This window comes from Phycisphaerales bacterium (genome assembly GCA_020852515.1).
Classification (GTDB): domain Bacteria; phylum Planctomycetota; class Phycisphaerae; order Phycisphaerales; family UBA5793; genus UBA5793.
The window spans coordinates 57,672-173,014 of sequence record JADZAS010000021.1 but is presented as its reverse complement, the minus strand read 5'-3'; the positions used below and the strand labels follow the sequence as shown (position 1 = coordinate 173,014).

Sequence of the window (115,343 nt, the reverse complement as noted above, 5' to 3'; positions counted from 1 at the left end):
GCGGGCTGGGCGAGCGGGGAGGAAAACGGAACAGGGGAGGAAAACGGGACAGGTACGTTTATTTTCGCCAGAGCATTGCGCTTCGCGGGCGGCGCGGCTGGTACTTCTCATGCCTCACATCGCTCGACCGACCTTTGGCGGCCACGCCTGCCACGTGCTCCATCGCGGCGTCGATCGCATGGGCACCTTCGCCGGTGGCGGCGGCTACCATTCGTCGTTGGTGAGGCGGACGGAGGCGGCGCTGGGGCCGAAGCATACGTTTCGGCCGCGCGGCCGGCCGCGGAAGGCGGTAACGGCATGAGCAGAGCTGATAAACGTACCTGTCCCGTTCTTTTCCCCCGAGAAAGGGTCGCCCCAATCTTGTTTTGAGCAGAAATGGCTTTAATAAAGCAAACAATTGCGGCCGTATTGTGCGGGGCATTCTTAAACGTCCTGCTGACTTGGACACTGGCGGCGACCGATCCGCTTCCAAAGGACCGGAGTGTTTATCAAAAGGTAATCTCTGGGCATAAAGTGTTTTCACTTTATACCAAGTATCGCGGTACCTATGTATGCTACATATCTGTCGCTGAAGATACAAGCAAGGCACCACTTGCCGAGCGTAATTCAGTTCCGTCAGAAGTGATTTCGGCCCTAGTGGATGATGGCATTCTTCCCCGCGAACTCGAGGGGGCACTATCGTCCTGCGAGACGAGCAGTATTGACGGACAAGGGAAACGTTTCTATTTGCGGCTTACGGCCTACGGATGGCCGTCATTGTCGATGTGGAGTCAGGGCCGCTATGACGCTGGCAGCGCCGCCCCCTTAGGTAGCGCAATCTCGCTTGGCGGCGTTCCCATTCGTACTCAATCGAACACGACGCTTGGCTACCGTGCGTTGCCCTTGAATGTGCTCTTTTATGGCACCTTGCGGAATATCGCGCTGTTTTCAATCGCCATGTACATATTATTGAGACTTAAATGGCTACAAGGCCTGATTAGACGAAGTAGACGTAGGGCAGAGGGACTCTGCGAAACCTGTGGATATCCGCGATGTCGAGAAACGATACGTTGTAGCGAGTGCGGATCCGCGTATCGCGACTCAATAGACTAGACGGCATGAGGCAGAGGAAGAAACCGGAGGGAAGAAAACGGGACAGGGAAGAAAACGGGACAGGTACGTTTATTTTCGCTAGAGCATTGCGCTTCGCGGCGCGGCGCGGCGGCGCTTCACCCGTGGCTACATTCTCTGACCCCGCCGGGGTCGAAGGTTCCGGGGGCAGCATCGAAGACTCGCTTCACGCCCCGGCTACTGACGTTCACGCCTTCGGCGTGCGGCGCGCAGGTCAGGTGCAACCTGACAGTTGGGCGTGTGTTGGAGAAGTGGGGTCGAGCGTGGATCGGCGCGAAGTTGCTTTTTCATAACTTGGCTTCGGGCGGTAGCGGATGCCGTGGTCCAGAGGTGGGCTTGTTGGCCTGAGTCTGGTCGAAGGCTGCGACCGGCGGGTCACGCGTCAGGGCTGTGGAGTTGCAACTTGATTCGTTGGCCGATGGCGCGCTCGCGTGGCCTGCGCTCGCAGAGCCTCGCTTGACCACGGCACCCACGTTCGTGTTCCACGGGATGCGCTTCGCCGCGGCGCGGCGGCGCTTCACGCCCCGGCTACTGACGGTCACGCCTTCGGCGTGCGGCGAGTAGGTCAGGTGGAACTTCGCAGCCGAGTTGTCAGGTTGCACCTGACCTGCGGCTCGTCTCGGCCTTGCGGCTTTGTGATGCGTGCGCGGGGTGGGTGGTTAGCTCTCCAATTTCTTGCGCAGGTAGTCGCTGGTGAGGTGTTTGACGAGGTCGATGGGTTCGCAGGAGTTGTCCGGGCCGTAGTCGATGTCGAGCGGGCCGACGGCTTTGGCGGCGCGGAGGGCGGCCTGGTTGAGCTTCCTGTTTCGCTTGCCGATGCCCAGCAGGGACGTGCCCATGGCCTCGCGCACCCACATGTCCTCATCGCGGATCGTGCGCTCGATGTGGTCGATGCGGGCGAGGCAGAAGGCGTCATCCATGCCCTTGATGTTCTTCTTGGAGAGTTCGTAGAGCAGGCCGTAGCCGCAGCGGCGGCGGTCCACGTCGGGGCTGTCGATCCAGTCGCAGGCGAGTTCGAAAGCGAAGGGAGTTTTGGCGAGCGTGGCGCCGCAGGATGCGAAGACGTGGGCCAGCATGCCGCCGTGCAACTCTTCGACCTGCGCTTCGACCTGCTCGCGCGTGAGTTCTTTGGGATCATCGATGAGCAGGGCGATGACCTTGGCGTCGTAGACGTCGCTTTTCCAGAGTTGCTGGGCGAGCTGGTGGTCGCGGCCGATCTGTTTGGCGAGTTTGCGCAGTTGGGTGAGGCCGATGCCGAAGCTCTTGAGGCCGTGGGTCTTCTCGGCGGGCCTGGATTTCCAGTTGGCGATGCCGCGCTCGTTTTGATGTTCTTTGAGCAGGGCGAGGACTTCGGACTTGGTCATGGGTGGAGTCCTTGGATCGGGACGCTGGTGCGGATGATGTGCGAGACGCGGCGGCGGCGGCGTGGTGTATCGGGCGGCGAATAGCGTGTGCTTACGCGTGCGGCTCGTCACGGCCGGGCAACTTGCCGGCCGCTCGTTCGGCGAGGCATTCGTCGAGGGTCAGGCGCGCGTGGCGGAGGTGCGGGATGACGATGGAGCCGCCTACGACGAGGGCGACGTTCATGGCGTCTTCGATCTCGGCGTCGGACCAGCCGTGGATGACGGCCTGCTCGATGTGGTAGTCGATGCAGTCGTTGCAGCGGAGGACCATGGAGGCGACGAGGCCGAGCAGTTCCTTGGTGCGGCCGGGCAGGGCGCCGTCGCGGTAGGCGGCGGAGTCGAGGTTGAAGAAGCGCTTGATGCCGAGGTGGTCGGTGGCCAGGACGCGCTGCTGGCCGACGGCGCGGTCCTGGCGGAACTGCTGGATGGGGCGATGGGGCATGGGAGGTCCTTTGGCGGAAGTGTAAGGAGGATGGGGTGAAGGGGTGATGCCCGTTCGACTCGCAGAGCCTCGCTCAGGGCGGCGAAGCGCCGGGGTGATGCCCGTTCGACTCGCAGAGCCTCGCTCAGGGCGGCGAAGCGCCGGGGTGATGGGGTGAACCAGACTGACGCGCGAGCGAAGAGTTCGTTTGAAGTTTGAGCATCTCCCGTGATTTGATTCTTCGAGCTCCCCCACCCCGGCCCTCCCCCGCAGAGCCGGAGGAGGGAGCGGTGTTGTCGCTGGCGCTCCCGCGGCGCCGGGTCTGCGCCCTTCGGCGTGGCTCAGGATCTTTGACGGAGCACTGACTCCGGCCTACGTCCTCGCTGGCGTCGGTCTGGTTGAATTGCGTTCGTCCTTGCTGGCGCATCGGTCTGGTTGAATTGCGTTCGTCCTCGCTGGCGCGTCGGGTCTGGCTGAATTGCGTTCGTCCTCGCTGGCGCGTCGGTCTGGTTGTTGAGTTGGCGTACCATTGCGGCATGAATGGGAATCAATCGATTGCGGTGGTCGGGGCGACTGGGGCGGTCGGGCGCGAGATGCTCGACATCCTTGCGGCTGAGGGCGTCGAGGCCGGGCGGGTGCGGGCGTTTGCCTCGCCGCGTTCGGCGGGCCAGCGGCTGGCGTACGGGTCGGGCGAAGTCGCCGTCGAGGCATTCGGCGCCGAGAGCCTGCAAGGGATCGACATCGCGCTGTTTTCGGCGGGCTCGGCGATCAGCAAGCAGTTCGGCCGGGCGGCGGCGGCGCGCGGCACGGTGATCATCGACAACTCGTCTGCGTTTCGGATGGATGCGGATGTGCCGCTCGTGGTGCCGGAGATCAATCCTGAAGCGCTGGAAGGTGCAGACGCATCCCACGATTCGAAGACTCATCGTGGGCGTGTCATTGCCAATCCGAACTGTTCGACGATTATCACGCTCATGGCGGCGACGCCGATTCAGCGGCTGCTGGGCGTGAAGCGGATGGTGGTGAGCACGTACCAGGCGGTGAGCGGCGCGGGGGCGGCGGCGATGGAAGAACTGCGGCGGCAGGCGCGGCAGGTGCTCAACGGCGAGAAGCCCACGTGCGAGGTGTTTGATCAGCCTTGCGCGTTTAACGTCTTCAGCCACAACACCACGATCGGCGAAGACGGATACAACATCGAAGAGACGAAGATGGTCAAGGAGACGCACAAGATCTGGGGCGATGCGTCGGTGCGCGTGACGGCGACGTGCATCCGCGTGCCGGTGTTCCGTGCTCATTGCGCTTCGATCAACCTCACGCTGGCGCAGCCTGTCGATGATCTCAATGCGGTGCGCGAAGCGATCGGCGCGTTCGCGGGTGTGCAGGTGGTCGATGACCGCGCGGCGAATCGTTTTCCGACGCCGCTGGAGGCTTCGGGGAAGGACGGCGTGCTCGTCGGGCGGCTGCGGCTGGACGCTTCACAGGTCGATGAGCAAGGGCGGTGCTGGGGATTGAACCTGTTTGCGTCAGGCGATCAGTTGCGCAAGGGTGCGGCGCTGAACGCGGTGCAGATTGCGAACCTGCTTGGTGAGCACGCGGCGGTTTGAGTTGCAGTGAGTCGTCGTTGCACGTTCGCGTGGCCTGCGCTCGCAGAGCCTCGCTTAGACCACGGCACCCTTTACACCCATAGTCAATGAAAGCACCCCCACCCCTGCCCTCCCCCACAGAGCTGGAGGAGGGAGTGCCAGCTACCACCACTTGACGCACTTCATGCGGCGGGTGAACTCGCCGGGCAGCGGGCCGCGCTTGAGGATGTACAGCGGCAGTTGGGGCGGGCAGAAGAGGCGGACGTCGAAATAGGATTCGCCCAGGCCGCGGCTGATCGTGCCGACTGAGTTGCGGCAGCGGAGAATGCCGCTCGAGTAGCGCAGCGGGATGTTGGAGCTGTTGTGCAGTGGCAGGCCGAGGCGAACCTGGCCGCCGTGCGTGTGGCCGAGCATCGCCCATTGGACGCCGAGTTCGGCACAGGTGATGAGGATGCCCGGTTCGTGGCCGAGGAGGATGCGGTACGATCGGCCCTGCACGCCGGCGCGGTGTTCGAGGTCGCGGGCGTCGATGATGGTCTGCACCAGATCGCAGGGCGTGGAGGTGCCGAGGAAAGTGATGCCGAAATCGGCCAGCACGGCGGCGCGGTGTTCGAGCCAGACCACGCCTTCGATCCGCATGGCCCGGCGTTTGAAGGCTTCAGAGTCGTGGTTGCCGAAACTCGCGTAGCAGCCGATGCGCGGGCGCAGGGCGCTGACGAGGTCGCGCATGACGTGCAGGGCGGCAGGCTCATCGCTGGGCCAGGTCATGTAGTCGCCGGTCATGCAGACGAAGTCGGGCGTGATGCGGCTGCACATGGCGATCACGCGGCGAAACCACGGTCGGTAGCGGCGGATGTGCAGGTCGCTGAGATGCAGGACCGTGCGGCCATCCATCTGAGGCGGCAGGTCGGGCAGGGTGAGTTCGATGCGCTCCGAGACGGGCGGCTCGGGTCGCGGCGGGGAGAGGCTCACGGCGGTCATCGTGGGATGATCGTACGCCCTGGGGCGGCTGGCGGGGTCGGCCGAACAGGGTGGCACCGCGGCGGGAGGGGGCGGAAGTGTTGCCGCAACGCCGCCACGACGCTAGTCTTCTGTTTGCAGGGCGATACAGTCGCCCCGCGGCACACGGCCGCATTTTTGGCCCCGAGGCCGGGGCCGGCATGGCGCGAAACCACGGAGGTTGTCACGATGGCGAAGATGTTCTACACGCTCGACGAAGCCGCCGCCCGACTGGGCAAGTCACCTGACGAAGTGACCAAGATGGCTGCGTCCGGACAGATCCAGGAGTTTCGCGATCGCGACAAACTGATGTTCAAGAAAGAGCAGATTGACCTGCTCGCGGGCGACGACGAAACGGCTGAGCCCATCGGCCTGGCCGACAGCGCCGACAACAAGGCGATTGAAGACAAGGAAGAGTCCGTGCTGGGGCTGATGGACTCGAAGGAGTCCACGGGAATTTCGATTTTCGATTCGGATGATCTTGAAAAGGCCGACCCGAGCGCCGCGACGCAGGTGTCGGATTCGATTTCGCCGGCCGGCTTCAGCCTTGACCCGCACGCATCGGGATCGGGCCTGCTCGATCTCACGCGCGAGGCGGATGACACGTCGCTGGGCGCGGTGCTGGATGACATCAACTATCCGGGCGAGGAAGAGGCGGCGCAGTCGGGCGGGGCATCGGGCCTGTTCGCTTCGCCTGCCGGGGAAGTGGCCGCAGCGCCGGGCGGAGCGATGGTCATGCCCGCGACCGTGGAATACTACGACGGCGCCGGCAGCGGCCTGGCGGTCGGGCTGGCCATCGGCTCGCTCATCTCGCTGGCGATCAGCACGCTGGTTGTGTTCACGGCATTGGTCGGCGACCAGACGGTGGCGGGGATCGCGCAGTCGATCGCCAGCAACCTGTGGATGTACGTGGGCATCTTCGCCGGCGTGACGCTCATCGCGGGAATCATCGGCTGGTTTGTCGGCAAGACGTTCCAGTAATCGGGACGCGATTGCCGCCGGGAAAGACGTCGCGCGGCGTGCGCGAGTCGATGCTGTGCATTGATGGAGTGCAGCGCGATGCCGCTTGCGATGTACGGGTTGCGCGAATGGGGTGTGGCGCTGCTCGTGGCGGCGGCGCTGTCGGTGGGCGCCTGGTGGCTCGGCTGGGGCTGGCTGCTCATTCCCATCTGGCTGATGTGGATGGCCGTGGCCGCGTTCTTCCGGGACCCGATCCGCAACGTGCCCAACGACCTGGAACCGGACGTGTTTCTCGCGCCGGCTGACGGCAAGATCTCCGCCATCGAGCGCGTGGATGAGCACGAGGCGACCGGCGGCGCCCCGGCTGTCATCATCCGCATCTTTCTGAGCGTGCTCGATGTGCACATCAATCGCAGCCCGTGCGCGGCGACTGTTGTGCGTCTGCATCACCGGCCGGGACGCTATCTCGATGCGCGGACCGCCGAATCGGCGCGCGTGAACGAGTCGAATCTCATCATCCTCGATCGCGACGGTGAGACGATCGGCGTGCGGCAGGTCAGCGGCGCCGTCGCGCGGCGCATCGTGTGCCCGCTGCAAGGCGGCCAGCGACTCGAGCGCGGCGAGCGCATCGGCATGATCAAGTTCGGCTCCACCACCGAACTCATCCTCCCCCGGCCAGACCAGGTCGAGGTGCGCGTGCGCATGGGCGAGAAGGTGCGCGGCGGTCTGACGGTGCTGGCGGCCTATACCACCGCATACCGCGACGACGTGCTTTGACGGCGCCATCGACGCGAGCGTCCCGCGCTACTTCAGCGCGTGTTCGAGATCGTGCCAGAGGTCTTCGACGTTCTCGATCCCCACGCTCAGACGGCAGAGGTTGTCATCGATGCCCAGCGCCTTTCGCTTGTCGGGCGGCACGGATGCGTGGGTCATGATCGCAGGATGCTCGATGAGCGACTCGACGCCGCCGAGCGATTCGGCGAGCGAGAAGAGGTGGACGCGCTCGAGGAAGCGGCGGGACTCGTTGAGGCCGCCTTTGAGCCAGATGGTGATCATGCCTCCGCCGGCCGGCTCGCGGTTCAATCGCATCTGCCGGGCGGCGAGATCGTGCTGCGGGTGTGAAGCGAGGCCGGGATACACGATGCGCTCAACGTTTGGATGGGCTTCGAGCCGGCGTGCGATTTCGGCGGCGTTGCGGCAATGGCGCTCCATGCGCACCGCAAGCGTCTTGATGCCGCGCAGTACGAGGTAGCAGTCCATCGGGCCCAGGACTGAGCCGATCGCGTTCTGCATGAAGCGGAGCCGCTCGGCGAGGTCGGGGCGGTTGGTCACGAGGATCCCCCCCACTGCGTCGCTGTGCCCGCCGAGGTACTTGGTCGCCGAGTGCATGGCGATGTCAAAGCCCAGTTCGATCGGACGTTGGAGCATCGGCGAGGCGAATGTGTTGTCGCAGACCGTGATGAGGTTGTGCCTGCGGCCGATCGCGGCGACGGCGGCGAGATCGACGAGTTTGAGCGTGGGATTGGTCGGCGTCTCGACCCAGATGAGTCTGGTGCGATCGGTGATCGCGGCTTCGATGCGGCTCGCATCGGTCATGTCCACGTAGGAGATGCTCAGGCCCTGACTGCGCTCGCGAACGCGCGTCATGAGGCGGTACGACCCGCCGTAGAGATCATCCATGGCGATGACGTGGTCGCCCGAGTCGAGGAGTTCGAGGCAGGTGCCCATCGCGGCCAGGCCGGAGGCGAACGCGAAGCCGCCGTGCGTGACGTCGTTTTCGACCTTGCCGCCCTCGAGCGCTGCCATGCAGCGTTCGAGCGCGTAGCGCGTGGGGTTGTGCGAACGGGAATACTCAAAGCCCTTGTGCACGCCCGGGCTCTGCTGCACATAGGTGCTGGAAAAACTGACGGGCGGCATGACGGCGCCGGTATGCGGATCAGGCGCCTGCCCGCCGTGAATGACTTGCGTTTCCAGTTTCATGATTGTTTCCTGCGGTTTCGTTCGACCAATGGTCACCACAAAGGGCACGAAGAGCACAAAGAGGGCACAAAGGAGCGATCAGTTCAGAGAACCAGCCGGCGAATCCCATCCTTGATCCGAAGTACGTTGAAGTTGATCAGCAGCGCGAGGCGAAGTCCGGTGATGCGCAGGTAGGTCAGCGTCTGTGCTTCGTGGATCGCGTGTAGGGCGTCCACCGACTTGAGTTCGACAATCAGATGCTCGTTCACGACAAGGTCCGGTTTCAGGCAGGCGTCGAGCCGCTCGCCGTCATAGAAGATTGGAACCGCTTCCTGCACGGCGAAGCGAATTCCGCGCTTGCGAAACTCATGGCACATGCACGTTTGATAGACACTTTCGATCAGCCCCGGCCCCAGGTGGCGATGCACGGTCAGCGCCGAGTCGACGACGACGCGCGCCGACTCCTCTACTTCCGGCTCAAGAGGCTCATAAGTCCTCATGCAGCTCTCCCCCGAGTTCGATTGCATCCACTTCGTGCCCTCTTTGTGCCTTTGTGCCCTTTGTGGTAAACCTTGAGCATTCAAATTTCTACGACTGCAGCGCTTGTCTTCGGAGGTAGTTGAGCAGGTCGATCTGGGTGATGAGGCCGTAGTACTGTTCGGCGTCGGCGATGAGGGCCACCTTGCTCGCGCGGAAGATCGGCACCAGCGAGCGGATGTCGGCGCGCGGCGGCAGGGTCTCGAGGCGCGTGACCATGAAGTCCCCCACCGACCTTTTGAAGTTTGCCGGGTCGGTGTTCACCGCCAGCAGCAGGTCCGACTCGTCGATGATGCCCACGATCTGCCGGTCGCGGATCACCGGCACCTGGCTGATGCCGTACAACTTCATCCGGCCATGCGCCACGGCCAGCGTGTCGGTCGGCGAAACGGTGAAGTCTTCCTGATCGAGGTGGCGACGCTGAATGAGATCGCGCAGGTCGCCGAACTCCTCGCGCCGGATGAAGCCGTTCTCGATCATCCACGAATCCGAGAACATCTTATTGAGGTATTTGTTGCCCGTGTCGCACACGAGCACGCACACGCGCTTGGCGCTCTGCTGCGCCCGGCAGTACTTGAGCGCGCCGGCGAGCAGCGTGCCCGACGATGAACCCGCGAAGACGCCCTCGGTCCGCAGCAGATGCCGAGCAGCGTGAAACGCCTCGGCGTCGGTCACTTCGTACGCATCGGTAACAAGGTCAAGATCGAGAATGGACGGGACGAAGTCTTCGCCGATGCCTTCCACGAGCCACGAGCCCGGCTCAATCATCTTGCCGGTCTTCACGAGCGGCGCGAGCACCGAGCCCTTCGGGTCGGCGAGCACGATGTCGATCTTCGGGTTCTTCTCTTTGAGGTACTTTCCTGTTCCGCTGAGTGTGCCGCCTGAGCCGACGCCGAACACGACGGCGTCGATGTCCCCTTCCAACTGTTCCCAGATCTCGGGCCCGGTCGTTTCGTAATGGGCCTGGGCGTTGGCGGGATTGCCGAACTGGTTGACATAGAAGCCGCTTTCTTCGTCGGCGATGCGCTGGGCGAGATCCTGGTAGTAATCGGGATGGCCCTTGGCGACGTCGGACCGGGTGAGCACGACCTGCGCGCCGAGGGCTTTGAGGTGGTCGATCTTCTCCTGGCTCATCTTGTCGGGCATGACGACTTTGACCCGGTAGCCGCGCAGGCAGCCGACGAGGGCCAGTGCGATGCCGGTGTTGCCGGCGGTGGCTTCGATGATGAGTCCGCCGGGCTTGAGTCGGCCATCCTGCTCGGCCTGCTCGATCATGCGCCAGCCCATACGGTCCTTGACGGACCCGCCGGGGTTGGTGTATTCGAGTTTGCCAAAGAGCCGGCATGGCCCGGTGTCGAGGCGGCGAAACTCGAGCATGGGCGTGTTGCCGATCATCTCCAGGACATCGCCAAAGACCGGTGCGCGCTGCGTTTTGCTGCTCATGGGAGCATCGTAGCGGGGTCTCACGCGGTGGAGCCGCAACGATCGGTCCAGTCCGGATCCGCGGCCTGATTCAGGGTGAATTGCCCGACACCGCCGACGGCCCTTGACAGATCGGGCGAATTCTGGTACTTTGCACCGACGCGACCGGGCTGCAACGCGTGTTGCCGGTCCGGGGGCGGGGGCAAATCACAGGAGAGAGATCATGAAACACCTGGCTCTGGCGACCGTGGCTCTGGCTGCCATCACCTCTGCGGCGCAGGCGCAGATCGTGGACCTCGTCGCGGTCGATTCCAAGTGCATCTCATCGACCAATGAGAACTGGAATGACAATCGCCTGCGCGCGTACTGGAACAGTCGCTTCGTTGACGGCTTCCTGAAGTTCGACTTCAGCCAGATTCCCAGCGGCGCGCAGATCATCGCCATGAACCTTCGCACGTACCACGAGGAGGGATTCAACAACCCGTACAGCGATCCGCAGGTTCAGCTCTACCGCGTTTCGGACGACTCGTGGTCGCGCGGGCCGACGAACCCGCACCCGGGCCTCGGGGAGACGATTTCCGCGGTCTACAACAACTTTCCTTCCGGCAGCCTGATCCCGTTCGACTGGGAGATCGACGTCGGCGCCGCCGACTGGTCGGCGGACATCGCCGACGGCTACCTGACCATCGTGATGCGCAACATTCAGACCTCCTACAGCTACGTCTACTGGCACGGGGCCGACGCGAGCCCGCAGCCGCCCGTGCTCACCGTCGAGTATTCGACGGAAGGCGTGTCGCTGCGCGTCACCGGCACATGTCCAGGGCAGATCACGCTCAGTTGGAACGGAGCCACGGCCAATCGGCAGATGGGCGTGGTCTTCTCCCGCATGACCGGGTCCTACGTGATTCCAAACGGCCCGTGTGCCGGCACCCAATTGGGACTCGGAACGAACCAACTCCAACTGGCGCGGACCATCGGCACCGGCGCCAATGGCAGCGGCCAGGTGAACGGTAACATCGGCACGGGCGCGTGCGGCGGCTACCTGCAACTGGTGGTCGTCGATTCGCCGTGCGACACGAGCAACGTCGTGCAGTTGCCGTAGTGTGGCGCTTCCTGTTGAATTGAATTCATCAAGAAAGGGACGGCTCATTCGAGCCGTCCCTTGTCGTTTCGTTGGTGTGCGGGCGCTCAGGGATAGGCGAAATCCACGCGATTGCTCGTGCGGCAGGAACTGTACTCGAGCGCCTGGTATCGGATGGTCCGGCCGTGCGCCGCCGGCGAGGTGAAGCCCACGACGCTGGCGCGGCCGCTGGGGTCGGCAGTCATGGTTGCACCCAATCGCACGCTATTCATGTCAAGCACGAGGCCCGGGCAGCCGGGTACGTTGGTCGAACCCGCGCGCAGACTCCAGTAGAGCCGAATGGTCGCGCCGGGCGTGGCGCCGTAGACGGTGAAGCGGTTGTTGGCGCCGGCGACGCCGGGGTCAGGCCCGTAGAGCGGCAACTGCTTGACGGGCGGCGTGAGCAGGTGGCTGTCGGCGGAGGTGTCTTCGACAACCACTTGGCCGACGCCGTTAACACCTTCCGCCCGGTCCATGCTGGGGCTGCCGCCGGGGAGAAAGTTGTTGATGTCCTGGATGGTGTTGTTGGCGCCGACCCAGCGGACGGCGCGCGGCAGGGTGCGCGGCGAGATGCCGCACATCTGGCCGAAGATGTTGATGTCCAGGGCGATGCTGTAGGAGTTCTGGAGCGTGCCGACGTCCATCATGACGCCATTGGACCATTTGAAGGCGCGGGTGACGGAGTTGCCCGAGAGGTAGGAGTCGCCGCTGATCTCGCTCTTGTCGTTGATGGCCCAGGCGTGGCCGAAGGTGCCGCCGAGCGACCCGAGGTTCTGCACCCCGCCGTTCTCGAACTTGACGGGATGGCGGACGAAGGCGCCGGCGGGACCGTCATCGGAGTAGCCGCAGGCGACACCGTAGTTGTTGATGTCGTAGGCGTAGGAGTGGGTGTCGCCGCCGGGCAGCACGCCGAGGTCGACGATGCCGCCGCTGTTAGGCCAGAGTGCCGCGTGCCGAATGGGGTAGCCGTTGGGATCGGTGCCGCCGGTTTCGGAGTAGCCGACGATGTCGCCGTGTTCGTTGATGCCCAGGGCGCCGCTCTGGTTGCCGCCGAGGTTGGGGAGTTGGATGATGACAGTGCCGACCCACTTGACAGCTCGTCGATGGCCGGAGGAATTGGTGGCGATGCCGCACACCGTGCCGGTGTTGTTGATCGCCCACGCCTCGCTGTCGCCCCCTCCCGATAGTGTGCCGAGGTTGAGGCTGCCGGTGCTGGGCGACCACTTGTACGCGCGCATGTTGGAAAATCCGCTCGTGAACGATCGGCCGACGACCTGACCGAGTTCATTGACATCGGCGACGTAGGTCTCCGCTCCGCCCAGCGAAGGGATCTGGGTGCGGATGTAGTTCTGCGCGAGGCTCGGGGCGGCGGCGAGCGCCAGGCAGGCCGCGGCGGACGCGAGCGCGATGCGCGTGCGGTTGATGAACCGGAAGAATCTCTCTCTCATGATCTTTCTACTCCTCATTGGCAATGGATTTACCTCGCAGCAGTCGCGCTGCGCGGACGTCAGTGGTGACTCGGCTCGGCGACCGGCCGGGTTCATGAGCAGTGTAGTCCTGCACGCGCCGACCAGTGAGTGGCTCTCGCGCGGCCGATCAGGTTCGGTCAGTGTTAATCGCCCTTGCTGTGATCATCATCCGACCACGCGGGCTCGATCGTCGCCGTCATCGATCCCTTGCAGCGGGCCAGGAGAATGTCGGCCCCGTAGTTGAGGATCTGGTCGCGCTTGAACTCGGCCCGCTCCTTGTGGCAGGTGTCGCAGATGACGCGGCCCTGCGTATCGACCTGCTGCGCCATGCGGAAACTCTCCTCGAAGCCCTTGATGAACAGGTGCTGGAGCATGCGCATGACGTAGATGTACGTGTGGTCGTTGTCATCGTGCAGCACGACGTGCCACAGCGGCGGCTGCTTGACCTCGCGCCTGGCTGCTGATGCGGGGCGAGTCTGCGTGCGTTCGACAGTTGCCGTTTCACCCATGTCTGGAATGTACCAGATTGGACTGCGTTGTGCAAGCGTTTTGTGGGCAGCTGGGCCAAGATTCTCGCCCTCACCCGCCTGCTCCGGCGGTTCAGACGCGGCAGGGCTCAGTCGGGCCGTGATCGCTCGGCGGAATCCCGAATCAGTGCGACCAGGCGCGGGTCGGCGGCGGCGTTCCGGTCGGCGATGGGCACGAAGCGCTTGGACTTGCCGCTGCCGCGGAGAAGCCCGTGCGGGTCGTGCAGCTCGGCGCCGAGGATGAAGCCAAGCGTGACCTGCCCGCGCTTGATGTCGATCATGCAGATGTTGCCGCCGATCGAGCCGAAGGGCGCATCGAGGTGGAAGTAGGACAGCGCGCCGAACTTGATCGCCTCGGCGGCCTGCGGGGCCGCGCGCAGCACGACACGGCGCAAATGCTCAACGAGCCGGCGCGTCGCATCCGATTCGAGCAGCAGGTGGTCGCGGAGTTGATCAGCGGCGAGGCGAGGCGGAGGCATGTTGATCTGTTTCGTGCGATGGATGGCTGGTTGGATGGTGCGCCGCGGGACTGGCGGCTCGGGGTTCGGCGCGGGCCGCCGCCTCGCGCGTCTGGCCGCACTCAGGGCAGCGGTCGATTCTCTCGCTCAAGCCGCGCAGTTCGTAGCCGCAGTTGATGCACAGGTCGTAGCCGGCGGCGCGCATGGCGCGGCGGATCGGGCGAACGTAGAGCGAGCGGTACATCCAGGCGCACCACGGCCAGAAGACCAGCACCAGAATCACGTAGGCAAAAGCGGTGGGCCCGGTCCGTCCTGCGTAGCCGAGCCACCCGAGCATCGGCTCGATGAGATTGAAACCCACAAGGAGCGGAAGCAGGATCAGCGCCGTGCGCCCCAAGAAAGCGCCCGCGGGCAGGTACCTGGCGTGGGCGATGCTGGAGAGCCGAAACTGCTCGCGCCGCGGGATGTGGTACTGCGGATCGGTGAAATTGCCCAGCAGCCAGCGGAGGTGCATCGGTGGAGTTTACACGGCAGGAACCAGACCGACGCGCCAGCGAGGACGAATGGTTCTCGACCTACGTTACATGGCTTGTAAGCCAAGGGGGCGGAAACTGCGTGCTTTGGTCGGCCGCGACCTACAGTCTCGCATGCGGCGATCCCAAAGCTCGAGCTTCTGGGTCCGCGACACGCCATGAAGTTGTGCGCCTGCTGGGTTTCCAAACAGCCAGCGGAGATTCATCGATCGAGTCTACGCGGGAGGAACCAGACCGACGCGCGAGCGAGGACGATTCAAACCGGCATCAGTCTCGGCGCTATGAGACGATGCCCTCCTCCCATTGCGGTACCATCAGGTGATGTCGGCACCTCTGGCCTACTTCATCTCCTGGACTACGAAGGGAACGTGGCTGCACGGGGATGAACGTGGGTTCGTCGAGCGAGGCAAGGCGGGAATACAGGAACCCGACAGACTTCGCAACGAGCGGGAGTATCTGGCGCTTCGCGATGAGGCCGTCCTCCTCGGCGACGATCAGCGCCGACTGGTCCATCGGACGATCGCGGCCCATTGCAACATCCGCAAGTGGAAAGCGCTGGCCGTCAATGTGCGAACGAATCATGTGCATGTGGTTGTAAACGCATCCGACGCGGCGCCGGAGACCGTGATGGAGCAATTCAAGGCGTGGTGCTCGCGGCGTCTGAACGAGATGTCCGGACACTCTCGCAAGTGGTGGACCCCGCACGGCTCGACACGATGGATCAATGACGAAGCGAGCCTGGAGGCGGCGATCGAGTATGTGCTCAATCGCCAGTAGGAGGCTCAACGGCGAAGATCGCTCGATGGTGATCCTCCTCGCTGGCGCGTCGGTCTGGTTTCGGGTGTGTCTCAGAAGCTCTGGATCAGACTGACGCGACCGCAAAGAGGATCGTCGTGGGTTTGGTACTGTATTCGTCCTCGCTGGCGCGTCGGTCTGGTTGGGTGCTTCATTCGCCCTGCCAGTTAAGTTGCCATGACACGCCGAAGCAATCGGCGCACCAGGCGAATCTGGCGCTGAAGCCGTAGTTGTTCGGCGGCATCACGACCTTGCCACCTTCGCCTATGGCTGCAAACAATCGATCAAACTCGGCGTCCTCTTTGCACTCCGTGAACAGCGAGATCGAGGGCGTAAAGGTGAAGTCGTGCTTGGCCGGGCTGTCGATGGCCATGAATGACCGGCCGTCGAGTGTGAAGATGGCGCGGGTGACCGATCCCTCCGAACCGGGTGCTGACGATCAGAAACCTCCGCGTCGACTCGTCTCGGAGACCACATAGACAAGCGGCATGGACCAGATGATCGCAGCGAGGCGCCAGGACCACGATCCGCGCACGACAACGACGCCAAAGCACCCGCAAGACAGCGCCGCGAAGCCTATCCCCCACCGCAGTACCGATTGATAGTCGTTGCCCGCAATCGTGACGGTGGAGCAATACAGCGCGGCGAGCATGGACGCGACGCCAAGGACATACGAGTAGAAGATGATGCGTGAACTCGCCGTGGAACGTGCTCCTCGCAGGGGCTGATCTTTAGTGATCATTGCTCGCGTTCGACTTCAGATACTCGCGAAGCATCTCGTTCGGATCCGCATTCTGCCAGAGGACGGGGAATGGGCTGCCGTCGGGGCGAGTCACCGGCGAGGCGTGATCGAGCTGCGCGGTGTCAACGCTCCAGTCTATTGCGACCACTTCGCGAAGCGAGCGGGCGTACTGCATGTCGCCGGCCTGCGCTCCATACAGAGTGATGTCCTCCGCACCTGAGGACTCCAGCACCGTGAGCAAGTCCTCCCACGAGGTCGGCCAGCGATCATCGTGGAGCTTCAGATACTCCACGAGCAGCGTGCCCGTGTCCCACGCGGCGTAGGCCTCGGGGAGGTGGCGCAGGGTGTACACCGTCCTGTAGCCGATCCACGCGGCGACAGCGAGCGCGGCGGCTGAGATGGCGAGGATGATCTTGCGGCGGCGGGTCAGGATCGATCAGCTCCCTTGAGGCTTTGAGCGAACTGCGCATCGCTGGTGGACCAACGGCTCGTCACGCCTCACTCTTCTGTGATCGTGAGTTCAATCTCTTCGGGAAGCTGGTATACCTCCCGAAATACAGCTATCGCCGCTGCAGAAGCGGCAGTTGCGTCGCGATCGAAGTTGACGTAGAAGGAATCCTCGATCAGGTCGGCCTGCGCATCCAACGTTTTGAAAAGCGCCTCGGCGCGGCCGCGCTCCGCGGCAGAGAGCGACTGGGCCGGAAGATTGAGAAGCAGCGGTTCTTCGACTGAGCCGCTGAATTGAACGAACTTATCTGATGACTTCTCTTTGATGATGACAAAGCAGTCATCCGTGGCTGTCGAGCGCCCGAGCAGCCGTCCAAGTGACGCGCTGATCTCTGTCGCGTCGCCGACTGCTGGCGCAGGTCCTTCCTTCGAACCGGTCCGAAAGAACATGACCAAGGCGACGATCGCCGCGATGATGATGACGGTCACAAGCAGGGCAATCAGCGGTTTCATGGCGACGCTCCTGATAGTTTCCGTGAACTGTCGGCTCACACTCGCGATGCCGCGGACACAGCATAACCGTAGTTCGAGCATGGCGATTGAGCGAGGTGCGATCGCGTGGAAGACGTCAAACGAGCCGAGCGCCGCAGCCAGGACAAGCCGCTGGATCATCGTGGGGCAGGGCATCGCGGAGATTAGGGCTATCCGGGTCACTCATGACGATCCCCCCTGTGCTGCCGACGATGCGCGATTGCTCTGGGGCAGCGATGTGCCGCACTCCGTGCAGACGGACGACACGCCAATCGGATATCCGCACGACGGACAGGCATTACCCGGCCTTCGCGTCAGTCGCCGCGGATCGCAAATCCCCAGCCACTGGTCGAGGGCATAAGGCAGGAGTGCGCCTGCGGCGATTATCGGCAGGAACATTCGCGCCAATTGATCGGCTCCATCGGCGGCTCCTCCGGGCGGGCCGAAAAACGCAACCTGAACGAACACTCCTACCCAGCCGAGAAATACGACCCAGAACACAAGATGGCGGACCCACGGTCGTTGCGGCCACAATGAGGCAATGATGTAGCCGCCTACGGCGGACATCGGCAGATGTGATAGAGCGAATGCCAACGACCACCACTCCGGGACGATCATCAGTGCTGCTCCGAGCGACCCAACCACCAGCACCGCGTACATCACGACAATCGAGCCGAGGAATCGTGCCCAGCGAATGTTCGGCATGAGCGCTCACCCCATCGGAACGCGCACGCTTTGCTCCACCGCGCACTGCTTCGCTTCGTCGTATCCTGCATCGACGTGGCGGAGGACGCCCATGAGCGGGTCGTTGGTGAGAACGCGTTTGAGGCGTTTGGCTGCGGCTTCGGTGCCGTCGGCGACGATGACCTGGCCGGCGTGTTGCGAGAAGCCGATGCCCACGCCGCCGCCGTGATGGAAACTCACCCAGCTGGCGCCGCTGGCGGTGTTGACGAGCGCGTTGAGGATCGCCCAGTCGCTCACGGCGTCGGTGCCGTCTTTCATCCCCTCGGTCTCGCGGTTCGGGCTGGCGACCGAGCCGCAGTCGAGGTGATCGCGTCCAATGACGATCGGCGCCCGGACCTTTCCGGTCCGCACGAGTTCGTTGAAGGCGAGGCCGGCCTTGTCGCGCTCGCCAAGGCCGAGCCAGCAGATGCGCGCGGGGAGGCCCTGGAAGCTGATGCGCTCCTGCGCCATGCGGATCCAGCGGTGCAGAGACTCGTCGTGCGGGAAGAGCTGGAGGATCGCTTCGTCCGTGGCGCGGATGTCCGCCGGGTCGCCCGAGAGCGCGACCCACCGGAACGGCCCGCGGCCGCGGCAGAACTGCGGCCGAATGAACGCGGGCACAAAGCCGGGAAACGCAAATGCGTCGCCGAAGCCGTTGTCGTAAGCGCGCTGCCTGATGTTGTTGCCGTAATCGAAAACAACCGAACCGCGATTCTGAAACTCGACCATGGCCCGGACGTGGCGCGTCATGGTGTTGAGGCTGAGGCGCTCGTACTCGCGCGGGTCGTGCCCGCGCAGATACGCCGCCTCGTCGACAGTGAGACCCGAAGGCACATAGGAGAGCACATCGTGGGCCGAGGTCTGGTCGGTGACGGCGTCGGGCGTGATGCCGCGCGCCAGCAGCGACTCGTACAGATCCGCCGCATTCTCTTCGACGCCGACGGAGACGGCCCGGCCCTGCTGCGCGTATCGCAGCGCGCGTTCGATGGCGTCGTCCACCGATGAGGCCACTTCATCGAGATAGCGGTCATTGCAGCGGCGCTCGAGGCGCGCGGGATCGACGTCGGCGATGAGGCAGACGCCTTCGTTCATGGTAATGGCCAGCGGCTGCGCGCCGCCCATGCCGCCGCAGCCGGCGGTGAGGCACACGCGACCCTTGAGCGTGCCGCCGAAGTGCTGGCGCGCCGCCTCGGCGAAGGTTTCGTAGGTGCCCTGGACGATGCCCTGCGTGCCGATGTAGATCCACGACCCGGCGGTCATCTGGCCGAACATCATGAGCCCGCGGGCGCAGAGGCTGTCGAAGTGATCCTGCGTGGCCCAGTGCGGCACGAGGTTGGAATTGGCAATGAGCACGCGCGGCGCGTCTTCGTGCGTGCGGACGACGCCCACGGGCTTGCCGGACTGCACCAGCAGTGTCTCGTCGGCGGCGAGATCCTTGAGCGCCGCGATGATCGCTTCGTACGCCTCCCACGACCGGGCCGCCTGGCCCCGGCCGCCGTAGACGATGAGATGATCCGGGTCTTCGGCGACGGCGGGATCGAGGTTGTTCATGAGCATGCGCATGGCGGCTTCGGCCTGCCAGGTCCGGCAGGTGCGCTGCGTGCCGCGCGGCGCCGAGATGTGGTGGTGGGTCGCGGTGGTCATGAGGTCCTCCCCCTTCGATCATACAGGCCGGGACGGTGGCCGACACCCTCCTCTACTGTGGTCGAAGATCGGCGGGAATCAAGCCTGAACGGGAACAATCGGGCACCTCGACCCCTCTGGGCCGCCTCCGGCCCGGCCCACTCCCGGCCGGCCGCGTTGCCCCCTGCCGGGAGCGGGAATATCATCCCGGATAAGAATCGCAAGACGGTAACACTGAAAAAAGAGACGAGGACCCCTTCGATGGCCATTGCTCCCGCCGCCAAAACCAAGGTCATTTCCGACCACGGGCGACACGACAACGACACCGGCTCGCCGGAAGTTCAGATTGCCGTGCTCACCGCCCGCGTGACGGATCTGACCGAACACCTCAAGAACCACCGCCAGGATCACCATAGCCGCCGCGGCCTTCTCATGATGGTCGGCAAGCGAAACCGGCTCCTGCGCTACCTCTCGCGCACCGATCGCGACGGGTATCTCAAACTCATCGAAAAACTGGGCCTGCGCAAGTAGCCGGGAGCGTTTCTCTGGTGCGCATCCGGCTGCTTCGACTTTTCTCGCCTTCGCTGCGGCAGCCCACTGCGGGCTGTGCGATCATGCACCTTTGCGGTGCGCATCGCGGCGGGGCGATCGATCTGTCGGCTCATCGCGCTTGGCGATGAAGTCGGACGCTCGGGCCTAATGACAGACACTGGCCACCCAGGTGAACGCTCGTCGGAGGTGATCGTGGATCGATCACCGCTCCGGCGCCTCACTTTGGCGGACTGACCCAAGAAGGGACAGCAAACACATCATGGCAGTTATTCGAATCGAACGTGAAATCGGCGGCCGCACCCTCACACTGGAAACAGGTCGCATCGCGCGGCAGGCCAACGCGGCCGTGCTCGCGACCTACGGCGGCACGACGGTGCTGGCGACGGTCGTCCGCGCCCCGGCCCGCCCAGGTCTGGACTTCTTCCCCCTGACCGTCGATTACCGCGAGAAGACCCCCGCCGCGGGCAAGTTCCCTGGCGGCTTTCGCAAACGCGAAGGCGCCCCCAACGAAAAAGAAATCCTCACGATGCGGCTGATCGACCGGCCGATCCGCCCGCTCTTTCCCGACGGGTTCATCGAGGAAGTACAGATCCAGTGCTGGGTCATGAGCCATGACACGCTTAACGACTCGGACGTGCTGGCGGGCACCGCAGCATCGGCCGCCCTGGCCATCAGCAACTGCCCATTCGAAGGGCCGATCGCCACGGTGCGTGTCGGACGAATCGATGACCAGTTTGTCATCAACCCCACCAGCGCGCAACTCGAGTACTCGGACATCGATCTCGTGCTTTCCGGCCACAAGGACGGCCTGAACATGATCGAGGTCGGCGCGGCGGAAGTGGCCGACGCGGATGTCATCGCGGCGATGAAGTTTGGCTACGAACACATCAAGGACATCCTGGGCCTCATCGGCGAACTGGCCGAGAAGGCGGGTCAGCCCAAGGTCGTCGGCGAACTCGTCGCCGTACCCGATGAGATCATGGATCTCGTCAAGCGCGAACTCGGCGAGAAGATGACCGAGGCGCGGCAGATCCCCGGCAAGCAGGAGCGGTCCGATCGCATCGCGGCCATCGCCGAGGAGTTCATGGCGACCCAATGTGCCGCACCGACGGGAAGCAGTTACAGCGACTACGTGGCCCATGCTCTGAAGGTCACGCAGTGCAAGGAGGCCATTCGGCAACTCGAGAAGAAGACGGCTCGCCGCCTGCTGGCCAAGAAGGGCATCCGAGCCGATGGACGCGATCTCAGGCAGATCCGCCAGCTTGAAATGGAAGTGGGCATCTTCCAGCGCACGCACGGCTCGGCGTTCTTCCAGCGCGGCGAAACGCAGTCGCTCGTCTCGTGCACGCTGGGCACGTCGCGCGACGAGCAGATCATCGACGGGCTGCTTCCCGAGTACTCCAAGAAGTTTGTGCTGCACTACAACTTCCCGCCCTTCTGCACGGGTGAGGCGAAGCGGATCATGGGCCCTGGCCGGCGCGAAATCGGCCACGGCGCCCTGGCGGAGCGCAGCCTCGTGGGCGTGCTGCCGGACCCGGAAGATTTCCCGTACACCATCCGCGTCGTGTCTGACATCACCGAGTCCAACGGCTCGTCGTCGATGGCGTCGGTGTGCGGCGGGACGCTGGCGCTCATGGACGCAGGCGTGCCGATCAAGAACCCGGTTGCGGGCATCTCGATTGGCCGGGTCACCGACGAAGACACCGGCGAAGAGACCTACATCACCGACATCATCGGCGAGGAAGACTTCTTCGGCGACATGGACTTCAAGATCTGCGGCACGCGCGAAGGAATCACGGGCATCCAACTCGATCTCAAGGCACGGGGCCTGAACTTCGAACAGATCACGCAGATCTTCGCCCAGGCGCACGAGGGCCGAATGTTCCTGCTCAATGAGATGCACAAGGTTATCGCCGAGCCGCGGTCGGACATCAGCCCGCTGGCGCCGCGCATCATCACCTTGCGCATCAGCCCGGACAACATCGGCAAACTCATCGGCCCGGGCGGCAAGACGATCCGCGCGATCCAGGAGCGCACCGGCGCGACGATCGACGTCGAAGACGACGGCACGGTGATGATCGCCACCGCCAACGGCGAAGCGGCGGCCCAGGCCAAGGCCGAGGTCGAAGCCCTCACCGCCGAGGTCAAGGTCGGCACGGTCTACACCGGCAAGGTCGTGGCCGTGAAGGACTTTGGCTGCTTCGTCGAGATCGCCCCCGGCACCGACGGCATGTGCCACGTGTCGGAACTGGCCGATGGCTTCGTCAAGAACGTGGGCGACGTGGTCAAACTCGGCGACACGATCAAGGTCAAAGTGATCTCGATCGACGACCAGGGCCGCATCAAGTTGAGCCGCAAGGCCGTGCTCAAGGACGAAGCCAAGCAGGAGCAGCCGGCCGCGTCATAAGCGTGGTGATGCAGACGAAATGCCAGCGGCCGCGCCCACCGGGCGCGGCCGCTTGTGATTGCGCCCCGTGCCTCAGTTCCCCCACGGAAACGAGATGCCAACGTAGCCCATCACCGAGTCGCGGCCGGGATTGTTCCGCTCGCCCTGGGTGCGGGCGTTGGAGATGTGATGCCAGCGCACGCCGGTCATGAGGCGGGCGCCGCCGTCGCCCAGCGCGAAGGTGGCGCCGACGCCGGCCTGGGGCGTGAAGTTGTACTCGGTCCCGCTCTCAGGCACGTTCGTATCGGCATAGAGCACGCCCGCGCCCGCGTCGGCGTAGAGCGTCCACGTGTCGCGCTTGAGCAAGTGCCAGCGCAAGAGCGTGTTGAAGTTGGCGCCCCAGGAGTCGTCGAGCTGGTCGAAGTGGAACAGACCCAGTTCGAGATTGACGCTGATATCGCGGGCGAAGAAGTACTCGGCGGTGAAGTGCAGGTTGTAGTGCTCGGCGCTCTCCAGGTCCGATGCGGCGCCGCCGTACACCCCCCATCGCCAGGTTTCAGGCTCACCAAAGGCCGCGACGGGCTCAGTGGGGACGAACGAATCTCCCGCGTTCGATGCCGGCACATCCGGCTGTGTCACGAGGAGGTCGCCAGTGACGAGCCAGTCGAAGTCGTCATCGCCGTGCGCCATGGACGCGGCGGATGCGGCGAGGGTGGCAATGAACAGGCAGGTGAGGCGGCGCTTCATGTCGGTCTCTCCAAGGGGTTGGCGAAACGGGCGCAGAGGATATGCCCACCGAAGCCGGCCGCGCCCCAAAGCAAAACCCGGCGACTCGCAGGCGAGCCGCCGGGCGGAATGATCTGAGTCGTGCAGATGTGCTCAGCGCTTCTTGATGATGCCCTGCGTCGAGAGGAAGTCCACCAGCGCGATGACTTCCTCATCGAGCGACATGTCGGCGGTGTTGAGAACGAGTTCGGCCCGCTCGGGCGCTTCGTACGGGTCGTCGATGCCGGTGAAGCCCTTGATCTCGCCGGCGCGGGCCTTCTTGTAGAGGCCCTTGGGGTCGCGCGCCTCGGCGACTTCGAGCGGCGTTTCGACGTACACCTCAAAGAACTTCATGCCGCCCTTCTCGCAGGCCTCGCGGGCGGTCTGGCGATCGCGGAGGTAGGGGCTGATGAAGCTGGTCAGCGTGATGATGCCCGCGTCGGCAAAGAGTTTGGCGACCTCGCCGATGCGGCGGATGTTCTCGGCGCGATCCTCGGCGCTGAAGCCGAGGTTTTTGTTGAGGCCGAAGCGGATGTTGTCGCCGTCAAGGCGGTAGCAGTGATGGCCGAGGTTGACCAGGGCCGACTCGAGGGCGCAAGCGATGGTGGACTTGCCCGAGCCTGAGAGGCCGGTGAACCAGAGCACGCAGCCTTTCTGTCCGAGCGCCTTCCAGCGCTCGTCGCGGCTGACTTCGCCTTCGTGCCAGTGAATGTTCGTCGCCTTCTGCTGCGTCATGGTCCCCTCGCTGTGGATTGGCTTTTGATCGGGAATTCGTGGACGGCAAGGGTAGGCGCGGCGGAGAACTTTGAACAGCAGCCCCGGTCCGGCGTGGGTCCGGCGGGGGGCGAAATCAGGTCTCATCCGCAATGGCCTCGACCCGGTCCCGATGCACTCTGAGCATCCGGAATGGCCGACGTTGTCGCGATCCAGGGCCAGTGGCGGATCCCGATCACTCTCAAGGGAGCGGGCTCTGAAATCGTTCACGCCTCGCCCCGCCACGAGCATCGCGAAGTCTGATGCATCGTGAACGTCATCGTCGCCGAAGCTGATCGACTCTACTCGGCGGCCCGCAGCCTGATCGTCACCGGCGTATACGGCTCGGGCATCGCCTCGGTGTTGGCTTGCCATTCGGGGGCCATGACGGCTTGCTGGTCGGGCAGAACTTCGCACCAGCCGAGCAGCTCATCGCCGAAGGTTACCAGGCCAGCGATGGAACCAGTGCGGTCGGCGAGGTAGCCGACCTTGCCGGTGTAATCGGCCTTCATCATTGATCCGCCGAAGATCCACGGCCCGTCTGGCAGCAGTTCGTTCGTGTGGTAGTCGCGCACCCACTGACGGACCGGCACTTCGTGCTGTTGACCCGCCTCGTCGGTCCACTCGACCGTGATGCTCACCTTCGCGCCCGTGGGCGGCTCGACGATCCACTTCCTGCCCTCTGGGTCTTCCGGATCGATCTTCCACCACCCCGGCCGGCCCGGTTCAAGGCCGATGAGCAGCAAAGCAGCGTGGATGTGGCTGGGCGACGCCTCGGTGATGAGCACCGACTCGTGCACGCGCTTGCCCACAAGGCAGATGATCTGCTCCAGCCATCCCTCGTTGATGCCGCTGTAGCCGGCGATCTCGACGACCTTGTTGTTGAGATCAATCTTCAGGTGCGGCCAATCGACGTCCGCGTAGCGCGGCGGCTGGGGGCCGGCGGAGGCGGGCGGGGCTTGAGCGGCTTCAGTCGGTGCTGGCGCGACCGCCGGCTCGGCAGGCTCGCCCGGCCGAACGGGTGGCGCCGCATTCGCCTGCGGCTGCGATGGAGCATCGGCCGGCGCTGCCTCGGCGTGAACTTGATTCGAATCCTGCGTCGCGTTCTTCTGCGATGCGCAGCTGCAAGGCGCGATCAGTAAACCAGCGAGCAGAAGAATCGTGCAGCGGCTGGGCATGACGCCTCACATCTGCGCGGCGGAGGTCTCGTACTGCTCGAACAGCCGGTAGATCTCTTCGGCGCTGTTGGCGTTGTACACCGCCTCGCGGAAATCGTCCTGCGTCATCAGGCGGCTGATGCGGGCGAGAGCCTGGATGTGCCGACTGGTCTGATCCGGCGGGCTCACCAGCAGCACCACGAGGCGCACGGGCTGACGGTCGATGCTGTGAAAGTCGATGGGCAGCGCGGGCTTGCCGATGGCGAGCATGAGGTCATCGCACACATCTGACTTGCCGTGCGGAATGGCCAGGCCCTGGCCGATGCCGGTCGTGCGCGTCTGCTCGCGGCTCCAGACCGCTTCTTTGAGCGCTGCCGGGCTGGAAATGGTGTTGGCGGCGGCGAGCAGATCGACCATCTCATCGATCACCGCTTTCTTTTCCGCGTGATCGAGCGGGACCTTGATGCATTCCAGTTTGAGAATGTCGAGAAGATTCATCGTGAACGCGCGCCTCGTCTGTGCGTGCGGCCCATTGCGTGGAGCAATCGGGCCGCTTCCCCTATCTTATGCTAGCCAAGCAGTGCGAGGTAGCCGCCGTCTCGATAGCGGGCGGCGGGCTCGCCGGGCAAACCGGCCGGCAGCACTGAAAACTCAGTAACTACCCTCGTGCGGTGCCAGCGATTGATCCAGTCACGCTGGGCCTCGTTCTCCTGCGGCTCGAGACTGCAGGTGCTGTAGGCAATCAGCCCGCCGTCGCGGCGCAGCGCCAGGTGGTCCGCCACGATCTGCTTTTGCAGCGCGACCAGCGAGTCGAGGTGCGCCGCATCGACGCGGTACTTGGCCTCGATGCGCCGCGCGAGCGTACCCGTGTTGGAACAGGGCACATCGAGCAGCAGCAGATCGGCGCGGCCGGAGAATTCGACGAGTTGTTCGCGCGGCACGACCTGAACGCGGCTCGAGCCGGCGAAGCGCTCGGCCAGCATGGCGAAGCGCCGTCGATCGGTATCCGTGGCGACGATCGTCGCCTCCGGCCAGGCCTGCGCCAGCTGGGCCGTCTTGGTTCCCGAGCCGGCGCAGACGTCGGCGATCAGTTGCATCGGCCCGGTCGCCTGGCGGAGGCGGCGCACCACCTCGAACGATGTCGCATCCTGCACGCGCGAGTCCGGATGCGCTGCGAGCCAAGCTACAAGTTCGGCATGCGAGCCCGACCAGACCGCGACGTCCGGCGACTCGTGCGCGGTGAGGTGCGCATCGGATTCCGCCTGGTCGCGCGGCACGTTCGCGATCAACGTCGGCGCGATGACGAGGCTGTGCATCGCCAAGCGCTCGACCTGCTGCGGCGAATAGCGCGAGTTCCACCGCTTGATGAGTTCGGGCGGATGGCTCGTTTGCACTGCCAGGCGTTCGAGGGGGTCATCGGGCAGCACCGGTTCGTTGAGCCGTCGCCAGCGTCCGTCGGCGAGCGGAAGAGCATGGACTTGCGGCGCGGGCCGGGCCTGCTCAATCTCGCCGCGCAAGTCGATCATGCGGCGGAGCACGGCGTTGGCCAATCCGCCCGCCTTGGCGCGCACCCGGCGCTTGGTCCACGCCACCGTTTCGTTGACGACGGCGTAATCGGGCTGCTGCTCGAGGAAGAAGATCTGCGCCGCGCCGGCGAGCAGCGCGGCCTGGAGATTGACCTCGTTCTCGCGCAGCGGCCGGTTGAGTCGCGCATTGAGCAGCCACTCGAGGGTGAGCCAGCGGCGCACCGTCTCACCGCAGATCGCCTGCGCCAGCCGGGCGTCGCGCTCGTCGAGGCCGGCGGTCGAAAGCGGGCGCAGATCGAGATCGGGCCAGCGGCGAACCTGCTCGGCGATGAACCGCATCGCCGCGTTCCGCGCGCCGGCCGCTTCGACGGCTTCAGAAGTATCCAATCCGGGATCCACGACGGGGAGCATAGGCGGCGGCCTGCTCCGACCGGTTGCGACTTTGCCTTGCCGGGCGTGGCGATCAGTCGTGGCGCAGCGCGACGATCGGGTCCTGGCTGGCGGCGACGTTGGCCGGATAGAGCCCGAAGATCAGCCCCACGCCGCAGGCCACGATGAAACTCACCGCGATCGACCAGCCGGTCACCTGCGTCGGGAATTGCTCGGGCAGAAGCGCGCCCAGCGCCATGGCTCCGAAGACGCCCACGAAGATACCGATGAACCCGCCAAAGAGCGACAGCACGCCCGTCTCGACGAGGAACTGCCAGGTGATGTGGCCACGAGTGGCGCCCAGGGCCCTGCGGATGCCGATTTCGCGCGTGCGTTCCGTCACCGAGGCGAGCATGATGTTCATGATGCCCGTTCCGCCGACGACCAGCGCGATGGCCGCGATGAACAGCATGACGCGGCTCCAGATCCGCGCTGTCCGCTTGGCCATCTCCTGCAGTTCGTAGGGGATGATGACGGTGACGTCCTGCTCCTTGCGCAGGCCGATGTCGATGATGCGCTCCGCCATGTGCCCGCCGCGCGACACGGATTCGATGGTGGGCATTCCGATGTAGATCTCGCTCAACTCGATGTTGGTGACTTCGCGGCTGCCGGCGCTGCGGCGCATGATCATGTCGCCGAACTTCGCTTCCGCGGTGGACAGCGGGATGTGCACATCGAGGTTCAGATCGCGACCGACCAGCGCGCTGCCGGCCCCGCCCGCAAGCCCGATGGGAGCCAGCACCCCCACCACCGTAAAGATCTGGTCGTCCACGCGCAGCGTTTTGCCCAGCGGCTCTTCAAGCGGAAAGAGCTGCAGCGCCACGGTGCGGCCGATCACGCACACCGAAGCGTCGCTTTCGAGATCGAGCCAGGTGAGATAGCGGCCCTGGGCCACGGGCAGGTTCGCGCAGCGGGGCAGGTCGGGCGTCGTGCCGAACGTCTGGCTGGACATCTGCCGCGAGCCGCGCGTGACCATGGCCCCGCAGGTCTTGAGGGGGACGATCTCCTCGGCCTTGTCTTCGAACTGGGCCCGGAGCCGCCGGTAGTCCTGCCTCGTCAGGCCGTAGGAGAGCACGAAATCGCCCTGCCCGCTGCTGCCGCCGGCCATGCTGGCCTGCTCAGCGGGCTTGACGGAGCGGAGGATGACGTTGCGGGCCCCGAGCACCTCGAACTGCTTGAGTGCGTTCTGCTTGGATCCCTCGGTGATGGCCATCATGACGATGACCGAGGCGATGCCCAGCACGATGCCGAACGCCGTGAGCAGCGAGCGCAACATGTGCAGCCGCAGGTTCTTGAGGCCAAGCCGGATTGTCTCGAGAAGAAAGGTCATTGCAGGTGCTGCCGAAACTCGATTATACTCGCGAGGAGCAGTTCGGTGGCTGATATCCGAATCGAACGCGAGCGGGAGGTGGAATCGGGCTGGGAGTTCGACGTGCGCGTAAACGCGGGTCAGGAGGCCGATCCGGCCCGGTTCGCGTTGACGCTCTCATGGGCCGACTACGACCATTGGTCGAGCGGCACCGAGCCGCCCAGCGAGATCGCGCGGCAGGTCGTTGAATTCGTGCTGGCACATCGGCCGGCGGACGAGTTGCCGCGCCGCTTCGACGCGGCGACGGTGCGCCGCTGGTGGCCCGAGATTGACGGGGAGTTGACGAGAGGCCGCTGACGGCTTCAGAAACCGCCGCCGCGCATCCGATCGAGTCCTTCAGGGAACGGGTAGGTCGGGAACACGCCCGTGGGCGCACACTCCCACATCCCCAGCGACGGATACACATCGCCGCGATAGCCCGACTCGAACATGATTCGCAGCACGCGTTCAAAGCTCGGCTCGGCGCCGTCGGAGCCGACCAGCCGATTCGACTTGGCCCCGAGGAAACTCACCGAAGCGCACGGCATACGGTCGCGGCGACTCTCGAGCATCTCGGAAAGTTTCTTGAAGCCGCGCTCGAGCATCGAGAGCGTGAAATGCTCGCGCGATGGCGGGCGGAGCAGGGCAAACACTTCGAGCGCATCGAAGTCGTACTTCATCACGAGTATCTCATCGCCTTCGAGCGAGCGGGCAAACGCCTGAGCATGGTGCGTGATGGACTTTTCGTTCCACTGGCAGCCGGGCAGCAGGCGGGCCAGTTGGGAGATGATCCCCTGATGGTTGTCGCGCGCGTTGACGCCGCACACGAGCGTGCGGTACTTGTGGGCGAGCAGGTCTGAAAGCAGGTGCTGGCCCCACTGGATGCGGATGCGATGACGGCCGGGGGTTGCCTGCCGCGGATCGCCGCAGGGCAGCAGAATGATGCGGTTGGCCAGTTCATCCGCCTGCATCAGCAGGCCGACTTCTTCGTCGTAGATTCGAGGCTTTTCGCTCTTGCCGGTTACCGCGTTGGCCATGCCATCCTCCTGCGTCGGGCGCGCCGACCGCCTGGATTCCCTCTGGGCGGCTGTGCGAGAGAGTGTAGCACGGCCTGCTTTCGCGTCGGCTCAGCAGCGACTGATCGGGGCGCTTTTCCCGGATTGCCGCCCGCTGAAACCGCCCGGCACCCGTATCATCGTCCGCTCATGAGCCCGTCCCAGCCCGTCGAAATCCGCGTCGAGGACCTGCATAAGGCGTTCGCCGAGCACCCCGTGCTGCAGGGCATCGATCTGACAGTCCAGCGCAGCGACCTGCTGGCCATCGTCGGCGGCTCGGGCTGCGGCAAGACGGTTCTGCTCAAGCACATTCTCCGGCAGTTGGATCCCGATCGCGGCCGCGTGCTCGTGGCTGATCACGATCGCCCCGACGCAGCCCTGGTCGATCTCGCCACCCTCACCGAAGAGCAGATGGACGAGCTGCGGCTGCACTGGGCGGTGGTCTTTCAGCGCAACGCGCTCTTTTCGGGCAGCGTCTTTGAGAACATCGCCCTGTGGTTTCGCGAGGTCAAGGGCATGACCGATGCGGAGGTCCGGCCAATCGCGATTGAAGTACTCGAATCCGTAGGCTTCAAGGACATCGAGCCGCTCCTCGAAAAGGACCGCGATGCGCTGTCCGGCGGCATGGCCAAGCGCGTGGCCGTCGCCCGCGCGCTGTCTATGGACCCCATCCTGATGTTCTACGACGAGCCCACGACCGGCCTGGACCCCGTGCACGCGGCCCAGATTCACCGGCTGATCCACGACACGCACCACCGGCCGAGCCGCTCGGGCGGAGCGCGGACGACGGTCATCATCACGCACGACAAGGACCTGCTGCACCGCCTCGAGCCGCGGATCGTCATGCTGCATGAAGGCCGCATCTTTTTCGACGGCTCGTTCAGCGAGTTCGAGCAGTCCGACTCGCCGATCATCAGGCCCTACTTTGACGTCATGCCGATCCTCCACGAACGGCACCCCGACGCCGCGTCGGGATGGAGCATCCCCGGGCTGGACTAGGTCTGGATCTGTTAGGGCGGCATGGCCCCGGTTTGAGGTCGCGGATCAGCCTGCTTGCCGCTGCGAGATTGAACGCCCTCGGCGTCGGGGATAAACTCCCCTCTCTGCCGTGGCCAGCGGCGGAGGACCCGGTCGTGGTGAGGCTTGGTGGCGGCCGGGGACGAAACAGGTTCGAGGTCTTCTTTCTCCCACCGAATCAGACCCGAGTTCCACCCCCCAAGCGCCCTTGGCGCGGGATTCCCTCTGTGCTCTGTTCGAGCCGAGGGCTGGCCAGTCATCCGCCGGTGCCGCTGTGCTCGAAGGAGCATTCTGTCATGGCTCAGATCACTTCCAAATCGCTCGTCACCGACCTCATCGAGGCGGGGATCCACTTCGGCCAGCGCAGCGCCAACTGGAACCCGCGCATGTCGCCGTACATCTACGGCAAGCGCAACAACATCCACATCATCGACATCAAGGAAACCGTCAAGGGGCTGCTTCTGGCCAAGAAGTTCATCGCCAAGACGGTCGCCTCGGGCAAGGACGTGTGCTTTGTCGGCACGAAGCGGCAGGCCCGCGACGTGCTCCGCGAGCGCGTTGGCGACGTGAAGATGCACTGGGTCATCGAACGCTGGCTCGGCGGAACGCTCACCAACTTCCGCACGATCCGCTCGCGCCTCAAGCGCCTCGAAGAACTCGAACACATCGAGCAGAGCGGCGACATCGCCAACTACTCCAAGAAAATGGAGAGCCAGTTGCGCCGCGAGCGCAAGAAGATCCTGCGGAATCTCGAAGGCATCCGCAACATGTCCAAACTGCCCGGCGCCATGGTCGTCATCGACGTCAAGCGCGAGATGAACGCGATCATGGAAGCCAAGAAACTCGGCATTCCCACGATCTGCCTCATCGACACCGACGGCGATCCGGACATGGCCGACATTCCCATCCCCGGCAACGACGACTCGATGCGCTCCATCGACGTGATCATCCGCGAACTGTGCGCGGCGGTGGTGGAAGGCAAGAACCAGCGGGTGGTGGCCCAGCAGAGTGAGGAAGACGCCCGGGGGGCAGCCGGCGAAGGCGGCTCCCCCGCCACGCCGCGGCGCAGCCGGCGAGCCATGTTCCTCAAGGACGGATCGGCTCCCCCGCCCACCGAAGGCTCCGATGAACATGGCGCCGAGGCGACGGCATCCGTCGGGCCGAACCAGTCTCCGGCCTGAGCGCGTCGCAGGGAACTCGGCGACGACGGCCGGTCGCGCCTGCGTCCGGCCAGCATGGGATACGCGAGTGAATCAAGATTGACTGGCGGCGCCAGGTCTGAGCGCCGCCAGCACCGGACCGAATCACAAGAAGGGATGATGGCATGTCAGCCAACGTGAGTGCAAAGGACGTGATGGCCCTGCGGCAGCGCACCGGCCTGGGCATGATGGACTGCAAAGAGGCCCTCATGGAAAACGACGGCGACATGGAAAAGGCCATCGAGTGGCTTCGCGCCAAACTCAAGGGCAAGATGGACGAGAGGGCCGATCGCGCCATGGCTCAGGGACGACTCGCCATCGCCACCGCGCCCGACCGCAAGAGCCTCGCCATTGTCGAGATCAACGTCGAGACGGACTTCACGGCCCGTAACGAGATGGTCGAGAAGGCGGCCAACGACATCGCCTCACTCGTGCTCGCCGGCCCGGCGGGCGAAGCGAGCGCCAATGAGAAGATCGCGCCGATCATCGACAACATCCGCATTACCACGGGCGAGAACACGGTCTTCAAGCGCGGGCTGAAACTGCAGGCCCCCTGCTGCGGCTCGTACCTGCACTTCGACAATCAGAAGGCCGCGGTCATCACCTTCGATGGCGAGGTCGATGCGGAGACGGCCAAGGGCATCTGCATGCACATCGTCAGCCACAAGCCCGAGCCGCAGGGCATCTCCGACGCAGACGTGCCGGCTGATCTCATCGCCCGCCAGCGCGAATTGGCCAAGGCCGAGGCGATGGAGTCCGGCAAGCCCGCCGAGATCGCCGAGAAAATGGTCGAGGGCAAGATCCGCAAGTTTGTCGGCGAGATCACGCTGCTCAATCAGAAGTACGTTCGCGATCCTGAAGGCAAGCAGAGCGTCAAGGACGTGCTGCCCAAGGGCGTCAAGGTGACGCGCTTCCTGCGCTTCGAAGTCGGGCGCTGAACACGACTAATGAGCAAACTTGAGCCGGCGTCGAATCAGGCCGCGAGGTCCGCATCGACGCCGGCTTTCGCGCGCGTCCGTTTGACGCGGTGCGGCGCCTGGACCGCGGCCGGTGCGTCGGACTGAACGATAATCGCGGTGAGGTCGTCGATCTGGTGCAGCGAGCCGGACTGGTCATCGACGAGCACGCCGAGTTCAGCCACGCTCTCATCGACGCTGCGATTGCCGCCGCAGATCCGGGCCATGCAGTCGAGATAGCGATCGGTGGGCAGGCGCCTCTGGCGGCGGGCGGCGCCCGCTTCGGGAAAGGCGGTCTCAAAGCCATCGGTAAAGAGCACGAGCCGCTCGCCGGGTCGCAGCGTGAGCGACGTTTCGCTGAAGGTGGCGTCGGCGAAGACGCCCAGCAGCCCGCCGTCGGTCTCGAGCCCGATCGAAGCGCCGTCTTCCTTGATGAGCCGCGGCGGCGGGTGGCCCGCGCCGGCGATGGTCACCTTGTGCGAGCGCGTGTCGATGATGCCGTAGACGGCGGTGGCGAAGCGGCCGCCGGCGCTCTGCAGGCGAAGCATCTCCTCGTTGAGCCGGGCCAGCACTTCGCCCGGCGAGACGATGCGATAATCCACGTCGCTGACGACTTTGAGCGTCAGGCAGCGCGAGATGACCATGGTAAGCAGCGCCGCCGGCACGCCGTGGCCGACTGCGTCGGCGAGAAAAAAGCCAATCGTGTGCTCGTCGAGCCGCCGCACGTCGTACATGTCGCCGCTCACATACCCGGCCGGCCGGTAGAACACGCCGAAGCGCACGTCGTCGAGTTCGGGCAATGATCGCGGCAGGAATTCGCGCTGAATCATCGACGCGAGTTGCATTTCGTCGTGGATGCGCGAAACTTCGCTCTCGAGCCCGGTCTGGCAGCGGCGGGCGATGCGCAGCTCCTCGGCGCAGCGATCGACGGTGATCTGCCGCCGCAGCAGCGTGTCGAGTCGAATCGCCACGCTCGCGGCAGCCTCGTCAAGTTCGCACACCAGCGCCTGGCCCGGCGTGAGGTGGTTGTTCAGCGCGCGGCGGTCTCGCGTGAGGATGATCGTCGGCACGCGCTGTTCGTCGAGCAGGTCGAGCAACTGGTAGGCGGCGGACCCGATCCGCTCCGAGGCGAGCAGCAGCACGCAGGCATCCATCGCCGACCCGTCGAGCAGCACCAGCGCCTGTTCCATACTGACTTGTTCGGCGGTGGGCGTCGGCCCCCCGGGCCACGCCGCGAGAATGCCCCCACGCCATGGGTCGAGCAGCGCGGGCTCGTGATCGAAGCCGACGAAATGCACGTGGTGTGTGGCCATGTCTGCGAACCGCCGGCGCGAGCGCAGCCGGGTTCCGGAAAAAGGCCGCACTCTCAGCGATCATCGGCCGATGCGGCCAGCTCCTTGAGGCGATCGAGATCGAGTTCCAGCTGCTGGCCCCGGCGGAGTCCCAGTTCGGCCATCCGCCCGGCCCGGAGTTCGATCGCGTACCGCGCCCGGCCCTTGCTCGGATAGGAATCCGCCCGCAGACGCTGCTCGTACTGCTGCTGACTCTCGCCGGGCTGCCTCAGCGGCTGGGCCTTCATCGTGTACGTCGAGACGATGAACCCCGTGCGATCGATGTACATGATGTCCATGTCCACGAGGCAGTCGAGCATCCAGAAGTTGCGTTCTTCATCTCGCGAGAAGATGAAGATCATGCCGCCGTCGTCGGGAATCGACTCGCGCCCGCCGAGGCCGCGCTTCTGCTCGGCCAGGGTAATGGCGGTGTCGAGCGTGAACCACTCGCCGCCGAGTTTGGCGGTGAAGGTGTCTGTGGACTCTTCATCGCAGCCTCTCAGGCCGACCAGGCTGATGATGCTGATGAGCAGGATCGCCGTCGCGGGCAGCCACGCGAGCCGGGAGGCCGGTTTCATGCTTCGCAGAGCCATTGGTCATCCTCTTGCGTAAAAGTCGTCTTTCCCCGTGGAAGAGTAGACAGCTCGAAGGCGTTGCGGAACTCATTGAGCGACATCGGCTCGCGGCGGGTCTGAATTCCACACCAGAACGCCATCAGGCCGATGAGGCGCTCGGGCGACGCGCCCCGGCTGCGGTAGTGCTCGATGCGCGTGTCGCCGTGGCGTTTGGCCAACCGGCGGCCGTCCTGCCCCACGACCAGCGGCAGGTGGGTGTAGCGGGGCTGGGGCGTCAGGCCGAGGGTCTCGATGAGCATGATCTGCCGGGCCGCGGAATCCAGCAGGTCGTCGCCGCGCACGACATCGGTCACCCTCTGCCGGGCGTCATCGACGACGACGGCGAGTTGATACGCGGGCTGAGCGCGCCGGGTCCAGACGACGAAGTCGCCGCACTGCTGTGCCGGGCAGCGCTCCACCCGACCTGCAAACTCGTCATCGAAGACGATGGTGCGGCTATCGACGGCAAAACGCCAGTTTTTCTGCGCGTGGTCAAATCGGTTTGGAAAGTCCTGCGGCCGCAACGACGGCGGAAAGCACACCTCCCCCTTTGAGCCATGCGGCGCCGACGCGGCCGCCTCGATCTCCGAACGAGTGAGTTCGCAGGGGTACACGCGCTGCATCTCGGCCAGGACGCGCATGGCGGCGACATACGGCTCAAGATCCGTAGACTGGACAAGGACCGGCCCGTCCCAGTCGATGCCGATCCACTGCAGCGTGTCGAGGACACCCTGAGCAGCGCCCGGCCGGACGCGCGGCCCATCGAGATCCTCGATGCGCATGTCGATGCGCCAGCCTCCCTGGCGCGCCAGGGCCCAGTTGATCAGAAACGTGCGGAGATTGCCCAGGTGCAGGGCGCCGGTCGGCGACGGAGCAAGTCGGGTAATGCTGCTTGACATCGCTGACTTCTCTTGCATGATCATACTTGAGTGGAAGAGATCGGAGCAGCCTCATGAACAAACTCTCATTTCCAGAGATCGAGGCCCGGCTCGACGAGTTGTCGGACTGGACCGCCGTAGGCGACACGATCAGCCGCACGTTTGAATTCAGGAACTTCGTCGAGGCGATTGAGTTCGTCAACCGCGTGGCGGAACACGCCGAGGAGGTCCAGCATCACCCGGACATCCTCGTGCGCTGGAACCGCGTGACGCTCACGCTGAGCACCCACGACGCGGGCGGCGTGACGGAAAAGGACCTCGCTTTCGCCAAGGCCGCCGACGCGTTGCACGGCTGAGGGCCGGGAGCCTCCGTCGACACGGCGGCCGCCACACACGGCTCAGATGACAAGCAGGCCGACCCGTCACCGGGCCGGCCTGCTGCGTGAGGCGTGCGCTGATCATCAACGCGTGGCTCAGGCGTCCACGTCGAAGATGAGTTGGAGGAGATCGGTCTCGTTCTCGAGGCCGAAGAACCAGGAATCGGTGAGAGCCGTGGCCGTGGCGTACGGATTGTTCGGATCGCCGATGAACTGATGCGGGTTCTCGGGGCCGACACTCGTATCCATCATCCCGAAGGGACCGAACGGGCTCGCACTCTGAGCGTGACGCAGGCCGAGCGTGTGAGCCGCCTCGTGCGCCACGACGTTGGCCAGCGCCAGCGAAAGCGTGTCCGTGTCGCCCGCCCCGACGAGCGAAGCAAAGGTCGGCACGAAGACGATGGCCTCGTCGTTCTTGCCCTGGTTCTGCGGGTCGAGCGTGCTGGCGATGCCGTAGAGACCCGGCTCGTAGTCGTTGGCGAGGAAGACGGTCGTGAAGTCTTCGCCGACGAAATCGGCAGGATCGATGCTGACGTGCACCGTGATGCCGGCGTCGTCGTAGAGGTCGGTGACGATCTCGATGATCTCGGAGAGAATCTGCGCTTCGAGGCCGTCAAAGCCGATTCCGCTCAGGTCGAACGCATGCAGCGTCGTGCCATCGCGTCCATACCACTCGGCAAAGCCGCCGTTGGTCTCGAGAAGGATGTTGAGTTCCTCGGGTGTCGCCCGGCGATCGCCCTGCGTGCTGGTGTCAACGGTGACGAGCAGCTCATAGTTCGTTTCGACATTGCCCTGAATCATGATGGCGTATGTGCCTGCTTCAGGGATGCGGAACGAATAGGTGATGTCGCCGGCGACGTCGTAGAAGCCTTCGGAGTCCGGCGTGCCGGGTGCGCCCATGAGCAGGCCGTCCACCACGCCGGTGGTTTCCGTGGTCTGGAAGACGCCGACTTCGTAGCGGCCGCCGAGGTTGCCGCCGACCTGCGAGAGCCGCAGCGTGACGGTCAGCGTCATGCCCTCTTCGAGTTGAGTGATGACGGTGTTGTCGGCCAGCCGGACGTTGCTGATGTCGTACACGTCCGCATCGCCGAAGAGTTCCGTCGGCACGCCATTCTCGTCGAAGCCGATGAAGCCTTCCGTCACCAGCTGCTGGCCGTCGACAAGATCGAGCTGCGTGCCCATGTTGAAGCCGGTGTCACCGTCATTGAAGACCATGACGTTCAGCTCGTAGTTGCCGATGTCATTGCTGATCTCGTTGGGGTCGATCGCGCGGACGATCAGCGGCGGAGTGTAGACGCCCGTGTTGTTGGTAATGTCGATGAGTTCGTCGAGTCCCGGAGGTCCGCCCAGGCTCGTGCCGGCGACCATGATGTAGTAGGTGCCGCCGCTGGTTTCGATATAGCCCTCTTCCAGCGTGGCCTGGCTTGCCGCGATGCTGCCCCCGCCGACCAGATTGCCGGCCATGTCGCGGAGCGTAACCGAACCGACGAAAGCCGAACCAGGCACGAAGTCAGACAGCGTGGCGCGGAGGATGTCGCCTGCTGCAAGCGTGATGGCGAACAGATCGACGTCGAAGCGTTCGGGGAAGTAGAACGACTCCGTGTCGGGGTGGTCGCCGATGCGCCCGAGGAACGAGATCTCGTGGTTCTTCGTGCCCGTGCCGTTGACGAGATCGTCAAGCAGCAGCGACGTGGAAGTGGGATCCATGAACTCCACGTCGTTGGGCGTGAGCGGATCTCCATCCGGATCCCACGTGCCCGCCGTCGTGCGATCGCCGGCATCGCCGACGAGGAAGTTCTTGTAGTACGTGTCGCCGGTGATGCCGTCGCGATTGGCGTCGAGGTTGATGCCCGTGACGCTCTGAATGGCGCTGCCATCGATGACGAGCGTGTAGACACCCGGGTTCGTCTGCGAGAACGTACGGTTGAAGCGGATGGTCGCCCGCTTCTCCTCGCGGTCGTAGGAGATGGTGTAATCGTCGTTGGGCGTCGGCTTGACACCCATGGGATCGACCGGGTTCTCGAACCGGATCGCCGACTCGGCCAGCGGGTTGTTCGGATCGAGCAGAATCGTCGAGATGTCGATCTCTTCGTTGAAGTAGATATCGATGAGCAGCGTGTCGGCTTCGAGCCGCGTGCGGATGTTCTCGACCACCAGGGGCAGCGGCGTGGAGTTCACCACCCGCGTGTTGACGTTGCCCTGCTGGATGAATTCCTCGCCGCCCACGCGAACCTGCATGACATCGGCGCTGGCAGTGAAGGCCCAGTTCTGGCTGTTGAAGTTCGAGCCGACCACCCCGCCGAGCACTTCGACCCGTTCGAGGAAGCCAAAGCCGATCGAGCCGATGTCATCGCCCGTGCCGTAGAACCGGTCCTGTCCCCGCGCCACACCAGCCGCGACGCTGGATCGGATGACCGACCCATTGACGCGGATGCTCTGCAGCGTTCCGCCGGTGAGGCGATCCGCCGCGGTGCCCGTGCCGCCATATCGGCCATCGGACCCGAGCGCGTAACCCGCGAGGATATCCGAATCGACCAGGTCGCCGGAGATATTGACGTTGCTGATCAGTTCGCCGGCGGAGATGTATGTGACGTTGCGGATGGTGGCCGCGTTGATGGCACGGATCTCGCCAAGCGTGGCGATGGACGCCTGGTCCATAACTGCCCCGGTCGAGTTGTTGTTGATCGTGCCGATCGAATCGCGTCCCCAGATGACGCCGCTGAGCGTGCCGTTGCGGACGTTGACGGTGTTGATCTCTTCGCTGAAAATCGTGCCGCCGAAGGCGCCGCTGTCGTCAAAGGTGTTGAGGACGGTGACCTCGAATCTGCCTGCGGTCACCGCATCGACGACGATGCGCGATGCCTCGCCGCCCACGGCGATGGTGCCGGTCGTGTTGACGGTGCGAAGGGTGAGCGTATTCACTGATCCGTCGATCGTGATGCCATCCGTGCCGTCGATGTTGCCTTCGACGGTCAGATTGCCCAGGTCGGCGTCGTCTGCAAAGCGGATCTGAACGCTGTCGAGATCGACGCGGCCGTTGCCGGTGGCAGAGGTCACGCGGATATCGACATTGGTGCGGGAGTCGGTGCCGTTGAACACGAGCCCGGTCAGGTTGCCGCTGGCTCCGCCGGCGAGCGTGTAGATGCCCGTTCCCGAGCCGCGCATCGACAGCGTGATCTGGTCGCCGTCGGTGTCGGTGAAGACCACATCCGCGCCCTGGTCAAACGAGGTGCCGCCGGGGAGGGTGAGAGCCGCCTGGTCGAGTTCGGTCACGACCATGTTGGCGCCGGGGCTGCCGGGCGTGCGCTCGGTGCCGTCCACGACGACGTCGCTGACCGTCGTGTCGGCCAGAACGCGGTTAGTGCCTGACGCGGCGCCGTCCACGCGAACGTTGCTGATGTTGCTCAGTCCAGGCGTGAGGTCGGTGTCAGCGTCAAGCGTGGCATAACTGCCGTCGATGCCGCCGACGATGCCGGCCGCGATGACGACGTTGTTGATCGTGCCGCGAATGTTGATGTTCTCGACGTTGCCGCTCGAGAAGGTGTCGGCGTTGGAGGCAGCGCCGCCCAGAGCGAAGTCGTCGCCGAGCGATTCGAGGCCGCCGAGGATGTGCGTGGCGTCCGCATTGCCGTCGATGGTGACGCGCGAGACACCGCGGCCGGCGCCGAAGATCGAACCGGTGGCGTTGCCGCGAACCGTGAGATTGTCAAGCTCCCAGCGGGCGCGGATGACCGAGTTGGTCGCATCGCCGTCGATGTCGAGGCGATCGATGTCGGCGTCGCTGGTGATGCGTCCGGTGACACTGCCCGAACCGCCGCCCAGACCGGCAGCGCTGGAGACGCGCATGGTCCGGATGCCTTCGTCAGCGTGAACAGTGCCGGCGACGTCGCCGCGAATGTCCAGGTTGTCGATCGTGCCGTTGCGGGCCAGGATCGCCCCGTTGAAATCGCCGCCGATGTCGAGCCGGCGGATGGCGTCCGTGTACGCGGAGATGTTGCCCGTGAGCCCGCTGTCGATGTCAATCGTGGCGATGCTGCCGCGCGCCGTGATCTCGCTGTCGTCGGCCACGGCGGCGAGGCGGAACGTGCGGGTGATGGAGCCCTCGACGATGATCGCGCCGTCGAAGGTGCCGTTGCGAACGTCAAGCGTACCGAAGTCGCCATGCACCTTGAGCGACTCGTCGTCGAGTCCGCTGAGGTTGCGGCCGACGATAACCCGGTCGAGGTCCTGATCGATCTCAAGATCGAGGATCAGATCGCGGCCGGACTGGATACTCCTCACAAAGCCGTCACCGGAGAAGGTCTCGAGGCGGCCGATGATGTCGCCCTCGCGGGTGCGGAGGTTGCGGATTTCACCCGACACGCGGATGGCGCCGGTGATGTTGCCGCGGGCGTCCATGAGATCGAGCCGGCCGTCGGGGCCGTCAATGGTGAAGTCGATTCGCGTGATGTCGCTGTTGCGCGAGCGGAACTGCTTCACCGGACCGGCGACGTTGAACGTCACGCGGGTGATGTCCTCTGAAGCATTGAAGGTCTTGACCGCGCCTGCGGTGAAGGAGGAGCGGACGACACGGGCCCGGGCATCGACGGTGCGCAGTTCCTCGTCCACGTCGATGTCCGTGCCGTCGATCGAATTCGCGCGCAGGAAGCGCAGGTTTCCGATGATGTCGACGATGAGGTCCTTGATGTCGCCGCGCCGGCCCTGCGTCTCGATGCGCGTCGCATCGCCGACGACGGTGATGAGATTGACAGCGCCTTCATCGACGTAGGTGTAAACGTACTCGTCAGCGAGAACGGTGTTGAGGTTGCCATCGACGCGCAGTCGGTTCGAATCCCAGATGCCGTTCTTGATGTTGATCTGGTTGACGTTGATGGCGGCGATGCTGCTGTTGATGATGTCGCCGCCGTTGACCGTGATGCGGCCGATGTCAGCCTGCGGACTCCCACCGGTGTCGTTGGCGTCCGGATCGGCGGAGGTGAAGTGCGAATCGAGGTGGTTGGTGGTGATGCGCGAGCCGATGATCGACGAGCCCTGGGTCGCGTTGATGCGGTCGATGCCGCTTGCGCCCACGATGTCGCCGAGGATGTTGTGGCCCTCGCCGCGGATTTCGACGCGCCGGATGACCCCTGCTGCGCCGATAATGCCGGACGTAAACGGCCCGGCCCAGGTATCGACCAGTCCGTCGCCAAGGTCGATGCGGGTAATCGAACCGGCGGTGTAGACCGTGCCCTCGATGCCGTGGAATTCGCCGAACGGCGTCTGGTTGTCGGCGTTGGCGGTCACGCGAGTGAGGTCGACTTCGGAGTAGATGTCCACGATCGTGCCGTCGACGCGCACCAGTGCGACCGAAGCCGTTTCGCCCGAGGCGCGGACCGCCAGGCCGTTGAGCCACATGTCAAAGGCCGCGCCCGCTCCGGCCGGATCGCCGCCACCGCCGCCGGACAGCAGCAGCGGATCGCCGACGCCTCCGGCGTCGCCGGCCGCGACCGCGTAGCGCGGGCCAAGCAGCGAACGGGCGACTTCGGTGGACGAGAAGGTCTTGCCGAGATTGCCTTGGATGATCACGCGATCGATGCCATCGCTGTCGATGGCGACGATGTCGCCGGTCGTGCGGTTCTCGATCGAGTTGATGGCGCCGAACGTGCGAATCATGTACACGTCGGTGCGTCCGGATCCGTCGAGGATGACGCGGCTTCCGCCGTCGCCGGCGACGACAATGTCGCCGATTTCGACGTTGCCCGAGTTGTTGGTGATGGTCAGGCTGCCCCCACCAAGCGTTGCTTCGATGCGAACGGTGGCCACGCCGACCGAACTGGCCACCGCGTGGGTCTTGACAAACGCGATTGAGTTGCCCGAGACCTTGACGGTAAAGATGGCGCCGGAGTCGTCAACGATGGTCAGTGGCGAGTTGGAGGTGACAACGGCCACGGCGTTTTCCACGCCGTTACCCCAAATGAACGGAGCGCGGAAGAAGCGGACGTTTCCGCCCAGGCCGTTTTCAATCAGCGCCTGGCCGCTGACGACGCCGGCCGAGCCGACTCCGGCAGCCAGGTCGAAGCCTTCGGCAACGATCGCGCCGGCTTCGATAAGGTCGACGCGCTCGCCGGCACCCACTTTGACGCGCAGGCCGCGGTTGGGATCGGGGTCGGCGAGGATGCGCGATTCGGCGCGGATGGTGCCGATGGAACCGCCCGCCTGCAGGTAGGTCAGGCCGGTGGTGGTTTCATCGCCCGTCCTGATCCCGCCGATGTCGCCGAGCAAATACGACAGTTCGCCCTGTCCGATGCCGCCAGTGGCGCGAGCGTGCACGAGGCCGATGTCGCCGCGCGCGTTGACGAGCAGGTTGCCAATCGAGCCGCCGGCGAAGCCTTCGCCGCCCTGCTGGGCGTTGCGACCGTAACCGGCAAGAAGCTCGCCGATATGCTGTTCGGCCGCGAAGATCGTTCCGAACAGGACGCGAGAGCCGTCCTCGCGCACCGTTCCGCCGATGTATCCGCCGGAGGTGATGTTCCAGATGCTGGCGCCGGACTGGATGAGAAGATTGCCGATGTAGGGGGCATCGCCGTCGGGATCGGGTCCGACATCCTGCCCGATGCGGATGGTGCCGATGCTACCGACCTGCGTGATGATGGCCGAGCCATCGGTCGCGCGGTAGGTCAGCGCGCCGCCTGCCCGGACTTCGCCCAGCGAAACGGGCGCGGCGTCAGAGATGGTCAGCAGGTAGCCTTGGCCCGGTCCGCTGAAGCCCGCGGTATTGTCGATCACGATATAAAGGACGCCCGCCTGCGTGGGCGTGTAGTAGATGTCGCCCAGAGTGCCGTCGTCGCCGCGTGACGCAACGATGTTGCCCTCGGCGTCCTGCAGCGTCATCAGCGTAATGGCTGTCAGCTGAATACGGATGCGGCGGGTCGCGTCAACGGCGATGGCGTAGTAATCGATGTCATCGCCGCCATCGCCCTCTTCGTGCCGATCATCGGCCGGTTCGGTGCCGAGCACGCCCTGAACGATGGTCAGCCCGGTCTCACGACCGGCGTACTGCGCGGAACCGAGAGTGTCGTTGAGCAGATAGGTCGCCTGCTCTTCGTTCTCGCTGTCGAGCGTATAGATTGAGACCGCCTCGGCAAACGCGTTGGCATAGTCCTCTTCGGTGGCATTGAACAGGTCCGTCTCGTTCTCCACCACGACCTTGTCGGACCGCAGGAAGGGCTTGTCCACGATCGATTCGGGCGCAAAGTCGCCCTCAACGGTGATGGTCGTCGAGTTGTTGCGTCCGACGACAAACGAGCCGAGCACGCGACCGACCGTCAGCGCGGCGCGAGTATCGGATGGAATGCCGTTGACTTCGATGTAGCTTGCATCGCCCACCACGTTGAACAGATCGACGTCGCCGTCGACAAACATCTTGCCGCCGAGGAAGCCGATTTGCATCTGTTCGAGCGCGCCGCCGAGGCGCGTGACGCCGAAGAGCGAGCCGTCGATGTAGATACGGCCCATCGTCTCGTTGAGACTCGGGTCCTCCTGGATGATGCCCTCAGTGGAACGGTCGTAGCGCTGGAAGCCGACCGGGAGGAACGCGAGGATGTTCAGCTCCGGCTGGTTGACCGTCCAGTCCGCGTTCGTGGGATTGCCGATGATGATTGATCCCATGCCCGGCGCCTGGTACACCGATCCGTCAGCGTTCATGGCAACGCCGATGCGGTCGTACTCAGGAAGTGCGAAGGGCGTCACGACCTGGAAATCACCTTCGAAGTCTTCCATGATGAAGAAGACGAGTTTGGTCGTCGCAGTCGCGCCGCTGATGATGATGCGGCCGATGCCGTTGTTGAAGTCCGCCTTGCCGTCGTTGGCGTAGAGGTTTTCAACACCGGTCCAGCCGGTGCGGCGCTCAATGAGGTGCGGCTCGAAGTCCATCGTGTCGGGCGCGCTCCACGGATCGGAAGCGACCATGTTCACCCAGGCGTCGTCGGCGGTGCCGAGCTGGCGATCATCGGTGCCAGCGCCCGGGTGGACCATGCCAAAGGCCAGGGGCAGGCGCGAGTCGTCCTCCGTCTCGTAGATGCCGTCCATGCCGGCATCCCAGTAGCCGGTTTCCGGGATAACGATCGTGAAGTTCTCGGGCACGTTCTCCGTGTCCCATTCGGGCACCGGATCAGCGTCTTCATCCCAGTCGATCTGGCGCACCAGGTGGAAGATGCCATCGGGAATCCAGACGCCGGGCAGGAAGTTGCCCATGGTGTCGGTGGCGACGCGCCATCCGGGCATGTAACCCGTGTCGAGGCCAAAGAAGGACTCGGATTCATCGTCATCCGACCCCCAGTACTCGTCGGCGGTCTCCTCAGGGCCGATGCGCGTCGACACTTCGACTTCAGTGCTGTACGAACCGTCCGTCTGAAGGCCGGTCCAGGGGAAGAGCGGATGCCCGTCGAGGTCGAGGATGGTCACCGTCGGGTGAGCTGCCACATTGTCATCAAGCAGGAAGATGCCCAGACGAACCGAGCGCTCTTCGACCGTGCTGGCGTCCAGCTGCATGCCGCCGCCGAACCATGCGGGCATGGCCACCCAGCCGAAGAAGCTGTTGGTCTGTCCCATGTCGAGATCAGGGTTGGCCACGAGCGTCGTCAGCAGTTTGCGCGGCTCGAGTGGCTGGAAGACGGGCGTACTGGCCACGGAAGCGGCACTGGCACGACGGGTGGGACGGGCGAACGGGCGACGGTTCTTGCGCTGTTTCATCTCGCCATTCCTTTGCGGACTTGCGACAGGCGATTCAGGTGCGTGCGGGGTATTGCGCCCCGCGGCGAATCGCCATGCTGGGTTTGCGGCGAGGCAGCGCCTCGCCGAGTGGGTGGGACGACTGGTGAGCGAACGAAATCGGTGCCGAAGCGATCGAGCGATTCGCAGCATGTGCCGGCTGGAATGATCTCATCTTGCGTCAGCATCCTCACACGGTGCGCCGCTCGGTTCGAGCCAGCGGCCGGGTACATTAGCCAAACTTCGCGGGGCTCGCTACTGGAGAGCAACTGAAGCTGACCAGAGGAGTTGCGTCGGGTGGCGCCTGGGCCGGCGCCACGGGTTGCCTCGCCGAAAGGTGGGCCCGGCGAGCGGTCGACCCATTGCGCGGCCCCTCGGCGGCGCCAGGCAGCGATCGGCAGTGATCGCGCGGATCGAACGGTGATTGTCCATACGCCGAACATGGGCAAGCGGTTCCCCCAGCTTCCGGGTGAAACAAGGTATTGGAGTCAGGCGGACGGTACAATGCCGGAGCGACTGGGCTTGTGGCGGAATCGGCAGACGCAGCGGACTTAAAATCCGCGTCCCCATTGCGGGGAGTGTGGGTTCGAATCCCACCGAGCCCATTTGACTGGCACTAGCCGGTCGTTGTTCGTCCCTGGTTCACCATGCGGGAGGTGAACCTCACCTGTTACTACCCCATTCAATATACAGGCCTCGCCGCCAATCGCCAACCCTGATTGGTGAAAAAATCACATTTTGATGATTTTTTCTGGACCTGTCACGCGGGCTCGGCCGCCCCGTCCGCCCCGGCTTCGGCCCCGCCCGTCCACAGCCACCGCGCCGCCCAGCGGATGTCGCTGCCGATCAGCATGATGCTCGGCAGCACCACGAGCACCACCGCCGTCGCGCTGATGAGCCCACAACTGATGGTGATCGCCATCGGGATGAGGAACCGCGCCTGGAACGACTGCTCGAGCATCAACGGCGACAGCCCGAGCACCGTCGTGAGCGTGGTGAGCACGATCGGCCGCAGGCGACGGCGTCCGGCTTCAACCAGCGCGGGCCGGATGTCCATCCCGCCGCGCCGCAGTTCGTTGTAGAACTCGATGTAGATGAGCGAGTCATTGACCACGATTCCCGTCAGCGCCACAAAACCGATGAGCGACAGGATCATCATGTTGAAGCCCAGCAGCCAGTGGCCCCAGATCATGCCGATCATCGCAAACGGAATAGCCAGCATGACCGCCAGGGGCTGGAAATAACTGCCAAACAGCCACGCGAGAATCACGTAGATCATGACGCACGCGAGGAGAAGGCCGTACTTGATACCGGCAAGCGATTTGTTCGTCTCGAGCTGTCGGCCGCGCGGCTCGATGTGCACGCCGGGGTAGCGGGCCTCGATCTCCGAAATCACCGGCATCATCGCGGCCACGACGCGCTCGGGGTTGTTCACGGCCGTATCGACGTCAGCCAGCACCGTTACCGCCCGCTTGCGGTTGAGCCGCTTGATCGTCGCGTAACTCGAACCCTCGCTCAGTTCAGCAACTTCGATGAGCGGCACGCTGCGGCCGTCGGCGGCGAAGACGTATTGGCTCTCGAGCTGGGCGAGGCTGCGACGCGTCGGTTCATCGAGCATGACGCGCACGTCCACGTCTTCCTCGCTGGCCGAGAACGTGTGCGGCTCAAAGCCGAAGAGATAGCCGCGCACCTGCCGCGCCACGAGTTCGGGCGTGAGGCCGAGCATGGTGGCGCCATCGCGCAGCCGAATCTGCAGTTCGCGCTGGCCACTGTCGGAGTCGTCACTGATGTCCACGACTCCGGCAAACTCGCGCAGAGCCGCTTCGATCTCCCCCACGGCGGCGAGTATCCTGGCTTCATCATCCCCCGTCGTGACGAGGTTGAGCGACGGCCCGCCCGGACCGCCCTGCACTTCTTCGTAGCGGATGGAGCGCACGCCCGGCACCGGCCCCACCGCCTTTCGCACCGCCGCGATGATCTCCTTGCTCGTGCGCTCGCGCTGCTCGACGGGAGTGAGTTCGACAAAGATCTGCGCCAGGTGCGTCTGCGGTCCTCCCGGCGTGAAGTCGTTCAAATCGACGCGCTGGCCGGCCAACGAGGTCACGATGCTGATCTCGGGCTGCTGGGCGCACGCCGCCTCGATGCGGCGCACCACCGCGTCGGTGCCTTCGATCGACGTGCCGATGGGCATGGCCAGATCGACCACGAACGTCTCGCTGTCGGTGCCCTCGAAGAACGTGAAATCCACGCGCCCGCCGACGAGCATGCCGATGGAGACCAGCCAGATCGCGATGGCCGAAGACGTCGTGATGTAGCGATGGGAGATGGTCCAGTCGAGGACCCGGCCGAAGACGGGAATGACGCGTTCGAAGATGAGCCGGTTGCGCCAGGCTTCGTAGTTGCGCAGCAGGCGGGCGCCAAGCCACGGCCGCTCGGGCCGCTCGACGCGCGCCAGGCTGTGTCCCATGTGGGCGGGAAGGATGATGATCGCTTCGAGCAGTGAGACGCTCAGCGCGCAGGTGACGACGACCGGCAAAGCGCCGAGGAAGTCGCCGATCTGGCCCTCGATGAGAGCCAGGGGGAGGAACGCGGCGATGGTGGTGGTGACGGTGGCGACGACGGGCCAGGCCACCTCGCGCGTGCCCTGCACTGCGGCGAGCAGCGCCGGCTCGCCCGATTCGTAGCGGGCGGTGATGTTCTCGGCGACGACGATCGCATCGTCGGTCAGCAGGCCGAGCACGATGATGAGCCCGAACATCGTGAGCAGATTGAGCGTCACGCCGATCGCCGCCATGAACGCCAGCGTACCGAGCACGGAGAGGACGAGCCCGAGCATCACCCACACGGCCACGCGCAGGTTCAGAAACAGCAGCAGCGTGAGGAACACGAGCATCGCGCCCCACTTGGCGTTGCGGGTGAGCAGTTCAAGCCGACCCTCGATGAACCGGGCCAGGTCGCTGAAAAGGATGAGTTCTCCCGGCAGCGGCTGCGTGTGCGAGGCGCCGAGTTCGTACGCCTGCAGGCGAGTGCTCTTGCGCGGCGTGGGCGGAGCGGGGGGCGCGCCTTGATCACCGCCTTCCGCCGCCTGCTTCTCGTGCTCGGCCAGTTGCTTCTCGTAGCCGCGCTGCATCATCGCGTTGACGACCGCGTTCCAGCGGTCAGACCAGCGTGGCTCAAATTCGCCCTTACCGCTGCGGCCGGCAACATAGGCCCGCACCGCCTCGGCCACCTTCACCGCATCGCCTTCACCCACATTGAACGCCGTGAGTGTCACGACCGGCTTTCCGTTGAGGCGAGTGCGAATCTCGACGTCTTCGAATCCCTCCGTCACGCTGGCCACGTCGCGCAGCCGCACCACGCCGCCGCCCTCGTCGGACTTGATGATGATGTCGCGCACCGCGGCGGCTCGCTCCTCCACGCCGAGCGTGCGGATGCGGATGTTCTGTGCACCAGTGCGCACCGTGCCGCCGGGCACTTCCTTCATCCACTCGCGCACACGGTCGGCAACCGCGGTCAGGCTGAGGTGGTACTTCTGCAGCGCCGCCGGCAACACTTCAACACTGATCTCGTCCGCGCGGATGCCGCCGAGAATCACATTGCCCATGCCCGGCAGCGACTTGATGTCATCCTTGATCTCGCGGATCGCGCGCTTGAGGTCCGCTTCGTGCGAGTCGCCCGCGAGCCCGATCTGGATGACCTGTAGTTTCGGATCAAACTTGGTCGTGCGCAGGCGCTCGGCTTCCTCGGGCAGGTCGGTGAGTGAATTGAGCGCCGACTCCACCGTGCGCACCGCCTCGTCGATGTCGCTGATGTCGCGGCGGAACTCGACGACCACGGTGCCGAGCCCTTCGACGGCGGTGCTGTTGATCTCGACGACTTCGTCGAGTTCGGCGACCTTGTCTTCGATTTTGAGAATCAGTCCTTCCTCGATCTCCTGCGGGCTGGCGCCGGGATAAGCGGCGGTGATCGAGGCGAGATTCGGCCGCACTTCGGGAAAGAACTCACGGCGAAGCGTCGAGCCGTAGATGAGCCCCAGCAGCATGATGGCAATGTACAGCAGATTCGCCGGCACCGGCTGGCGCACGCCGAAGTTGGTCAGCGTCAGCTTGTCGGGACTCGGGTCGATCTCGGGGTGGGCCATGGCGGTGCGCTTCAGTTGTCGGCGGGCAGGGACGCGGGCTCGTCGGGCGAGCGCGAGAGGCGCCCCTCGCCGGCCGCGTCAGCGGACCTGACCTTTTCGCCCGGCCTGATTTCATCGACGTTCGAGAGGATGACGCGGTCGCCGCGCTGCAGGCCCGACTCGGCTGCAAGCACCACCCACTCCTGTTCGTCCGGGTGCAACGGCGCAAACGACTGGCGGATGTGATAGTCCACGTTTACGCGACGGCGGGCGGCGACGCCTTGCTCATCGATCATCACCGCATCACCAGACAGCGCGCGCCGGGGCACGACGAAGCGCTCGACGGGAGCTGACGTCACCGTCGCGTGCACGAACCGGCCCGGCATGAGCAGCGTCTGGGCGTCGGGTGTCTGCGACACCTCGGCAAACGCCGTGAGGGTGCGCGTGGACGCATCCGCCTCGGGCGCGAGCCGCTCAATGCGCCCGCTCCAGCACCAGCCCATGGTGTCGGATTCGAGCAGCACCGGGTCACCGACTCTGACCGACGTCTGCGCCGACTGCGGCAGCGCGAGGGGCACGCGGATGAGTTCGAGGTTGACGACTCGGGCGACGACGGTCCCGGCTGCGACGCGTTCGCCCTGCTGCGCGCTGACGAACTGCAGCGCGCCGTCGATGGGGCTGGCGATGGTGCAGCGCTGCACGTCGCGCAAGGCCATGGCGGCGCGGTTTCGCTCGAGTCTGAGCGAGGCCTGAAGGTCGTTTCGCCGCGGGGCGATTTTTTCCACCTCTTCTTCCAATTGACGGACGATGCGCAGCGCTGCCGTGTACTCGCGCCGGCGGCGGTCGACTTCGATCGGGCTTCCGGCGCCGTTCTCGACGGCTTGGCGCGTACTGTCGTACTCGGTCTGGGCCACGGCGAGTTCTTCGCGGGCGAGCGCCAGCTGGTCGGTCCAGTTCTTCTGTTCGACGTCGAGCATCTGGAGTTGCGACTCGAAGCGCGCGGCGTTCTGCTCGGCGATGTCCTGCTGTGCGAGGTAATCGCGATCATCAATAACGATGAGCGTCTGGCCTTTTTTCACGGCTCGACCTGGTTCGATGGCTTCGGGCCGCTCGACCACGAGCCCGGAAACTTCGGAGGCCACTTCAGCGACATAGCGCGCCTCGGCCGTGCCGAATCCATCCCACAGTCGCGCGGTCGAAACCGGCTGCGCCACCATCACCTCGACCAGCCGGCTGTCGGCGCCGGCCTGCGAGCGAGGCACCTGCGGCCGCGTCGCCTTGAAGTACCCGAAGACGCCCAGGCCCAGCATGAGAATGACCACGCTGACCACGCCGCGGGTGGCATACGCGATGATCCTGGACCACTTTTTCTGCATCGGCTGCACTCGATGGAGACTCACTCATCCGCGCCGCAGGCGTGGATCAGAGGATAGGCGATAGTGGAGGCTCGACTCCGTTCAAAGGCGACCTGCCCGATCGTCAATAGCGCGATTCAGGTTCAGCCCGCAGGCGGCGGCGCGGGGGTGAGTTGAAACTGATCCGCCCGGTCCGGATGCCTCACCACGGACACGAGTGCCGGGCCGGGCTCGTGGTCGATGGCCAGGCGCCAGTTCCGCTCCACGCACTGCGTGAGCAAGCGGCGCTTGGTGAGCAGGTTCTCGTAGGGCAGCACGTCATAGGACATGTTGTACGCGAGGCCCACGTGGCTGGCGGTGGGCATGACATCGCCGGGAAAAACAACGGTGCCCGATGCATCGCTGAATACCAGGCCTTGCTGGCCCCAGGTGTGGCCGACAGTGGGCAGCGCCCCGATGCCGGGGATTACTTCGCACTCGCCGTCGAGCAGCGTCACCCGATCGGCGATCGGGTCGAAGTTCTCGCGCAGGTAGGTGCGCGTCATGGTCGATTTGTTGGCCAGCGCATCCTCCCACTCGGTGCGCTGGACGTAGATTTTTGCATTGGGAAACGAGGGTTGCGGCGGCGAGCCGGGAGACTCGACGCAGGTCAGGCCGCCCGCATGATCGAAATGCAGGTGGGTGACGATGACCGCGTCGATGTCGCCGCGGTCCAGGTCGATCTCGTTGAGCGCATCACCGATCCAGCGCGATTCCAGGGCGAACATGTCGCGCCCCTTGGCGTCGAACTTGTTGCCGTAGCCGGTCTCGATGAGTACACGCCGCGTGCCGTCGGTGAGCAGCAGGCAGTTGGTCTGCAGGGTGATGCGGTTGAGGTCATCGGGCGGGGCGAGGCGGGCCCAGAGCACACGCGGGATGATGCCGAACATCGTTCCGCCGTCGAGGCGAAACGAGCCGGCCCGCAGCAGTTGCCAGTTCCAGACACAGTCAGCCATCGCTCCTCCAGCCCGTCTCGCGGCCTTTCGACCGCAATCCTGCCCAGTGTAGCCGGTTACGGAGCCCCCGGAGTCCGCGGCGGGACCGTGCCGGAGTCGGGGAAACCGCCCTGATTGGCAATTGTGGGGGTGACTGTACGCCAAAACCGGATAACGATGTCTATTGACAGGCACGCCTTGCCGAATCCCAACACGGGATTCGACCCGGCTGCCGGACAGGATGCACCCCAAATGGACCTCTCGTACCTCACCGTGGATGGAAACGAAGCCTGCGCCTCGATCGCGTATCGATGCAGCGAAGTGATCGCGATCTACCCGATCACGCCCGCCTCTCCGATGGGCGAACTCGCCGACGCCTGGGCAAACCGCGGCCGGCTCAACGCGCTCAACGTCACGCCGCGCGTCATCGAAATGCAGAGTGAAGCGGGCGCCGCCGGCGCCGTGCACGGCGCGCTGCAGGCGGGGTCGCTGTGCACGACCTTCACGGCCTCACAGGGCCTGCTGCTGATGATCCCCAACATGTTCAAGATCGCCGGCGAACTCACGCCGACTGTCTTTCACATCGCCGCGCGCACCGTGGCCACTCATGCCCTGTCAATCTTTGGGGATCACAGCGACGTCATGGCGGCCCGCTCCACCGGCTGGATCATGCTCTGCTCATCATCAGTCCAGGAAGCCCAGGACCTGTCGCTTATCGCGCACAGCGCCACGCTCCGGTGCCGCGTCCCGATCCTGCACTTCTTCGATGGGTTCCGCACGTCGCACGAGGTAAACCGCATCGCGGCCATCGACGACGCCACCATCCGTTCCATGCTCGACGACGCGCTCATCGCCGAGCATCGCGCTCGATCGCTCGATCCCGACCAGCCGGTCCTGCGCGGCACCGCGCAGAACCCGGATGTCTTCTTCCAGGCCCGCGAGGCGTGCAATCCATTCTACGACCAGGCCGCCGGCATCATCCGAGACACGATGCGCGACTTCGAACGCAAGACCGGCCGCCACTACGACCTGTTCGAATACGTCGGCGATCCCAAAGCCGAGCGCGTCGTGGTCATCATGGGTTCGGGCATCGGCGCCGCGGAGGAAGCGGTCGCCGCGCTGGTTGAAAAGGGAGAGAAGGTCGGGCTCGTCAAGGTGCGCGTGTACCGACCATTCGACGCCACGGCTTTCGTCTCCTGCCTGCCATCGACGGTCAGGCGCGTGGCGGTGCTCGACCGCACGAAAGAGCCCGGCGCGCTGGCCGAGCCGCTGTTCCTGGACGTGGTCGCCGCCCTGCAGGAAGAGTGGACCGGCGATGCGCGCATCAAGGTCATCGGCGGTCGCTACGGCCTGTCATCCAAGGAGTTCACGCCGGCGATGGCGGCGGCGGTCCTCGCGGAACTCGCCAAGGCCGAGCCAAAGCGCCGCTTCACGGTCGGCATCGTCGATGACGTGACGCACCTGAGTCTGAAGTGGGATCCCGATTTCATCACCGAGCGCGCCGACACTGTGCGTGCCGTGTTCTACGGCCTGGGAAGCGACGGCACCGTCGGCGCCAACAAGAACTCCGTCAAAATCATCGGCGAAAACGCCGGCCTGGCTGCGCAGGGCTACTTCGTCTACGACTCGCGCAAGGCCGGCTCCGTTACGGTCTCGCACCTGCGCTTCGGTCCGCGGCCGATCGAGTCCACGTACCTCATCCAGCGCGCCTCGTTTGTCGCCTGCCACCAGTTCAACTTCCTCGAACGCATCGACGTGCTCGAACTCGCCGCGCCCGGCGCGACGTTCCTGCTCAACAGCCCGTATGACGAGAAGGAAGTGTGGGATCACCTGCCGCGCGAAGTTCAGAACACCATCGTCGAGCGCGGTCTGCACCTGTGGGTGGTGGATGCGACGGCCGTCGCGCGCGACGTGGGCCTGGGCGCGCGAATCAACACCGTCATGCAGCCGTGCTTCTTCGCCCTCTCGGGCGTGTTGCCTCGCGAGGAGGCGATTGAGCACATCAAGGGCCTGATCCGCAAGACGTACTCCAAACTCGGCCAGAGCGTGGTGGACATGAACATCGCCGCGGTGGACCGGTCGCTTGAGATGCTGCGCGAAGTGAAGGTGCCGGCGACGGCGACGTCCCGCCGCCACCGCCTGCCGCCCATCCCTGGCGTCGCGCCGGATTTTGTGCAGCGCGTGACTTCGATGATGATCGCGGGCAAGGGCGACCTGCTGCCCGTGAGCGCCTTGCCGATCGACGGCACGTTCCCCACCGCCACGACGCGCTTCGAGAAGCGCAGCATCGCGATCGAGATTCCCATCTGGGACGCCGACCTGTGCACGCAGTGCGGGCTGTGCCCGCTGGTGTGCCCGCACGCGGCGATCCGCACCAAGGCGTTTCCGGAAACCGAACTCAAAGACGCTCCCGGCTCATTCGAATCGCGGCCGTGGAAGAACAAGGAGCACCCCGAGTATCGCCTGACCATCCAGGTCGCGCCCGATGACTGCACGGGCTGTGGCATCTGCGTGGATGTCTGCCCTGCGCGCAGCAAGGAGGTGGTCAAGCACAAAGCGATCAACATGTCGCCCAAGGACGAGCACCTCGAACGTGAACGAAGCAACTTCGAGTTCTTTCTCGACATTCCCGAGATGGATCGGCGCGAAGTGCGGCTCGAGACGATCAAAGGCTCGCAACTCGCCCAGCCGCTCTTTGAATTCTCCGGCGCCTGCGCCGGTTGCGGCGAGACGCCGTATCTCAAACTCCTCACGCAACTCTTCGGCGACCGGCTGCTCATCGCCAACGCCACGGGCTGCTCATCAATCTACGGCGGCAACCTGCCCACGACGCCATGGACCTGCAACGCCGAGGGCCGCGGCCCGGCGTGGTGCAACTCGCTCTTCGAAGACAACGCCGAGTTCGGCCTGGGCATTCGCCTGGGCGTCGAACAGAAGCGGCTCATCGCCGGCGAGATTCTGCGCCAGTTCGGCGGCCGGCTCGGCGATGACTTCGTCGCGTCGCTGCTGTTCTCCACCGGGACCGACGAAGCGTCCATCGCCGAGCAGCGCCAGCGCGTCGCCACGCTCAAAAAGGCGCTCGCGGGCGACACTTCGCCTCAGGCGCGCCGGCTGCTGGCGCTGGCGGACCAGTTCGTGCCGCGCAGCGTGTGGATCGTGGGCGGCGACGGCTGGGCCTACGACATCGGCTTTGGCGGCGTCGATCACATCCTCGCTTCGGGCGTCAATCTCAACATGCTGGTGCTCGACACCGAGGTCTATTCGAACACCGGCGGGCAGGCGTCCAAGTCCACGCCTCGCGCCGCGGTCGCCAAGTTCGCCTCCGGCGGCAAGCACTCGTGCAAAAAGGATCTCGGCCTGCTGGCGATGTCCTACGGCAACGTGTACGTCGCGCAGATCGCCATGGGCGCCAACCCGCTCCAAACACTCAATGCGCTGCGCGAGGCGGAGTCTTACCCGGGCGTTTCGCTTCTCATCGCCTACAGCCACTGCATCGCGCACGGCATCGACATGAGCACCGCGATGACGCACCAGAAGGACGCGGTGACCAGCGGCTACTGGCCGCTGTTCCGCTACGACCCGCGCAACGCGCATGACGATCTGCATCCGCTGCATCTCGACAGCCGCAAGCCGACGGGGACCTTCAAGGACTTTGCCGAAAAGGAAGCGCGCTACGCCATGCTGCACCGGGCCAACCCCGCCGAGGCCGCACGGCTGTTCGAGCAGGCCCAGGCCGACATCGACGCGCGCTGGCGGTTCTACGAGCAGATGGTCGGCGTGAGCCGCAACACCAACGGGCACGTCGCCGCTGAGGAGGTCATGTCATGAACGTCGATCTGAGCACCCGCTATCTCGGCCTGACGCTGCGCAACCCGCTCATCGCATCCGCCTGTCCGCTCAATCAGGATCCGGAGTTCCTCCTGCGCCTCGAAAGCGCCGGCGCCGCCGCGGCGGTCTTCCCGTCGCTCTTCGAAGAGCAGATCGAGTTCCAGCAGCAGCAGGTCTTTGGGTTGTATGAGTACGGCACGGAATCGTTTGCCGAATCGCTCTCGTACTTCCCCGAACTCGAGGATTACAACGTCGGGCCGACCGAGTACCTCCGCCGGCTGCGCGCAGCGCGCGACGCCGTGCGCTTCCCGATCATCGGCAGCCTCAATGGCATGACCGTCGGCGGGTGGATTCACTTCGCCAGGCTCATCGAAGATGCCGGCGTCGATGCGCTCGAACTGAACGTCTACTTCGTTCCGAGCGATCCGCGTCACAGCGGCGAGGATGTCGAGAAGCGCTACCTCGATCTCGTCGCCGCGGTGCGCAAGGCGGTGCGCCTTCCGCTGGCCGTCAAGATCGGGCCGTACTTCAGTTCGCTGGGTCACTTCGCGCGGCGGCTGACGGACGCCGGCGCCGACGGGTTGACGATCTTCAACCGCTATATCCAGCCGGACATCGATCTCGAAACGCTCGACTTCTTCCCCAACTTCTCGCTGAGTGAGTCGTACGAATCGCGCCTGAGCATGACGTGGATCGCCATGCTTCGCGGCCGGGTCGGGGCGTATCTCGCCGCGACCAGCGGCATCCACGACGTTGAAGATCTGGTGAAGATGCTGCTCGTTGGCGCGGACGCCGCCATGCTCGCCTCGGCCATGTACCGCCACGGCCCCGAACACTTCACCCGCCTCGAAAGGGGCCTGCACGACTGGCTCGTCGCCAAGGACTACACCTCGGTCCAGCAGCTGAAAGGAAGCCTCTCGCGCGAGAACTGCCCCAACCCCGAAGCGTTCGAGCGGGTGAACTACATGCGCTCGCTCGTGGCGTTCGCGGGCCGGCCGATCTGAGGCTCGCCGGCGGGCGGTCGCGCCAGCTCCATCGCCGGGCCTGCGCAGAGCCTTGTCCCGACCCACGCGCTTGCGTCAATCGTGGCCGGTCATCGACCCGCGGGTTCGAGGAGAATCTCCGGATTCTCGAGGAATTGCACGACGGCGTTGAGCATCTTGGCGCCGTAAGCGCCATCGACCACGCGATGGTCGCATGACAGGCTCAGCGGCATCTCCTTGCCGACGAAGATCCCGCCGTTGCGCGCCATGACCGCTTCGCGGGCCCGGCCGGCGGCGAGAATGGCTACCTCCGGGTAGTTGATGATCGGCGTGGCGAACGCGCCGCCGTAACTGCCCACATTGCTGATCGTGATCGTGCCGCCCTTGAGTTGGTCGAGCCCGATGGTGCGGCTCTTGCATTTGGCCGCCACGTCGTTGATCGCCCGGCCCAGCGGCAGGATGCCCATGCGATCGGCGCCGGGGATGACCGGCACCATCAGGCCGTGGTCGGTGTCCACCGCCACGCCCATGTTGATCACGCCCTTGATGTAGATCTCGCGCTTCTCATCGTCCACCACGGCGTTGAGTTGCGGGAACTGCTTGAGAGCCCGGCACATCGCCTGAATGATGAACGGCAGGAAACTCACCTTCTCGCCCGATGCGTGCGCCTGCTGGCGGCGAACGCGATCGAGCGCCGTCACATCTGCCGCATCCATGACGGTGAAGTGCACCGCGGTCTTGACGGAACGATCGAGCGCTTCGGCGATCTTGCGTCGAATGCCGGTGAAGGGAATCGTCTGCGACGTGCCGCTCGCGTCCACCTGCACCGGCGGATAGGAAATGGGCTGCGACACCGCGGCGATCGCCGCCCCGCCGCTTGCGGCTTCGCGCGGCTTGCCCGCCGGCGCCTTTGCTGCGCCGACGCGCCCACCCCCCTGCGCCGCCCGCTCCACATCCGAAGCGGTCACGCGCCCGCCGCGCCCGGTGCCCTGGATGGTGTTGATGTCGATGCCTTTGTCGCGGGCGAGCCGGCGCACCGCGGGCGTGGCCATGACCTTGCCGCCGCCGCCCAGCGTGGGAAGCCCTTCCATCGAGCCCACGACCGTGCCCGCGTCTTCGCGCTCGGTTTGCTCGGCTGCATCGACGCCGCCACTGGCGCGCGCCGGGCCGGCGCCTTGCGGCTTCGCATCGGCTTTCGTCTCGACGTGATGATCCGCCTTCGGCGCTGCGCCGTTGCCTTTGACGGTCTTGCCGCTCTGCGTCGCGCCGCTGAACGTCACGATCGGCTCGCCGACGTGAGCGATCTGCCCGACGTCGCCGTGCAGCGCCTCGACCTTTCCGGCGTAGGGGCTGGGGACTTCGACGAGCGCCTTGTCCGTCTCCATTTCGGCGAGCACCTGCATCTCCTCCACCTTGTCGCCGACGCTCACCTTCCAGGAGATGATCTCCGCTTCGTGAACGCCTTCGCCAAGATCGGGCAGGATGAAATCAACCGTGTCGCTCATAACCTTCTCTTTCCAGCGCTGCGGCCGGGGCAGCGCGCCCCGCCGGGCGAATCAATACGCCATGATCTGCCCGATCGCTTCGACGATGCGCGGCGTGTCGGGCAGGTAATCGAGTTCGAGTTTGTAGTACGGCATGACGGTGTCGAACCCCGTCACGCGCTGCACCGGCGCTTCGAGGTACTCAAAACAGTGCTCCTGCACCAGCGTAGCGATCTCCGCGCCCAGACCCGCCGTGCGCGGCGCCTCGTGCACGACCACGCAGCGCCCCGTCTTGCTCACCGACTGCCGGATCGCCTCCACATCCAGAGGATAGAGCGTGCGCAGGTCGATGAGTTCGACGCTCAAATCGAGTTCGTCGAGCGCGTTGATGCATTGCACCACCGAAGCCCCCCACGAGATCACCGTCACATCCGTGCCTTCCTCGATCACCTTCGCCTGCCCGATGGGGATCGTGTACGGCTCTTCGGGCACCTCTTCGCGAAACGCGCGGTAGATGCGCTTGGGCTCGAAGAAGATGACCGGATCAGGGTCGCGAATGGCCGAGATGAGCAGGCCCTTGGCGTCGTACGCCGACGACGGCATGACGACCTTGAGCCCCGGCGTGTGAACGTAGACGGCTTCGGGCGAATCGCTGTGCAATTCCGGCGCGTGAATGCCGCCGCCCACGGGCACGCGCACCGTCAGCGGCACGGTAAAGCGGCCGCGCGTCCGGGTGCGGAAGCGGGCGGCGTGGGTGACGATCTGGTCGTAGGCGGGGCCGAGAAAGCCCTCGAACTGAATTTCGGGTACGGGCTTGAGCCCGGCCATGGCCAGGCCGATCGCGCTGCCGATGATGCCCGACTCGGCCAGCGGGGTGTCGACGACGCGCCTGGGGCCGAACTGCTTGAAGAGGCCGTCGGTGGCGCGGAAGACGCCGCCGTTGATGCCGATGTCCTCGCCGAGGAGGATGACATCCTCATCGGCCTCCATTTCCTGCCGGAGGGCTTCGGTAATCGCCTGGATCAGAAACAGGTTCGCCATGAGTGCCTTTCGAGTGAGCCACGATCGCGATGCAGCAGCCGCCTGCCGGCCAATCATTGGAAACGGCGGCGGTCAGGTCGAATGCCGATGGACCTGAAATGAGCAAGGCATCGAGGCACAGAGGCACCGAGGCATGAGGCAAGAGGCATCGAGGCGCTAGCCGTCGGCGGCAGCCGACGGTTGCACCCGCGACATTCCGCGCTCGTGGCGACCACAACGTCTGGTAGCCTCAGCCCGCGGGGCCCTCACGCAATCGACATCGTTCGCCAATCTATCCACAACCTCTCCAAAGCGATTTTCCAGCCGCCCGAATCTGTAAATATGGGCGTTTTCTGCGCTTAGCGATCCGGTTCCTTTCCCGTGGAGAAAATGGTCAGAAAAATACGACATTTTGTGAGTTCTGATGTTGCCGCCCCAACATCTTGTTGTATCCTATCCCTTGGCCGCAATGGCTGGCAACGGCGTGCATGGCCCCGGTGGGACTGGGGAGCACAAAGGCCCGAGCCGACCACTCGCGACTGACAATTCCCGAACACCAGCAGGCGCCACGCCGCCCGTCGTAGCCGGTCCAGACCGGCCGGGCTGTCGCACCCGCTGAAAAACGGCCAACGCCTCGAAAGGCCCGACCATGCCCGTCCTCTCCGATTCCCAGATCCGACGCCTCATCGATATCAAGCCCTTCGAAGAGAACATCAAGCGCCAGGGCACCGTGTCCTACGGCGTCTCGTCCTACGGCTACGACGTGCGCGTCGGCTCGGTCTTCAAGATCTTCACCAACGTCACGCCGCACGGCGGGCAGGCGATCGTCGATCCCAAGCGCTTCACGGATGACTTCTTCATCACCGTGGACACGAAGGCCACGGGCAAGGACCACATCATCATCCCGCCCAACTCGTTCTGCCTGGCCGAGACGGTCGAGTGGTTCAGCGTGCCGCGCGATGTGCTGGTCATCTGCGTGGGCAAGAGCACCTACGCCCGCTGCGGCCTGATCGTGAACGTCACGCCGCTCGAACCCGAATGGCGCGGCAAGGTGACGCTGGAAATCTCCAACACCACCCCCCTGCCCGCGAAGATCTACGCCAACGAAGGCATCGCCCAGATGATCTTCCTCAAGGCGGATGAAGTCTGCGAGAAGAGTTACGCGGACAAGAGCGGGAAGTATCAGGACCAGGGCGGGCTGACGCTGCCGAAGGTGGATTGATTGGGGAGGCGAGCCGCTCGGCGCTGGGCCGATGCACCAGTGTCACGACAGGTTGCGTGGCTAATGGTCCGCACGGCGGACCCTACGAAGAAGAGAAGAAGCGAGAGACACGGAAGGCGCCATGAAAGTTACTCGACGATTCACCAAAGCCGGCACGGATGTCTTCTCCACCGTCAATTGGGCCAAGCGGACCAGTCGCATCTCCAACGCCGACGGCTCCGTCGTCTTCGAGATGAAGGACGCCGAGGTTCCCGAAAGCTGGTCGCAACTGGCGACGGACATCATGGTGAGCAAGTACTTCCGCAAGGCGGGCGTGCCGCAGGGCGATGGCACGACCGGACCCGAGAAGTCCGCGCGCCAGGTCATTCATCGCCTCGCCGGGTGCTGGCGCCACTGGGGGGAGACGCACGGCTACTTCGACTCCGCCGAGGACGCCCAGGCGTTTTACGACGAACTGTGTCACATGATGCTCCACCAGATGGCAGCGCCCAACAGCCCGCAGTGGTTCAACACCGGCCTGAACTGGGCGTACGGCATCACCGGGCCGGCGCAGGGGCACTTCATCGTCGATCCCAACACCGGCCAGGTGCAACTCGCCGACGACGCTTACACGCATCCCCAGCCGCACGCGTGCTTCATCCAGAGCGTGAGCGATGACCTCGTCAACGCGGGCGGGATCATGGACCTGTGGGTGCGCGAGGCGCGGCTGTTCAAGTACGGCTCGGGCACGGGCACGAACTTCTCGAGCCTGCGCGGCGAGGGCGAGCCGCTCAGCGGCGGCGGCACGAGCAGCGGGCTGATGTCCTGGCTCAAGATCGGCGACCGCGCCGCCGCGGCCATCAAGAGCGGCGGCACGACGCGGCGCGCGGCCAAGATGGTCTGCCTCGATCTCGACCACCCCGACATCGAAGCGTTTGTGAACTGGAAGGTGCGCGAGGAACTCAAGGTCGCCGCGATGGTCGAAGGCCTCAAGACCCTTCCCAAAGACCAGCAGCAGATCGCCGCGGACCTGGGACTGAAACTGAATTACGACTTCAACGGCGAGGCGTACTACACCGTCAGCGGGCAGAACAGCAACAACTCGGTGCGCATTCCCGACGCGTTCTTCGATGCGCTGGATGAGGGCAAGCCGTGGAGCCTGCACCGCCGCACCGACGGCGACCTGCACCACAGCATCGACTCGCAGCGCCTGTGGAATGAAGTGTGCTACGCCGCGTGGCGCTGCGCCGACCCGGGCGTGCAGTTCGACTCGACGATCAATGCCTGGCACACCTGCCCGGGCAGCGGACGCATCAACGCGAGCAATCCGTGCAGCGAGTACATGTTCCTTGACAACACGGCGTGCAATCTCGCGTCGATCAACCTGCTGCGCTTCTACGACAGCCGCAGCGCCACCTTTGACCTCGACGGCTACGAGCACGCGATTCGCCTGTGGACGATTGTCCTTGAGATCAGCGTGCTCATGGCCGCGTTCCCCAGCGAAGAGATCGCGCGGCTGAGTTACGACTTCCGCACGCTGGGCCTGGGCTTTGCCAACATCGGGGCCGTGCTCATGCAGGCCGGCATCCCCTACGACAGCGAAGAGGCGCGGGCCCTGTGCGGCTGCCTGACGGCGGTCCTGTGCGGCCGGTCGTACGCCGTCAGCGCCGAGATGGCCGGGCAACTCGGCGCGTTCCGCGAGTTCCACAGAAACCGCGAGCACATGCTGCGGGTGATGCGCAACCACCGCCGCGCAGCGCACGGCGTGTCGCGCCACAGCGGGCAATACGAGAACCTGCGCATCGCGCCGGTGCCCATCGACCACGACGCCGCAGCCCGGGCCGGCAGGCAATTCGCCAACGCCGACGAACTGCTCATGCGGGCGATGAACGCGTGGGACGAGGCGCTCGACCTCGGCGAGCGCTACGGGTATCGCAACGCGCAGACGACGGTCATCGCGCCCACCGGCACGATCGGCCTGCTCATGGATTGCGACACGACCGGCGTCGAGCCGGATTTCGCCCTGGTGAAGTTCAAGAAACTCGCCGGCGGCGGCTACTTCAAGATTGCCAACAACTCGCTCCGACCCGCCCTTGAGACCCTCGGATATGAGCAGCAGCAGGTGCGCGACATCCTCCGCTACGTGATGGGGTCGCTGAGCCTGGATGCTCCCATGCCAGGGTCTCAGGGCGGAACTTTCAAAGAGTTTCTGGCCAAAAAGGGCTTCACCGAGGACGACCTCGACGCGATCGAAGCCCAACTCGGCTCGGTCTTCGAAGTGGGCTTTGCCTTCAGCGCCTGGTCGCTGCGCGAAGACCTGCTGCGGCAACTGGGCATCGACGTCGAAGCGGCCCGCAACAACACGTCCTTCAACCTGCTGCGCGAGATCGGCCTGACGGCCAGCCAGATCGAATCGCTCAACGAATCGATCTGCGGCACGCAGACCGTGGAAGGCGCGCCGCATCTCAAGGCCGAGCACCTGCCGGTCTTCGACTGCGCCAACCCGTGCGGCCGCAAGGGCACGCGCTTCATCGCGCCGCAGGGGCATATCCGGATGATGGCGGCGAGCCAGCCGTTTATTTCCGGCGCCATCAGCAAGACGATCAACCTGCCCAACAACGCGAGCGTGGAAGACATCGCCGCGTGCTACCGCCTGAGTTGGGAACTGGGCCTCAAGGCCAATGCGCTTTACCGCGACGGCTGCAAACTCAGCCAGCCGCTCAATACCAAGAGCGACGCCGCCGCGGACGCGATGGAAGACGGCGAGGAAGACGACCTCGACGTGGCCGCGGCAAAAAAAGAGGTTGCGGCCGAGGTTGGCGAAGTCGCGGCGATTGCTGCGGCCTGTGACGGGGTCACCGTGCGCACCGTCGAAAAGATCGTCGAGCGCATCGTCGAGCGCCCGCTGCGCCGCCGCCTGCCCGACACGCGCCGCAGCCTGACGCACAAGTTCAACGTGGCCGGCCACGAAGGCTATCTCACTGTCGGCCTCTACGACGACGGCATGCCGGGCGAACTGTTCCTGACCATGAGCAAGGAAGGCTCGACCATCGGCGGACTCATGGACTCGCTGGGCACGGCCATCAGCGTGGCGCTGCAGTACGGCGTGCCGATGGAGAGCCTGGTGGGCAAGTTCACCCACCAGCGATTCGAGCCGGCCGGCATGACGACCAACGCCGACATCCCCTTTGCCAAGAGCCTCGTTGATTACATCTTCCGCTGGATGGGGATCCAGTTCATCCCCGGCTATCACAGCCAGGCCGCCCCGCAGCGCGGCTCGATCGACCCGGCCGCGGCGCCGGCCACAGGCGAGGCCATCGTGCGCGACGTGAAACCGGCGCCTGCCGGCGGCACCGCTCACGCCATTGAGGTCACCCGCGAGAGCGAAGAGAGCCGCTTCAGCGCCGTGAGCGATCGCGACCACTCGTCGATCACCATGACCGAGACGCGGACCAAATCGCGCACGGTGCTCGACCGGGCGATGGGCGAACTGATGGGCGATGCGCCGGTGTGCGATGTGTGCGGCGCGCTGACGGTGCGTAATGGAACGTGCTACAAGTGCATGAACTGCGGCAACAGCATGGGATGCAGTTGACCGGAGCAAGATGACCGTTCAAAGCGGTCGGCGATGCGGCGCGGCAGCGCCATGGATTCGCCGGCCGGAAACCGGAGTGCGGCTGAAAAAGGAGGCACCAATAGTCCGACGGCGAGTGGATGGACCCTGAACCGTTTGCCGGCCTGAGCAGGGAGTGACTCAGACCCGGTCGTTTCGATCGATCTCGATGGCAGAGTCGATCGAGGCGAGGCCCCGCCGCCTCACGCCGCACTTCCGGATTTTCTTCACCGTTGGAGGGGCGTCCCGTCCCCCGGGATCATCGGCCCCCCACACCTTCCCTGCAGTGGCCCCCACCACCGCTGCAGGGCTTTTTCATTTTCCACCACCTCGATTCGTAGCCGCCCGCAGCGGTTGCGTCCACAGCCGAGTGCCCCCGCGCCGTCGCGCAGCCGAGGCGCATAGACTCGCCGCATGCCCGTTCTGCCCCAGCCCGCAACCGTCCTCATCACTGCCGGCCCCACTTATGAACCCATCGATTCGGTGCGGTTCATTGGCAACCGATCGTCAGGCCGGCTGGGCGTCGAACTGGCCCGCGCGGCACACGCGGTAGGCCACAACGTCATCCTCGCGCTCGGACCCAACACCGCGCCGGCGCCGAATTTTGCTGATCGCCTGCGCGTCGAGCGGTTTCGATCCTGTGCCGATCTGGAGTCGCTGCTGGCCGAACTCTGGCCCGGGCAGGCGGATGTGCTCATCATGGCCGCGGCCGTGGCGGATTACCGACCGCGTCGCACGGAAGCCACGGGCAAACTCCGCCGCGAAGCGGAGGGCCTGACGCTCGAACTCGAATCGACGCCGGACCTCGTCGCCGGGTGCGCAAAGCGCCGCCGGCCGGGCCAGCGCATCATCGGCTTTGCGCTCGAACCCGCCGCCCAACTCATGGCCAGCGCCGCGAGCAAGATCAAGCGCAAGGGACTCGACGCCATTGTCGCCAACCCGCTCGAGACCATGGACTCCGATGAGATTCACGGCACGCTCGTACAGGCCGACGGCACGAGCGAATCGCCCGGCACGCTGTCCAAGTCAATGTTCGCCGCGTGGCTGATCGATCGCGTCCTGCGGGCCTGAGCCGTCAGTGCGACATGGTGCAGCGCGACTCGGCCCACTGCCGCATCGCGGCAATGCGCTCGGCCATGGTCACCGCCATCGGCTGCGTGCGGCCGAAGGCCTCGACAATGTGATTCGTCGCGAGTTGCTCGCCCGCATTGAAAGCGATGTGCAGGCCGTCCACGACGAGTTGCTCGATCTCGGCGCCGCTGAAGCCCTCGGTGAGACCGGCGAGCGTTTCGATGTCGAACGACTTGGCCATCCGGCCGCGCTTGGTCAGGTGGATCTCGAAGATCATCTGGCGTGCTTCGAGGGGCGGCAGGTCGATGAAGAAGATCTCGTCGAAGCGTCCCTTGCGCAGCAGTTCAGTGGGCAGGCGCTGCACCTGGTTGGCGGTGGCGATGATGAACACGTCGCTGCGCCGGTCGTTCATCCAGGTGAGCATGGTGCCGAACAGCCGCTGGCTCACGCCGCCGTCCGCGTCGGATGAACCCTCGCTGGCGAAGGCCTTCTCGATCTCGTCGATCCACAGCACGCACGGGGCCATGCCGTCCGCCTGGCGCAGGGCTTCGCGCAGGTTGGCCTCGGTGTTGCCGATGAAGCGGTTGTACAGACCGCCCACGTCGAGGCGCAGCAGCGGCCGGCGCCACTCTCCGGCGACCAGCCTCGCGCAGAAGCTCTTGCCGCAGCCCGGCACGCCCAGCAGCAGCACGCCGCGCGGCGGATCAATGCCGAACTCCTTGCCGCGCTTGCTCATCGCCTCGCGGCGCATGCGCAGCCACTTTTTAAGCTTCTCGTGCCCGCCGAGCGAGTCGAGCGTCTCGTTGGCGCTGAGCACCTCGAGTTGGCCGTGCGACGAAAGCGTGGCCCGCTTGGCCAGGCGCACGCGCTCGACGTCGCGCGCGTCAAGCCGCGCATCTTCGATGATCACCTGCCGAATGACGCGTTCGGCCTCCATCTCGGTCAGACCGATGAGCGATTCGGCGAGCCGTTCGAGATCGTCGCGCTTGAGTTCGTGCTCGATCTGCTGGTTGGTCTGAAAGACCTCGCGGTAGACGCGCTTGATGAGCTTCTCAAATTGAGATGTATCGGGCAGCGGCAGCGGGAACGGGAAGGCGAGCCGCTGCAGTTCGGTCGGCAAGTCGATCGTTGGGCCAAGCAGCACCAGCGTGCTGCCGTTGCGATGCGCCTGGTCGGCGGCCTCGCGCGCGGCGCGGACGACCTTGTCATCTTCGAAATGCCTCTGCAGGTCGGCCATGACTGCGACCCATCGGTCGGGCAGCGAGATGAGGTGCAGCAGTGCCGCGGCGGGGTCGTGCGTCGCGTTCGCGTTCACGCCTTCGCGCTTGTCCAGCGGGACGAGGCCGCGCACCAGCGACCACGCCCAGCAGCGCTGGTCGATCGCATTGGCCGCGTCGAGCACCAGCCGCACCGCCCGCCTCTCCTCGTGCGTCTCCATCACGATCAGGCCATATCCCGCGCGCATGAGCAGCGCCAGGCGTTCTTCATCGGTGCGGTCAAGGTCATAGGACATGGTCAGTTCCCGGTCGGTGAGGCGCGCGGCGCTACGGCATGGTATCGCTTCGGCGGGCGGAGGTAGCGGGTGACGTTGAACGTCTTGCCGCATTCCGGGCAGCGGCCGACGCCGCGTTCATCCACGTCCTGGCCGATCAGGGCATAGCCGCATTCGAAGCAGAGCCGCTGTTCGATGAGGCGCTTGCGAAAGCGAGTGCGGCCGCGCAGAGCCCAGATCAACATCACGATGAAGAAAATGAACAACCCGCCCATGATGAACCGGGTCAACCAGATCGCAATGGACAGATCGGGCACGACCAGCAGCAGCGCCGCGGCAATGAGGTCTGAGATTCGCGATCCTGCGATGCATGCGAGCCCGCCGAACACCGTGACATAAGCCCACGCGAATCGCTCCGACACGGCGCCGTGCTCGCCAATCATCCGATTCGACGCAGTCTCGAATTCGGCTTCGAACTGCCGCTGGTACCGGTACGGACTGACGAACTCGCGGCCGCTTTGTCGATCGACCACGATCGCGGGCGCGGTGTCATCCTCGAGAATCTCGCGCGGGTGATCCGTCATCGCTGCAGATGCGGCAAGCCGTTGCGCCTGAACGCTCGACTTGTGCGACCTCCGGCCTGGCTCAATCGCTGGGCGTCACTCCCAACTGGTTCATGATGAACAGGCGCTGATCGACCACTTCGCGGATCCGCGCCGAGAGCGGCTTGCCCGAGCCGTGGCCCGCTTCGCGATCGACCCACAGCAGCACCGGCCGCTCATCTGGCGAAGCGCTCGTCGCCGCCTGCACCGCCGCGGCCATCTTCCGTGCGTGCAGGGCGTGCACTCGCGCGTCGTTCTCGCCGGCGGTGAACAGAATCGCCGGGTACTCCACGCCCTGCTTCACGCGCTGATACGGCGAGTAGGCGTAAATGAACGGGAACTGCTCCTCACTTTCAGCGCTGCCATACTCGGGCACCCAGTAACGGGCCATGAGGAAGTTCTGGTAGCGCAGCATGTCAAGCAGCGGCACGGCGCAGATCACCGCGCGGAACAGGTCCGGCCGCTGCGTGATCATCGCACCCGTCAGCAGGCCGCCGTTCGACCCGCCGACGCACGCGAGTTTATCCGGATTGGTGTAGCGGTTGCTCACGAGCCACTCGCCCGCGGCGATGAAGTCGTCAAAGACGTTCTGTTTCTTGTCGAGCATGCCGGCGGTATGCCACTCGTCGCCGTACTCCCCGCCGCCGCGCAGGTTGGGAATGGCCAGCACGCCGCCTGCTTCGAACCACGGGAACATCGTCGCCGAAAAGTACGGCGTCATGGAGATGTTGAACCCGCCGTAGCCGTTGAGGATCGTCGGATTCTTGCCGTCGAGCTTGAGTCCCTTCTTGTGGACGATGAACATCGTGACGGGCGTGCCGTCCTTGCTCGTGTAGGTCACCTGCTTGACATCGACGATCGAGGGATCGACGGGCACATCCGGCCGGGCCCACAGTTCGCGATGGTTCGTCGCGAGATCAGTCACGTAGATGCTCGGCGGCTCGTTGAAGCTCGAGTAGGTGATGAACGCCTCGGTGCGATCGTCGTTGGTCACGACGCCCGCGCTGCCGATGCCCGGCAGTTCGACCTCGCCAAGGGGCTTGCCACTGAGATCGAACCGCTCGATCTGCGAGTGCGCCTTGTAGTTGTAGGAGGCGACGAGCATGCCGCGCGCCGTGCTCACGCCTTCGAGCACGGCATCCTCGCGCTGCGGGATGACGACTTTCCAGTGGTCGCGGCCGGGGTTGTTGAGATCGACGGCGTAGACCTGCGAATTGGGCGCATCGAGCGTGGTGACCATGTAAAGCGTGTCGCCGTAGACGCTGCCGCTGAAGGTCGCCTTGGCGCCGACGGAGATTTCGCGCCGCTCGAACTCGCCGGTGCGCTGCCACTTGTCAAAGTCGATGCACCAGATGTCGTTGCTGTTCGTGCCCGTCCAGTAGATGAGCATCATCCAGCGGCCGTCGCGGCTGAGCCACGCGCCCGGGCCCCACGTCTGGTCGTACTGCTCGAAGAGGATCGGGTCCTGTCGGTGATGCTGGCCGAGCGTGTGAAACTTGATCTGCGTCGAATAGGCGTCCTTGGGGTCCTTGAGGCACTCGTAGAGAAACCCGGATGAATCCGGCAGCCACGACACGCCGCCGGCGCGATTGGGAATCTCTTCCGCAAGCCACTTTCCCGTGTCCACGTCCATCACATACAGGGTCGGCAACTCGTTGCCGGCATAGCCCAGGCCGAAAGCCATGAGCGAACCGTCGTGGTTCGGCGCGGTCCAGTCGAGCGAGACGAGGCCCTTGTCATCGAGCTTGTTGGGATCGAGCAGGACGCGAGGCTCGCCGTCGAGCCCATCGCGCACGTAGAGGATGGACTGATTCTGATCGCCGCGCCGCTCGCGGTTGAAGTAGCGGTTGCCGTAGGATTGCGGCGCGCCGATGGAATCGACGCTCATGAGTTCGGTGATGCGCTGCTCGAGCGCCGGCCGGCCGGGCAGGTTGTCGAGGATGCTGCGGGTGTAGGCGTTCTGCTCGTCGGTCCACGCGCTGACGCGCTCGTCGAGTTCCTTGGCCCTGGCAGCGTCGGCCTCCTCGAACATGATGCCGCCTTCGAGCCAGCGGTACGGGTCTTCGACCTTGGTGCCGAAGTACTCGTCGGTCACGACCTCGCGCTCCGACTGCGGCGGAGCGGCGGCGAGGAGCACCGCCAACACCACGAGGGAAGTGGCGGCGAGCATGGGCCGACGATGGCTCGAGTCGATCAGCGGGAAACGGATGGACATGATTCCTCCCGGCGGCAGAGCCGCATGCAGGGTGATTGGCAGAGATTCAATCGTACCCCCCACGGTTGGCCAAAGTTGCGGCGGGCTTGTCCGTTAGAAATGTAGTTCTCAATTCAATGGATTCCCGAACCGCGTGGACCCGGCGGCAGTCCAATGGGTACAGGCAACGCGACGCATGAATACACAAGACCAGACCGACGAGCAGCTGCTCGGGGACTTTGCCGAGGGCAACCACGCCGCGCTCGGTGACCTCGCGCATCGGTACGAGTCGATGATGCTCGGCCTGGCGTGCGGCCTGCTCGGGCAGGACCGGTCGCTCGCCTGCGATGCCGTGCAGGACGCGTGGGTGCGCGTCATCAGGCACGGCTCGGAGTTTCGACGGGAGTCAACGGTGAAGACGTGGCTGTATCGAATCACGATCAACTGCTGCAAGGACGTGCAGCAGAAGTGCAGACGATACGGGCGGCCGCTGGCGCTCGCCCATGAGTCGACTTTGCCTGGAGCGGATCCGAACCGAGCGGAGGATGCTGATCGTCGCCATCGCCTCAACGAGGCGCTGATGGCCCTGCCGGCCAACACGCGCACGCTGCTGCTGCTTTGCTACCAGCAGGGCCTGACTCACACGTTCGCGGCTGATGTGCTCGGCATCCCCGTCGGCACGCTCAAATCGCGTCTGAACGCCGCGCTCCATGAACTGAGACAACGCCTCCAAAGCGAGGTTGCCCCATGACGGAATCTGATCACACTCAACTCGAAAAGGACCTCGCGGCGATGACGCAGTACACCGGTCCGGCAACTGAATTGTGGCGCCGCGCGCTCGAGGATCCGCACACGACCGTGGCCCGCGCGATGCGCTTTCGCACCTGGTGTGATCGGGTGTCTGGCGCGAAGTGGCAGTGGATTCAGGTCGCGGCGCTGCTCATCGTCGGCTGCGGTGTGCTGTGGCTCGCGCTGGCCCAATCGCTGAGCCGATCTGGGGACGCTTCGTTCACGATAAATGATGGTTTCGTCACGCAAGGCAGTGCGTACCGATACAAATCACCAGGCGATGCGGGGCCGCCACAGGCCGCGAATTCGATGCTTGGCGACATTCCGGTGCTCGGCCAGACGTTCGACAAGTCGGTTCGCGACCGCTCGGCGGGCTTTGAAGGCGCCGGCAAGAACGGGACGATCGGACTCGAAGGCGGTCTGTCGCCGTTCCAGAGCGAATGGGGCGGCGTAGCTTCCAGCATGGCACCGACGCAGGGTGAGTCGTCTGCGCCGCGCCAAGTCGTCCGCAAGGCCGCCGTCGAACTGCATACCAGGGACGTGCGCGCTGCATTCGTCAAGGTGCAGATGCTCGTGAGCGAGGCGGGTGGCGAGTACATCGAGCAGTCCGCCATCTCCGGCCAGGACGAGCAGATGCAGGCGGACCTGACGCTGCGCATCTCGGCGAGCCGTGTGAGCGAAGTCCTCAATGCCCTGCGCGGCATAGGCGAAGTCATCTCCCAGCAACTCAGCGGCGAAGATGTCACCGCCCAGGCGGTCGACATCGAAGCACGCCTGAGCAACGAGCGGCGCGTTGAAGCCGAACTGCTCGACCTACTCGAATCGCGCAAGGACGCCGAACTCAAGGATGTGCTCGAACTCCGTCGCAACATCGGACAGGTGCGCGAACAGATCGAGCGCCTCGTCGCTCAGCAGCAGCACCTGTCGCATCTCGTCTCGCTGGCCACGGTGCTGGTGATCATCCGCCACGAGGGGCAGCCGGAACCGGAACCCGAGCACACCGGGATCGGCGCGTACTTCGCCAGGGTCATGGGCGCCGCATGGGAATCGGGAATCACCGGTCTGGCCGACTCGGTCGCGTGGATCGCCTCAACACTGCTCGGCGGCCTGATCTGGTGGTCGATCGCGGGAATCGCACTGTGGGCGGCATGGCGGAAGTACCGAACGCTGCGAGCAAGGCCGCAATCCGAGCCCCGTCCGTGAGGGAGGGTGTTGGACAATCAGGCAGATCCACTCCCCTGCCACTGCAATCACAGCTCGTAGGGTCCGCCGTGCGGACCGCGGGTGCGGTATCGACCCGTCGATTCACCGGACGGCCAAGTGGCATCAGCGATGCCAAACGTGCATCGTGAGTGCAACACAATTGTCCGCCGCACTCCACCGCGCGGTCCGCGCGGCGGACCCTACCCACATGGCGCGGCACACATCGGCAGTCAACGGGGATCGCCCGCAGGCGGGATCTCCACCAGGCTTGGATCAATCCGTTGCAATCGCACGAGCAGATACTCCGCCTCGCGCCGCGTGAGGCCGGCGCCGAAGTGTTCCTTGGAAAAGCCCGATCGACACTCGAGCCAGCCCCCGCGCGACGATGAGTCGCCGCGATCGTTGCCGGTCGTGAAGCTCTCGAAATACCCGAGGCTCGTGCGCAGCGAAATCGGGCCGTACTTTTGGCGATCAATGATCCGCTGAGAGCGCCACAGCGGGGAACGATTGCTCACGACGATTTCCGAATTGCTGATCTCGATGATCTGCCTTCCCCAGCGCGACCAGACGAACGAGAACACGCAGAGCAGTCCCCCTGGGATCCAAATGCAGAGCCAGATACTCAGGAATGCGATGACCGCAGGCGCATCGGTGTCGTCACTCGATGCGCTGGATCCTCCATTGAGTGATGCGATGGTCCGCCACAGGAAGTACACTGCGGCCCCCAGGCTGACAGCCCACAGCAGTAGCCATGCAGACATGAACGACTGCACGAATTGACTTGATCTCGCAGGAATGGTGACTCGCAGTCCGTCCGCATTTCGCTGGAGGACGAAGCGGCCGTCGGTAGGAGACAGAGAGCCATCCTCCCCCGATTCTCCTGACGCTTGCATTTCATTCCCTTCTACCACGGGCGCGCGCCGCGACAATTCGGGAGCGAACTCCAGAAGCTGCGACAGAATGGTCTCCGCTCGGGGACGATCAACCTCCGGTCCGAAGAAGACGGTGCTCGCTCCATACTGAAATGCCAGCGAACCTCCATTGTCAGGGTTGTACCCATCATCTTCCAAAGTGTCCGGGACGTCTTCGTGTACGCGCAAATCTCCGACGTACTTCCGTCGGTACCTTTGGTGTCTGGATCGCCCCAGGAATGAATACTCGATCGAGACGAAATCTTCGTCGATCGTCAGAGACTGATATCTGCATCCCCCTCGCGCCGAGGCGTAAGCGAGGATTCCACCTCCGACGAAGAAGAAGAGAGAGCCGCCGATGCGCACCACGTAGGCAGCAGCCGGGTCTTCGGGTTGGACGCCCTCGGCCTCGATGCGGTTCGCGTCGCCGACGGGCGACAGAAGAATGAGCATGGGCCCGACGACTGCAAAGAGAAGGCAGAACACCGCAGCCCCTGCGGCCCATGGCCGACTGACGCCGAAGTTCCAGGTTCGGCTTCGTCTCCTCGATACGTCGGGTTGAGCACCATCTGTCGCCATTGCCTTGCTCCCAGGCGCGAGTCAGCCCCTACTTCCCCTCCAACCAATTCTCCGCTGCCGCCGCTTCAACCTTCAACGGCACGCGCAACTGCATCGCTGACTCCATCCGCTCCACCACAAACGGCAGGACGCGCGGCACATCCTGCTCCGGCACCTCGAACACCAGTTCATCGTGGATCTGCAGGAGCATGCGCGCGGCGGGGAACCTGGCGGGCAACTGGCGGTGGAGATCGATCATCGCGAGTTTGATAAGATCGGCCGCGCTGCCCTGCACTACGGAGTTGATCGCGATCCGCTCGCCCAGCTGCCTCTCGTTGGGGTTGCGCGAGGTGACCTGCGGCACGGCGCGGCGGCGGCCGAGCATCGTCTCGACGTATCCCAGCCGGTGCGCCTTGGCCACGCACTCCTGCAGGAAGACATCGATGCCCGGATAGCGGGCTTTGTAATCGGCGATGATCCGCGCGGCCTGCTCATTGCTCACGCCCTGGCCCAGCCGGCGGGCGAGACCGAAGGCGGTGATGCCGTAGATGATGCCGAAGTTGACCATCTTGGCGCTGTTGCGCTGCTCGCGCGTCACGCTGCCCGGCTCGACGCCGTGCACGTAGGCCGCCACTGCGGTGTGAATGTCCTGATCGCTGCGGAACGCCTCGATGAGCCCCTCATCCTGCGACAGGTGCGCCAGCAGCCGCAACTCGATCTGCGAGTAGTCCGCCGTGATGAGTTGATACGCCGGCGGCGCGACAAACGCAGCGCGGATCTGCCGGCCTACATCGGTGCGGATCGGAATGTTCTGCAGGTTCGGATCGCTCGAACTCAATCGCCCCGTCGCCGCGACGGTCTGGTTGAACGACGCGTGGATGCGGCCGGTGTCGGGACTGATGCACTCCTTGAGCGCGACGAGGTACGTGTTGACGAGTTTGGTCAACTGGCGGTATTCGACGATGAGTTGCGGGATCGGGCTGTCGATGTTCGGGTCGGCCGCGAGTTTCTCGAGCACCTCGATGTCGGTCGATGGGCCGGTCTTGCCCTTCTTGAGGATCTTGAGACCGAGGCCCGGCGGATCAGCCGTCGAAGCGTTGAACAGGGCCGCGGCGAGTTGCTTGGGAGAATCGGGGTTGAACGCGTGCGGCGCGGCGTCGATCAGGCTCTGCCGCAGGCTGTCGATGCGCTTTGCCAGCAGTTGGCGCTGCTGGTCGAGAATGTCGGGATCGACACGGATGCCGCTGTGCTCCATCGCCGCGAGGACTTCAACGAGGGGCATCTCGACCTCGTCGAAGAGTTTGCGAAGTTTCATCGCCGCCAGTTGCGGTTCGAAGCACTCCCAGAGGCGCAGCGTCACATCCGCATCTTCCGCGGCGTATTCGGTTGCGAGCTCGAGCGGCACTTCGTCAAAGCACTTCTGCGGCTTGCCGCGCGCGGCGTGGCCGATGAGATCGGAAATGGGGATGCAGTGGTAGTGCAGCAGCGCCTGCGCGAGCGGGTCGAGGCCGTGGCTGGGCCGGCTCGAATCGACGACGTAACTGGCGATCATCGTGTCCACCGCCATGCCGCGCAGTTCGATCCCCGCCTGGCGGAAGATGATCCAGTCGTACTTGATGTTGTGCCCGCACTTGGGCTTGCTCGGATCGACAAGAATCGGCCGCAGGCGCTCCAGCACCATCGCAGCATCAAGATGCGTACCCGGCTCGGGCGAGCGCACCGGGATGTACCAGCCGCTGCCGGCCTCGATGCTCAGGCAGACGCCGCAGAGTTGAGCGCGCATGGGGTCGATTCCGGTCGTCTCGGTGTCGATGGAGATGATCGGCGCGCTCGCGAGGCGCTTGATCACTTCATCGAGTTGTTTGAGAGTGCGCACGCATTCATACTTGCCGCGCTTGGTCTCGCGCCGGGCCTGGTGGTCGGAGCGCTCTTCATCGACCAGGTGCGAGAAGAGCCCGCCGGGCTCGGCGGCAGGCGCTTTGGGCGGCGCCTTCGCGGCAGGCGCTGCCTCCTCAGCCTCCGCACCCCCCACCACCGCGCGCAATTCATCCTGCAGCCGGTTGAAGCCGAGTTCCTTGAATGCGGCAAGCACCTGCTGCACCGGAATCGCCTCGACGCGCACCGCGGCGCGATCGAGATCAATATCCAGCGGCACATCGCGCCGCAGCGTGACCAGTTCGCGGCTCATGGGCAGCATTTCACGGGCCGCCTCGATGTTCTCGCGCCGCTTGCCCTTGATCTCTTCGAGGTTGGCCAGCAGGTTGTCGAGCGTGCCGTACTCGTGGATGAGCTGGGCCGCGGTCTTGGGGCCGATGCCCTTGACGCCCGGCACGTTGTCCACCGTGTCGCCCATAAGCGCGAGCATGTCGATGACCTGGGCCGGCGTGATGCCCTTCTTGTCCAGCAGCGTCTCGACGGTGATGAGTTCGTCCTTGTGCACGTCGGCGATCGCCACGTGATCATCGAGCAACTGCTCAAGATCCTTGTCCTTGGACACGATGCGGATGTGCAGATCCGGCTGCTCGGCGCGCAGGTGCGTCACAAGCGAGGCGATGACATCATCGGCTTCGAACGTCTCGACGCCGAAGACTGGAATGCCGAGCATCTCGGTGAGTTCGATGCAGCGGCTCGCCTGCGGGCGGAAGTCCAGCGGCGGCGGCTCGCGATTGGCCTTGTACTCCGGGTAGATCGTTGAGCGAAACGTCTCGCGATCGCCGGACTTGTCCATCGCCACGATGAGGTAGTCGGGCTTGTACTCGCGCAGCACCTTGAGGAGCATGCCGACATAGCCGAACGTCGCGTTGGTCGGCTCTTTCGTGACGGGCGAACTCATGCCGGTGCGGATGGCGTGGTAGGCACGAAAGAGCTGCGCGAAGTAGTCGATGATGTAGAGGGTCTTAGTCATGTCTGTCTGCGACTGCCTTGCGCACGCGTTTGCAGAATCGGGGAAAGTGCTCATTGGCAAATTGAGAGAGATATGCCGCCCCCTCCGCGCTGAGCGATACTTTCGTCGCACCCCAAGTGCCATAGAGGTTGGGCGCGGCAACTCTTGACACCGGCGTCCAGTCGCCTGGCAAATCACTCAATAGGGGCCTGATGATGCTCACAAGTGTCTTTGCTCGCGCCGAATCTCTTCGCGCCTGTTCACTCCAAGCAACGCATCCAACCAGTCTATCATTGCGCACTTCGATGTACAGACTCCCTGTACCATCGATACCACCACAATCTCGTTGCGGTCCGTCGAACCCAAGCCGCCAGTTCATCACTGCGTTATTTGTGCCGCTCCAAATGGACCAATGGTTCTGCTCCGCCGCCGGCAGCCAGTTTCGCAAGTGCTCATAGGCCGCATACCACCAATCAAATCTACGGTAGCCGAGCTTACTCGCACATCGGCTGTTGCTCTCAGCCAATTGGGCGAGTGCGAAGCAATGTTCGCGCCGAAGCTGCTCATCGTGAAGCGCCTCCAGATATGCTGGAAGGAGCGCGCGACGGAGACACTGTGGCTGAAGCAATTCGACCATGTGGTTCAAGCGGAAGTGCACTGCGCGGTGGCCTTCGCCTTTCCATCTGTCTGGCCCGTCAAGAAACTCCGCTCCCCCAAGGGTTACGAAATATACCCTGTCGGCCGCCTGAGAATGGCGCGATGTGCGAAGGCACTGATCTTCGTGGCCGCCTGTGCCATCCACCTTGTACTCCATCACAATTCGCCGTGTGGTTCCTTCCGCGTGTAATGTCACGACTAAGTCTGTCACACACCCCGGCGCCAACTTGAACTCGTGCTGAACCTCGACATGACTGATCTGATGGGGATGCAGGCCACTGCCGTCCGGCCAATTCCAGAGGGCGGCTCCAATCGCCTTGCTGCACTCGTCATCAGCTCGCAGACACGCGGCAAGAGTCCCGCTGTGGACGCGCTCCAGCGAGTACCCGACGGCATAAACGTAGTTCTGGGAGGAGACGTTGCGCTGAAGGCGCTCGGCAATACCTTCGATGCGTCCTCCGCCGTGAGTCGAACTCTCCACAGTGTTGCCCGTCTCGCTCATTCGTGCGCTTCTTTCGCCCCTGCCGGGGCTCCGCTTAATAAGAATGGCTTCCACGGGTTTCGCTCGCTTCGCATCGCTCCACCCGTGGCTACACTCTGCGACCCCTCCGGGGCCAAATCCGGATTCCAGGATTCGCTCATTTCGCCGTCGCTTCCTGGTACAGGGATCGGAGGCGCAGTTCCATCGCGCCGGTGAGCTCGACCTGACGCCGGGCCATGACGGTCCGCGCGACTTCGATGAACTTGTCGATGCGATACGATCGCGCGCCGTCGTCCGTCAGCCAGGTAAATGGGGCGATGCAGGTCGGCGGCGGCGCGGTCGAGGCGAGCATGGCGCCCGTGCCGATGACGCTGCCGGTCATGAGGCGCGTGCCGATGGCGGTCTTGGCGTGGTCGCCGATGATCGAGCCGAGGAACTGCATGCCGCTGCGCCGGTTCGAGCCACCCACGCGCTGGCGGACGACGACTTCGCCGTAGGTATTGAGCAGGTTGCTGTTAGTGGTGCCGGCGCCGAGGTTCACCCACTGGCCCAGCCACGAGTCGCCGAGGTGGCCGTCGTGCGCCTTGTTGGCGTAGCCCTGGAAGATGGTCGCGCCGACCTCGCCGCTGACCTTGCACCACGGCCCGATGGCCGTGTTGGCCTTAACGATGGCGCGATCGAGCACCTGGCTGTGCTCGCCGATGTACGCCGGCCCGATGATCGTCGCGCCCGGGCGCACGAGCGCAAACGCGTCGAGCACAATCGGGCCGTGCTCAACATCAAGGATGGCGCCGGGCATGACGCGCGCCGTGGGGTCGATGAGCAGCGGCCCATCGCCGACGCGGATCACGCGATCAATGCGATCCTCGACTGGCCGAATCGGGCTGCCCAGCAGATCCATGTGCAGCACGCGAGGCAGCGCCGCGATCACCTCCCACGGCCTGCGCAGCAGAAAGCGGCTGTCGTGCTCGAGCCGCTCAACGTCTGGCGGCAACTGCCCCGTCTTGAACAGCGATGCCGCGTCGGCCCGAGTCAGTTCCGCCGCCACGACGTGGCCGCTGTCGCCTTCGACCAAGGCCTGGCCCAGCCGCAGTTCAAAGCGCACGGCTGGAAAAACCCAGCGTCCATTCACGCAGAAGAATGTCTCGTCAGGCGGCAGGACATTGACGGCCACCCCGGTCTCAACCGCTGTCACGGCCTCGAGTTCCTCAGGGGCCCACACCGCTGCGAGCCCCGGCTCCCACTGCCCCTGCAGGCGCTCCCGCGTCGTGAGCATTCCGGTTCGCACCTCGAAGCAGGCGCGCAGGTCGGTCATTGGCGTCAGATCGACCGCGTCGGGGCCGCAGTGCGGCCAGGCGCGATCGTCAAAGATAATCATTCGGCTCATGGCATGAGCATCGCGGGCTGCGCTCCAATGGCAACCGGCGAGCGCTGAATTGCTGATGAATCAGCGAGGCAGGCCGAGGCGCGGGTGAGACTGGAAGCCGAAAAGGCCCGACAGGCGATTGAGAGCCCATCCCACCGGGACCGCGATGACCGCCGAGTAGCAGACCGTCAGAAACGCGTGGACGAGTTCATCCGACGCCACCCAGAGGATCACGTGCTCGCTGTCCACGCCGGCGTAGATGATCCGCCGCATCGTGAGCAGAAAGACCGCCGGCACCAGCGCGCAGGCACCGGCCAGAAACGTCAGCAGCCCGGTGTGCAGCGGGTGCTTGCGGTAGACCAGGCCGCGCAACTGGATGGTCAGCGCCGCGCCGAGCAGGAAACCCAGTGCGTAAGGCCCGGCGACGGTTACGGCGCGGCCATCCACCGTCGGGTACTGCGCCAGCAGGTCGGCCAGCAGGCCCAGGATCAGCGCCGCCCAGCGCACCGCGTGCGTCGGCCCCATCATCGCGATCCACACCATGAGTATGAGCGCGAAACTCGGCGCCACCGCGCCCTCGCCCATGCGCAGCAGCGGCTGCAGCCCGGTGTCGAGCGCCAGGAAGACATAGGCGAAGAAAGCGAAGACCGTCCAGCGCATCAGTTCTCGCCTCCATCCGAGGCGCCGGAGCGCGGGATCTTCAGATCGACGACGGCAATGTCATCGAGGTTGACCTCGGTCCGCACGGTGATCGTCACGAACAGCGGCGCCTGGTCCTTGGGAACGACTTCTTCAATCACGCCGATGATCGGTCCGGTGTTGAGTTGCCGCAGATCGGGGTCGCGATAAACCACGCGCTGGCCCACGCTCACGGGCGAGTGCTCATCCTGGCCGACTTTGCCGATGTCGCCGATGAACGCGCCGTCGCCGGTGGGCTCGAGCGTGCAAGCGACGGAATTCTCGAAGGCGCCGTCCTCGGCGATGACCAGCGCCGAGATGCTGCCGAAGGCCCGCGAGGTGATGGGCGTGATGGTGGATGAGCGCGGGCTGACGGCCGAGACGCGCCCGACGAGTTGATAGCCTTCGTAGAGCGCCAGCGAGCCGACGCGCACGCCCGCCGAACTGCCCAGCCCGACCTTGAAGAGATCCGCTTTGCCCAGCGATTCGGCGACGCGCGAGGCGGTCACGTAGCGAAACGACGGATCGAGCGCCTGCAGACCCTGGAGTCGCTCGAGTTGCGCCTTGACCTGGGCCAGGCGCGATTCGAGTTGATAGATGCGCGACTCCTGCTCCTTGTTCTTTGCTTCGAGCGCGATGATCTGGGGCGCCCGCTCGTCGAGGCGTTCGGGCACGGCGCGGATCATCATGCTCAGTTTGCTCAGCGGCGCGCTGACGGGAATGGTGAGTTCGCCGAGGCGGCCGCCTAGCCAGTTGGTGAAGGCGGGCGGCAGAAAGCAGGCGATCAGCATCACCGCGACGGCTGTGTAGAAGGAGCGGTTTGGCGCAGAGTGGTTCATCGCTGGGCCATCGTCACCGTTCACAGTCGGTGCGCGGGTTTCGAAACGTTGCAGCAGGCGCCTCGGCCGGGCCGGTCATCCCTCGTCGAGGTTGGACTCCATCGTGCCCTTCCACTCTTCGAGGTTCTCGAGGTAGATGCTCGTGCCCTTGGCCACGCAGGTGAGCGGGTCGTCGGCGACGCGCACATCCAGCCCGGTCGCGTTGGCGATGACGACATCCAGGCCGCGCAGCAAGGCGCCGCCGCCCGCGAGGCAGATGCCGTTCTCAACAAGGTCGGCCGCGAGTTCCGGCTCGGCGCGCTCGAGCGTGCGTGTTACCGCCTCGATGATGGCGCTGATGGGCTCCTGCAGGGCTTCGCGGATCTCTTCGCTGGTCACGACCGTCTTGCGCGGCAGGCCGGCGATCATGTCCCGGCCCCGCACTTCCATGGTCATTTCTTCGCCCACCGGCGCCGCGGTGCCGATTTCGATCTTGATGCGCTCGGCACTCTGCTCGCCGATCATCAGGTTGTACGTCTTCTTCATGTGGTTGATGATCGCCTCGTCGAGATCATCACCCGCGACGCGTACCGACTCGCACACCGCGATGTCGGCCAGCGACATGATGGCCACTTCGGTCGTGCCGCCGCCGATATCCACGATCATGCTCGCGGTGGGCTCGACGATGGGCAGTCCGGCGCCGATGCCCGCCGCCATGGGCTCTTCGACGAGGTAGACCCGTCGTGCTCCCGCGCGGATGGCCGAGTTGAGCACGGCCTGCTTTTCGACGGCGGTGATCCCCGAGGGGATGGCGATGACCACGCGCGGGCCGAGGATGTAACGGGCCTTGCCGTTCACCTTGCGGATGAAGTACGACAGCATGGCCTCGGTGATTTCGAAGTCGCTGATGACGCCGTCCTTGAGCGGGCGGATGGCGGTGATGGACCCGGGCGTCTTGCCGAGCATCTCTTTGGCCATCCAGCCGACCGCGTTGCCGTTTTGCAGGACGCGGTTGGTGCCGCGCTTGACGGCGACGACGGAGGGCTCGTTGAGCACGATGCCCTCGCCCCGGACGCAGACGAGCGTATTGCACGTCCCCAGGTCGATGCCCATATCAACGCTGAACCAGCCAAGAAGTTTGTCAAATGACACGCGCAGCCACACCCTTCAAGCGGTCGATGGACGCTGCAGAGCAACCGCGGGCGGCGCACACCGCCCCCGGATCACCCTCTGACAAGCATTTCGGCATCGATTCGCCCAAGCCTTGACATTATAGGCCATTGGCGGACTGCTATCGAAATCCCCGATGGCCCATACAATAATGATGACACCGCGCAACTCGCGCTTCTCTCGCCCTTCCCGGGCCCGCACGAACGTGAAACGGCGACGATGAACTGGAGTGCCGTTCAATGACCAAGCCCGCCATGACCACTGACGCGAGCCCCGCTCCCGGGGTTGGCTCGACCGGCGAACACGCGGAGACGCCGGCCCAGGTGGCCGATACGAGGATAAACGGCGCTGCCGTCGAGCGCGCCGCGAAGGAGAGCCCCCGGATGTGGCCCGACGAGGCCGACCCGCGCCGCAAGAAGGTCCCCGAAGGCCTCTGGATGCGCTGCGTCGCCTGCAGCCAGATGATCTACCGCAAGCAGATGGAGGCCAACCTCCACGTCTGCCCGCAGTGTCAGCACCATTATCGCATCGGCGCCGCCCGGCGCGTCGAGCAGTTGTGCGACCCGAGCACCTTCGAGCCGATGGATGAGCACCTCACCAGCCGCGACCCGCTGCACTTCACCGATCTCAAGCCCTACCCCGATCGCCTCAAGGCCGAGCAGGAGCGCACCGGCCGCTCTGAAGCGGCTCTGACGGGCTCGGGGTACATCCACGGCCGGCGCGTCGTGCTCGCTGTTCTCGATCTCACCTTCATGATGGGTTCGATGGGCAGCGTGGTCGGCGAGAAGGTGACCCGCGCCATCGAACGCGCCACCGAGCAGGACTGGCCTCTCATCATCGTCAGTTCATCCGGCGGCGCCCGCATGCAGGAATCGACGCTCTCGCTCATGCAGATGGCCAAGACTTCGGCGGCGCTGGCGCAGTTCGACGACGCCGGCGGGCTCTACATCAGCGTGCTGACCGACCCGACGACCGGCGGCGTGACGGCGTCGTTCGCCATGCTCGGCGACGTGATTCTTGCTGAACCGGGCGCGCTCATCGGCTTCGCCGGGCCGCGCGTCATCCAGCAGACGATTCGGCAGGACCTGCCCGACGGCTTCCAGCGCGCCGAGTTTCTCAAAAAGACCGGCTTTGTCGATCGCGTCGTGCCCCGCGGCGAACTCCGCCGCGAAATCAGCCGCCTCATCGACTACGGCGGGAAGTGATCGCATCGGACGCTGCGCCGCGGCACGCCTGAAATCGTGGCGCGGCGCGTCCATAATCCTTCTCATTGAGAAGCCAACCCCGACCCACAACCTGGTCTGGAGCGTTGCTCGCCGGCTTGCTGCACGCGGCGGTGTTTGCGCTGGCGTTTCCGCCGTATGACCTCTGGGCGCTTGCGTACGTCGCGCCCATTCCCGTCGCGCTGCTGGCGCTGCGCACTTCGAGCCGAACCAGGGCCGTGCTGAGCGTGTGGCTCATGTCCACGCTTTCCTGGCTGTGGGTGCAGCGCTGGCTCATCGACGTGACCGGCCCGGGCTATGTTCTGCTGGCCATGGCCCAGGGGGCCTTCCCCGCTCTATTTGTGTGGATGCTCGCCACGCTGCGACCGCGCGGCCGGCGGCCGGCGGTGCCCGGCCTGACCAACGTGCTGCTCGTGCCGCTGCTGTGGGTGGGCACGGAGATGCTGCGCGGCTCGCCGATCTTCCTCACCGGTTATCCGTGGTTTCTTCTCGCCCATCCGCTCATCGCCCAGCCTGTTCTCTGCCAGGGCGCCGACCTGCTGGGCACGTACTTTGTCAGTTTCACCGCGGCGATGTTCGCCGGCCTGCTCGCCGATGTCCTCACGCTGCCGCTGTTTCGCGGCGGGCGCCTCACGCTGACGGTGCGCGTCTCCCTGGCGCTCTTCGTTGCGGCGCAGGCGTTCGTGCTCGGCTATGGGCTGTATCGGCTTGGCCAGACTGATCACATCGTGCGCGAAGCGCCGGCTGTCACCATCGCCGCCGTGCAGACAAACCTGCCGCAGAACAACAAGCAGATGTGGACGCTCGAGCAGCAGTTCGAGGACTTCGCGCACTTCATCGAACTCACGCATCTGGCTGCGGAGCCGGACACCGGCCGCGCGCAGGCCGACCTTGTCGTCTGGCCGGAGACGATGGTGCCCGGGCTGGCGCTCAACGTGGAAGTCATGCGCGAAACGCGGCGCTTCGAGCAGCAGATCGGGCGGCCCCTGCGCAGCGTCACCTTCTTTCACGACGCGCTGGCCGAACTGGCTCGCTCGCTGGGCGCGCCGCTGCTCGTGGGCGCCTCGGCGGTCAACAACCTTCAATACTCCACGGAGACCAAAACGGACGCGCAGGGCAACGAGACGATCACGCCGGACTGGAAGTGGGACGCCCGCTACAACTCCGCGCTCGTCTTCGATTCCCAGGGGCGGCTCTCGGATATCCGCTACGACAAGATCCACCGCACACCGTTTGGCGAGGTGATTCCGATCGCGCACCGCTGGCCGGCGGCGCAGCAGTGGCTGCTCAACCTCGGCGCCAACGGCATGAAGTTCGACCTGGCCGCCGGCCGCGACTTCACGCGGCTCGAGGTCCCGTTGCAGCGCCAGGCGCGCGACCGCATTCTCGTGGGCACGCCGATCTGCTTTGAGTCCACCATGCCCTACGTCTGCCGGCTGCTCGCGCATCCCGACGGACAGCCTCCGGCGGATGTGCTCGTCAACCTGACCAACGACGGCTGGTTCGGCTCGATCTACGGCGGCCGCGAGCAGCACCTGCAGGTCGGCCGGTTCCGCTGCATCGAGAATCGCGTGCCGATGATCCGCGCCGCCAACACCGGGGTGAGTGCGGCGATCGACTCGGCCGGCCGGCTCATCCAAGTGGGCCCCAACATCCCCGCCGGCCAGCCGACGTGGAACGCCGAGGGCGTTATGATGGCCACTGTTCGATTGGACCACCGCCGGCCGCTTTACGGGCGGCTCGGCGATGCCTTCGGGTGGTGCTGCCTGGCGGCCAGCGCGGCGCTGGTCGTCTGGGCCGTCGTCGCCGGGCGGCGGCGCAAGGCAAAAGGAGATCAGACGTCGTGATGGCGCAGCGTTGGTTGATTTCGATCGTCGGAATCTCGGCCGTTGCAGCGTTCGTTCTCAGCGGCTGCGCTCCCACGGCGGGTGTACCCGTGATCGGCCCTGAGTATCAGTCGCTGAGCAGCGACATCGCCGGCCAGCGCGATCTGCGCCGCCGCGCGATCAGGTATCTCAACGAGATGCGCAAAGACGAGTATGCGCTCTACCGCGCCAACGCGATCGAAGCGCTGCAGGCCGACCCGGAACTCGGCAAAGTCGCCGCCCGCGAGGGGCTTGAAGACGCCAACCTCGCCGTGCGCTTTGTCGCGGCGATGGCCATCGGTCAGCACCAGTATTCCGATGCGGCGCCGCTTGTGCACGCCCTGCTCAGCGATGAATCCGCCTCGGTGCGCGCGGCCGCGGCCTTTGCGCTCAAGCGCAACGGCACGAACGTGAACCTCGGCCTGCTGGCGGAGATGCTCGAGGGCGACGACCCGCGCGCCGCCGGCAACGCGGCGCTCGTGCTGGGCGAATTGGGAGACCCCAGCGCGCTGCCCCTGCTGCGCGAGTCGATCGACTTCCACTCGCCGCACACGACACCGCCGCAGCAGCGCATCGTGCAACTCCAGATCGCCGAGGCCATGGCCAAACTCGGCGATCCGTTTGCGATTGCGCGCATCCGGGCTGAGTTGTACTCGCGCCAGCCCGAGCACGGCGAGATCATGGCGCTCGCGGCGACAATGCTCGGCCAACTCGACGCCACCCGAACAATCGGCGACCTGCGCAATATCGTCGCGATGTGGCGCCAGTATCGGCACAGCGCCGAAGTCCGCCTTGCCGCGCTCACGTCGCTGGCCCAGCTGGGCGAGCCCCAGCCGATCGAACTCGTGCTCGAATATCTCGGCCCGGGTTTCCGGGATTCGACCAGTTCTTCGGCGGTGGCCATCCAGAGTCAGGCGGCCCACGCGCTGGGCGAATACCCCGCGCCGCAGGCCCTGCCCCACCTGGCCCGGCTCTTTGATTCCAGCACCCAACTGCTGGTCAGGCTGCAGGCGGCAGCGTCGATCCTGCGGCTCACCGAGCCTCTGGGGCCGGGCGAGGGCCTGACGGAAACCGACGGGGGCCTGTTGACACCGGATGACTTGCAGTGATGATTAGAGTTACCGATTCCGGCCGGATGAATTCGGAGGCCACAAAGGTTTCGGTAGAGACGGCTGCCGGAGACGGCTCCTGAAAGGGCGCCCACCCGGCAGAAGACAGTTCGACGGATACGCTTCCCACCGGCACGCAGCCACGACACCCGTGCCGGGATGATGCGTCCAAACACCAGCGTTGCTTGGAGGATCGATCGTTGCACACGCTCACCAAGGTTTTCATAGTGCTTTGGGCCCTGCTCTCCGTGTTCATCATGGCCCTCGCTGTGCCGCTGGTCATGAACAACGACACGTGGAAGGCCCGCTATCAGGCGGAGAACGCCTCGCGGCTCGCCGCTGACAACAGCGCCAAACTCGCCAGCCAGCAACTCGATCTCGTCAACATCGCCAAGGCTCAATCCGAGTCGGCGCTCAACAAGATCATCGCCGGTCTCCGCGAGGACCTCGCGTCCCAGACCACGCGCATGGCCGACCTGCGATCCCAGCTGGCCACGGCCCGGCAGGAAAAGGACGCCATCCAGGCCCAGATCAACCGCCTCGCCGCCGCAGCGGAGACCAACGCGGACATCATCGAGACGCAGGGCGAAGAAATCACCCGCCGCCGCGACGAGTCGCTGCAGTTGATGTCCCGCTCGACCGAACTCGAAGACCAGCTTCGCGACACGCTCAGCCGCCTCGACGTCGCTCTCGACGCCCAGCGCACGCTGCAGGAGCAGATTCAGGAACTCGCCGAGCGCCTTCAGTCAGGCGGAACTGGCGCCGAAACCGCTTCGACCTCCGAGGAGGTCACGCCGATTCCCTCTCCGCTGGTCAGTGGCCGCGTCATGAGCGTCCAGACCGGCGCCGACGGCAACCGCTACCTCGAGGTCAACCTCGGCTCGCGTGACGGCGTCTCCGAGAACATGAAGTTCCTCATCGCGCGGGGCGGCAAGTTCCTCGGCAACCTGATCATCACCAAGGTCGAACTGAACCGCGCCGTCGGCTTCGTTCAGCTCGAGCAGGACAAGGTCATGATCAACGACGAAGTTCGCGGCGGGCTCCGGGCCGGCCTCTGATCAATCGCTGACTCCACCGGACCCGACTTCTGGAGATCCACCATGACTCAGTTCAAAGGCGCCTCGCCGCGACGCGTATCCTCCGGGGGCAACCTCGACGTCTACACCGTGCTCGCCCTGGCCGGCGTGTTCTCGCTCATCGTCCTTGCCGGCACCCTCTGGATAAAGGGCGGCGAACTGGCCTCGACGAGCGGCGGCAAGGCTTCTCCCTGGACGATCATCAGCAAGTAATCACCCGCCGGACAGCCGGCCGGGAAACAGACTTTGGATGGGCTGCGCCTCAGGGCGCGGCCCATTTGCTTTCCAGGAGCCCCGCCGCGGCCCCGCCGCACTTGAACCCGCCCGCCTCTGGCGTACACTGTGCGGCTTACAAACCGGTGAAACGGCCCCCCATCCGCCCCACGTCGCCGCCCGCTCTGGCCGCGATCCCGGCGGAAACTCGAAGCGGTTTCGAGGCCCGGGCCCCAACTTCAGGAGCACCCAGACATGGTTCGTCTTCGTCTCAAGCGTTTCGGCCGGCGCCACACGCCCCGCTATCGCCTTAATGCCATGGATTCCCGCTCGCCCCGCAACGGCCGCGTGATCGAGGAACTCGGTTTCTTCGACCCGACCCACCGCGACGAGGCGCAGCAGATTCACTTCAAGACCGACCGCGTGCAGTACTGGCTCAGCGTCGGCGCGCAGCCCAGTGAGACGGTGGCTGGCCTGCTCAAGCGCATCGGCGTCGATCCCACGCCGGGCCAGAAGTACGCCGGCGCGGAATCGGCTGGCGCCTGAGGCGGCCGCCATGCGGATTGATGTGCTGAGCCTGTTTCCGGAGATGTTTGCGCCGGTCCTCAGCGCGTCGATTCCCGGGCGGGCTCACGCGGCGGGACTCGTTGAATTCAACCTCGTCAACATTCGAGACTACACGGAGAACAAGCATCAGAAAGTGGATGATCGCCCCTTCGGAGGCGGCCCAGGCATGGTGATGATGTGCCAGCCGGTGTGGGATGCGGTGCTCGCCGCCGAGCGGCTCGACCCCCGGCCGGCCACACGAATCCTCCTCACCCCGCAGGGCCGGCCCCTGTCGCAGGACATCGTGGCCGACCTTGCGACGCGGCAGCGGCTGCTGCTCATCGCCGGGCACTACGAAGGCATCGACGAACGGGTGATCGAAGAATTGCGGCCGATGGAACTGAGCATTGGCGACTACGTGCTCAGCGGCGGCGAACTTCCGGCTCTGGTCCTCATCGACGCCATCGTGCGACTCCTGCCCGGAGCGCTGGGCCACGAAGAGTCAGCCGAGCAGGACAGTTTCGCAGTATCGGAAGGCGGACAGCAGTTGCTCGACTGTCCGCACTACACCAGGCCCCGCGAGTGGCGCGGGCGGGAAGTGCCGGAGATTCTCCTCAGCGGTGACCACGGCGAGGTGGATCGATGGCGGATGGAGCAGCGAAAGACACGGACGGCCGAGCGACGGCCGGATCTGCTCAAAGGAAACAAAGACACGGCGACATGAGTCGCCCGGAGATACGACGAAGGGAAAGTGGCTCGCAAGACCCGGCTCTCGCCCGCGACAACGCTTGCGTCTCCACTTCCTCCTCAGAAAGGCCAGTGCCATGAACCAGCAGCAACTCCTCGCCAGCGTGGTTGAGAAACAGATCAAGACCGATCTTCCCGAGATCACCATCGGCGACACCATCGACGTGCACCGCCGCATCATCGAGGGCGAGAAAGAGCGCATCCAGGTCTACCAGGGCGTGCTCATCGCGCGCAACGGCAGCGGGATCAACGAGTCGATCACGGTCCGCCGCATCGTCTCGAACTCGGGCGTGGAACTGGTGATCCCGCTCAACTCGCCGCGCATCGCCAAGATTGAACTGGTCCGCCGCGGCGACGCCCGTCGATCGAAGCTGTACTTCCTCCGCGAGCGCGTCGGCAAGAAGCGCCGCCTCCGCGACCAGCGCCGCGGATTGCAGCGCCCCGGCGACGCGGAAGCCGAGACCGGCGCCGAAGCCCCGGCCGCCGCAGCTGGCGAGTGACCGACGTCGCGATCCAGCGCCCCGTTTAGCCGCCCCTCGGGGTCATGGGCCTCAGGGTCGAATGACGACCCAAAGGCTCTGACCCGGGGAGCCCGACAATCACTGAAGAGCAACGAACCCCTCCGGCAACACGCCGGAGGGTTTTTGCGTGATGATCGATGAACCTGCCGGGCCTGCGCAGAGCCTTGTGCCGACCTGCGCAGCGTCACTCCATCTCACTCATCGGCGGGCAGGTGCAGATGAGATTTCGATCCCCGTAGGGATTGTCAATCCGCGCCACCGGGGGCCAGAACTTCGCGTCGCGCAGCCACGCGGCGGGGTACGCCGCCTGCTCGCGGCTGTACGTGTGACTCCACTCGTCGGCGGCGACGACCTGGATCGGGTGCGGCGCGTGCTTGAGCGGGTTGTCGGCCTTGTCTGATTTGCCCTCTTCGATCGCGCGAATCTCTTCGCGGATCTGAATCAGCGCATCGCAGAAGCGATCGAGTTCGGCCTTGGGCTCGCTCTCGGTCGGCTCGATCATGAGCGTGCCGGGCACGGGGAAGCTCATCGTCGGCGCGTGGAAGCCGTAGTCCATGAGCCGCTTGGCGACGTCTTCGACCTTGATGCCGGCAGTCTTCTCAAAGCCTCGGAAATCGAGGATGAACTCGTGGGCCACGTGCCCGCCCACGCCGCTGAAGAGCACGTCGTAGTGCTCCTTGAGGCGGCTGGCCATGTAGTTGGCGTTGAGCATCGCCACCTGCGTGGCCTTGCGAAGCCCCGCGGCGCCCATCAGCGCGATGTAGACCCACGAAATCGTCAGGATGCTCGGGCTGCCGTAGGGAGCCGCGGCCACGGCGCCGACCGCGCGGCCGTCATCGGTCACCGGATTGCCGGGCAGGAAGGGCACGAGGTGCTGGGCGACGCCGATGGGCCCCATGCCCGGACCGCCGCCGCCGTGCGGAATGCAGAAGGTCTTGTGCAGGTTGAGGTGGCACACGTCCGCGCCGATGTCGCCCGGGCGGCACAGGCCGACCTGCGCGTTCATGTTCGCCCCGTCCATGTACACCTGCCCGCCGAACTCGTGCACCGCGGCGCAGATGTCCTTGACCTGAGGCTCGAACACGCCGTGCGTGGATGGATAGGTGATCATCAGCGCCCCGAGGCGGTCGGCGTGTGCCTTCGCCTTGGCGCGCAGGTCATTGAGATCGACGTTGCCATGCCGGTCGCACTCGACGGCCACGACGTTGAAGCCCGCGATGACGGCGCTGGCCGGATTGGTCCCATGCGCGGAAACGGGGATGAGGCAGACGTCGCGCCGCGTGTCGCCGCGCGACTCGTGATAGGCGCGGATGGCGAGCAAGCCCGCATACTCGCCCTGCGAGCCCGCGTTCGGCTGGAGCGAGACGGCGGCAAAACCCGTAATTTCGCACAGCCAGCGTTCGAGGTCGCTGAACAGCCGCGCGTAGCCGCGCATCTGGTCGGCCGGTGCGTACGGATGGATGTTGCCAAACTCGGGCCAGGTCACGGGCACCATCTCGCTGGTCGCATTGAGCTTCATCGTGCATGAGCCCAGCGCGATCATCGAATGCGCCAGCGACAGGTCGCGCGACTGCAGTTTGGTGATGTAGCGCAGCATCTCCGTTTCACTGTGGTGCGAGTTGAAGATGGGGTGCGCCAAATACGCGCTCGTGCGCTCGAAGGCGCCGAGTTTGAGCAGACCGCGGCTGCGTGCGGCGGCGAGCAGTTCGTCAACGCGCACATCGACGGGTTTGGCCGCGTTGCCGGTCAAAGCCGTGAGGATGTGGCGAACGTCATCGGGGCAGACCGTTTCGTCAAGCGTGATGCCGATCGTGTCGTCGCTGTAGAAGCGGAAGTTGATGCCCAGTTCGCCAGCGGCCCTGTGCACCGCAGACGCCGCGACGCCTGCACCCAATCGCACGCGCAGCGTGTCGAACACGGGGCCGTCGCCGAGCGTCTCGTGGCCGAGTTGCTCGACGCCGACGATCAGCGCCGCCGTCAGCGCGTGCACGCGCCCGGCGATGCGCCGCAGCCCTGCCGGCCCGTGATAGACCGCATACATCCCGGCCATGATGGCCAGCAGCGCCTGGGCCGTGCAGATGTTGCTCGTCGCCTTCTCCCGCTTGATGTGCTGCTCGCGCGTCTGGATGGCCATGCGCAGGGCCGGCTTTCCCGTGGCGTCGCGCGACACGCCGATAATGCGGCCGGGCATGCGCCGCACGTACTGCTCGCGCGTGGCGATGTACGCGGCGTGCGGGCCGCCCGCGCCCATCGGCACACCGAAGCGCTGCGTGCTTCCTACGGCAATATCAGCCCCGAACTCGCCTGGCGGCTTGAGCAGCGCCAGCGCCAGCGGATCGGCCGCCACCACGAGCAGAGCACCGTTTGCATGCACCGCCTCGGCCAGTTTCGAATAGTCCGCCACGCGGCCGTCCGTCGTGGGATACTGAACCAGCAGGCCGCATAACCCGGCCGAAAAATCGACTGCGCCGGGATCGCCCACCACAACGCGAATCCCCATCGAGCTTGCTCGGGTCTTGACCACCGCGATGGTCTGCGGGTGACAATGCTCGGCGACAAAGAACGACTTGCGCGTGCCGGACGCGCCGCCGGCGATGGCAAAGCACATCGCCATCGCCTCTGCCGCCGCTGTCGCCTCGTCGAGCAGCGAAGCGCCCGCCAGCGGCAGGCCGGTGAGGTCCGCGATCATCGTCTGAAAGTTGAGCAGCGCCTCGAGGCGCCCCTGCGAGATCTCCGCCTGATACGGCGTGTACTGCGTATACCACCCCGGATTCTCGAGGATGTTGCGCTGGATGACCGGCGGCGTGATGCAGCCGTGATAGCCCATGCCGATGAAGGACCGGTTCACCTTGTTCTGGCCAGCGATCGTGCGCAGCTCGGCGATGAGGTCGAACTCGCTCTGCGCTTCTTCGATCTTCAGCGGCCGGCCGAGTTGGATCGAATCCGGCACGATGGCGTCGGTCAGTTCATCGAGCGTGCGGCAGCCGAGGCGCTCGAGCATGAGCCCGATCTCGTCGTCGCTGGGCCCGATGTGCCGGTCGGCGAACACATCGGTCGAATTGAGGATCGCCTCGCCGGCGTCGGCGACGGGGGCGGATTCGGGTGCGTTGATCATTTCAGGGTCAATGGTCACGGGGCGAGGCCGGGCGGTTGTGGGCGACATGGAACTGGCGGATCCTCAAAGAAGGAAGCGGACTCGGCGCGCAAAGCGCCGGCATGCAGGGCAGCGGCGATATGATAGCAGGAGCGTCGCCCGGCCCGATGATTTCGCTTCGCCTGACCGCCCAGATTCAGGCCGGGCCCCACCGCCGGCGCCGCGTGTGCAACGTCCCATACCTCAGCCAGTATCGCACGAACAGCGCTTCGGCAGCGCGCGTTCCATACGATATTGCCTGACCCGATCCCCCGCCCTTTCGCACCGCCTCTGAGGACCCAACCGCCATGACCCGCGCCCATCACTGTTCAAGCACCCGCCGCCTTCTCTTCGCTCTGAGCCTGCTGGCGCTGCCGCTGCTCCATGCTGGACCGGGCGCCACGGCCCTGGCGCAGGCGCCGGCCACCGAAGCGGCGACACCCGGCCCGGTCGTGACGGACGGCTGGATCGATGCGCAGGGTGATGTGGACATCCCCGCCATCCTGCAGTCGCTCGATCCCGATGTCCGCGCCTACATGGCTCACATCACCACGCTGGCCAACCCATTCTTCGAAGGTCGCTCCCCTGACACGCACGGCAACCGCGTGGCGGCCGACTACATCGAGTTCTGGTTCCGCCACTTCGGCCTGCAGCCCGCCTTTCCGGAATATGACAGCGAAGGCAACGTCCTCGGCGACGCCGACGCCTGGGTCTCCTACCGCCAGCCCTTCGACATGCCCGGCGGCATGGAGGCGACGCGCCAGGAACTGGCCCTCGTGGACGGTTCGGGCGAGAAGACGACGTTCACGGCCGGCCGGGAGTTCAGCGCCCTGGGTGTCGGTCAGGGCGAAGTCGGAGCGCCTCTCGCGTTCGTGGGCTACGGAATCGCATCCGGTCCGGACGGGCAGGATCACTACGGCGAGATCGACCTGACCGGCCGCATCGCCCTGCTCCTTCGCTTTGAGCCCAGCGACGCCCAGGGCAACAGCAAGTGGAACGACGGCAAACCCGAGTGGACGGCCAACGCCTCGCTGGAAACGAAGTTGCTTGAAGCAGCGCGCCGCGGAGCGGCCGGCATCATCCTCGTCAACCCGCCGGGCACCTTCGACGGCCGGGCGAGCGAGCTGATGACGGCCGAGGAATCAACCTGGCGCCGCGCTGGGGTTCCGGTCGTGCAGATGTCCATCCCCGCGGCCGAGCGGCTCGTGGGGCAGGTGGCCGGGAAGAGCCTGCGCGAACTCAAGCGCGAGGCGGACGAAGACTCCTTCAAGGCCGCGAACCTCGATGATCGCTTCACCGTCTCCATCGCCACGACGCTCGATCGCAAGCACAACTGGACGGACAACGTCGGCGGCATCATCCGCGGCCGCGGCGATCTCGCCGACGAGTGGATCATCATCGGCGCCCACTACGACCACGTCGGCTATGGCCGCTTTGGCAGCATGGCCGGCCGCACGGCCGAAGGCATCATCCATCCCGGCGCCGATGACAACGGCTCGGGGACGTCGGCGGTGCTCGTGCTCGCCGATCGGCTGAGCAAGGCCTACGCCCAGTTGCCCGCCGACGCAAATATGCGCTCGGTGCTGCTCATGACTTTCTCGGCCGAGGAATCGGGATTGAACGGCTCGCGCTACTACACGCGCCACCCGACGCTGACGGCCGAACAGGTCAACATCATGCTCAACCTGGACATGGTCGGCCGGCTGCGCGACAACAGCCTCGAGGTAAGCGGCGTAGGCAGCGCGACGCAACTGGCGGAGATTGTCCAGCCGTACTTCGATGAGAGCGGCCTGCGCATCGTGAGCCAGCAGACCGGCAGCGGGCCCAGCGACCACGCGAGTTTCAACGCCGTGGGCATTCCGGTTCTGTTCTTCTTCACCGGCCTGCACCCGCAGTACCACCGTCCGGCGGATGTGGCGTCGCTCATCAACCCGGTCGGCGCCGTCAAGATCGTCGATCTCGCCCAGCAGATCGCGCTGGAGTTCGCCAGGCGGCCCGAGAGACTCGAGTACCAGAAGACCAGCGGCGGCTTCCGGCTGGACATGCTCGAACAGCCTCCGGGCGCCCAGGCCCCGGCGCAACCCGAGCCGCCGACCGAGCCGATGCCGCGCGTTACGGTGAGGCTGGGCATCCAGCCCGAGTACAACGCCCAGGGAATCGGAGTGCATCTCGCGGGCGTGTCCGATGACACCCCGGCGCAGGCCGCAGGCCTGCAGGGGGGCGATGTGATCTTGAGTTGGAACGGTTCGCCCGTGGCCGATATCCGCGCGCTCATGACCGAACTGGCCAAACACAAGCCCGGAGACGAAGTAAATCTGGGCGTCAAACGCGGCGAAGAAATGCTGGAGATCAAGGTGAAACTTGCGGCCAGCGACGGCTGACCCCCGCGTTTGCGGCCCGCCAGCGATTGGAGCGCGTTCCAGGCGCTTCGCGCAGCCTTTGCGGGCATCGACGTTTATGCCGACCCCCGCTTTACGCCGATGCCAATCGTTGATAGCCTATAAGCCAATCACAGCCCGCTGAATCGCCCGGCCGCGTGCGCGTCCGGCCCGATTCGGTCGGGTCGGCGGCTCGTGCCCATGTCGGCCCCGCCGGGAGATTCGACAGATGGTCTTTCGGGCCTGCGTACGCCCGGAGAGCGAGCCTGTTTTCACACGAGATCCGGGGTCGAGACACCGCCATGAGTTCACCTCAACATCAAGAGACGGCGCCAACGGGATTCGATTCGCAGGGCTGGCCGCTGCCCGAAGTGCGTTCGATGATGGTTGACAACTTCGTGCGTTCCTGGACGCAGCACTGGCTGGCTGTGGTGCTCCTGTTCGTGGTGTCGATGGGCATCGTGCTCTTCGCCGCGTGGCTGGTAACCCCCACGTGGGAAGGCCAGGCGACGATGGAGATCCACTCCACGCCCATGCCGACCATGTCACTCGAAAGCGGCGCCATGACGGACGCGGCTCCGCTGACCGCCAACCAGCTCGTGAAGAATCTGGTCGAGCAGACGCGCTCGCTGAGCTTTCTGCGCGAAGTGGTGGAACGCTCGGGATTGGACGACCACCTCAAGCAGGTCGCGGAAACGCCGCCGAACATGCGCACCCGCATCAAGAAGACGATCGCGAAAGTGGCCACCCTGCAGTTCCTTCGCGGCGACTTCAAGGTCGATTACGTCGCCAAAGCCATGGATGAACTCACGTCGGCGTGGCTGAGCATCACGCCAACCGAAGGTTCGACCATTATTCCGATTTACGTCTACGGCGACTCGCCCAAAATCACTCGGCAGGTCGGCGACACCATCATGGATCTGCTTCAAGAGCGTACCGACGCCGCGCTGCGGGCGGGCGTGGAGCGTCAGCTGGGCGTTCTCGAAGGAACGGTCGGCGAGGATGGCCGGGTGGTGCCCGGACTGATCCAGGACGCGCAACTGCGCGTGGCCGAAAACGACGCGAGGATTCAGGACGCCCGAACAAAGTACGAGTTTTTCGACCCGGAGACCTACGCGCAGAGTGCACAGGAGACGGCACAGAGTCTGCGAAACGAAAAGACGACGTTTCAGTTGCAGGACGACACGCTTTCGGCCAAAATCGCGACGCTTGAAAAGCAACTCGCGGAAGTTCCCGAAATCCGAAAGCTCATGCAGGAGGGCGTCGCCTCGCAGCCCGACAATCTGCTGTCGTCGCGAATCGAAATCGACATCGCCGACACCAAGGCGGAGATTGCCCAGAAGAAGGCCTCTCAAGGGCCGAATTCGCCTGCAGTGCAGTCGCTTGAAGTGAAACTCAAGGCGATGGAGCAGAGCCTGGCGGACGCCAAGAGCGATGAGTCGAAGATCGGAACCGACCGATCAAACGTCACGGAGCAGGTCGATCCCAAATACCTCTCGCTGTTCAACAGCTGGATTGATTCGACGGTCCAGTTGAACGCCCTCCGCGCTCGCGTGGGTGCGCTGGATCAGGCCATTGCCGCTCTGACCGAAATGCAGCACAGCGCCGTCAAGGCCGACATCGAACTGAAACGAATGCAGCGCGAAGCCATCGCGGACGAGGAGCAGTTGAAGCAACTGACGACTCAGGCGCGCCAGCTCCACAACCTGCTCGCTGGACCCCGGCTGTTTAACGGCGTCGTCTCGCGGACGGATACCCAGGTGCTCAACGAGAACAAGAACGACTACCCGAGTATGCTGCTGGCGGCGCTGCTCGCGCTGCTCATCGCCGCCTTTGCCGCCCTGGTTCTGCCGATTGCCTATGACTACCTCAACCAGACGCTGCTCAGTTCGCAGCAGGTGTCGGCGATCCCAGGCGTGCGCGTCGTGGCTTCTGTGCCGAGCACCAGATCGAATCGCATGTTCACAAGCGTTTGATGGACGCAACGACTGACCGGCTCAGTCACCTGCTCCAACATCAGCGAGTCCCGCAGAAAGAGTTGACGCGAGAACAGCATGACAACTGAAACACAAGCCATTCCGGTACAGTCGCGAACCAGCGCCACTGGATCTGCGGCCCAAGTGAACGCCTCGCATCCTGTGGGCTCGTTCCTCGGTCGCCTTGTCGCCGCGCCGAGCACCGCTCGCATCGCCATGGCGATCGGCGAACTGGCGACATCGTGCGACTCCGCCGCGCAGGGGCGGCCCGTTGCCGTGGCGGTCAGTGCCGTAGAGTCTGACGAGCGCATTGGCCAGACCGCCGTGGCCCTGGCCACGCTCTGGGGCAGGTGGGGACGATCAACCGTGCTCATCGATCTGGGAAGCGGCACGCAGGCGCTTTCCGGCGCCGTCACCGCGTCGGCGCCCGATCTTGGTTCGGCATGCGAGGAGGCGGTCGCCCGCAAACCCATGACGACGATCTCGCGCCTGCACGCGAGTGTGCCGCAAACGGGCGTCATCGCAGCCGGCAAGGCCGACGTGCTGGGTTTGATCTCGACGGGACGCCTGGCGGGGCTCATCGAGGTTCTCAAGATGAACCACGACCGCGTCGTGCTTGCGGTGCCGAAGCTGGCCACGGGCTTTCCGCTGCTGTCTCTGGGCACATGCTGCGATCGACTCGTTCTGGCTCTGGAACGCGGCGTTACCCGCGGCGGACCGGTCCGCGAAATCGCTGAACAGGCGATCTGGGCGGGGCTGCGGCCGCTCGATGTGATCTGGTTCGAGTAACCGCATTCGCGCCGGTTGCGCTGGGCAGCCTGGCGGAACCGCTCTAGTTCTCCATCCGCGGCGACTTCACGGCGATGCTCACAACAGCTTCAACTGGAAGAGACCTACGGCAGTGGCTGTTCATTGCACTGCTGTTCGTTCCGATCTTCGGATTGATCTTCCTGCTGGGTGTTTTCGTCGGCCGGTCTGCCGATCCGGTCTTCCCGACGGTCCTTTGCTTTGCCATCATCGCCACCATCGGATCGATCATCGCGCTCGGTCTGGAGTTCCGCATCGGCATCTACATCATCATGCTGCTCGTGATGTGGGACCGGCTGCAGACATTTGGCGAAGCGGGGACCGTCAGCGGCACCAAGATCGCCATTGGTCTGACCATCATCTTCCTCCTGGCGGCGATCCTGGGAGATCAACTGCGAGGGTGGTCGAAGAAGCTGGGCGATCCGCTCATCATCCTCGGCGTGCTGTTTCTGATCTGCTGTCTTGCCGGCGTCCCATTCATGCCGCACCCGGAACTCGCCACAGAGTTCATCAACCGCCGCCTGAACGTGGTGGCGCTGATGGGAATCCTGATTCTCGCGGTCGCCGATCGTGACGTCTTCCATCGATGCGTGCTGTGCCTGGTCATCGGCGGCACGCTCGTGGCCATCGCCACGACGAGCGAGATGATCACCGGCGTCGGTCTGCTCGAACGATTTGGCAAGTCGAACGTTGAAAGTTCGACGAACGTTCTCGGCAGTTTCGGCGGCACGCTTCGCGTCATCGGTCCGTCCGGCGACCCCGTCCGCTACAGCCTCGCTCAGAGCATTCCCGGCGCGCTGGCGTTCGGACTCCTGCTCTACTATCGCCGATGGTGGCAGAAAGCGCTGCTCGTTGTGGCGTTGCTCTTTATCGGCGTCAACATCGCCGCCACGGGATCTCGCGGAGGCGCGCTCGCGTTTAGCGTCGCCAGTCTGATCGTCTTCCTCACGTGTCCGGTGAAGCATCGATTCGCGAAGCTGCTGTTTGTCGCCGTCGTGGTGGTCTCCGCCTTGGCGATCATCTCCACCACCGGAGCGGATATCGCTGCCCAGCGAATTGCCGATCCGACCGAGGCGAACCGCACCGTCATCTGGCGTCTGGCGATGTGGCGGATGGCGTACCAGATGTTCCTCGATCATCCCATCGTCGGCATCGGAACCAACGCCTGGGGCATTTACTACAACATCTACCGTGATCCCGAGGCGCCGGCGTCCTACCTGCGCGTTCACAGCGCCTTCCTGCAGCTGCTTGCCGAAAACGGATTGCAGGGGATGCTCGTCTACATCGGCTTCTACGTCGCCGCAGCCGGAAGTGCGTACTGCGCCGCCCTGGGCACGTTCGACCGGCGCCTCAAGTTCGAGGCCACAGCGATTGCTTCCACCACGTTCGGACTGTTCGTCGGTGCAGGCACTTCAAACGTGCTGGAGAACGAACTCTACTTCATCGTCTTCGGCCTCTGCGGCGCGGCGTACTACGTCTACCTGCGCGAGGCTCAGGGCGGATTCGTCCCCCCCACGGATCTTCTTGAACCATCCGCGCAGGTACGTCGGGAGCGACACCTTCGCCGGATCGATCGTTCGCGGTTTCGTTTTGGGCGGTGATCGGTCAGTTTCCTTGCGGGACGGGAACGGTTGAGGACAAATGAGCATGGAGAGGGCTGACCACACGTTTGTGTTCATCGCGGGACTTCATCGCAGCGGGACCTCCCTGCTTGCCAAGTGCCTCGCCGACCATCCCGCGACCTCCGGCTTCCACGACACCGGCGTGCCCGAGGACGAAGGCCAGCACCTGCAGACCGTCTTCCCCCGCGCCAGCCGCTACGGCGGGCCGGGCGGGTTCGGCTTTGCGCCGCAGATGCATCTCACCGAGTCTTCGCCCGAGGTGAGCGACGCCAATCGCGACAAGCTCTGGCAGGAGTGGTCGCGCCACTGGGACCTGAGCCGCACGCACCTCGTCGAGAAGTCGCCGCCCAATCTCATCAAGTCCCGCTTCCTTCAGGCGATGTTTCCCAACTCGCTGTTCGTGTTCATTCTCCGCCACCCGGTCGCCGTCGCGGGCGCCACCAAGAAGTGGAAACGCCGCACGCCGCTGCACCGGCTCGTCGAGCACTGGATCGTCTGCCACGAGATCATGCTCGGCGACCTGCCCCACCTCAAGCGCTACACGATCTTCCACTACGAAGATTTCGTCGCCCAGCCGCGCCGCACGCTCGACAGCACTTTCCGGTTCCTCGGCCTGGAGCCCGCTGCGGCCACGCGCGAGATCCGCAGCAACGTGAACGAGTCGTACCTGGCGCAGTGGGAGGCGTGGCGTCAGGAGTTCTTCGCCGGCCGAAGCATCCGCAAAGCCGAGCGTCTCTACGAGGAGCGGCTCAACAAACTCGGCTACAGCCTCTGCGAGCCGCGGCGCGAAGTTCGCAGCGCCTGGTCGCTCGAGTCGCAACCGCTGGAATCAGCCGCCACCTGAGCCGTTTTCTCAGGGCGGCACAGGTTTGCTACGATCGCCAGAAACTGGAAGGCCCGGCGCTGCGAACCGTGGTGGTCTGCCGCCGCTTCCCGAGACGACGCTTCATATGCCCTCACCGCACGAACAACCTCGACTGCTTCTGCTGGGCTCGCCCGGCGAGCCTCCGGCGCCGCGCCCGAGCCGGTCGAGGCCCGGTCGCGTGCGCCGCGCCGTTTCGTACACGTTCAACTCGATGCGGACCCAGCCCCTGCTCACGCTGGGCGTCGCTGCGTTCTGCGTCATCGCCGGTCTCACCCACTTGTGGGCGTCGCAGCCGTATTGGGTCCTCACGCCCGAGTACCGCATCGGCAGCCTCGAAAATGACCCGAGCCCGTCGCAATTGCGAGTCGAGATTGACGCCAGCGAGTTGCGCGACCTGCTCATCTCCGAGCCGATCGTGCGCGAAGTCACGCAGGAACTGGCGACGATGGACGATGAACCAGGCGTGGTGGCCGGGGGTCCCTGGCGCCAGGCCGGCACTGGCGCCTGGCGATGGATGCGATCGCTTCCTCGCCGCGCAGCGGCCGCGGCGGGAATCGGCGGCGCGGAGGAATCGAGCGAGCCGGCGCCGCTCATCGTCAGCGCGCCGCGGGGCGACGAAACAGGCGGCGTCGTGCGCATCGAAGTCCGGGCCACCTCGCCGCGCTTTGCCGAACTGGCGCCATCGCTGCTGCTCGATCGCGTGCGTAATCTCCTGCTGCGCGAAGAGCGCTCGCGCACGCTGGGTCGCGCCGAGGAGCTCAAGCCGCTGCGCGATGACGCGGCCAGCCGGTGGAGCGACGCCAGCGCGGCCGTCGCCGACTACCGGCTCGAAATCGGTCGGCACGATCCGGCAGAGAGCGCCCGTGAAATCCAGTCCCGGCTCATCAAGACCCGGGGCGACCGGGCAGATCTGGAAACCGACCTGCGCGAAGCGGAAGCCAACCGCATCGACATCACGGCAAAGATGCAGCAGGCGCAGGTGGAGCAGACCACTCGCGTCGTCGTGGAGCAGAACCAGCGCGTGCAGCAACTCAAGAACGAGATCAGCACCCTCGAATCGAAGTACGCCGCCGACCTGGCCGTCAAGACGCCCAAGCACCAGGACATGGTGCGCCTCCGCCTCGAAATCGAGAGCAAGAAGCGCGACCTGAACAACGAGGAACTCCTCGTCATCCGCGAGAAGGTGCAGGAGCCGAGCATGGAGTACGTCGGTCTGCTCGAGCGCCAGGCGCAGAACAACCGGCAACTCGTGACGCTGGCCGGCCGCGAACTCGGGCTCGCTGAAACCGAGTCGTTGCTTCAGTCGCAGCTCGTCGAAGCCATGAAGATGGCTCAACACATGGAAGGGCTGCTCAGCGCGCGAACCGCCGCCGAAGCCTCGCTGCGCCAGGTTGAAGATGAGCTGTCGCGCCTCGAAGCGCGCCTGACCAGCGTGGCGCTCTTCTCTCAGGTCACCCTCTGGGGCCGCGCGAAGGTGGCTGACCCGACCACCCCGGACGAACCCAACGCGCCGCTGCACCTCCTGGTTACGGCCCTCGTTGCCGGCGTGCTCGCCATGGCCGTACCCGTCGCGCGCAGCCTGGCGCGAGCCAGACTCGTCGCTCCCTGGCAAATCGAGCAGATGGCCGAGACGCTCCCGGTGCAACTGGTCGGCGAGCTGCCGGGCGCGACGCAGCGTCTTCTGGCGCGGCTGCCCGGCGGCGAGGGAAGGTAACGCACGGAATGGACGACACGCGCGCCATCGTCAGCCGCCCGCCCGACGCCATCGCCGCAGCGCGTCCGCGCTGGCTGTATCGCCGGCTCGATGCCGCGGCCCCGCCGCAGTCGCTGGGCCGGCTGCGGCCGCTCGTGCGGCACATCGCCGCCGAACCTGAAGACTCGCTGCTCTTTGCCCGCTACGCGCGCATGGCCCAGCAGATCAAAGGGGAGCATCCTGGCGATACGCTCGCCGTCGGCGTCACCACCGCGCCGACGCGCGGCAACGGCCATTCCGCCACTGCTCTGGCGTTCGCCGGCCTCTGGGCCCGCTGGGAGTACTCGACACTGCTGGTTGAAATCGGCGGCCGCTGCTGCGAAACCGGCCGGCGCCTCAATCGCACGGTGCCCAGGATCGCCGATCTGCTCACCGCCATCGAATGCGGCCAGCACCTGCCGATGCCCCAGCCGATCTCACCGAATCTGCCGAATCTCGATGTGCTGGCCGATCTGGGTCGATTCTCGCTGCCGCGCCTGGCCGACTCGGGCCTGCTGCGCGATTTCGACGCCGCGCTGCGCGAGCGCTACCAGCGGATTGTCTGGTCGCTGCCGGCCGTCGGCCCGGGATGGAGCGTGGCGATGCTTGGCGGGGTGCTCGATCGCATCGTCCTATCGATGCGCCGAGGCCGAACCGATCGCCGCACGGTGGAAAGGTTGGCAACCGAAGTGGCCGATCTGAATCTGCATCCCGTCCAATTGATCTGGCATCGGTGAACTGCATCATGAGCCGCCCCAACGAATCAGCACCGGACGAGCGCCGGCCGGCGCTGCCGAAGCCGCAATTCGAGGGAAGCGTTGTTCACGTGCTGCTTGGCACGGAGGGTGGCGGCATCATCACGACGATTCGACAGTGGGCGCCACTGCTCCTCGCCGCAGGCTGGGATTTGCGCTTCGCGGCGTTGCAGGAATCTACCGCGTGCGCCATGCTCCGGGCTGCCGGAATCGAGCCGGTCATCATCCAGATGAGCAAGTTCGGGCGGTTCACGCGACTCTCGCGCAGGCTCGCGCCACTTCGACCCGCAATACTCCATACGCACAATCCAGCGGCGCATCTGATGGCGCTTGCGGCTCGACGTCGCCTTCGTGCATCGGTCGTGAGGACCGTGCATGCGGAAATGAAGCACGAGATGAGCGGCACACTTCCGCCCTGGAAAATAGCTCTGTGGACGCGACTCATGGAGTGGGCCTTTCCAAGAACCGATCTCGTCACCATCGTCAGCCCCCACTTGCAGGATCTGCTGCCCGGCGGCCGCGGCTCCGTCGAAGCGATGTTCATCCCCAACAGCTTCGACCCCGCGCCAATCGAACGTGACGGATCCGAGCTCGATCCTGAGATCGCCGCCTGGCTCGGCACAGCGCCACTCGTGCTCGCGATGGGCCGGCTCGTAACCGTAAAGAACTACCCTCTGCTCGTGGGAGCGTGGGTCGCGGTCTCCCAGCAGCATCCAAACGCCCGACTGATCATCGCCGGTTCAGGGCCAAAGGAGGCGGAGCTGAACGACCTGGTGAACTCTCTCGGGATCGCAGGCTGCGTTCGGATCCAGCCGTGGGTTGCGGCAACCGCTCCACTGCTCAAGAGGGCCTCGATCGTCGCGATTTCCAGTTCGAGCGAGTGCTATCCAATGCTCGCCTTTGAAGCCATGGCGGCAGGAAAGCCCGTGGTCTCCACCCGACTCCCCGGTCTGCAGGTGGAAGACGGTCGCACTGCAATGCTCGCCGCGCACGATCCCGTCGCGCTGGCGCAGGCCATCTGTCATCTGCTGGAATACCCCGATCTCGCGATGCGTCTTGGAAATGCCGCCCGACGAGATCTCGATGAGCGGTTCAGGCCATGGGACGCAGCGGCACGAATTGCGGTCGCATACAACCGGCTTCGTGCGATAGGTCCGACGCCTGAGTTATAGCTCCAGCGCAGCCGCTTTATTCCGGACAACCGGCGCGGTTTGCCTATCATCGCTTCAGCGTCGCTTGGGATCGGCGCGGTTGCATCGTACCTTTCTCAACTGATGCGTGGATAGCGGCAGTTCGCCACCGAAAGCATCCTTCCTTGGAGAGGCACATGAAGGCGCTCAAGCACCTGACCGTACTCGGGTTTTTCGTAACAGCGACCAGCGTTTACTCCGCCTGTTCACCCAGGCCAGGTGCCGGCGCACGTCCAGAATCCCCCGAGGGAGGCTCGGTGGTTGACGACGGCACCGGCATTGCAGAAGCGGGACCGCAGGTCTGGATTCACGGCATGGGCGGCGCACCGGACAAGGCTGCCGAGATCCATGCCCAAGGAGTTCGCGAAATCGTTGACCTCCGAACCGCAAAGCCCAAGGACCTTAACGCATTCTTCGCTCGGTACGCCAAGAACAACATGGGACTGTGCCTGACGCTCCGCTGGGCGGACGCGGAAGGTCCGGAAGGCACGGCGAGGACCGAAAGGCCGCCAACGCCCGCCGAGTCCCGTCGCGTGCTCGATGGCTTGATCAAATCCCTGAACTCGGCGCCGGCCAAGGAACTCACCGGAAGGCTCTGGATTCAGTTCTACAACGAGTTCCTGGGCGGACCCGGGACCTTTGAAGCCTCGGACGATGACGAACTGTTCTCATGGGCGGCTGAGGCGGCCGCGAGGATTCGTGCCGAGGCGCCTCATGTTCGGCTCTGCGGGCCGGCGATGATCGCCACCGATGTGCTCGATGAGTCCGAGTCCACGCTGACTTCGAAACAGACGGAGCGAAGACAGCGCATGCTTCGCGGAATTGCCTGGTCGGTCGAGCACACCGACGCGGTTGATGTGCACCTCCATACCGACAGCGGTCCTTCTGCTCGATCGCGTCTGCAGACGGTGCGTCGTGCCATGAACACTTTCCCGGATGGAGAAAAGTGCGGAATCGTCGTGTGGGAGTGGAGCGCCTCCAGAGCCACCGATCACAACCCGCAGGCGGCCCGGCAGGCGACCATCGACATCTACAACGCCATGGCGGAGTACAACGTCATCGCCGCGGCCTACTCCCAATACCATGTGCCCAAGCGCATTGCGGACCGGTTCGGCTGGGTCACGCTCACGGACGAGAATGGCGAGCCGCGGGAGCCGTTCTATTCGCTGTTCCTTGAACTCGCCGACAAGTCCAACGGGAACAAGGCGCCCGCTGTAAACGAAAATCCTCCCGCCAGCGACAACAACCGACGCATCCGCCGCCGCAGAAATCGACGAGTCGTCGATCCGGTCGGTTCGCTGACCGATCCGTCGGCGGCTGAATCGCCTCAGCGCTCTCAGACCCGCCTGCTGAAGTCGAAGAAGCGAAAGGGGAACTGACGCCCTTGCCGTTCATTCCCTAACTTCCGCTGAATCCCCGGCTCCGCGCGTGCGACGCGCGGAGCCGTTTGTTTCGCGTCGAAGGTGGGGCTTGGACGCCGAGACCCACAGTCGAGTCGGTCGTATGATTCCCGCTCGACATGCACATCCGCAACTTCTCAATCATTGCCCATATCGACCACGGCAAGTCCACCTTGGCCGATCGGCTCCTCCAGGCCACCCATGCCGTCGCCGATCGCGATGCGCGGGCTCAGCTCCTCGATGACATGGACATCGAGCGCGAGCGGGGCATCACCATCAAGGCGTCCGCCGTCACGGTTTTTCACCGCCACAACGGCGAGAACTACCAGCTCAACTTCATCGACACGCCCGGCCACGTCGATTTCCACTACGAGGTCAGCCGGGCCCTGACCGCCTGCGAAGGGGCCATCCTCGTCGTAGACGCCACCCAGGGCGTGCAGGCGCAGACGGTCGCCAACGCCTACCTGGCCGTCAACAACAACGTCGAACTCATCCCCGCCGTCAACAAGATCGACCTGCCCGGCGCCCTGCCGCTCGACACGGCCATGGAGATCGAGCACGTCCTGGGCATCCCCGCCGAGGAGTGCACCAACTGCTCGGCCAAGACGGGTGAAGGCATCGATCACCTCCTGGCGGCGATCTGCGACCGCCTCCCACCGCCGCGCCAGTCGCTCGTGTCTCAGACGCGGGCTCTCATCTTCGACTCGGTCTATGACGACTATCGCGGCGTCGTCGTGTACGTGCGCGTGTTCGACGGCCAACTCAAAGCCGGCGACCGCATCCGCATGATGTCCAGCGGCCGGGTGTGGACGATCACCGAACTCGGCCGGTACACGCCCAAGCCGACCAAGGTTGACCAGTTGGCCGCCGGCGAGGTGGGTTACTTCATCGCCGCGATCAAGACGCTCGTCGATGTGCGCATCGGCGACACAGTCACGCGCGACGTCGATCCCGCCGCCGAGCCGCTGCCGGGCTACCAGGAGCCGCAGCGCATGGTGTTCTGCGAGTTCTACCCGAGCAGCAGCGGCGAAAAGGGAGCCGAGTTCGAAGCGCTGCGCGAGGCGATCACGCGACTTCACCTCAACGACGCCTCGTTCACCTACGAGCCGCACCATTCCGATGCGCTGGGATTCGGCTTTCGCTGCGGCTTCCTGGGCATGCTCCACATGGACATCATCCAGGAGCGGCTCGAGCGCGAAGGCGGCGTGGACATCGTCCAGACGCCCCCCACCGTCAGCTACGAAATCGGCCTGCGCGACGGCACGACGCTGCCGATCAACAACCCCGCCGACCTGCCCGACATGAGCAACGTCGTCGAAATCCGCGAACCGATCGTTCGCGTCGAGATCATCTGCCCGACCGAGTTCATCGGCGACATCATGCGCCTGTGTGAGACGCGGCGCGGCATCTACAAGGACCAGAAGTACCTTTCCGAGACGCGCAACATCCTCGACTACGAACTCCCCCTGGCCGAGATCATCTACGACTTCTACGACCGCCTCAAGTCCATCACGCGCGGCTACGGCACGATGGACTACGAACTGATCGGCTACCGCGCCGATCGGCTCGTCAAACTCCAGATTCTCGTCAACGGGAACCCGGTCGATGCGCTCAGCCTCATCTGCCACCGCGACAAGGCTGAACATCGCGGCCGGGCATTGCTCGTCAAGCTCAAGAAGCAGATCGACAGGCACCAGTTCGAGATTCCACTCCAAGCGGCCATCGGCGGCAAGATCATCGCGCGCGAAACCATCAAGGCCGTCCGCAAGAACGTCACCGCCAAGTGCTACGGCGGCGATGTGACGCGCAAGCGCAAACTGCTCGAAAAGCAGAAGGAAGGCAAGAAGCGGATGAAGATGATCGGCAATGTCGAGATCCCGCAGGCCGCCTTCATGAGCGTGCTGGAGACGGAGGAGTAGCGGGCGACGCTCGCCACGGTTCCGGGACTGCGCCGAGCCTTCGTCCCGGCTTGCGCACTCCAAGCCGGGGCAAAGGCTCTGCGCCGCCCCGGATTGGACGTGGCTCAATCACTCAGCAGAGGCACCGGCTCACGAAACGTCCACACCCACGCCCCGACACCCTGTCGGTCGCGAATGTAGCGGTACGTGTTACGCTGATGAGCCTTGTCCCGAATTGGCTTCAGCGCACCGCCGCCCGCCCAGATTCGGCCCGGCACGAGGCGCCGCACCTTGCGCGATGAGAAGTTCTTCGCCTTACCCACGACTTGTTTCGCGGCTCGTCGATCCTCTGGAAGTTCCGTGAGAAGATGCGCGTGCATGCCCGCCACCGCGATGACCAGCACGCGCACGCCTTGACCGAACAGACCTTCGAGCAGCCTCGCGCCGATGATCGGCCGGACTTCGATCGGAACTACGACCGCCGGACCGCTGATCGACTTCGCATGACATCGCAAACCCGCATGCTCGTGCGAGGGAGGTGGGTTCCCGTAGTCACCGCTGGAATGCAACCGATGCTCGCGGCTGCGCCATCCGCGCTGGTCCCCCGGCAGCCATGCATTTTGCGTGCTGATGATGACGTGGCGCCAAATCAATCCTGGGCGCGGCATCTCATCAGATCTCCACGATCACTCGCGAATCCAAGACGGCGCAAAGCCTTCGCCCCGGCTTGGATCACCGCCACCAGGAGTTGTTGTACGTCTTGTCGTCCCAGCTGTCGAGATCGCGCAGCACTTCGCGCTCGCGGAACTCGACGTGGCTGTCGGCGTAGAGGGCGTTGGAGCCGTTGCCGAGGTGGCGCTTGCTGCTGATGCGCGCGATGTTGCCGCCCCAGCCGTTGGAGTTGTCCTCGGGGCCGTTGATGTGCACTTCGAGGAAGACGTCGTACCAGTGGTCGAGATACGGGTAGTTCTGCATCTGCTGCGAAATAGAGTTGTCAGGATCGTCCGTAAACTCTGAGAGATACATCGCGTGGTCGGGCTGAATGAACTCGCTCAGCGGCGCTGTCGGGTGCCGCCCATCGCGATAAAGGCCGTTTCCCCCCCATTGCATCATGATGCCGTTGTTGATGTAGTGCACCACGTGCAGCGGATTCGGATAGGACGGGCACTGGTACTGCTTCATGTCGTCGAACAAGCCGTGGTCGAGCCACACCGTGCTGTCGAGGTTGTTCATCCGCGAGTCCGTCAACGGTCTGACGTACTTGTAGAACGCGCGGGGCCACGGGTAGTAGTACGCGTAAACGTTTCCGCCGCGCGGCTCATGGTACTTGCCCTCGCGCGGCACGAAGTCCTTGTACTCCGTCGCGTAGATGTGCAGCGCGTAACCGATCTGCCGCTGGTTCGAAGCGCAGGCGCTCCGACGCGCATGCTCGCGCGCCTGACCCAGCGCCGGCAGCAGCAGGCTGATGAGCAGCGCGATGATCGAGATCACCACCAGCAGTTCGATCAGGGTGAAGCCGCGATGGGCACGCATGCGATGAGGCTGAGCCACGAGTCTACCGCCTTTCCGAAGGATCCGACGAAAGTCGGACCGGAGAACTGGGTGCCGCCCGGCGATCGCGGCCGACGAGCCCCTATAGAGCATCGCAGATGATGTCGAATCTGTCAAGGCTTTTCCCTGAATTATTCGCCCACATTTTCGGACCTCTGGCCGCTATTGTTGGCCCATGCGACTGATCCGCTTCGCTTCACCCACGCACTCGGGGCCGCCCATCACCGCCGTGGACTGCGGCGACGGCACGGCCCTGCCGCTCGCCGGAGCCGCCCTGGGCCCGCTTGAGCCCGCAGGAGAGCCGATTCCGATCGGCCGACTTCTCGCTCCGCTTGTCCCGCCGGTCATCATGGGCATCGGCCTGAACTACCGCGCCCACGCCGCCGAGCAGGGCAAGGAGCCTCCCGAGCGGCCGATGATGTTCATGAAAAACCCGGCGGCGGTCTGCGGGCCCAACGACGACATCATCATCCCCGACGTCTGCCAGGACCGGCAGCAGGTCGATTTCGAGTGCGAACTCGGGGTCATCATCGGCCGCGCCTGCAAGAACGTCCCGGCCGAGCACGCCCTCGAGTTCGTACTCGGCTACACGGCGGCCAACGACGTCAGCGCCCGCTGGTGGCAGAAGCACGCAGGCGGCGGTCAGTTCAACCGCGGCAAGTCGTTTGACACCTTCTGCCCCATCGGCCCGTGCATCGTTACGCCCGATGAACTCGGCGATCCCGGAATTCTGCGCGTGCAGACGCGGCTCAACGGCGCAACCATGCAGGACTCGAACACGTCGGATCTCATCTTCCCGGTGGCCGAACTCATCGCCTTTCTCAGCCAGGGCACGACGCTGCTGCCGGGCACGCTCATTCTCACCGGCACGCCCGGCGGCGTGGGCTTTGCTCGAACGCCTCCCGTTTGGCTGTGCGACGGAGACGTGGTGGAGGTCGAAGTCGAGACAATCGGCGTGCTCCGCAATCGCGTGGTGTATGAGGCGTAGGTCGGAGACAAGGCTCGGCGCAGGCCCGGCAGTTCATTGACTGCTGCGCGAGAACGCTCCCCATGCGCACACAGGCACACCCTGCTGCCGGGCCGCGCTCAGAGCAGCGGTCCCGACCTACGCATCGCCATTGAGTCGCTTCATCACCATCTGCAGGTCCGACCAGACCTTGCCGCGCGCATCGGGCGTGTAGTTGCGCAGCAGGTACGCAGGGTGGAACGTCGGCATGACGGGGATCTCGAGGTTTTCGAGGCGGCAGGCGTGCCATGTGCCGCGCAGCGATGAGATCCCCTCGGTCGTGTTCAGCAGGAACTTGGCGGCCGGGGCGCCCAGTGCGACAATAGCCTCAGGCGCGATGATGCGCAGCTGCTCGGCGAGGTACGGCGCGCAGTTCATGACTTCCGCGGGCGTCGGCGTGGCGTTGTTGGGCGGACGAGCCTTGAGGACGTTGGCGATGTAGACGTCCTCGCGATTGAGTCCCATCGCCGTAATCATCTTGTCGAGCAACTGGCCGGCGCGCCCGACGAAGGGCCGGCCGGTCTTGTCTTCTTCAGCGCCCGGGGCTTCGCCGACGAACACGAGCCGCGCGTCGGGGTTGCCCTCGCCAAAGACCGTGCGCGTGTGCGCGGTGGCGGCGGTGCAGTGGGCGCACTCGCGATCATGCCGGAGCCGCAGGGCGTCGAGCAGCGCCTGTTTCGGTGAAGCGGCCGGCGCCGGCGCGCCCGCGGGCAATTCCGCGCTGGCGGGCGGCTCGCTCACGCGCGCCGGCAGGGCCACGAAGTCCACGCCGAGCAGTTGTCCGGCCTGGACCATCTGCCGCGCCGCGCGCAGCCCGTTGCGGCCTGTCGTCATGCCAGCGCCTCCTTGCACAATCGCTGCAGCGCCGAGAAACTCGCGCGCGCCGAGTCGAGCGATGAGCCGGTAAAGTCGCGGTCCTGCTCGACGATGAACCATTCGACGCCGCCCTGCGCCGCGGTGCGCAGAATCGGGCCGAACTCAATGATGCCCGAGCCGATCTCGGCGAACCTGCGGCTGCGCGCGTCGCGCATGTCCTTGAGGTGCAGCAGCGGCGTCCGCCGCACGTGGCGCGTGAGAAACTTGAGCGGGTCGGTGCCTGCATGGCGGCACCAGTACACGTCGATCTCGAGCAGCAGCCGGTCGGCGGGCGCATCGGCGATCACGTCAATCCCGCGCCGCGCCGAATCCGGCCCGAAGGTCTGGAACTCGAAGTTGTGGTGGTGGTACGCCAGCCGCAGCCCCCGGCCGTGCAGGCGCGACGCGATGGCGAGCATCTGGGCCACGGCTTGCCGATAGCCGTCTTCGGTTCGGTACTCTTCGGTGAGGTAGGGAATGACGATGAGATCGGCGCCCAGGCTGTGCGCTTCGTCGATGCACTGGCCGATGTCGGAGTTGAGCCGCTCGAGGCTGATGTGCGTGCCGCATGTCCGCAGGCCGAGCCGGTCGAGGACGCTGCGGACCTGGTCTGGCTCATGGCCGAAGAGTCCGGCGAACTCGACGCCGTCAAAGCCGATGCTGGCAACCTGCTCAAGCGCGGCGGGCAGATCGTTCTCGGTCTGATCGCGAATGGTGAAAAGCTGGAGCGCGATCGGAGGCAATGCCGTCGGGCTCATACCGATCTCCCTGAAGCAGCGGACCGGCGCAGTATACGCGCCGCCGGCGCGTCGCGCGGGGCATAATCCCTGTGGCACGTTGAGAGCGATGCACCTATCGTGCTGGCCTGTATGAAGGGGTGGAGGCGAGGCGTTCGCCCGTCGCGGCGCCGGCCGCAATTCCGCCGATTGCCGGGAATGCGCACCGACGATGGTCGAAATGAGCATCATCTATGCCGCATGCGTCGCAGGAGCCGTCGGGCTGCTGTTTCTGCTGCCGCGACGGGGCAGCCGCTGGGGCCTGATCGGCGCAGTTCTCGGCGCCGGCGCGCTCGGAGCCGGCATGCTCGCGCTGTCGCGCCCGGCTCGGTCCTCGGGTGATCACCCTGATATGTTCTTTTACGTCCTCGGGTTCATCGCCGTCGCCGGCGCCGTGCGGATGATCAGCAATCCCCGGCCCGTCTACGCCGCGCTCTACTTCATCCTCGTCGTGCTCGCCTCGGCCGGGCTCTTCGTGCAACTCGGCGCGGAGTTCATGGCGTTCGCGCTCATCATCGTCTACGCCGGCGCGATCCTCATCACCTACCTCTTCGTGATCATGCTCGCGCAGGAAGCGCCCGACGACCGGCACGCCGACGCCCTGACCGACTACGACGCCACCGCCCGCGAGCCGATTGCCGCGACGATCGTCGGCTTCGTGCTGATGGCCGCCCTGCTGGGGATGATGTACCGCGGGACGGGCAGCCTGCCGGCCCAGGCTCCGCACCACGCCGCCGACGCCGAACTGGCGCTGCTCGTGGGCAAGGTGGACAGCGCCATGCGCGAGGCGGATCTGATCGGGCCGCATGAGACGATTGACAGCGTCGACCCGGCTGCGCGCATCGCGTGGGTGATTTCGCCGTCGCTCGACCAGCCGCGCGCCGTGGAATGGCCGGCCGGTCTGCACGTGGACAATGTCGATGCCGTAGGCGTGTCGCTGCTTGCCGAGTTTCCCGTGAGCCTCGAAGTGGCCGGGGTGATCCTCATGCTCGCCATGCTCGGAGCGGTCGTGCTGGCGCGCAAGCCGGCCGGCGGAACGGCCGATGGGGCCGTTGAGCATTTCAAGCTCGGCGCCGGGCCACGAAAGGCGGGTTCGCCATGAGCCTGCCGCTCTCGGTGCTCGCGCTCAACCACTATCTGCTGCTCAGCGGGGTGCTGTTCGTCATCGGCCTGATCGGCTTTCTGACGAGGCGCAACCTCATCATCATGTTCCTGTGCACCGAACTCATGTTTCAGGCCGCCGCGATCGCCATGATCGCCTTTGGCGCTTACCACGGCAACGTGCAGGGACAGGTGTTTCTCATCTTCATCCTCACCGTCGCCGCGGCTGAGGCGGCGCTGGCCCTGGCGCTGGTGGTCATGCTCTATCGCCGCGGCTCGACCCTTGATGCGGAAACCTGGTCGGAGTTGAAGGGCTGACATGCACACGCTGCTCGCCCAACTCGGACACGCTTCGGAAGGTGCACCGATGGGTGCGCCCCAGACCATTGGCGCCTGGACGGCCCTGATTCCCCTGCTGCCGCTGATCGCCTCGGTCGCCTGCGGCGTGCTCGCCTTCCTTCCGAGCGGCGCCAAGACGAAGCGCGCCGCGTGGTGCTGCATCGCGGGCCTCGCGCTGTCGTTTGTGCTTTCAGTGGTGCTCGCGATCAACGTCGGCCACGGCCTGGGCCATGCCTCGATCTTCGAGTGGATCCGCATCGACCGTCTCAAGGCCGACTTCGCCTTTTATCTCGACCCGCTCACGAGCATCATGCTCATCGTCGTCACCGGCATCGGCACGCTTGTGGCCGTCTACGCCTCGGAGTACATGTGGGGCGATCGCGGCTACGCGCGGTTCTTCGCCTTTGTCAGCCTCTTCATCGTCGCGATGACCTGCCTCGTGCTCGCTGACAATCTCATCCTCATGTACATGGGATGGGAAGGCGTGGGCCTGTGCTCGTATCTGCTGATCGGGTTCTACTACGAGAAGCCTGCCGCCGTCGCCGCCGCCAAGAAGGCGTTCATCGTCAACCGCATCGGCGATCTCGGCTTTGCGCTGGGCATCATGCTCACGTACCTGGAGTTCGGCAGCGTCGAGTTCGACGTCATCTTCCGCCAGATCGAGCAGTGGACCGCTGCGGGCATCGAGGCGAGCGCCGCGACCAAGGTCATCCCGTTCCTGCTGATGCTCGGCGCGTTCGGCAAGAGCGCCCAGCTCCCGCTCTACGTCTGGCTGCCTGATGCGATGGAAGGCCCGACGCCCGTCTCCGCGCTCATCCACGCCGCGACCATGGTCACCGCCGGCGTCTACCTCATCGCGCGCATGCTGCCGCTGTTCCTGCTCAGCCCGTACGCGCTGCCCACCGTCGCGTGGGTCGGCTGCATCACGGCGCTGTTTTCGGCCACCATCGGCATGGCGCAGTACGACATCAAGCGCATCTTCGCCTACTCGACCGTCTCGCAGCTGGGTTACATGTTCATGGGGATCGGCGTGCTCAGCAGCGTGGGCGGCACGTTTCATCTCTTCACCCACGCGTTCTTCAAGGCGGCGCTGTTCCTCGGCAGCGGCGCCGTGATGCACGGCTTTGCAGGGCAACTCGATCTGCGCAAACTTTCGGGCCTCTGGCGCGTGCCGGGCTGGCAGGTCGTTACCGCCTCCATGCTTGTCGCCTGCCTCGCGCTGGCGGGCTTCCCCCTCACCGCCGGCTTCTTCTCCAAGGACATGATCCTCGCCCAGGCGTTCGTCACGCACGGGCCGGGCTACCAACTGCTCGGCTGGATCGGCCTCATGACCGCCGGGATCACCGCCTACTACACCTTCCGCGTGTTCTTCCGCGTCTTCCTCGGCCCAGTCGCTTACAAGCCCGGCGAGGAACACCACGGCGCGCACGACGACCAGCACTTCCACCCGCACGCGCCGGGTCCGGCGATCAACTTCGTGCTCATCGTGCTCGGCCTGGGCGCACTGCTCGCCGGCTGGATCGGCGTGGGCGGTGGGCATCACGGCTGGTTCGGCGGGATGATTCACGCCTCCTCCGCCAACTACCAAGTCGCGCATGAGGCGGGCGGCTCGCACGGTTTCTTCAGCGATCCGCACAAGTGGATGATGCTCGCTTCTTCGGTCGTGGGCATTGTTGGCATCGCCATCGCGGCGTATCTGCACCTTTTCAACCGGGCGGCGGCCGAACGCTGGCGCCGCGCGATCCTGCCCGTGGCCGTGCTCGCTGAACACAAGTGGTGCGTGGATGAAGGCTACGAACTGCTCATCCGCCGCCCGCTGCGCGCACTGGGCCACATCTGCTACGCGCTGGGCGACACGCTGATCATCAACGGCCTGGTCGCGCTGGCGGGCTGGACACCCAGACTCATCGGCGCCGCGGTCCGGCCGCTGCAGAACGGGCGGCTGCAGGGCTACGGCCTGGGAATGGCCGGGGGCGCCGCCATGCTCGTCATCATTGTCTGGTGGATGCTCTAAGAAGCCCGAAAGGATTTTTTGCCACGAAGAGGCACCAGAGTCACAAGAGAGAATGCAAAGCGAACGCTGCCTCCACCCCAATGAACTGTACCTTTTTTGCGCCTTCTGAGCCTCTTTGCGGCTGAACGAAAATGCTCCTTACCCTCCTGCTCATCCCAACGCTCACTGCCCTGGCCATCATGCTGCGCCCGGCGCGACAAGCCGCACCGATCGCGCTGGCGGGTTCGCTGCTGGCGCTGCTTTGGGCATGGTTCGTCTGGCGAGCGTTCGACTTTGGCGACAGCGCCGCCATTCAACTTGTTGCCTCGTGGACCTGGATCGAGCCGATGGGGCTCCGCTTCTCGCTTGGCGTCGATTCCGTCGCGCTCATGCTCGTCATGCTCACCGCCCTGCTCACGCCCCTGGCGGTGCTCGGCTCGTGGACGGCCATCACGCAGCGCGTGCGCGAGTTCTACCTCTGGCTGGTGATTCTCGAAATCGCCATGCTCGCGGTGTTCATGGCCCGCGATCTGCTCGTGTTCTATCTGGCCTTCGAGTTCACGCTCGTGCCGATGTTCTTTCTCATCGCGGTCTACGGCTCGACCAACCGGGCTCGCGCTTCGATCGTGTTCTTCCTCTACACCTTCACGGGCTCGATCATCACGCTCATCGGCCTGCTGTACGTCGCCTGGGTGCAGTGGAGCCACAGCGGCAACTGGACGTTTGACATCGGCATTCTCACCGCCACGGCCGCGTCGATGTCGGCTTCTCAACAGGGCTGGCTGCTGCTGGCCCTGTGCTGCGGCTTTGCCGTCAAGGTCCCGCTCTTCCCCGTGCACACCTGGCTGCCGCTGGCGCACACCGAAGCCCCCACCGCCGGCTCGGTCATCCTCGCCGCAGTGCTGCTCAAACTCGGCACCTATGGCCTGTACCGCTTCGCCATGCCCATGTGCCCGGTCGCGTTCAGCCACTACGCGCCGCTCATCGCCGTACTGTGCATCATCGGCATCATCTACGGCGCGCTGGTCTGCTGGGTGCAGCGCGACGTGAAGCGCCTCATCGCCTACTCTTCGGTAAGCCACCTGGGCTTTTGCGTGCTCGGGCTTGCGGCCATCAACACCGCCGGCGTGAGCGGCTCGGTCATGTACATGATCAACCACGGCCTGTCCACCGGCGCGCTGTTCCTGTGCATCGGCATGGTCTATGAGCGCTACCACACCCGCTCGATGGATGAACTCGGCGGCATGGCGCGGCGGATGCCGCTCTGGACCGCCTTCACCGTCTTCTTTGTCATGAGCAGCGTCGGCCTGCCGGGCCTCAACGGCTTTGTCGGCGAGTTCCTCACCATCTTCGGCGCCTTCACGTCGGGCCAGCCATTGCAGGGCCTGCCCACCGCCGGCCCCCTCGGACCGTGGTATGCCGCCTTCGCCGGCACGGGCATGATCCTCGCCGCCATCTACCTGCTCTACTTCTGCGGGCACCTGCTCTTTGGCGCCTACCACGTTCCCGATGCGGCCCACGCCGCGGTGCACGATCACGGCCACCACCATCGCCTGCCGCGCGACCTCTCGCTGCGCGAGATGATCGTGCTCGCCCCGCTGGCCGTGTTGTGCATCTGGCTCGGCGTGCAGCCGGGCGTCATTCTTTCGCGCATCGAAGCGCCGGTGACGCAGGTCGTCACCAGCGTCAACCTGGCCGCGAGCCAGCCGCTCGCAGCCGCCGTCGCCGCGCCCGACGTGGAGGGCCGCTGACATGCTCGACCGCGTTGCCACGCTCTGGCCCGAGATCACGTTGCTCATCACCGTTCTTCTGCTGATGATCACCGGCACCAGCGGCGACAAGGACTTCCGCCGCGTCGGCTCGTGGATCGCCGGCCTGGGCCTGTTCATCGCCTTCGTTCTCGCCGCGCGCATGTCCGAGCCCGACACGCTGCTGCCCAGGCTCGCGGGTTTCATGCGGCCGGCCGCGTGCGTGGTCGGCGTTCTCCTTCTGCTCGGGCTGGGCAACGTGGATGCCCGCTTCGAGAAGGACATCGACGCCGGCCGGCGCTTCGATCCGCTTGAGGCGACGCACGGCGAGTTCCTGTGCTTCTTCCTGCTCTCGCTGGCGGGGCTGATGCTCTGTACGACGGCGAGCGATCTCATCTGGCTGTTCCTCGCGCTCGAGATGACCAGCCTGCCGACGTACATCATGGTGGCCACCGGCCGCAGCAAGGTCGCCGCGCGCGAAGCCGCGGTCAAGTACTTCTTCCTCGGCGCTGCGGCGGCGGCGGTGTTCCTCTACGGCTTTGCCATGCTCTACGGCGCGACCGGTTCGCTGCACCTCATCGACATCCGCGCCGCGCTGGAGGCTCAGGCGGCCGCAGGCGGCATCAGCCCGCTGGCGATCCTCGGCCTGACGCTGTCGATCATCGGCATCTCGTTCAAGATCGCCGCCGTGCCCATGCACTTCTACACCGCTGACGTCTACGAAGGCGCCGCCACGCCCGTGACGGCCTTTCTCGCGTTCGTGCCCAAGGCCGCCGGGTTCGTCACGCTCATGCTCCTGCTCTCAACGGCGCTGCACCTTGGCGAAGGCGGCCAGCCCTGGCCCGAGGCCATCCGCGTTCTTCTGTGGGTGCTCGCGGCGCTGACCATGACCATCGGCAATGCGCTGGCCATGTGGCAGAATCGCATCAAGCGCGTCCTGGCGTACTCTTCGATTGCACACAGCGGGTACATGCTCGTCGGCCTCGTCGCGGCGATGGAGACGGCCGGCTCGG

General features: G+C 65.0%; 89 protein-coding genes, 1 tRNA gene and 1 pseudogene (1 of these 91 only partly in view). 44 read left to right on the top strand and 47 right to left on the bottom strand.

Annotation, left to right across the window (positions count from 1 at the left end; translation table 11 throughout):
* Window positions 1-1,769: 1,769 nt before the first annotated feature.
* Together IT430_14880 and IT430_14875 are read right to left on the bottom strand one after the other, a co-directional pair.
* Window positions 1,770-2,474, bottom strand: a complete 705-nt coding sequence (locus IT430_14880; GenBank protein ID MCC6909224.1) for a DNA alkylation repair protein — start codon at window positions 2,472-2,474, stop codon at window positions 1,770-1,772.
* 91 nt (window positions 2,475-2,565) lie between these two features.
* Window positions 2,566-2,955, bottom strand: coding sequence for a carboxymuconolactone decarboxylase family protein (locus tag IT430_14875; protein ID MCC6909223.1), 390 nt, complete (start codon window positions 2,953-2,955; stop codon window positions 2,566-2,568).
* A gap of 515 nt (window positions 2,956-3,470) precedes the next feature.
* Here IT430_14875 and IT430_14870 point away from each other — a divergent pair.
* On the top strand, window positions 3,471-4,538 hold the full coding sequence (locus IT430_14870) for an aspartate-semialdehyde dehydrogenase (GenBank protein MCC6909222.1): 1,068 nt from the start codon (window positions 3,471-3,473) through the stop codon (window positions 4,536-4,538).
* A gap of 141 nt (window positions 4,539-4,679) precedes the next feature.
* Here IT430_14870 and IT430_14865 read toward each other — a convergent pair whose 3' ends face one another.
* On the bottom strand, window positions 4,680-5,498 hold the full coding sequence (locus IT430_14865; GenBank protein MCC6909221.1) for a metallophosphoesterase: 819 nt from the start codon (window positions 5,496-5,498) through the stop codon (window positions 4,680-4,682).
* Between the two features lie 207 nt (window positions 5,499-5,705).
* On the opposite strand from IT430_14865, the gene IT430_14860 reads away from it, so the two are divergent.
* Together IT430_14860 and IT430_14855 are read left to right on the top strand one after the other, a co-directional pair.
* Window positions 5,706-6,497 (top strand): helix-turn-helix domain-containing protein, encoded by a 792-nt coding sequence (locus IT430_14860; protein MCC6909220.1) that lies wholly within the window; start codon window positions 5,706-5,708, stop codon window positions 6,495-6,497.
* A gap of 78 nt (window positions 6,498-6,575) precedes the next feature.
* Window positions 6,576-7,253 (top strand): phosphatidylserine decarboxylase family protein, encoded by a 678-nt coding sequence (locus IT430_14855; protein MCC6909219.1) that lies wholly within the window; start codon window positions 6,576-6,578, stop codon window positions 7,251-7,253.
* 27 nt (window positions 7,254-7,280) lie between these two features.
* On the opposite strand, the gene IT430_14850 is transcribed toward IT430_14855, so the two are convergent.
* From IT430_14850 to IT430_14840, 3 genes are all read right to left on the bottom strand, one after another.
* Window positions 7,281-8,456, bottom strand: coding sequence for a PLP-dependent transferase (locus IT430_14850; GenBank protein MCC6909218.1), 1,176 nt, complete (start codon window positions 8,454-8,456; stop codon window positions 7,281-7,283).
* Window positions 8,457-8,539: 83 nt separating this feature from the next.
* Window positions 8,540-8,935, bottom strand: coding sequence for a GxxExxY protein (locus IT430_14845; GenBank protein MCC6909217.1), 396 nt, complete (start codon window positions 8,933-8,935; stop codon window positions 8,540-8,542).
* Window positions 8,936-9,023: 88 nt separating this feature from the next.
* Window positions 9,024-10,415, bottom strand: coding sequence for a pyridoxal-phosphate dependent enzyme (locus IT430_14840; protein ID MCC6909216.1), 1,392 nt, complete (start codon window positions 10,413-10,415; stop codon window positions 9,024-9,026).
* 202 nt (window positions 10,416-10,617) lie between these two features.
* Between IT430_14840 and IT430_14835 the strand changes: the two genes are divergently transcribed.
* A complete protein-coding gene (locus IT430_14835) occupies window positions 10,618-11,496 on the top strand; it encodes a hypothetical protein (protein MCC6909215.1) in 879 nt (292 codons plus the stop codon).
* 86 nt (window positions 11,497-11,582) lie between these two features.
* On the opposite strand, the gene IT430_14830 is transcribed toward IT430_14835, so the two are convergent.
* The 4 genes from IT430_14830 to IT430_14815 form a co-directional block, all read right to left on the bottom strand.
* Window positions 11,583-12,962 carry a hypothetical protein gene (locus IT430_14830; protein ID MCC6909214.1) on the bottom strand — a complete coding sequence of 460 codons (1,380 nt, stop codon included), beginning with the start codon at window positions 12,960-12,962 and terminating at the stop codon, window positions 11,583-11,585.
* Window positions 12,963-13,126: 164 nt separating this feature from the next.
* Window positions 13,127-13,492, bottom strand: a complete 366-nt coding sequence (locus IT430_14825) for an ATP-dependent Clp protease adaptor ClpS (GenBank protein ID MCC6909213.1) — start codon at window positions 13,490-13,492, stop codon at window positions 13,127-13,129.
* A 107-nt stretch (window positions 13,493-13,599) separates the two neighbouring features.
* The gene (locus IT430_14820) at window positions 13,600-13,989 is read right to left on the bottom strand and encodes a DUF1801 domain-containing protein (protein MCC6909212.1); all 390 of its coding nucleotides are present in this window, start codon (window positions 13,987-13,989) and stop codon (window positions 13,600-13,602) included.
* The gene (locus IT430_14815) at window positions 13,964-14,482 is read right to left on the bottom strand and encodes a hypothetical protein (GenBank protein MCC6909211.1); all 519 of its coding nucleotides are present in this window, start codon (window positions 14,480-14,482) and stop codon (window positions 13,964-13,966) included. Before IT430_14815 ends, IT430_14820 begins: the two co-directional genes overlap by 26 nt.
* Before the next feature lie 340 nt (window positions 14,483-14,822).
* Here IT430_14815 and IT430_14810 point away from each other — a divergent pair, with 340 nt between their 5' ends.
* The gene (locus tag IT430_14810) at window positions 14,823-15,278 is read left to right on the top strand and encodes a transposase (protein MCC6909210.1); all 456 of its coding nucleotides are present in this window, start codon (window positions 14,823-14,825) and stop codon (window positions 15,276-15,278) included.
* A gap of 169 nt (window positions 15,279-15,447) precedes the next feature.
* Here IT430_14810 and IT430_14805 read toward each other — a convergent pair whose 3' ends face one another.
* The 6 genes from IT430_14805 to hutU form a co-directional block, all read right to left on the bottom strand.
* Entirely contained in the window at window positions 15,448-15,696 is a 249-nt protein-coding gene (locus IT430_14805; GenBank protein MCC6909209.1) for a VOC family protein, read from the bottom strand.
* A 39-nt stretch (window positions 15,697-15,735) separates the two neighbouring features.
* Window positions 15,736-16,038 (bottom strand): hypothetical protein, encoded by a 303-nt coding sequence (locus tag IT430_14800; GenBank protein ID MCC6909208.1) that lies wholly within the window; start codon window positions 16,036-16,038, stop codon window positions 15,736-15,738.
* Entirely contained in the window at window positions 16,028-16,390 is a 363-nt protein-coding gene (locus tag IT430_14795; protein MCC6909207.1) for a hypothetical protein, read from the bottom strand. Before IT430_14795 ends, IT430_14800 begins: the two co-directional genes overlap by 11 nt.
* 146 nt (window positions 16,391-16,536) lie before the next feature.
* Window positions 16,537-17,037: a hypothetical protein gene (locus tag IT430_14790; protein ID MCC6909206.1), complete on the bottom strand. Its 501-nt coding sequence runs from the start codon at window positions 17,035-17,037 to the stop codon at window positions 16,537-16,539.
* A gap of 162 nt (window positions 17,038-17,199) precedes the next feature.
* A complete protein-coding gene (locus IT430_14785) occupies window positions 17,200-17,721 on the bottom strand; it encodes a hypothetical protein (protein ID MCC6909205.1) in 522 nt (173 codons plus the stop codon).
* Window positions 17,722-17,727: 6 nt separating this feature from the next.
* On the bottom strand, window positions 17,728-19,383 hold the full coding sequence (gene hutU, locus IT430_14780) for a urocanate hydratase (GenBank protein MCC6909204.1): 1,656 nt from the start codon (window positions 19,381-19,383) through the stop codon (window positions 17,728-17,730).
* Between the two features lie 240 nt (window positions 19,384-19,623).
* On the opposite strand from hutU, the gene rpsO reads away from it, so the two are divergent.
* Window positions 19,624-19,893 carry a 30S ribosomal protein S15 gene (gene rpsO, locus IT430_14775; protein ID MCC6909203.1) on the top strand — a complete coding sequence of 90 codons (270 nt, stop codon included), beginning with the start codon at window positions 19,624-19,626 and terminating at the stop codon, window positions 19,891-19,893.
* Window positions 19,894-20,173: 280 nt separating this feature from the next.
* Window positions 20,174-22,321, top strand: a complete 2,148-nt coding sequence (gene pnp, locus IT430_14770; protein ID MCC6909202.1) for a polyribonucleotide nucleotidyltransferase — start codon at window positions 20,174-20,176, stop codon at window positions 22,319-22,321.
* Window positions 22,322-22,393: 72 nt separating this feature from the next.
* On the opposite strand, the gene IT430_14765 is transcribed toward pnp, so the two are convergent.
* The 6 genes from IT430_14765 to IT430_14740 form a co-directional block, all read right to left on the bottom strand.
* Window positions 22,394-23,047, bottom strand: a complete 654-nt coding sequence (locus IT430_14765; protein MCC6909201.1) for an acyloxyacyl hydrolase — start codon at window positions 23,045-23,047, stop codon at window positions 22,394-22,396.
* 132 nt (window positions 23,048-23,179) lie between these two features.
* Window positions 23,180-23,800 (bottom strand): adenylyl-sulfate kinase, encoded by a 621-nt coding sequence (gene cysC / locus IT430_14760; protein ID MCC6909200.1) that lies wholly within the window; start codon window positions 23,798-23,800, stop codon window positions 23,180-23,182.
* 320 nt (window positions 23,801-24,120) lie between these two features.
* Window positions 24,121-24,996, bottom strand: coding sequence for a hypothetical protein (locus IT430_14755; protein MCC6909199.1), 876 nt, complete (start codon window positions 24,994-24,996; stop codon window positions 24,121-24,123).
* Window positions 24,997-25,002: 6 nt separating this feature from the next.
* Window positions 25,003-25,473, bottom strand: coding sequence for a PTS sugar transporter subunit IIA (locus IT430_14750; GenBank protein ID MCC6909198.1), 471 nt, complete (start codon window positions 25,471-25,473; stop codon window positions 25,003-25,005).
* A 71-nt stretch (window positions 25,474-25,544) separates the two neighbouring features.
* Window positions 25,545-26,888 (bottom strand): hypothetical protein, encoded by a 1,344-nt coding sequence (locus IT430_14745; GenBank protein MCC6909197.1) that lies wholly within the window; start codon window positions 26,886-26,888, stop codon window positions 25,545-25,547.
* Window positions 26,889-26,964: 76 nt separating this feature from the next.
* A complete protein-coding gene (locus IT430_14740) occupies window positions 26,965-28,260 on the bottom strand; it encodes an ABC transporter permease (protein MCC6909196.1) in 1,296 nt (431 codons plus the stop codon).
* A gap of 45 nt (window positions 28,261-28,305) precedes the next feature.
* Between IT430_14740 and IT430_14735 the strand changes: the two genes are divergently transcribed.
* Window positions 28,306-28,596, top strand: coding sequence for a hypothetical protein (locus tag IT430_14735; protein MCC6909195.1), 291 nt, complete (start codon window positions 28,306-28,308; stop codon window positions 28,594-28,596).
* A 5-nt stretch (window positions 28,597-28,601) separates the two neighbouring features.
* Here IT430_14735 and IT430_14730 read toward each other — a convergent pair whose 3' ends face one another.
* Complete coding sequence (locus IT430_14730) at window positions 28,602-29,315, bottom strand: hypothetical protein (protein ID MCC6909194.1); 714 nt, start codon at window positions 29,313-29,315, stop codon at window positions 28,602-28,604.
* 168 nt (window positions 29,316-29,483) lie between these two features.
* On the opposite strand from IT430_14730, the gene IT430_14725 reads away from it, so the two are divergent.
* From IT430_14725 to tsf, 3 genes are all read left to right on the top strand, one after another.
* On the top strand, window positions 29,484-30,332 hold the full coding sequence (locus IT430_14725; GenBank protein ID MCC6909193.1) for an ATP-binding cassette domain-containing protein: 849 nt from the start codon (window positions 29,484-29,486) through the stop codon (window positions 30,330-30,332).
* A gap of 314 nt (window positions 30,333-30,646) precedes the next feature.
* A complete protein-coding gene (gene rpsB / locus IT430_14720) occupies window positions 30,647-31,531 on the top strand; it encodes a 30S ribosomal protein S2 (GenBank protein MCC6909192.1) in 885 nt (294 codons plus the stop codon).
* A gap of 143 nt (window positions 31,532-31,674) precedes the next feature.
* On the top strand, window positions 31,675-32,487 hold the full coding sequence (tsf, locus tag IT430_14715; protein MCC6909191.1) for a translation elongation factor Ts: 813 nt from the start codon (window positions 31,675-31,677) through the stop codon (window positions 32,485-32,487).
* A 35-nt stretch (window positions 32,488-32,522) separates the two neighbouring features.
* Here tsf and IT430_14710 read toward each other — a convergent pair whose 3' ends face one another.
* Genes IT430_14710 through gluQRS form a run of 3 tightly spaced genes read right to left on the bottom strand, consistent with a single transcriptional unit; the run spans window position 32,523 to window position 35,349 of the window.
* Window positions 32,523-33,818, bottom strand: coding sequence for a SpoIIE family protein phosphatase (locus IT430_14710; protein ID MCC6909190.1), 1,296 nt, complete (start codon window positions 33,816-33,818; stop codon window positions 32,523-32,525).
* Between the two features lie 53 nt (window positions 33,819-33,871).
* Complete coding sequence (locus tag IT430_14705; GenBank protein MCC6909189.1) at window positions 33,872-34,429, bottom strand: DUF192 domain-containing protein; 558 nt, start codon at window positions 34,427-34,429, stop codon at window positions 33,872-33,874.
* Entirely contained in the window at window positions 34,411-35,349 is a 939-nt protein-coding gene (gene gluQRS / locus IT430_14700) for a tRNA glutamyl-Q(34) synthetase GluQRS (protein ID MCC6909188.1), read from the bottom strand. The genes IT430_14705 and gluQRS overlap by 19 nt, the downstream gene beginning before the upstream one ends.
* A 53-nt stretch (window positions 35,350-35,402) precedes the next feature.
* On the opposite strand from gluQRS, the gene IT430_14695 reads away from it, so the two are divergent.
* Window positions 35,403-35,684 (top strand): 4a-hydroxytetrahydrobiopterin dehydratase, encoded by a 282-nt coding sequence (locus tag IT430_14695; GenBank protein MCC6909187.1) that lies wholly within the window; start codon window positions 35,403-35,405, stop codon window positions 35,682-35,684.
* 117 nt (window positions 35,685-35,801) lie between these two features.
* Here IT430_14695 and IT430_14690 read toward each other — a convergent pair whose 3' ends face one another.
* A complete protein-coding gene (locus tag IT430_14690; protein ID MCC6909186.1) occupies window positions 35,802-44,435 on the bottom strand; it encodes a hypothetical protein in 8,634 nt (2,877 codons plus the stop codon).
* Window positions 44,436-44,971: 536 nt separating this feature from the next.
* Here IT430_14690 and IT430_14685 point away from each other — a divergent pair.
* Window positions 44,972-45,058: transfer RNA gene (locus tag IT430_14685), tRNA-Leu, on the top strand.
* 155 nt (window positions 45,059-45,213) lie between these two features.
* Here the strand turns inward: IT430_14685 and IT430_14680 are convergent.
* The 3 genes from IT430_14680 to IT430_14670 all read right to left on the bottom strand — a co-directional run bounded on the left by IT430_14680 (window position 45,214) and on the right by IT430_14670 (window position 50,923).
* The gene (locus IT430_14680) at window positions 45,214-48,594 is read right to left on the bottom strand and encodes an efflux RND transporter permease subunit (protein MCC6909185.1); all 3,381 of its coding nucleotides are present in this window, start codon (window positions 48,592-48,594) and stop codon (window positions 45,214-45,216) included.
* Window positions 48,595-48,605: 11 nt separating this feature from the next.
* Window positions 48,606-49,973 carry an HlyD family efflux transporter periplasmic adaptor subunit gene (locus tag IT430_14675; GenBank protein MCC6909184.1) on the bottom strand — a complete coding sequence of 456 codons (1,368 nt, stop codon included), beginning with the start codon at window positions 49,971-49,973 and terminating at the stop codon, window positions 48,606-48,608.
* 98 nt (window positions 49,974-50,071) lie between these two features.
* Window positions 50,072-50,923, bottom strand: coding sequence for an MBL fold metallo-hydrolase (locus IT430_14670; protein ID MCC6909183.1), 852 nt, complete (start codon window positions 50,921-50,923; stop codon window positions 50,072-50,074).
* A 231-nt stretch (window positions 50,924-51,154) separates the two neighbouring features.
* Here IT430_14670 and nifJ point away from each other — a divergent pair, with 231 nt between their 5' ends.
* Both nifJ and IT430_14660 read left to right on the top strand, forming a co-directional pair.
* On the top strand, window positions 51,155-54,730 hold the full coding sequence (gene nifJ / locus IT430_14665; GenBank protein MCC6909182.1) for a pyruvate:ferredoxin (flavodoxin) oxidoreductase: 3,576 nt from the start codon (window positions 51,155-51,157) through the stop codon (window positions 54,728-54,730).
* A complete protein-coding gene (locus IT430_14660) occupies window positions 54,727-55,734 on the top strand; it encodes a dihydroorotate dehydrogenase-like protein (protein MCC6909181.1) in 1,008 nt (335 codons plus the stop codon). The genes nifJ and IT430_14660 overlap by 4 nt, the downstream gene beginning before the upstream one ends.
* Window positions 55,735-55,823: 89 nt before the next feature.
* Here IT430_14660 and IT430_14655 read toward each other — a convergent pair whose 3' ends face one another.
* Window positions 55,824-57,218: a 2-oxo acid dehydrogenase subunit E2 gene (locus tag IT430_14655; protein ID MCC6909180.1), complete on the bottom strand. Its 1,395-nt coding sequence runs from the start codon at window positions 57,216-57,218 to the stop codon at window positions 55,824-55,826.
* Window positions 57,219-57,269: 51 nt separating this feature from the next.
* A complete protein-coding gene (locus tag IT430_14650) occupies window positions 57,270-58,238 on the bottom strand; it encodes an alpha-ketoacid dehydrogenase subunit beta (protein MCC6909179.1) in 969 nt (322 codons plus the stop codon).
* A gap of 628 nt (window positions 58,239-58,866) precedes the next feature.
* On the opposite strand from IT430_14650, the gene IT430_14645 reads away from it, so the two are divergent.
* From IT430_14645 to IT430_14635, 3 genes are all read left to right on the top strand, one after another.
* Window positions 58,867-59,439: a dCTP deaminase gene (locus tag IT430_14645; GenBank protein ID MCC6909178.1), complete on the top strand. Its 573-nt coding sequence runs from the start codon at window positions 58,867-58,869 to the stop codon at window positions 59,437-59,439.
* A 121-nt stretch (window positions 59,440-59,560) separates the two neighbouring features.
* On the top strand, window positions 59,561-63,013 hold the full coding sequence (locus IT430_14640; protein ID MCC6909177.1) for an adenosylcobalamin-dependent ribonucleoside-diphosphate reductase: 3,453 nt from the start codon (window positions 59,561-59,563) through the stop codon (window positions 63,011-63,013).
* Window positions 63,014-63,445: 432 nt separating this feature from the next.
* A complete protein-coding gene (locus IT430_14635; protein MCC6909176.1) occupies window positions 63,446-64,102 on the top strand; it encodes a phosphopantothenoylcysteine decarboxylase in 657 nt (218 codons plus the stop codon).
* A 4-nt stretch (window positions 64,103-64,106) separates the two neighbouring features.
* Here IT430_14635 and IT430_14630 read toward each other — a convergent pair whose 3' ends face one another.
* The 3 genes from IT430_14630 to IT430_14620 form a co-directional block, all read right to left on the bottom strand.
* A complete protein-coding gene (locus IT430_14630; protein MCC6909175.1) occupies window positions 64,107-65,615 on the bottom strand; it encodes an AAA family ATPase in 1,509 nt (502 codons plus the stop codon).
* A gap of 2 nt (window positions 65,616-65,617) precedes the next feature.
* Window positions 65,618-66,178, bottom strand: coding sequence for a hypothetical protein (locus IT430_14625; protein MCC6909174.1), 561 nt, complete (start codon window positions 66,176-66,178; stop codon window positions 65,618-65,620).
* 61 nt (window positions 66,179-66,239) lie between these two features.
* The gene (locus IT430_14620) at window positions 66,240-68,411 is read right to left on the bottom strand and encodes a S9 family peptidase (protein ID MCC6909173.1); all 2,172 of its coding nucleotides are present in this window, start codon (window positions 68,409-68,411) and stop codon (window positions 66,240-66,242) included.
* 175 nt (window positions 68,412-68,586) lie between these two features.
* Here IT430_14620 and IT430_14615 point away from each other — a divergent pair, with 175 nt between their 5' ends.
* Complete coding sequence (locus IT430_14615) at window positions 68,587-69,141, top strand: RNA polymerase sigma factor (protein MCC6909172.1); 555 nt, start codon at window positions 68,587-68,589, stop codon at window positions 69,139-69,141.
* A complete protein-coding gene (locus tag IT430_14610) occupies window positions 69,138-70,382 on the top strand; it encodes a DUF4349 domain-containing protein (GenBank protein ID MCC6909171.1) in 1,245 nt (414 codons plus the stop codon). Before IT430_14615 ends, IT430_14610 begins: the two co-directional genes overlap by 4 nt.
* 230 nt (window positions 70,383-70,612) lie before the next feature.
* On the opposite strand, the gene IT430_14605 is transcribed toward IT430_14610, so the two are convergent.
* From IT430_14605 to IT430_14575, 7 genes are all read right to left on the bottom strand, one after another.
* Window positions 70,613-71,662 carry a hypothetical protein gene (locus IT430_14605; protein MCC6909170.1) on the bottom strand — a complete coding sequence of 350 codons (1,050 nt, stop codon included), beginning with the start codon at window positions 71,660-71,662 and terminating at the stop codon, window positions 70,613-70,615.
* Between the two features lie 238 nt (window positions 71,663-71,900).
* Entirely contained in the window at window positions 71,901-74,756 is a 2,856-nt protein-coding gene (gene polA / locus IT430_14600; GenBank protein ID MCC6909169.1) for a DNA polymerase I, read from the bottom strand.
* The gene (locus IT430_14595; protein ID MCC6909168.1) at window positions 74,749-75,894 is read right to left on the bottom strand and encodes a hypothetical protein; all 1,146 of its coding nucleotides are present in this window, start codon (window positions 75,892-75,894) and stop codon (window positions 74,749-74,751) included. Before IT430_14595 ends, polA begins: the two co-directional genes overlap by 8 nt.
* A 136-nt stretch (window positions 75,895-76,030) precedes the next feature.
* Window positions 76,031-77,260: a hypothetical protein gene (locus IT430_14590; GenBank protein MCC6909167.1), complete on the bottom strand. Its 1,230-nt coding sequence runs from the start codon at window positions 77,258-77,260 to the stop codon at window positions 76,031-76,033.
* A gap of 60 nt (window positions 77,261-77,320) precedes the next feature.
* Complete coding sequence (locus tag IT430_14585; GenBank protein ID MCC6909166.1) at window positions 77,321-77,899, bottom strand: hypothetical protein; 579 nt, start codon at window positions 77,897-77,899, stop codon at window positions 77,321-77,323.
* Window positions 77,899-78,756 carry a hypothetical protein gene (locus tag IT430_14580; GenBank protein ID MCC6909165.1) on the bottom strand — a complete coding sequence of 286 codons (858 nt, stop codon included), beginning with the start codon at window positions 78,754-78,756 and terminating at the stop codon, window positions 77,899-77,901. The genes IT430_14585 and IT430_14580 overlap by 1 nt, the downstream gene beginning before the upstream one ends.
* 75 nt (window positions 78,757-78,831) lie before the next feature.
* Window positions 78,832-79,887, bottom strand: coding sequence for a rod shape-determining protein (locus IT430_14575; protein MCC6909164.1), 1,056 nt, complete (start codon window positions 79,885-79,887; stop codon window positions 78,832-78,834).
* A gap of 401 nt (window positions 79,888-80,288) precedes the next feature.
* On the opposite strand from IT430_14575, the gene IT430_14570 reads away from it, so the two are divergent.
* The 8 genes from IT430_14570 (at window position 80,289) to rplS (ending at window position 87,184) form a co-directional block, all read left to right on the top strand.
* The gene (locus IT430_14570) at window positions 80,289-81,110 is read left to right on the top strand and encodes an acetyl-CoA carboxylase carboxyltransferase subunit beta (protein MCC6909163.1); all 822 of its coding nucleotides are present in this window, start codon (window positions 80,289-80,291) and stop codon (window positions 81,108-81,110) included.
* A 65-nt stretch (window positions 81,111-81,175) separates the two neighbouring features.
* On the top strand, window positions 81,176-82,975 hold the full coding sequence (gene lnt / locus IT430_14565; GenBank protein ID MCC6909162.1) for an apolipoprotein N-acyltransferase: 1,800 nt from the start codon (window positions 81,176-81,178) through the stop codon (window positions 82,973-82,975).
* Entirely contained in the window at window positions 82,972-84,102 is a 1,131-nt protein-coding gene (locus IT430_14560) for a HEAT repeat domain-containing protein (protein ID MCC6909161.1), read from the top strand. Before lnt ends, IT430_14560 begins: the two co-directional genes overlap by 4 nt.
* A gap of 200 nt (window positions 84,103-84,302) precedes the next feature.
* Window positions 84,303-85,160 (top strand): hypothetical protein, encoded by an 858-nt coding sequence (locus tag IT430_14555; protein ID MCC6909160.1) that lies wholly within the window; start codon window positions 84,303-84,305, stop codon window positions 85,158-85,160.
* A 42-nt stretch (window positions 85,161-85,202) separates the two neighbouring features.
* Complete coding sequence (locus IT430_14550) at window positions 85,203-85,391, top strand: hypothetical protein (GenBank protein MCC6909159.1); 189 nt, start codon at window positions 85,203-85,205, stop codon at window positions 85,389-85,391.
* 255 nt (window positions 85,392-85,646) lie between these two features.
* Window positions 85,647-85,937 carry a 30S ribosomal protein S16 gene (gene rpsP / locus IT430_14545; GenBank protein MCC6909158.1) on the top strand — a complete coding sequence of 97 codons (291 nt, stop codon included), beginning with the start codon at window positions 85,647-85,649 and terminating at the stop codon, window positions 85,935-85,937.
* 10 nt (window positions 85,938-85,947) lie between these two features.
* Window positions 85,948-86,661, top strand: a complete 714-nt coding sequence (trmD, locus tag IT430_14540) for a tRNA (guanosine(37)-N1)-methyltransferase TrmD (GenBank protein ID MCC6909157.1) — start codon at window positions 85,948-85,950, stop codon at window positions 86,659-86,661.
* 100 nt (window positions 86,662-86,761) lie between these two features.
* Complete coding sequence (rplS, locus tag IT430_14535; protein ID MCC6909156.1) at window positions 86,762-87,184, top strand: 50S ribosomal protein L19; 423 nt, start codon at window positions 86,762-86,764, stop codon at window positions 87,182-87,184.
* Window positions 87,185-87,389: 205 nt separating this feature from the next.
* On the opposite strand, the gene gcvP is transcribed toward rplS, so the two are convergent.
* Window positions 87,390-90,320 carry an aminomethyl-transferring glycine dehydrogenase gene (gene gcvP / locus IT430_14530; GenBank protein MCC6909155.1) on the bottom strand — a complete coding sequence of 977 codons (2,931 nt, stop codon included), beginning with the start codon at window positions 90,318-90,320 and terminating at the stop codon, window positions 87,390-87,392.
* 326 nt (window positions 90,321-90,646) lie between these two features.
* Between gcvP and IT430_14525 the strand changes: the two genes are divergently transcribed.
* From IT430_14525 to lepA, 10 genes are all read left to right on the top strand, one after another.
* Window positions 90,647-92,719, top strand: coding sequence for a M28 family peptidase (locus IT430_14525; protein MCC6909154.1), 2,073 nt, complete (start codon window positions 90,647-90,649; stop codon window positions 92,717-92,719).
* A gap of 299 nt (window positions 92,720-93,018) precedes the next feature.
* Window positions 93,019-94,692, top strand: coding sequence for a hypothetical protein (locus IT430_14520; protein ID MCC6909153.1), 1,674 nt, complete (start codon window positions 93,019-93,021; stop codon window positions 94,690-94,692).
* Window positions 94,693-94,770: 78 nt separating this feature from the next.
* On the top strand, window positions 94,771-95,481 hold the full coding sequence (locus tag IT430_14515; protein ID MCC6909152.1) for a hypothetical protein: 711 nt from the start codon (window positions 94,771-94,773) through the stop codon (window positions 95,479-95,481).
* A 74-nt stretch (window positions 95,482-95,555) separates the two neighbouring features.
* Window positions 95,556-97,100, top strand: a complete 1,545-nt coding sequence (locus tag IT430_14510) for an O-antigen ligase family protein (GenBank protein ID MCC6909151.1) — start codon at window positions 95,556-95,558, stop codon at window positions 97,098-97,100.
* 40 nt (window positions 97,101-97,140) lie between these two features.
* Window positions 97,141-97,965: a sulfotransferase gene (locus IT430_14505; GenBank protein MCC6909150.1), complete on the top strand. Its 825-nt coding sequence runs from the start codon at window positions 97,141-97,143 to the stop codon at window positions 97,963-97,965.
* Window positions 97,966-98,071: 106 nt separating this feature from the next.
* Window positions 98,072-99,700, top strand: a complete 1,629-nt coding sequence (locus tag IT430_14500) for a hypothetical protein (GenBank protein MCC6909149.1) — start codon at window positions 98,072-98,074, stop codon at window positions 99,698-99,700.
* A gap of 8 nt (window positions 99,701-99,708) precedes the next feature.
* Window positions 99,709-100,455, top strand: a complete 747-nt coding sequence (locus IT430_14495) for a hypothetical protein (GenBank protein MCC6909148.1) — start codon at window positions 99,709-99,711, stop codon at window positions 100,453-100,455.
* A gap of 8 nt (window positions 100,456-100,463) precedes the next feature.
* Window positions 100,464-101,645 (top strand): glycosyltransferase family 4 protein, encoded by a 1,182-nt coding sequence (locus tag IT430_14490; protein MCC6909147.1) that lies wholly within the window; start codon window positions 100,464-100,466, stop codon window positions 101,643-101,645.
* Window positions 101,646-101,920: 275 nt separating this feature from the next.
* Window positions 101,921-103,042, top strand: coding sequence for a hypothetical protein (locus IT430_14485; protein MCC6909146.1), 1,122 nt, complete (start codon window positions 101,921-101,923; stop codon window positions 103,040-103,042).
* 140 nt (window positions 103,043-103,182) lie between these two features.
* Window positions 103,183-104,982: an elongation factor 4 gene (lepA, locus tag IT430_14480; protein ID MCC6909145.1), complete on the top strand. Its 1,800-nt coding sequence runs from the start codon at window positions 103,183-103,185 to the stop codon at window positions 104,980-104,982.
* A gap of 104 nt (window positions 104,983-105,086) precedes the next feature.
* Here lepA and IT430_14475 read toward each other — a convergent pair whose 3' ends face one another.
* Window positions 105,087-105,476, bottom strand: coding sequence for a hypothetical protein (locus tag IT430_14475; GenBank protein ID MCC6909144.1), 390 nt, complete (start codon window positions 105,474-105,476; stop codon window positions 105,087-105,089).
* A 901-nt stretch (window positions 105,477-106,377) separates the two neighbouring features.
* Window positions 106,378-106,494: pseudogene (locus IT430_14470) on the bottom strand (type II secretion system protein).
* Window positions 106,495-106,687: 193 nt separating this feature from the next.
* Between IT430_14470 and IT430_14465 the strand changes: the two are divergent.
* Window positions 106,688-107,500, top strand: coding sequence for a fumarylacetoacetate hydrolase family protein (locus tag IT430_14465; GenBank protein ID MCC6909143.1), 813 nt, complete (start codon window positions 106,688-106,690; stop codon window positions 107,498-107,500).
* Window positions 107,501-107,617: 117 nt separating this feature from the next.
* On the opposite strand, the gene IT430_14460 is transcribed toward IT430_14465, so the two are convergent.
* Both IT430_14460 and IT430_14455 read right to left on the bottom strand, forming a co-directional pair.
* Window positions 107,618-108,352, bottom strand: coding sequence for a uracil-DNA glycosylase (locus IT430_14460; protein ID MCC6909142.1), 735 nt, complete (start codon window positions 108,350-108,352; stop codon window positions 107,618-107,620).
* Window positions 108,349-109,131: a sugar phosphate isomerase/epimerase gene (locus IT430_14455; GenBank protein ID MCC6909141.1), complete on the bottom strand. Its 783-nt coding sequence runs from the start codon at window positions 109,129-109,131 to the stop codon at window positions 108,349-108,351. Before IT430_14455 ends, IT430_14460 begins: the two co-directional genes overlap by 4 nt.
* A gap of 199 nt (window positions 109,132-109,330) precedes the next feature.
* On the opposite strand from IT430_14455, the gene IT430_14450 reads away from it, so the two are divergent.
* The 5 genes from IT430_14450 to IT430_14430 form a co-directional block, all read left to right on the top strand.
* Entirely contained in the window at window positions 109,331-110,251 is a 921-nt protein-coding gene (locus IT430_14450) for an NADH-quinone oxidoreductase subunit J (GenBank protein MCC6909140.1), read from the top strand.
* Window positions 110,248-110,568 (top strand): NADH-quinone oxidoreductase subunit NuoK, encoded by a 321-nt coding sequence (nuoK, locus tag IT430_14445; GenBank protein ID MCC6909139.1) that lies wholly within the window; start codon window positions 110,248-110,250, stop codon window positions 110,566-110,568. The genes IT430_14450 and nuoK overlap by 4 nt, the downstream gene beginning before the upstream one ends.
* 1 nt (window position 110,569) lies before the next feature.
* Window positions 110,570-112,603 (top strand): NADH-quinone oxidoreductase subunit L, encoded by a 2,034-nt coding sequence (gene nuoL, locus IT430_14440; protein MCC6909138.1) that lies wholly within the window; start codon window positions 110,570-110,572, stop codon window positions 112,601-112,603.
* A 131-nt stretch (window positions 112,604-112,734) separates the two neighbouring features.
* Entirely contained in the window at window positions 112,735-114,333 is a 1,599-nt protein-coding gene (locus IT430_14435) for an NADH-quinone oxidoreductase subunit M (GenBank protein ID MCC6909137.1), read from the top strand.
* Window position 114,334: 1 nt separating this feature from the next.
* Window positions 114,335-115,343 carry the 5' portion of an NADH-quinone oxidoreductase subunit N gene (locus tag IT430_14430; protein ID MCC6909136.1) on the top strand. Its footprint extends 572 nt past the window's final position, so 1,009 of the gene's 1,581 nt are visible here — the first part of the coding sequence; the start codon lies at window positions 114,335-114,337; its stop codon lies beyond the right edge, outside the window.

Coding starts and splice junctions, on each gene's coding strand:
- IT430_14880 (MCC6909224.1), bottom strand. CDS start 2,474: ATGACCAAGTCCGAAGTCCTCGCCCTGCTCAAAGAACATCAAAACGAG.
- IT430_14875 (MCC6909223.1), bottom strand. CDS start 2,955: ATGCCCCATCGCCCCATCCAGCAGTTCCGCCAGGACCGCGCCGTCGGC.
- IT430_14870 (MCC6909222.1), top strand. CDS start 3,471: ATGAATGGGAATCAATCGATTGCGGTGGTCGGGGCGACTGGGGCGGTC.
- IT430_14865 (MCC6909221.1), bottom strand. CDS start 5,498: ATGACCGCCGTGAGCCTCTCCCCGCCGCGACCCGAGCCGCCCGTCTCG.
- IT430_14860 (MCC6909220.1), top strand. CDS start 5,706: ATGGCGAAGATGTTCTACACGCTCGACGAAGCCGCCGCCCGACTGGGC.
- IT430_14855 (MCC6909219.1), top strand. CDS start 6,576: ATGCCGCTTGCGATGTACGGGTTGCGCGAATGGGGTGTGGCGCTGCTC.
- IT430_14850 (MCC6909218.1), bottom strand. CDS start 8,456: ATGAAACTGGAAACGCAAGTCATTCACGGCGGGCAGGCGCCTGATCCG.
- IT430_14845 (MCC6909217.1), bottom strand. CDS start 8,935: ATGAGGACTTATGAGCCTCTTGAGCCGGAAGTAGAGGAGTCGGCGCGC.
- IT430_14840 (MCC6909216.1), bottom strand. CDS start 10,415: ATGAGCAGCAAAACGCAGCGCGCACCGGTCTTTGGCGATGTCCTGGAG.
- IT430_14835 (MCC6909215.1), top strand. CDS start 10,618: ATGAAACACCTGGCTCTGGCGACCGTGGCTCTGGCTGCCATCACCTCT.
- IT430_14830 (MCC6909214.1), bottom strand. CDS start 12,962: ATGAGAGAGAGATTCTTCCGGTTCATCAACCGCACGCGCATCGCGCTC.
- IT430_14825 (MCC6909213.1), bottom strand. CDS start 13,492: ATGGGTGAAACGGCAACTGTCGAACGCACGCAGACTCGCCCCGCATCA.
- IT430_14820 (MCC6909212.1), bottom strand. CDS start 13,989: ATGCCTCCGCCTCGCCTCGCCGCTGATCAACTCCGCGACCACCTGCTG.
- IT430_14815 (MCC6909211.1), bottom strand. CDS start 14,482: ATGCACCTCCGCTGGCTGCTGGGCAATTTCACCGATCCGCAGTACCAC.
- IT430_14810 (MCC6909210.1), top strand. CDS start 14,823: ATGTCGGCACCTCTGGCCTACTTCATCTCCTGGACTACGAAGGGAACG.
- IT430_14800 (MCC6909208.1), bottom strand. CDS start 16,038: ATGATCACTAAAGATCAGCCCCTGCGAGGAGCACGTTCCACGGCGAGT.
- IT430_14785 (MCC6909205.1), bottom strand. CDS start 17,721: ATGCCGAACATTCGCTGGGCACGATTCCTCGGCTCGATTGTCGTGATG.
- hutU (MCC6909204.1), bottom strand. CDS start 19,383: ATGACCACCGCGACCCACCACCACATCTCGGCGCCGCGCGGCACGCAG.
- rpsO (MCC6909203.1), top strand. CDS start 19,624: ATGGCCATTGCTCCCGCCGCCAAAACCAAGGTCATTTCCGACCACGGG.
- pnp (MCC6909202.1), top strand. CDS start 20,174: ATGGCAGTTATTCGAATCGAACGTGAAATCGGCGGCCGCACCCTCACA.
- IT430_14765 (MCC6909201.1), bottom strand. CDS start 23,047: ATGAAGCGCCGCCTCACCTGCCTGTTCATTGCCACCCTCGCCGCATCC.
- cysC (MCC6909200.1), bottom strand. CDS start 23,800: ATGACGCAGCAGAAGGCGACGAACATTCACTGGCACGAAGGCGAAGTC.
- IT430_14755 (MCC6909199.1), bottom strand. CDS start 24,996: ATGCCCAGCCGCTGCACGATTCTTCTGCTCGCTGGTTTACTGATCGCG.
- IT430_14750 (MCC6909198.1), bottom strand. CDS start 25,473: ATGAATCTTCTCGACATTCTCAAACTGGAATGCATCAAGGTCCCGCTC.
- IT430_14740 (MCC6909196.1), bottom strand. CDS start 28,260: ATGACCTTTCTTCTCGAGACAATCCGGCTTGGCCTCAAGAACCTGCGG.
- IT430_14730 (MCC6909194.1), bottom strand. CDS start 29,315: ATGGCCAACGCGGTAACCGGCAAGAGCGAAAAGCCTCGAATCTACGAC.
- IT430_14725 (MCC6909193.1), top strand. CDS start 29,484: ATGAGCCCGTCCCAGCCCGTCGAAATCCGCGTCGAGGACCTGCATAAG.
- rpsB (MCC6909192.1), top strand. CDS start 30,647: ATGGCTCAGATCACTTCCAAATCGCTCGTCACCGACCTCATCGAGGCG.
- tsf (MCC6909191.1), top strand. CDS start 31,675: ATGTCAGCCAACGTGAGTGCAAAGGACGTGATGGCCCTGCGGCAGCGC.
- IT430_14710 (MCC6909190.1), bottom strand. CDS start 33,818: ATGGCCACACACCACGTGCATTTCGTCGGCTTCGATCACGAGCCCGCG.
- IT430_14705 (MCC6909189.1), bottom strand. CDS start 34,429: ATGGCTCTGCGAAGCATGAAACCGGCCTCCCGGCTCGCGTGGCTGCCC.
- gluQRS (MCC6909188.1), bottom strand. CDS start 35,349: ATGTCAAGCAGCATTACCCGACTTGCTCCGTCGCCGACCGGCGCCCTG.
- IT430_14695 (MCC6909187.1), top strand. CDS start 35,403: ATGAACAAACTCTCATTTCCAGAGATCGAGGCCCGGCTCGACGAGTTG.
- IT430_14690 (MCC6909186.1), bottom strand. CDS start 44,435: ATGAAACAGCGCAAGAACCGTCGCCCGTTCGCCCGTCCCACCCGTCGT.
- IT430_14680 (MCC6909185.1), bottom strand. CDS start 48,594: ATGGCCCACCCCGAGATCGACCCGAGTCCCGACAAGCTGACGCTGACC.
- IT430_14670 (MCC6909183.1), bottom strand. CDS start 50,923: ATGGCTGACTGTGTCTGGAACTGGCAACTGCTGCGGGCCGGCTCGTTT.
- nifJ (MCC6909182.1), top strand. CDS start 51,155: ATGGACCTCTCGTACCTCACCGTGGATGGAAACGAAGCCTGCGCCTCG.
- IT430_14660 (MCC6909181.1), top strand. CDS start 54,727: ATGAACGTCGATCTGAGCACCCGCTATCTCGGCCTGACGCTGCGCAAC.
- IT430_14655 (MCC6909180.1), bottom strand. CDS start 57,218: ATGAGCGACACGGTTGATTTCATCCTGCCCGATCTTGGCGAAGGCGTT.
- IT430_14650 (MCC6909179.1), bottom strand. CDS start 58,238: ATGGCGAACCTGTTTCTGATCCAGGCGATTACCGAAGCCCTCCGGCAG.
- IT430_14645 (MCC6909178.1), top strand. CDS start 58,867: ATGCCCGTCCTCTCCGATTCCCAGATCCGACGCCTCATCGATATCAAG.
- IT430_14640 (MCC6909177.1), top strand. CDS start 59,561: ATGAAAGTTACTCGACGATTCACCAAAGCCGGCACGGATGTCTTCTCC.
- IT430_14635 (MCC6909176.1), top strand. CDS start 63,446: ATGCCCGTTCTGCCCCAGCCCGCAACCGTCCTCATCACTGCCGGCCCC.
- IT430_14630 (MCC6909175.1), bottom strand. CDS start 65,615: ATGTCCTATGACCTTGACCGCACCGATGAAGAACGCCTGGCGCTGCTC.
- IT430_14625 (MCC6909174.1), bottom strand. CDS start 66,178: ATGACGGATCACCCGCGCGAGATTCTCGAGGATGACACCGCGCCCGCG.
- IT430_14620 (MCC6909173.1), bottom strand. CDS start 68,411: ATGTCCATCCGTTTCCCGCTGATCGACTCGAGCCATCGTCGGCCCATG.
- IT430_14615 (MCC6909172.1), top strand. CDS start 68,587: ATGAATACACAAGACCAGACCGACGAGCAGCTGCTCGGGGACTTTGCC.
- IT430_14610 (MCC6909171.1), top strand. CDS start 69,138: ATGACGGAATCTGATCACACTCAACTCGAAAAGGACCTCGCGGCGATG.
- polA (MCC6909169.1), bottom strand. CDS start 74,756: ATGACTAAGACCCTCTACATCATCGACTACTTCGCGCAGCTCTTTCGT.
- IT430_14595 (MCC6909168.1), bottom strand. CDS start 75,894: ATGAGCGAGACGGGCAACACTGTGGAGAGTTCGACTCACGGCGGAGGA.
- IT430_14590 (MCC6909167.1), bottom strand. CDS start 77,260: ATGAGCCGAATGATTATCTTTGACGATCGCGCCTGGCCGCACTGCGGC.
- IT430_14585 (MCC6909166.1), bottom strand. CDS start 77,899: ATGCGCTGGACGGTCTTCGCTTTCTTCGCCTATGTCTTCCTGGCGCTC.
- IT430_14580 (MCC6909165.1), bottom strand. CDS start 78,756: ATGAACCACTCTGCGCCAAACCGCTCCTTCTACACAGCCGTCGCGGTG.
- IT430_14570 (MCC6909163.1), top strand. CDS start 80,289: ATGTGGCCCGACGAGGCCGACCCGCGCCGCAAGAAGGTCCCCGAAGGC.
- IT430_14550 (MCC6909159.1), top strand. CDS start 85,203: ATGACTCAGTTCAAAGGCGCCTCGCCGCGACGCGTATCCTCCGGGGGC.
- rpsP (MCC6909158.1), top strand. CDS start 85,647: ATGGTTCGTCTTCGTCTCAAGCGTTTCGGCCGGCGCCACACGCCCCGC.
- trmD (MCC6909157.1), top strand. CDS start 85,948: ATGCGGATTGATGTGCTGAGCCTGTTTCCGGAGATGTTTGCGCCGGTC.
- rplS (MCC6909156.1), top strand. CDS start 86,762: ATGAACCAGCAGCAACTCCTCGCCAGCGTGGTTGAGAAACAGATCAAG.
- gcvP (MCC6909155.1), bottom strand. CDS start 90,320: ATGATCAACGCACCCGAATCCGCCCCCGTCGCCGACGCCGGCGAGGCG.
- IT430_14525 (MCC6909154.1), top strand. CDS start 90,647: ATGACCCGCGCCCATCACTGTTCAAGCACCCGCCGCCTTCTCTTCGCT.
- IT430_14520 (MCC6909153.1), top strand. CDS start 93,019: ATGAGTTCACCTCAACATCAAGAGACGGCGCCAACGGGATTCGATTCG.
- IT430_14515 (MCC6909152.1), top strand. CDS start 94,771: ATGACAACTGAAACACAAGCCATTCCGGTACAGTCGCGAACCAGCGCC.
- IT430_14510 (MCC6909151.1), top strand. CDS start 95,556: ATGCTCACAACAGCTTCAACTGGAAGAGACCTACGGCAGTGGCTGTTC.
- IT430_14505 (MCC6909150.1), top strand. CDS start 97,141: ATGAGCATGGAGAGGGCTGACCACACGTTTGTGTTCATCGCGGGACTT.
- IT430_14500 (MCC6909149.1), top strand. CDS start 98,072: ATGCCCTCACCGCACGAACAACCTCGACTGCTTCTGCTGGGCTCGCCC.
- IT430_14495 (MCC6909148.1), top strand. CDS start 99,709: ATGGACGACACGCGCGCCATCGTCAGCCGCCCGCCCGACGCCATCGCC.
- IT430_14490 (MCC6909147.1), top strand. CDS start 100,464: ATGAGCCGCCCCAACGAATCAGCACCGGACGAGCGCCGGCCGGCGCTG.
- lepA (MCC6909145.1), top strand. CDS start 103,183: ATGCACATCCGCAACTTCTCAATCATTGCCCATATCGACCACGGCAAG.
- IT430_14465 (MCC6909143.1), top strand. CDS start 106,688: ATGCGACTGATCCGCTTCGCTTCACCCACGCACTCGGGGCCGCCCATC.
- IT430_14460 (MCC6909142.1), bottom strand. CDS start 108,352: ATGACGACAGGCCGCAACGGGCTGCGCGCGGCGCGGCAGATGGTCCAG.
- IT430_14455 (MCC6909141.1), bottom strand. CDS start 109,131: ATGAGCCCGACGGCATTGCCTCCGATCGCGCTCCAGCTTTTCACCATT.
- IT430_14450 (MCC6909140.1), top strand. CDS start 109,331: ATGAGCATCATCTATGCCGCATGCGTCGCAGGAGCCGTCGGGCTGCTG.
- nuoK (MCC6909139.1), top strand. CDS start 110,248: ATGAGCCTGCCGCTCTCGGTGCTCGCGCTCAACCACTATCTGCTGCTC.
- nuoL (MCC6909138.1), top strand. CDS start 110,570: ATGCACACGCTGCTCGCCCAACTCGGACACGCTTCGGAAGGTGCACCG.
- IT430_14435 (MCC6909137.1), top strand. CDS start 112,735: ATGCTCCTTACCCTCCTGCTCATCCCAACGCTCACTGCCCTGGCCATC.